Source organism: Pseudomonas sp. KnCO4 (assembly GCF_045344305.1).
In the GTDB taxonomy this organism is placed as follows: domain Bacteria; phylum Pseudomonadota; class Gammaproteobacteria; order Pseudomonadales; family Pseudomonadaceae; genus Aquipseudomonas; species Aquipseudomonas anuradhapurensis.
In genome coordinates this window covers 2,258,274-2,367,699 of the sequence record NZ_CP174199.1, presented here as the reverse complement: position 1 = coordinate 2,367,699, position 109,426 = coordinate 2,258,274, and the positions used below count along the sequence as shown (strand labels likewise).

The window sequence follows — 109,426 nt, the reverse complement described above, 5'->3', positions numbered from 1 at the left end:
TGTCGCGGCGCCAGGGCAACCTGCGGGTGGAGGCCGAACTGGCCCGCCAGGGCCTCGATGAGCGCCGCCGCGAGCCAGTCCGGGCATTGAACATCGGCCATCGACGCCGAGTCGAGATTGCCCGTGCGCTGCTGCATGAGCCGCGCCTGCTGTTGCTCGACGAAGCCAGCGTCGGCCTCGACCCGGCCAGCCGCCTGGCGCTCAACCAGCACCTGCGGCTGCTGTGCCGCGAACAACGCCTCAGCGTGTTGTGGACCACCCACCTGCTGGACGAAGTCCAACCCAGCGATGACCTGCTGATCCTGCACCAGGGGCGCCTGGTGGCCAGCGGTACGGCCGCCGCCCTGAGCCAGGCGCACGGCGGCGACCTCGACCACGCCTTTGCCCGGCTGACCAGCACGCCTTCAGGAGTGAAAGCCCAATGAACGCCTACTGGCAATGCTTCAACGGCATTCTGCTGCGCGAATGCCTGCGCTTTGTCTTGCAGCGCACGCGCTTTCTCAGCGCCCTGGTGCGCCCGCTGCTGTGGCTGCTGGTATTCGCCGCCGGGTTTCGCGCGGCCCTGGGCATTGCGATCATCGAACCCTACGACACCTATATCCCCTACGAGGTGTACATCATCCCCGGCCTGGCCTGCATGATCCTGTTGTTCAACGGCATGCAGGGCTCGCTGTCGATGGTCTATGACCGCGAGATGGGCAGCATGCGCGTGCTGCTGACCAGCCCGTTGCCACGGCCGTTCCTGCTTGGCAGCAAGCTGTTGGCCACCTCGTTGATTTCCTTGCTGCAGGTGTACGCCTTCCTGGCCATTGCCTGGCTGTACGGCGTGCAACCACCGGCCGCTGGCCTGCTGCTGGCGTTACCGGTGCTGTTGTTGGTGGCACTGATGCTCAGCGCCCTGGGGCTGTTGCTGTCGAACGCGATCCGCCAGCTGGAGAACTTTGCCGGGGTGATGAATTTCGTGATTTTTCCGCTGTTCTTCCTGTCTTCGGCGCTGTACCCGCTGTGGAAGATGCAGGAGGCCAGCCAGTGGTTGTACTGGCTATGCGCAGTCAACCCGTTCACCCATGCGGTGGAACTGGTGCGCTTTGCGCTGTACGAGCGACTGAACCTGCTGGCACTGGCGGTGTGCCTGGGCTTGACCGCGCTGTTCAGCCTGCTGGCGATCCTCACCTTCAACCCCCAGCACGCGGCCCTGCGCAAGCCACGCTGATCCACCCCGCATGGGAACGCGCTTTGGTAGGCGCGGCCTTGCGTCGCGATCGGGCTGCAGCGCAGCCCCGGCGGTATCTGCGGCGCAGCTGAAATAGTGGGGCTGCTGTGCAGCCCGATCGCGACACGAGGCCGCTCCTACACGGGTTGTGCATCCAACCGGGGATCGGCGCGACCGTCAACGCGTCAGGCCATCTACTACTTTAGTACTGCCTTTGCTATCTGATCGTCGCATTCACAATGCACCGCCGCTGGCATGTAATGGGCCTATAACAAAAAGGATAACCCCCATGCCACGTGCCCTGCCCCGGCTGCCGCGCCCCTTGCTGGTGGCCTTTTCGCTGAGTCTGTCGCTGGGCATCGCCCAGGCCGGCACGGAACCGTTGTTTTCCGCCGACGGTTATCGCACCAGCCTCTACCGCAGCCCCACCCCGCAGCAAGTCGACGGCGCCCAGGTGATCGACACCGCCACGCTGCAAGGGCTGCTGAAGCAGACCCCCGCCCCGGTCCTGATCGACGTGTATCGGCGCCAATGGCTGCAAGGCCGCTTCATCGAAGACCAACCGCACAGCAACATCCCCGGCAGCCGCTGGCTGGCCAACACCGGCGATGGCGAGCTGAGCGCGGCCTGGCAAGGCTACTTCGCCCGCCACCTGCAGGACGCCACTGCCGGGCGCAGGCAGCAACCGCTGGTGTTCTACTGCCGATCGGATTGCTGGCTGAGCTGGAACGCGGTAAAACGCGCGAAGGCCTTGGGCTATAACAACCTGTACTGGTATCGCGACGGCCTGGACGCCTGGCAGCAGGCCAATCTGCCACTCGCCCCCGCGCAACCAGAACCCTTTCCCTGAATTCGCTTGGCGAATGCGTGCCCCCGCTCCATCCCATAAAAACGAGGTGAAAAGGCCATGTACAAAATTCTGATTGCCGACGATCACCCGCTGTTTCGCGAAGCTATCCACAATGTCATCAGCGACGGGTTTCAGGGCAGCGAAGTCATGGAAACCGCCGACCTGGACAGTGCCCTGGCGCTGACCCGCGAGCACGATGACCTCGACCTGATCCTGCTCGACCTGAACATGCCTGGCATGCATGGCCTCAACGGTCTGATCACCCTGCGCAACGAGGCCCCCACCACACCGGTGGTGATCGTCTCGGCCGAGCAGGAAAAGCAGATCGTGCTGCAGGCCATCACCTACGGTGCGGTGGGGTTCATCACCAAGTCGTCGCCTCGTTCGCAGATGATCGACGCCATCGAGCAGATCCTCAACGGCAATGTCTACCTGCCGCCGGATATCATCCGCGCCCAGAAAAGCAGCACCAGCCGGCGCCTGAACGATACCCCGAGCTTCCCGCCGGAAATGCTCCAGGCGCTGACCCGCAAGCAACTGCTGGTGCTCGAACGCATGACCAAGGGCGAGTCGAACAAACAGATCGCCTACACCCTGGACATCGCCGAGACCACGGTCAAGGCCCACGTTTCGGCGATCCTGCGCAAACTCAACGTACACAACCGGGTGCAGGCCATCCTCAGCGCCGGTGATATCGACTTCGGCGATTACCTGCGCCGCTGAGCGGCGCTATGCGCGCGGCGCCGGGCAGCTGCTGGCAAGCAGGTGGCTCATCGCCGTTTTCAGCTTCATCGGCCGCACCGGCTTGTGCATCAGGGTGTGGCCGAGCTCGCGGATCTGTTGCTTGAGCTCGTTGCTGTAGTTGGCGGTGATCATCAACGCCGGTAGCGGCTGGGTGCGGCGGGCGTTGATCCGCGCCACCGCATCGACACCATTGCAGTCGTTGTCCAAGTGGTAGTCGGCAATCAGCAGGTCGGCTTCGGCGTGGTAGTTGTCCACCTGGCGCGCCAGGTCCTCTTCCGACAAGGCGGTGACCACGCGGCAGCCCCAGCCCTCCAGCAGCGTGCGCATGCCGGCGCAAATCGCGGCATCGTTATCCAGCACCCACACCCGCGCGCCGCGCAGGCGTTCCAGCATCGGTTCGCTGATCGCCAGGCTTGGCTGGGCCTTGGGCGCAGTGCTGCTCAGTGGTACCTCCACGGCAAACACCGAGCCTTTGCCCAGCCAGGAACGCACCCGGATGCGGTGGCCGAGGATCCCGGCGATCTTCTCCACGATCGCCAGGCCCAGGCCCAGGCCACGGTCCTGTTGTGGGCGCTGCACATCGCCGCGCCGAAACTCCTGGAACATTTCCTCCAGGTGTTCTTCGGCAATGCCGATGCCGCTGTCCCACACCTCGATGCGCAGGCCGCCGCGCAGGCGCCGGCAGCCCAGCACCACACGCCCACGCGGGGTATAGCGAATGGCGTTGCTGAGCAGGTTGCGCAGGATCCGCGCCAGCAGCTGGATATCACTGCGCACCACGGCCGAACAGCTCACGAAATGCAGCTCCAGCCCTTCGCTGCGGGCCACCTGGGCATACTCGGCGGCAAGGTTGTCCATCAGTTCGCCAAGGGCGAAGGGTGCGACGTCGGCCTTGATCACCCCGGCATCGAGCTTGGAAATATCCACCAGGGTACCTAGCAGGTTCTCCACATCCTCCAGCGAATTGCTGACGTTGCGTACCAGCTGGGTGCTGTCCTGCGGTTCGCGGCTTTCGAGCAGCGCACTGGTGAACAGCCGCGCCGCGTTCAACGGTTGCAGCAGGTCATGGCTGACCGCCGCGAGGAACTTGGTCTTCGACAGGTTGGCCTGTTCGGCCTCGCGCTTGGCCTCGCGCAGGCGCGCTTCGGCGCGGCTGCGCTCCTCGATCTCGCGCAACAGTTGCTCATTGAGGCTGGTCAGCTCTGCCGTGCGTTCGCGTACCCGTTGCTCGAGGTGCTGGTAGGCCTGGTGTAGCGCCTGCGCCGTGTTGCGCCGCTCGGTGATGTCACGGATCAGTACGAAGATGCCGGCGACCTCGCCATTGGCCAGGCGGTTCGGGACATAGGAACGCAGCATGTAGCGCTCCTGCCCGCTGCTGTTGGTTTCAGCGAATTCGAAGGTGACGCTTTCGCCGGCCAGCGCACGTGCCACGTAGGCTTCCAGGCGCTGGTAATGCTGTTCGCTGTGGGCCTCGCGCAGGCGCTGGCCGAGCATCACGCCGGGGGGCCAGCAGTACCATTCTTCGTAGACCTTGTTGGTGAACTCGTAGACCAGGTCGGCGTTGAGGTAGGCGATCAACGCCGGGACATTGTCGGTAATCAGGCGGATCTGGTGCTGGTGGGCAGTCTCGGCCCGCTGCCGCGCTTCGCTGAGCAGGCGGTTGACGGCCTTGAGCTCGGCCATTGCCTGGTTCAGGGCATCGGTGCGTTCGCGCACTTGCTCGGCCAGCACCACCGAGTGCTGAAACGCCGCGTAAGGGTCGTTGCCACGCGTCACACCGGACTCGACGCGCTCGATCAGGGCGCCGTTGATACGCTGCAGCTTATGGTTTTCATGTTGCAGCCGGGTGATTTCCAGCTGCAGGTCAGCGATTGACGGGAGGCCGGTTGCGGGCAATGGCGACGCCGGTGAAGGTCTGGTTGATGTGCATGCCATTGAACTGTTCTCCGTAGGTGTTGAAGCCGATCACCCGCTGCTCGCGCAGGAACGCGCCGATCGGCTCCAGGCCGTGCTGGCCTTCCAGTTCCAGCCGCCGCAGAAAGCAATCGCAACCGATGGTCAGCAACAGTGGGCCGAGACGCTGCTGCAAGCCGTCGAACAGCTGCTGCAGGTTGGGCAACAACGGCCCGGGGGTCATGGCGGTGAGCACGATGCCGTTCTCCACCGCACAGTAGAAGCTCAGGCTCTGGTCCGGGTGCACTTGCTGGATCGCCCGCACGTAGTACTGGTCGTGGATGCGTACGGCCAGCGGATGGGCGGCGAATACCTGGTAGTCGAGTTCGGCCACCGGCACGCCGATGTGCCGGGCGTACTCCTCGGCGGCCGGCTCGGCATTCAGTTCGAAGACCCGGCGCTGGGCACTGTCGGCCCCCGTGACCACCAGCTTTTCCTGCCGTGGCAGGATGTGGTGGGTGGTGAACACCTCGAAATCGAGCCAGGTATTGACCAGCACCACCACTGCCGCGCCGTTATGGAACGCGCCGCCGAAGTACACGTGGGTACGGGTCAGGTAATTGTCGTCGCCGGCCGAACCGCCAAAATGCGGAATATCCCCGAGGGCGGCGCTGAGCGCTGCGAGCACCATCTCCTCGCGGCTGGACAGGCCGTCGAGCAGGGTCAGGGCAAAGCTGTGGCCCTTGATCGGCGCCAAGGTGTTGCTGCGGCAGGTGCCGACCAGGCGCTCGACCATTTGCTGGGCATCGATCAGGCTGAAGTGCTCCATCTCGTCGATCAGCCCGGTGGCGATGGAGAAATGCCGATGATCGAAGCCCACCGCCGTGATGCAGTTACGGCCGTAGCCCAGTGGGGTGATCTCGCCGGCGCTGGTGCAACCGACCAGGCGGATGCCGCCAAAGCCCTGCTCCAGGGCCTCGCCCAGGACCTGCAGGTCGTATTCGGCGGAGCAGAAGAACAGCACGAAGCCCAGGTGCGGGTGCAGCAGCTGCGCCGCCAGCTCCTCGGCCGCCAGCCGGGCGTCGGTAGCCTGGGACATGGCGCTGACCACACCGTCGTTGTGAGCCTGCTGCATCCTGGTCTCCGGCGCGGGTTGGCTGAGCAAAGAGTGTACGAAGGCGATCACTGGCGACGAATGCTACTTGGGTAGCGGGTGGGCAGTTCCATGGATGTAAAGCACCCCGCCGTTCGGGGCCGCCTTGCCGCCCATCGCCGGCAAGCCGGCTCCCGCATCGACTGCATCGGCCGCAAGCCCTGTGCAGTAGCTGTGCGAGCTGGCTTGCCGCGATGGGCGGCGCAGCAGCCCCCGGCCACGGTGCGATGCGCACACCGCGGCTGGGGACTCGGCCATTACCAGGTCAACACCGCCCCCACCGCGAAGGTATCGGTGTCTTCGTCCTGCGCACTGGTTTCATGCCCATCGATGGAAAACTGGTTGTACTCGGCAACCAGCTTGAGGTTGTCATTGATGTCGTGGAACAGCGCGATGCCACGGGTTTCGTAATCCGCACCACTGTCGACCGCGCCGTTGCCATCGTCCTTGGTCTTGCCATAGGACAGCGCCACGCGGTTCTTGCCGAACTTGTACGAGCCCTGCAGCAGGTAGCCGTCACTGTCGACATTGCGCAGGGTCGGTTCGCCAGCGTTATTGGTGAAGAACGGGTTGATGCCCTTGGCCTGGAACCCCGAACCGGTCAGCGACAGCCCGCCCATCTTCGCCTGCACGCCATAGCCGACACCTTTGGAGGTGACCGACTGCACCGCCGGGTCGGTGTTGTCGGAGGTCTGGTAGCTGCCGTTGAGCCAACTGTAGATCTGCGCCCCGCCCAGGTCGAACTGGTAGGTGATCTCGCTTTCGGTGCGCGGGTTTTCCTGGTAGGCCTTGCCGGTCGGGCTGCTGTCGTTGGTGTCCACCGGGTCCATGATGCCGACTGCCACCCGCAGGCCGTCCATCACCGGGGTGCGGTAGGTGATCTGCGAGGTGGGGAACGGGTATGGGTAGCCGCTGCCGATGTTGCCGAACGATACCCCGCCGCCGTCCACCAGGCCCAGGGTATCGCTGACCTGGCCATAACCGGCCAGCAGTTCGTCGAGCAGGATGTTGGAGCGGGCGAACAGGCCGAAGTCCTTGCCGATCAGCACCTCGCCCCATTCCGGGTTGGCCACGGTACCGTAGAACTGGCGCACGTCGATGGCAGTGTCGGTGCCGTTGGTTTCGCTGTCGTTGATGGTCACCCAGAACGAGGCGCGCGCGCCGAGCTTGAGGTCATCCACCTGCTTGCCCATGTTGAAGCCCAGGTAGTTGGGCAGGAAGCCCATCTTCACCCGCGACTGGCGGCGGTCGTACTGCTCACCCTCGCGATCGACATCGCTGTTGACGTAGAAGGCGTTGATATAGCCGTCGGTGGAAAACGTCGTCTGGTCCTTGTCGTACAGCATGATCTCGGCCTCGGCGACACTGCTCAGGCAAAGGCTCGACAGGCTGACGGTGACAGCCGCCAGCAAACGGGGGGACAGGTTCTTATTGTTGTACATGGCGCGCTCCGAAACGGGGACGGGATGTCGGAGGCGATTATCAGAAGCGGGCAAAGGGCCAGAAACGCTGCTTTGGAGCGGGCTGGCGGGTGCTTTGGGCCGGCGTGTGGGGCGTGAGCATTCGGGCCCGCTACCGGGTTGGGCCGGGAGGCGAGACTTAGGGTTTAGGCATTAATGGCAGGCAGGTAGCGATACAAAAAGCCCGGCTTCGACCTGACGCCGTACCTGTGAGAGCGGCTTCAGCCGCGATCACCGGCACAGCCGGTGCCAGCCACCGCGTCGACCGCTTCACAAGCCGAGCGCAATCGCCTGGTTTCAGGAAACCAGCGCTTGTGAACCTAGCCGCACCGGCCTCTCATAGCGGTGCGGTTGCTGCCAGGCCAGCTGGGCCTGTACATCGACAGCCGCGTCCTTGACCTTCTGCGCCCACTGTTCATCCTGCGGGCACACCACCAGCACACGGAAACCGTGGTCGACACCTTCCAGCCGCACCCCCTCGGAATCATCCACATGCAGATCGATGTCGAAAGCCGAGGGCAGCTTCGAAGGTGCATGGCCCAGCCCGTTCCTGGCCAGGGCATGCTGGTGGCGGTCACTGTTGACCACGCCGTCGACGCGGATGCCGTAGAGCATCAGCCAACGGCGAATGTACGACGGCGTGCGCCCCGACGAGGTGTAGATCCAGATGCTGCAGCCCTGGCGGCGCAGGTCGCGGATCAGCGCGCGCGTGCCACTGCGCAGGGGTTCGCCCAACCAGCGGTGGACAAAGGCCGGCAGCTTGCTGTGTTCGGCGGCGGCGTGGTCTGCCTGGCAGGCGAGCGTGTCGTCGATGTCGAACGAAATGCGCACCTTTGGCCGGTTGAATCGGCGCTCGACGGCCTGCCAGCCACGCTGCAGCAGTGAAGCCCCGTGCATCAGCGGCACCTCTCGCAGGCAGGCACAGGCATGCCGCCCAGGAAGAACTGGCCCGGTTCAGGCGCCTTCGCTTCGAGGAAGGCGGCGTACTTCTTCTTGATCTTGGGTAATTCGTACAAGGCCTTGACACCGTGTTTGGCGGAATTGCGGATGACCGAGGATGGGTTGAAGTAGCCCTCGGCGTTGTCCAGCGACAGCACGAAGGGCGGCAGCCCGGCGCGCATCAGCAGGTAGCTGACGATCAGCGACCCGGTGCGGTTGTTGCCTTCGATGAACAGCTGCGGCTTGCTGAGGATGCGCACATAGACACCGGCGGCCCGCTTCCAGATCGAGTCACTGCGGTAGGCCCAGTACCAGTTGTACAAATCCTTGATGCCGCCTTCGACGTTGTTGAAAAAGCGCGCCTCGGTCGCGGCAAGATGCGCGGCGAACTCCAGGCGGCGGGCCGGATCGCTGCCGCACAGCACGGTGGCATTGATCTCCAGCATCAGGTTCAACTGCTGCAGGTCGAAAAGGTCGATGCCACGTGCGACATAGTCATCAACCAGGGCATAGCCCTCGACCACATTCAGCAGCACCTCGTCGGTGAACGGGTCGCGCGGTTCGGTGAATCGCTCGCTGAGTTCGGCAAAACGGGCCTGCACCTCACGCAGTGCGCGCTCTACCGCTGACAGATCAAGACGACGCTTCGCTGGCATTGGAAACCCCGGGTAACACTTCAACGGAAGACGACGCGACCAGGGCTCAACTGAACTTGCCGCTGATGTAGTCGGCGGTCAGTTGCTCGCGCGGGTTCTGGAAGATCTGCGTGGTCGGGCCCATTTCCACCAGGTAGCCGGTGCGGGTGCCCTGGGAAATGTCCACCGAAAAGAACGCGGTTTCATCAGCCACACGAATCGCCTGCTGCATGTTGTGGGTGACCAGCGCGATGGTGTAGTCCTTTTTCAGTTCCACCATCAGTTCTTCCACCCGGCGGGTGGCGATGGGGTCGAGCGCCGAACACGGCTCGTCCAGCAGCAGCACTTCCGGCTCGGTCGCGATGGCGCGGGCGATGCACAGGCGTTGCTGCTGGCCGCCGGACAGCGACAGGCCGCTGACCTTGAGCTTGTCCTTTACTTCGTCCCACAACGCAGCGCCCTGCAGGGCATGCTTGACGCGGTCGCCGATGTCGCCCTTGTAGCGGTTCAGGCGCAGGCCGAAGGCGACGTTGTCGAAGATGCTCATCGAGAACGGGTTGGGCTGCTGGAACACCATGCCGATGTAGCGGCGCACCACGACCGGGTCGACCCCCTTGCCATAGACATCCTGGCCGAGGAAATGCACGTGGCCTTCGAAGCGGAAGCCCTTGACCAGGTCGTTCATGCGGTTGAGGCTGCGCAGCACGGTACTCTTGCCGCAGCCGGACGGGCCGATGAAGCCGGTGATCTGGTTCTTGCGGATCGGTACGTGGCTGTCGCGCACGGCCATGAAATTGCCGTAGAAGATCTTGTCCAGCTTGCAGTCCATGACGATGGGGGCTTCGCTGACCACGGGAGCGGCTTTTTGCGCAGTGGATACGTTCAAGGTCGAATGCTCCCTTTCTCAGTACTTGGGCTTGCCGAAAACTCGGCTCAGAATGTTGATTACCAGCACGATCATCACCAGTACCAGCGAGGCCGCCCAGGCGAGCTCGAGCTGGTTGTCGAATGGCATGCCGGAGAAGTTGTAGATCAGCACGGCCAGCGAGGCCGTCGGGTTCATTACCGCCAGGTCGCCGTCATGCAGGATCCAGTAGTTGCTGAACAACGCGGTGAACAACAGCGGCGCCGTTTCGCCAGCGGCACGCGCCACGGCCAGCATGACGCCGGTGAGGATCGCTGGCAGGCCGGTGGGCAGGACGATTTTCCAGATCACCTGGGCCCGGGTGCAGCCCATGCCATAGGCGGCATCCTTCATGATCTTGGGCACCATCTTCATCGACTCTTCCGCAGTCAGCACGACGATGGGCAGCATCAGTACCGCCAGGGCCACGCCGCCTGCCGGCGCCGAGTAGGTCCCGGTGGTCATCACCACCAGGGCGTAGGCGAACACCCCGGCCAGGATCGATGGCAGGCCGGTGAGCATCCTGGCGGCAAAGCGCGCAGCATTGGCCAGCTTGCTGTCCGGGCCGAGTTCAGCCAGGAACACCGCGGCCAGAATACCGACCGGCACGGCGATGGCTGCAGCAATACCGACCATGACGAAGGTGCCGACCATGGCATTGCCGAAGCCCCCGCCCATCTCGAAGCCGGTGGGCGGCAGCTCGGTGAACACCTCCAGGTTGAGGCGGGCACCACCGCGGGTGATCAGCATGTACAGCACCGAAACCAGCGGCACACTGGCCACCAGCGCCGCGCACCAGGCCAGCGTGGTCAGCACCAGGCTGCGCAGGGAACGGCCTTCCAGCTTGCGCTGCAGGCTGGGCAGCGCCTTGGTCGGGGTGGTCAGGTCGGTCATCATTTGTTACCCCGCTGCGCGTAGAGCATGATCATCGAGCCGAGTACGTTCACCAGCAGGGTGATGAACATCAGTACCAGCGCGGCGTACATCAGTACCTCGACCTCGTTCGGGCCGGCCTCCGGGAAGTTCAGCGCCAGCAGCGCGGCCAGGGTATTGGCCGGGGCGAACAGGGACACGGAAATGTTGTTGGCATTGCCCACCAGCATGGCCAGGGCCATGGTTTCGCCCAGTGCCCGGCCCAGGCCGAGCACCAGCGAACCGAAGATGCCGGTGGCCGCGGACGGCACCATGACCTTGAGGATCGCCTCCCAGTGGGTGGCGCCCAGGCCGTAGGCCGCCTGCTTGGTTTTCATCGGCACGCTGGTCAGCGCATCCTGCGAAACGGCGGCGATGGTCGGCAGAATCATGATGGCCAGCACCAGCGCGGCAGGCAGGAGCCCAGGCCCGCTCAGGGAGGTGCCAAAGAACGGAATCCAGCCCAGTTCGCTGTTCAGCCAGGTGGTCAGCGGGCGGATGGCCGGGATCACCACGTAGATGCCCCACAGGCCGTAGACGACGCTGGGGATGGCGGCGAGCAACTCGACAATGGTGCGGAAGACTGCCGCCAGCTTGGCCGGCAGGAAGTCCTGGGTGAGGAAAATGGCCATGCTGACGCCGAAGAAACCGGCGATCAATAGGGCGATTAGGGCGCTGTACAGCGTGCCCCAGATTGCCGGCAGAATACCGTACTTGCCTTGGTTGACGTCCCAGACGCTGCCGAACAACACATCGAAGCCGTGCTTCTCGATGCCTGGCAGGGCCTTGCGGCCCACTTCGTAGACCAGCGCGAAGACCAGTGCCAGGACCAGCACCACACCGATGCGTGCCAGCGCACGGAAGGTGCGATCCACCAGGAAGTCTTTCGCAGACGGCGGTTGGCATGCGGAGTGGGGGTTATCCGGGATGGCGAAAGGTGAGTTCATGGGCAAGTTCCGGGACAGGGGGCAAACACCCCCGGCATGGCCACAGGACCGCACCGGGAGCGCCCGAGGGCATTACTGGATGTTGGCGGATGCTTTGCGAACCTGGTCGACCACCGATTGCGGCAGCGGGATGTAGCCCATCGAATCGGCAACCTTCTGCCCTTCGGTCAGGCTGTACTCGACCATGTCGCGCATGGCCTTGGCCTTGGCCGGGTTGCCGTTGTCCTTGCGGAAGATCATCCAGGTGTACGAGGTGATCGGGTAGGACTTGGCACCGTCCGGGTCAGGCAGCCAGGCCACCAGGTTTTCCGGCATGTTCACCGCAGCCAGCGCCTCGGCACCGCTTTCGGCGTTCGGTACCACGTATTGGCCGGCCTTGTTCTGCAGCTGGGCGAAGTCGACCTTGGCCAGCTTGGCGAAGCCGTATTCGATGTAGCCGATGGCACCTGGGGTCTGGCGCACGGTGGCGGTTACCCCGTCGTTCTTCGGCGACTTGATGAACTTGTCGCTGGCAGGCCAGTTGACGGTGTTGCCCTCGCCCAGCGCTTGCTTGAAGTCAGCGTTGATTGCCGACAGGTGCTTGGTGAAGACCGCCGTGGTACCGCTGGAGTCGGCACGCACGACCACGGTGATCGGGGTGGCTGGCAGCTTCAGGTCGGGGTTGGCCGCGACGATCTGCGGGTCGTTCCACTGGGTGATCTTGCCGAGGAAGATGTTCGAGTAGACGTCGCGCGGCAGCTTCAGCCCTTTCGGGTTGCCCGGCAGGTTGTACGCCAGGACGATTTCACCGGCGGTCATTGGCAGCAACTGCACGCCCTCGCCGACCTTGGCGATCTCTTCAGCCTTCATGGCCGAGTCGCTGGCGGCAAAATCGACAGTCTTGTTCAGAAAATCCTGAACACCCGCCCCGCTCCCCTTGGACTGGTAATCAACGGTGACGCCGTCGGTTTCCTTGCTGAAGGCCTTGAACCAGGTCAGGTAGATCGGTGCAGGGAAGCTGGCGCCAGACCCGGTCAGGCGTACGTTCTCTGCAGCGAAGGCGGCCGAAGTGGCGCAGACAGAAACGGCAACGGCAAGTGCAGCAGACTTCATCAGGCGTATCATCGAAAAGCGCTCCGTGTGATGGCCGGCACACTTTGCAGCAGCAATGTTACAGCTTTGTGACCGATGAATGGCATGCCGCGGGATAGAGCCGCCCGGCCGCGCCATCACGGCGCACCCCGGCTCTCGGAGGCGACGACGCATGTGAAAGCGTCTGGCCCAAGGTTAACGGCCTGACATGTCGATTGCATGACCCCGCGAATGGCCCTGGCGCCCGTCCGTCGCCAGCGCGGCACCCGTGCCCCGGTTACCGGCCGAACAGTGAGTGACCCACTGGAAAAGGAGATTCACCATGCAACCGACAACACTTCGATCACTGCTGCTAGCCCTGTGCCTGGGCAGCGGCGCGCCCCTGGCGCTGGCTGCCACCGACGTCATCGACCAACCCGCCCCGGGCAGCCAGCCCCACGATAATGGCCACATGAACGGCCAAGGGGGAGCGAGCGGCTCGGGCACCCCGGCGGACGGCATGGGTACGGGCGGCACGGATGACAATGGCACCGACAGCACCGGCGGCGATGGCACCACCGAGGGTTCGGGTAGCGGTAGCGGCACGGGTACCGGTTCGGGCAGTGGCAGCGGGAACGGAGGCGGCAGCAGCGGTTCGGGTGGCGCGGGTGGCGCGGGCGGCAGTGGCGCAGGCTCGGGAAGCTGAGGCACGGGTTACCTGGCGTGACGACACCTTCCGACGCTGGCTCGGCGCAGGTGCGCCTGCATAGCACCGACATCCCCGCCCGCCTCGACCGGCTACCCTGGACGCGTTTTCATACGCTGCTGGTGCTGGCGCTGGGTATCACCTGGCTGCTCGATGGCCTTGAAGTCACCTTGGCTGGTTCGCTGTCGGGCGCCTTCAAGGACAGCCCGGCCCTGGCCATGAGCACCACCGACATCGGCCTGGCCGGCGCAGCCTACGTCGCCGGCGCGGTGTCCGGCGCGTTGTGGTTCGGTTGGTTGACCGACCGCCTGGGGCGACGCAGGCTGTTCTTCATCACCTTGTGCCTGTACATCGGCGCCACGGCGGCCACGGCATTTTCCTGGAACCTGTGGAGTTTCCTGGTGTTTCGTTTCCTCACGGGCGCCGGCATCGGTGGCGAGTACACCGCGATCAACTCGACCATCCAGGAATTTACCCCGGCGCGTTACCGCGGCTGGGTCGACCTGACCATCAACGGCACCTTCTGGATCGGCGCGGCGCTGGGCGCGGTGGGTGCGGTGGTGCTGCTCGACCCGGCCGTGGCAGGTGGCGAGCTGGGCTGGCGCCTGTGCTTTGGCATTGGCGCTGGGCTCGGCCTGGTCATCCTGCTGATGCGCCTGTGGATACCGGAAAGCCCGCGCTGGCTGATGATTCACAACCAGGCGGAGGAAGCCGAACGCATCGTTGCCGGCATCGAACGCCATTACCGGCAACGCGGCATTGCCCTACCGCCGTTGCAGGGACCTGCACTGCGCTTGCGCGGGCGTGACCATACGCCGCTGCGCGAAGTCTTCCACAGCCTGTTCATCCTGCATCGGCGCCGGGCGCTGGTAGGCCTGACCTTGCTCACCGCCCAGGCCTTCTTCTATAACGCGATCTTCTTCACCTACGCGTTGGTACTCACCGACTTCTATGGCGTGCCGTCGGCACAGGTGGGCTGGTACGTGTTGCCCTTCGCCCTGGGCAACTTCTGCGGGCCATTGCTGCTCGGCCGGCTGTTCGACCTGGTAGGCCGGCGCATCATGATCAGCCTGACCTATCTGGTGTCCGGCCTGTTGTTGGCGGTCAGCGGTTACCTGTTCCAGCAACAGCTGCTCGATGTGCTGCAGCAGACCCTGGCCTGGATGGTGATTTTCTTCTTCGCCTCGGCTGCGGCCAGCTCAGCCTACCTGACGGTGGCAGAAACCTTCCCGCTGGAAATCCGCGCCCTGGCCATTGCTGTGTTCTATGCCTTTGGCACAGGCCTCGGCGGCCTCATCGGCCCCACCCTGTTCGGTGCGCTGATCGCATCGGGTGAGCGCCTGAACGTGCTGTATGGCTACCTGCTCGGCGCGGCGCTGATGGTCATCGCCGCGCTCACCCAGGCGGTGTGGGGCGTGGCAGCCGAGCGCCGCCCGCTCGAGCACGTGGCCAGGCCGCTGTCGCAGGTCAGCGACACCTGACCCAAGCCGGCCGGGCCAGGGCACCGCTCGTCCATTGCCCGGCACTCTGCGCTTGCACAGGGTTCAACCGTGCAAGCCCACAGCAGGAGAGAAGACCATGCCACGCGGCGACAAGGACAAATACACCGACAAGCAGAAGCGCAAGGCCGAACATATAGAGGAAAGCTACGAACACAAAGGCGTGCCCAAGGATGAAGCCGAAGCCCGTGCCTGGGCCACGGTCAACAAACAATCCGGTGGTGGCGAGAAGAAAGGCGGCTCCGGTAGCAAGACCTCTTCTGCCGAGAAGAAAACCGCGCGCGCGGATTCGGCCAAACGCGCCGCCCAGTCACGTCAGGGCCATTCGCGCAGCTCGGGCGCTTCACTGCAAACCCAGACCAAGCAAAGCCTGATGAAGGAAGCGCGCAGCAAGGACATCAAGGGGCGCTCCAGCATGACCAAGGCCCAGTTGGTGGAAGCGCTGCGCAAGCACGCTTGAGGCATATCGAGACAGGGGGCGGCGGCCAGCGTGCCGCCGCGCTCAACACTTGGCGCGCAAGCCGTTAGCGGCCCCAGTGTCGGCGGGCTTCAGTGGAACATCCAGCGTGGCTCAGCCCATGGCACCCAGGCCATTGCCAGCGATCGGCGTGGCATCGGCATCGGGGCAACGGTTGCGGCATTCACATTCGAATTCAGCTTGCGCACGCGTCGGCAGGTTCAGGCTCAGGCGAACCTTGTCTTGCGTGTCGTAGAGGTCGTAACCCTCCCCTAGGGCGGCGGGAAAGCCAAGCCGGCGAGGATAGGTCTCTTTCTTGATGGGCACAGCGGGAACCACAACGAAGCGCGTCTGCATGATCATCCCCCTTCGGCAACACCTTAGTATTAGTATGGCTATGTGAAAGCATCAAGCTGGCTCATGCAAAAAATTGCCAGGCGCAGTGCTGAAACCCTGTGCCGCACTCCTTTGATGTAAATCAAGCCGCCCAGCGGGGTTCGCGCGACGATGGCTGCACGCACGGCTTTGGACAAGGAGCCCCACATGAGCCCGCTGAAACACCTACTGGTAGCCACCGACCTGTCGCCCTCTGCCCGCAACGCGGCGGAGCGCGCGGCATACCTGAGCAAGGCGCACCAGGCGCCAGTGGACCTGCTGTACGTTGCCAACCCGGCCCCCTTCGAGCGCCTGAAGCAGCTGGCTGCACCGGATGACGGCCTGTTGAAGCGCGTGCTGGATACCGCTGGCGAGAAAATCCGCGCATTGGCCGCGATGCTGTTCCAGCGCTACGACATTGCTGCCGGTGTGGAAGTCGCCACTGGCTCGGTCACCGCCGAGATCACCCGCGTGGTGCAGGACAAACGCAGCGACCTGCTGGTTTGCGGAGCAAAGGGCCAAAGCCTGGCACGCCGCCTGCTGCTGGGCTCGACGGTACAGAAAATGCTCGATCGCATGCCCTGCCCCGTGCTGGTGGTCAAGCAGGCACCGCGCGATACCTATCGCACCTTGCTGGTGCCGGTGGATTTTTCCCCGGCGTCGCTGCGCAGCCTTGAACTGGCCAGAACCATCGCGCCGCAGGCCGAGATCGTTTTGCTGCATGTGTACCAGGCCCCCTTCGAAAGCAGCATGCGCTTCACCAGCATCGACCACGACACCCTCAAGCACTATCGCAATGTCATCCGCCAGGATGCCCAGCAGCAACTCGCGGCCTTGAGCGCACTTGCCGGGCTGCCCGAAGCCCGGCAGATCGTGCTGCACGGCGACCCGGCGTGGCGCATTGCCGAACAGCAACAGGCGCTGGAATGCGACCTGATCGTGGTCGGTAAACAGGGGCAAGGCGCACTGGAAGAACTGCTGATCGGCAGCGTCACCCAGCAGGTGCTGAACGAGGCCCAATGTGATGTACTGGTCGCGCCGTAACCTGCCGTGAGGTGGAGGACTGCCGTCCTCCATTACAGCGGGCGGTAGCCTGCTGCTTTATACCCCAGGCCAACAACCGGTGCTGCGCGCAAGGCGTTGCATCGATCGCATTGATGATTACTATCGAGCGACGCGCCTGTTGGCCTGGCAAAACCGCCCCGTACAATCGCTTTCAGATTCTTCCCCGCTCCTAGCGCCTGCTACAGGCGACCCTCTTCCTTCCGGAATCCAAGACCATGGAAAATTCCAGCCAGGCTCCTCGTGGCCTGCCCGAACATGCGCAACAAAGTGTCAAACAACAGTGGCTGGCGATTCTCTCGGTCGCCGTCGGCGCCTTCGCGCTGGTGACCAGCGAGTTTCTGCCGGTGGGTGTACTCAACGATGTAGCCAGCGACCTTGGCATCAGTGCCGGCCACGCCGGCCTGATGGTGACCCTGCCCGGCATCATGGCCGCCCTTGCCGCGCCGTTGCTGTCGGTGGGCATTGGCGCCCTGGACCGTCGCTACCTGCTGATCGGCCTGACGCTGATCATGATCATCGCCAACGCCGTGGTGGCCTATGCCAGCGACTTCAGCCTGCTGCTGTTCGGGCGCGTGCTACTGGGCATCAGTATCGGTGGCTTCTGGGCGACCGCCATCGCCCTCAGCGGCCGCCTGGCCCCCAAGGGCGTGGGCGTGGCCCAGGCCACCTCGATCATCATGGTCGGGGTAACCCTGGCCACCGTGCTGGGCGTGCCGGTAGGCACCTGGCTGAGTGGCCTGATGGGCTGGCGCATGACCTTCCTGATCACCGCGCTGCTGGGTGTCCCCGTGCTGCTGGCGCAGGTACTGTTGCTGCCCCGGCTCAACCCGGACAAGGCCATCCGTATCAGCGACCTGCCGGCCCTGTTCATCAACCCACTGGCGCGCGTCGGCCTGATCGCCGTCCTGCTGATCGGCCTGGCGCACTTTGCCGCGTACACCTATGTGGCGCCATTCTTCAAGCAGAGCTCCGGCTTCGATGGGCCGACCATTGGCTCGTTGCTGTTGCTGTATGGCGTGGCCGGGGTAATCGGCAATCTGTTTGCCGGTTTTGCGGCCAACCGCAGCGTGCGCCATACCCTGCTGCTGGTCGCGGTGATGATCGGCACCAGTACCGCGCTGTTTCCGCACTTCGCCACCGGCCTCAGCGGTGCCGCGATGCTGATCGGGCTGTGGGGCTTCGCCTTCGGTGCATTCCCGGCCTGCGCGAGCATTTGGATGTTCGTGGTCGCGCCGAAGGATGTCGAACGTGGCATGCCGCTGTTCGTTGCCATGTTCCAGGTGATCATTGCGCTGGGCTCGTTCTTCGGCGGGCGCATCGTCGACCAGCTGGGCAGCGCGGTGCTGTTGAGCCTGGCCACGGCGCTGGTCGGCTGTGGCTTCGCCACGGTGCTGGTGCTGGGGCGTAATGTCAGCAACAGCCTGGCGGCGCAACCCGGCTGAGGGCCATCAGCGATAGCCGTGTGCCAGGTTCCACTGCTCGAACGCCTGCGCCATCCGTTGCCGGGTCGGCAGGTCGGCGGGTAGCAAATGTTCGATTCGCAGTGACTCCACGGTAATGTCCAGTGGCATGCCGAAGGTGGTGAAGGTAGAGACGAAACTCAACTCACCATTTGCCGTGCACACACGTGTCAGCAGCATCGGGCTGGTAACCGTTGCCGGCATGGCATTACCCGGAGGCGGAAGGCTGCTCAGGCGCTTGGCAAGGGCCGGATTGCAGGCCGACTCCCGGGCCGCACGGTGCCAGGCAGCGGCACGGACCTCCTGCGCATTTGCCAAGCGGTCACCCAGGCCCCCGGGGCTGAGCAGCGTCTCCAGCAAGTTGAGGCCTGCAGCCGAATCCTGCGGTATGCCCGCCATGGCCAACAGCAGGCCGGTGCTGACATTGGCAGCTGTGATGTCCCAGTTGTTGTCGAGGACGATGGCAGGCACCGGATTGTTCGCCTGCAGGATCTGCTCGATAGCCGCGTGAACTACATCCAGGGCGGGCGATTCGAGCGGCGTTGCGGCGTAGCGAGGGGCATAGCCAGCAGCGAGAAACACTTCGTTGCAGTACTCCAGCGATGCCCCCAGGGCCGAAAGCACGGCGTGCAAGGTACCGGGGCTCGCTCTGGCGCGCCCAGTTTCGACACAGCTGAGGTGGCGTTGGGAAACGCCGGCCATGAGCGCAAGGTCCAGCTGACTGAGCCCCGCCTGACGGCGCAGGTTGCGCACATGCTGGCCCGCCGTCGTAGTTGGGGTGATGGTCTTCTGGTAGTACCGCAAGCGATCCATGCTTTACCTCCGATTAATCCTTGTGTCCTGTGTCATGACCTCACAGGTCATTGAGCGTAAAGCAGCCTGTCCGTACTGTGCCAGCAAACCCTACCAAGGACAGGACCATGGCAGTTCGCCTGTTTGCGCTGGTTTCTTTGCCGCTTTTTTCGCTGTTTCCCTATCCCACCATTGACCGGAGGCGCCAGGGATGACCAGTGCATTGACGGTCTATGCATCATGCGTGGTGGTGCTGTTCCTGAAGATGTTTGCGGTGTCCTGCTACCAGGGCCTGTTCCGGTTACGTCACAAGGCATTCACCAATGCAGAGGATGCCGCTGTGTTCAAGCGGGCAGCTCGGGGCCAGGAGCTGGCGCAAGTCATCCGAGGCAGCCGGGCATGGGCGAACGACCTGGAAAACATTCCGGCGTTCTTCGCGCTCGGTGGGCTGGCCATTGCCCTGAATGCCCCTGCACCCGTGACGGCCAGTCTGAGCATTGTGTTTACCGTCGCCAGAGTACTGCACACCCTGGCCTACCTGAAGGGCATCCAGCCTTGGCGAACGGTCTGCTACGGTGTCGGCATCTTCTGTTTGCTGGGGCTCAGCGCATCGCTCATGAAGACCCTGCTATCGCCGTGATCGAGCCGGCCAGGTGTCAACTGTTTAACGGCCTCAGCGATCAGCCATGGCGAAATGCTGCTGCAGGAAGCCACTGACCAGTGAGGCAATATGCAACTGGATCTGCGTCCGCGGGCGGGCGCTATTACCCTCTCGGCAAATAACGCCGTCCCCAGCCGCGTCCTCTTCAAGCAACGCCACCGCACCTGGTTTGCACGGCGACAGGAAGCTGAAGTGGCTGGCGTCCGCGATCTCGACATAACGGCTGGTCGCCGCAGGCAGGCGCTTGGCCAGGTCGGCAGACTCCAACTGCGCCGGGAGGTCTGCCGAAGGCGCACCCGCCGCAATCACCAGCGCCGGCACCGGCAGTGCCGCCAGGCTTTCATCGCTCAGGCCCCGTGACAAGCCAAGATCCAGGGTAACGATGGCGGTGACACGGTCGTCGCGCAGATCGCCGCCCAGGCGTGCCTGCGATACCGGGTCGCGGTCGGGATTGATCTGTTTGTAAACGCTGCAACTGGACAACTGCGGATGGGTGACGCAGTCCTGGGCAAAGCGCGTGGCATCGAACCGGGCACCGGCGATTTCCAGCGCAGTCCAGCCTCCCAGGGAATGGCCGACCACCGCGACCTGCCCTTTCGCCACCCGTCCAACCTGGCCCGCCCGGGCCATCACCGCATCAATGGCCCGGCGCAGGTCGATGGGGCGCTGCCACAACTGTGCCGCGGCCGCAGGGCCGCGATCGCGGGTGGTGGTGCCGGGGTGGTTGACCGCCGCCACGATGAAGCCTTGGTGGGCCAGTGCACTGGCCAGCCACGACTGGTTGCCCCAGTTTCCGCGAAAGCCGTGGGAAAGCACCACCAGCGGGTATGTGCCTGCAGCTGGAGGTGCGTCGTGCACGGCGAGGTCACCGATGAACACTGCGGTATCAGCGACCAGTTGGGGGGCGGCAGTGGTCGTACTCGGGTACCAGATGACCAGCTCCAACGGGCGGGTATTTTGCTCGCCCGATAATGTCGAGGCTTGGAAGCCGATGGTCTTGTAGCCAGCGAATGCCGGTAGCTGCAGGCTGATGAAGAGCAGCAGGCCGAGGACTGTTTTCATTGTTTTTGTCTTCCTTGACGGGGTTCAGTGTCGAGAGGATGCGAACCGTGCGCAGGCACCATACCAGCCATGCTGGCGGCACACCCATACATTTGCGCAGCGGGGTTGCGATGAGCGCATTCAGCCGAGCTGTGACAGACACTCTGGATACCGGGTCGTTCAGCATGGCTGTCTGTTACGAAAGGATGCGATAAATGAAATTTGCCGGAACATAGCCGTACATGGGCAACCACGGGATCGTGTTCAACGTCTCGCAGATCGCCCTTGCCGACAGTGAACGCGGGCGCTTGCGCGAGCTGCATTTCGGCGAAGCAAAGCGCGCCCATTTCCAGGTCAATGGCAAATTTGTAGAAAGGCGAAAGTAGACGCGTGTAGCCCATGCTGCAGCGCCCGCCGTCCGCACTTGACAGCGCGCCGCAATTTAATTGCAATAGCCGCCGTTTCAAGGACGATGCAAGGACCTGTCATGGCCAAGACGCCATACTCACCCCGGGGCGACTTGCTCCGCGCCCTGGTTTTCCTTCCCCTGGGCCTGTGCCTGCTCTATCTCACACTTTGGCTGGTTGACGACCGGCTGGGCTTTCTGGCTCAGGCGCAACGCGCCCAAGGCACTGTCAGCGCGCTGAACGCGGGCGGCAGCCATCCCCAGATCGACTTCACCGACGCCACCGGCAAGGTCATCAGCTACCCCGAAAGCGGTTTGATCTTCGGCTACGCGGTAGGCGACCAGGTGGGCGTGCTGTACCGCCCGGAAGCGCCCGCCGCCAGCGCGATCATCGATGACCGGGGCGCGCTATGGGGGGCGAGCCTGCTGGCCGGCCTGTTCGCTCTGGTTTTCACCTTTGGAGGCGGCTACCACTTGGCCGCGTGGATTCGCCGACGCCGAATGGCGCGGCCTGTATAAGGATGTTCAGATGCATATTCCTCTACCCGTCAGCGTCAGCGACTGGCGCTACAAGACCGCCAGCGGAGGCGGCTTGACCGTTGTCTTCGCCGCTGCTGCTGGCGGCGCGCTGACACTGACTGACCCGCAGGGGGTCGACCAACAGTTTCGCTACGGGTCGCTGGGTGTCGGTGTCGGCCTTGGCGCGCGCTTGCCGCGCTTTGGCAAGGTCAATTTGCATGTGCGTGGCAAGAGCGTCGGAGCGGCGGGCGCCAGCGAGGACTTCCCCGCCGTCGGCCGGGTGCTGGTGGCCGACTCGATCGCTGCCCGTGGCCTGGTCCGCGAGGACTTCGAAGGCCCTTGTGTGTTCATCGAAGGTGGGATCGGACTGGTGGGTGGCGCCAGCGGCTCGGCAATGCTGTTCGGCCTGGACGCCAAGCTGTTGGCGATGACGGCTGCTACGCTGACGCCGATTGGCAATCTGCTTCTGCCGCACGACAGTGCCGTGCGCCTGCTGCGCTCGGCCAAGGGCGTGATCATGTCTGCCGGACTCAACGTCGGGGTACAGGCGGGTGCTGGCGCGACGATTTCCCTTGGCGGGCTGTTCTAGGCGATTGCCGACGGACAGCTGTCCAAGCCAGCTGCCACAGGTACGGCGGCCACTGTAGAGCGGATTTATCCGCGAAGCAGGCGACACGGTGGATGGCACCGGCTTTGCCGGTGATCGCGGCTGAAGCCGCTCCTACAGGCACGCGTCAAGGGCATGCCTGTTCCCTCAGGGATCGTCCAAACCTTCAGATGTTTAACAACGCAGTTGCTCCTACAGCATTATCCCCCGCCTCCAGGACTGCGCTGTAGCTGTGGGAACCGCGCCTGCCGGCGATGGGCCGCGAAACGGCCCCGGCATTGCTTGAATCAACCGGCCAGCGCAAGCGCCCTGGGCACCCCGCCACGCGGCAAGTCTTCCAGGCCAACCACGCCCTTGGCCAAGTAGCGACTGCGCCATTTGAACACGACCGGTGCAGTGACGTTCATGCGCAAGCTGACCTCCTTCGGCGTCATGCCGCTGTCCAGCAGCAGCAGGATCGAGGCCCGGGTGACGCTCCGATAAGGCATCAACCCTGAGCGAGCGATCTTCTGCAGTTGCGCTCGGTCTTCGTCCGACAAAAGAAATTCGAGTGCCTTCCTGGCCATGCAGCCTCCTGGTTCACGTCCATAACTAGCCATGCAAAATGTTTCCTGGCAGTAAACTCAACAGCGTGCGGGCCGCCCACAGCAGGTACTGCCCGAGCAGCCCGGTAAACAACAAGCCAGCCACCAGCACTTGCAGGTACGGTTGCAGGCTTTCATGGCGCAACCGCCAGCGTTGCGCGCACAACGCCTGGATGCAGGTAGCCCCATCCAACGGACGTACTGGCAGCAGGTTGACCACGACCAGGAGCACGTTGAGCGAGGCGCTGGTGTCGAGAAACGCCAGCCAGGCGCCAGGCCCGGCAAGCGGGCGTAGCGCCAGGCAGGCCGAGGCCAGCAGCAGGTTGGCCAGCGGCCCGGCCAGCGCGGTGCATAGCAGGCCCAGACGGCTGCTGGCCAATGGCGAGCCAAACGGTACTGCCCTGCCCCAGCCAACCAATGCACCCGGCAGGTGCGCCAGCGTACTCAGGGTAAATGCCGCGCAGGGCACCAGTGCCGTACCCAGCCACGAGCAATGCCGCAGCGGATTGATCGATAGCCGTCCGTTGTCCCGCGCCAGGTGGTCACCGAACAACGTCGCCACCAGCGCATGGGCCGCTTCGTGCGCAGTCACCGCCAGCACCAGCGCCGGCCACAGCATGGCCAGGCTTTCGATCACCGCGGCCATGCTCACTCCGCCTGCCGCGACAGCGCAGCAGCCGACGGCTCGCTGACGCCCTGCCCGATCAGTGGCTCGATAGCCTTCAGGATGGGGCCGACGGCATGGCCGAAGTTGACCACGTACTGCTCACGCAAGTGGCGGATGTTGCGCGGGTAGCGGCTGTCCTCGAGCACCTGTGGCAGGTACTCGGTCAGGCGTGGAATCTGCTCCTCGCTCAGGCGCAGGCCGATGTCATCGAGCACGGTCAGTTCCCACGGATCGTACGGCAGGTCGCTGGCCTCGGTGCCTTCACGCACCGGCTCGATGCCGACGGTGATCACCGGGCGTTCGAACAGGAAGGCATAGTCGAAGATCACCCCCGAAATGTCCGAGACCATCACGTCGCTACGCGCCATGGCGCTGAACGGGGTCGAGGAGAAGTCCCATTGCAGCCGCGGGCCATTGGGGAACAACGCCTGCAACTCTTGGATCAGCTCGGGCTCGGAGACCATGCTCTGCGGATGCGGGCGGATGATCAGGTTGATGTCCTGGGCAGTCAGCGCGCTCAGCAACTTGCTGCCGTGCAGACGCAGCAGACCGTTGCGCCCCCAGGTCGGCGCCAGCAGCACGGTCCGGCCGGGGCTGACCAGTTCGGGGGTCTGGTTGCGCAACTGCTCGAGCAGATCGTCGTAGTACAGGCAGCCACCCATGATCAGGTCCTTGGCCGGTAACCCACGCAATTGCTCCAGGTAGCGCAGCGTGCGCTCCTGGTGCGGGCCGTTGATCACCACCGAGTCGAAGTAGTCGAACGAGTAAGGCCGGTTGAACGCCTTGTCGGTCGGTGCGTGGACCAGATGCATGTAGTGGCGCACCCGTTTCGAGCGCTTGAACTGCATGACGTCCAGCCCCGGGGTGGTGCAGATGCACAGGTCGGCGCGCAAGCGCGCCAGCAATGCCCAAGCCTTGTGCCCACTGCCGATGTAGCAGCCGGTTACCTCGCTCCACGCCTGCAGCCCCGGGTCTTCGCTGTCGGAACTCAGGTACAAGGTCCTGATCCTGGCCTTGGCCAGGGCTGCCAGCAGCGGCCGGAACGTGCCGTAGTACTGCCGGCCTTCGGAATAGATGACCACCGGCCAGGCTTCCTGCACGCTACGCTCGGCGGTGGCGGCAACCCCCTTGCCGCCACCGCCGAAGCGATAGTAAAGGCCCTTGACCGAATAGAACGCGGTGGTGACCACGCCGGCTATGAGCGAGAACAGCAGGCTGCCGGTGCCCGGGTCGAGGTACAGGCCGATGTAGGGAACAGTGACCGCATGGTCCAGCAACCCGGTCATTGCACCTTGCTCCAGTTACCCGGCACCGAGACGTCGTCCTTGACCTGATAGGTACTGAGGATCTTGTAGGAGTCGGCGTTCTGCCCCTGGGGCTGCCACGGGGTTTCATACAGCTGAACCGGCTCGGTGAGCGGCTGGTTGCTGATGTGCTTGCCGGTGGCACGGTCCACGCAGCCGCCGATCACTTCGCAAACGATACCGGGCACGCTGGCATTGGAGATGAATTCGCGGCTCTCCCGTGGCGCCCCGGTGGCCGCGAACGGCTTGATCATCAGCAGGTTCTGGAACTGCGAGTACAATTCCTGCCGCTCGGCATCCGCCATGTCCTTGAGCAGTGGATTGCGCGATGGCCAGCCATGGTCGGACACCAGCACGAACATGGTGTTGTCGTAGATGCCCTGCTGCTTGAACCAGTCCAGGTAACGGGTCACGCCATTCATCGCGCAGTAGAAGGTGTCATAGATTTCCACCGTGTCCTGGCTGTGCAATTGCTCCAGTTCCTGGACCGAGGTGCCCAACTGCTTGTTCGGCACGCAGCTCTCGTCGAGCTTGAGCACTGCACGGGTGATGTTGTTGGCCATGAAGGTGAAGGTCGGCCCCGGTGCGTTGGTGTCCGAAAGGCCCGGCAGCGCCAGCAGCGAGAAATAGTTCTCGAGGAACTTGTCCTCGCGCTTCCACCAGGAGAGCGAGGCGCCCTGCCAGTCGCCACCGTCGTACACCTGCCCCTTGAGGCTGTTGGGCGCCGCCTTGTACAGCGAAATCGCCAGGTACTGCTTGAGCACGCCCCAAAGGTATTCGGTGTGCTTGGTCGACATGTGCGCGTTGGTCTGCTGACGGCCGACCGTGTCGATGACGTGGATGCAGTCACCGGCGCCGCGGGCAACGAACTTGTTGCAGTCGCCACGGCGGGCGAAGCCGTACCAGAACGGATCGACGTAGCGCACCCCGTAGCCCTTGGCGGCGAAGTTGTCCGGATAGAGCATGTAGGCCTGGTCGACCTTCTCTTCCAGGCTGTTTCCCGGGTGTTTGTTGATGTTGGCGGCGGTGTAGTCGAAACCACCGAACACCGCCGGCAGGGCATTGAAGGTACGGTTGCCGGTGGACACCACGTTGGAGTACCAGGTGAAACCGCTCAGGCGCTCTGCCGCCGCCGCGTCATGCGCCAGCAGACGAGGAATGTAACCGGCCATGGAACCGTCGATCATCAGCACGACGATGTTCTTCTCGGTCTTGGAGTACGAGATGGTCTGCTTGCCATCGTTGGCCGGCAGTGGAATCGCCGCGATCTTCGACGCCAGGGTCACACCGCTGAACAGTGCGTAAGCACCGCAGATCAGCACGAACAGGGTCAGCGCCTTGCCGACCTGCTCGGCAAACCGGCGCACCAGCAGCCAGGCGGCCCACAGCGCCGCGCCGGCCACTACCACGTCGAGCAGCAGCCGTTGGCTGGAAAACGCCATGGCACGGGGCTCGGAGAACTTGAAGTTGTCGATCATCCCGGCGTCCAGCGGCAACAGGAAGCTGTAGACGCCGGCCACGATCAACAGCCACAGGCCGAGCACGCACAGCAGCTCGAGCAGCGCGCGCGGAGCGAACTTGCCGAGCAGCGCCAACAACGCCAGATAGGCGCCCAGGATCACCGCATGGGTGGTCGCGTACAGGCGCAGGTAGCCTTCGAGGCCGGTGGCGTCATCCTCGAAGCTGGTCAGCGCCAGCGGCACTGCCAGTACCAGCAACAGGTACAGAGCGAGGTACGACAGCACGAACAATTTGAGCGGTTTGTCCGCCTTGGCCGCCGCGCTGGCCGGCAGGGCAAGCGCGGGGCTGGTCGAATTAGGCATTGGAAGTCCTTCGAAGGGTCGAGCTGGAACGGGCCACTCGATACACCAGGTTCTTGATCAGAGAAAAAAGGTTGTTGCAGGTCCAGTACAGGACCAGCCCGGCGGGCGACGGATACAGCAGCACGAAGAACAGCATCGCCACGATCCAGGTCTGCAGACGTTCCTGGGAAGACAGGTCACGGCTGTAGACATGGGCCGCCATCAGGTTGATCACGGTCATGACGATGGGCAGCAGGTTGACCCCGCCAAGCAGGCCATCGGCTGCGCCGAGGTTGGCGATACCCATGAAGTGCTCGTACTGCAGCGGCGGGTAGGCACTGAGCAGGCCATAGGCTGCGATGAACACCGGCACCTGGATCAGCAGCGGTACCAGACCGCGCAAGGCGAACACTGGGTGGTAATGGTGCAGGCGGTACAGGGCGGCAATCATCATGTGCCGCTCCTGGCCGGTGAAGCAGCGCTTGAACTCCTCCAGCTTGGCCTGCATCGCCGCCCGTGCCGCACGTTCGCGGCCCTGCACCGTCTCGGCAAAGTGGTAGGCCGGCAGCAGCACCAGGTTGAACACCAGGCTCAGCATCAGGATCGCCAGGCCGAAGTCGTGGGTGCGCTGATAGCTGGTCTCCAGCACCCACTGGAAACAGTGGGCGATCGGCAGGATCAGCCAGTCGTGCAGAACAGCGAACATGCATCACCTCAGGCGTGGGCCAGCGCCGCGGCGCTGAACAGATCGTTGGCGATATCCAGGTCTTCGGCGGTGTCAACTTCGAACCACTTCTCCTGGCCGACCAGCAGCGCGTCGATGCGGTAACCACTGTCGATCAGGCTGTCCATGGCGTACTCCAGAGGTGCCTTGACGCCCTTTTCGGCTACCGTCTGGCGGATGTGGCGCTGCAGCAGCCCCGCCCCGGCATGGGTCATCGCGGTAATGTTCACGGTCTTGTACGAGGCCTGCAGAGGGAACCCGGCATCGCGCACGGACTCATGCTTCCAGGCACTCACCCGGCCACCCTCGACCAGCGCGAAAGTACCGCTCAGCTCGCTCGACCACGGTGCCAGCACGGTGGCGAAGGCTTCCTCGTCGAGCCCTTGCAGCGAAGCCAGGGCACGGGTGACCAGCGCATCCTCCACCACCACATCGCCCTCGAACACCACCACATCGTGGCCCTCCGGCACCGCTTCGAGGCACAGGCTCAACGAGTGCACCGAACCTGAACGGGCATAGATCGGGTTGGTCACGAAGATGCTGTTGAGCTGTGGGTGGTTGCTGCGGATGTAGCTTTCGAGCACATCGCTGAGGTAGCCGACACCGACGATGACGTTGCTGACCTGGTGCGCCTGCAACTGCTCCAGCAGGCGGCTGATGATGGTCTTGCCGGCCACCTCGACCAGGCACTTGTTCTTCGCCAGGGTCTGGTCTTCCAGGCGCGAGCCAAGGCCAGCCGCCAGGATGATCACCGAAACAGGGGTTTCCTTACTCATTAGCCGATGCTCCTCAATTGAACCGGGCGAAGAATTCACGTAGACGTTGCATACCCGTGGCCACATCAGCGTCGCTCACGGCGTAGGAAATGCGGATACCGCTCGGGTCGCCGAAGCCGGCGCCAGACACCACTGCCACCTTGGCCTCGGCGAGGATCAGCTCGACCAGTTCGTCGGTGCTGCGCACCTGTTTGTCGCCATAACTCCGGCCAATGAACCACTGGATATCGGCGAACACATAGAACGCCCCCATCGCCGGCGCTACACGCAGGTGCTCGATACCGGCCAAGGCCTCGTGGATGACCTGCAGGCGCGCGTCAAGAATCGCATTGGCGGTGGCAATGAAGTCTGCCGAGTCGTCGAGTGCCCGGGACACCGCCACCTGTGCCACCACGTTGGGGTTCGAGGTGGTGTGGCCCTGGAGGTTTTCCATGGCCTTGATCACCGGCTCCGGTGCACTGACGTAGCCCAGCCGCCAGCCGGTCAGCGCCATGCTCTTGGAGAACGAATTGACGATGACCGTGCGTTCCTTCAGCTCGGGCATCAGCGTGACGATGCTGTGATGCTCGCCGCCGTTGCGGATCAGCCGTGAATAGCATTCGTCGAAGATGATCCAGAGGTCGTGCTGGATGGCCAGTTCACCGATGCGTCGCAGGGCTTCGCTGTCGTAGACCGCGCCAGTCGGATTGTTCGGCGTGTTGATCAGAATCGCCCGGGTCTGTGGGGTGATGGCGGCAGCGACACGCTCGGCAGTCAGCTGGTAGCCCTCCGGCCGAGTGTCGACCAGCACCGGCTTGCCACCCGCCAGCTCGATCTGGGTCGGGAAGGTTACCCAGTAAGGGATCGGAATGATCACCTCGTCGCCCGGGTTGATCAGCACCATCGCCGCATTGTAGAGCGCCTGCTTGGCGCCTGCGGTCATCCCGACCTCGTTCCAGGCGTAAGCCACGCCCAGTTGCTCGCTGACATGCGCGGCCAGCTGTTGGCGGATCTTCTTCTCGCCGAGGGCGGGCGTGTAGGTGTTGCATTTACCCTTGATCGCCTCGATGGCCGCCTGCTTGAGGCTATCGAGGGTATCGAAGTCGAGTTCGCCAGCGGCAAAGTTGATCACCGACTCGCCACGCTCCTTGAGTTCGTTGGCGATGCCGCGCATGCGCGAAGTGCTCGGCGCAACGACCAGGTCATTGCGCAAGGCCAGAGTTGGACTGGTCATTATTTGGTACCCGGAATGAGTTCGAGGATTTCCTTGATCGACAGGCAGCGAGGCTCGACTTCAAGCGTACGCCCGGACAACAGAATATTGTCGGCCACCTGTTTCATGGCCATATAGGCAGAGCGCAACATATGATTGGCATAAATGACGATATTGAACCCTTCTGCTTCGAGCGCCTCGAACGGAATACTCGAATAACTGGTCGGCACACACACCAGCGGTACAGTTGGGTGACGCTCGCGGAACGTCCGGGCAAAGGCAAAGATTTCGTCCGGCGTTTCCTGGCGGCTATGAATCATTATCCCATCGGCACCCGCTGCGACATAGGCATCGGCGCGGGTCAGTGCATCGTCAAGACCGGCATCGAGGATAAGGCTTTCAATGCGCGCAATGATCATGAAGTCACTGGAAATTTGCGCACGCTTGCCCATGCGAATCTTGTTGCAGAAGTCTTCGATAGTTTCCTGCTGCTGGAAGACTTCATTACCAAACAACGAGTTCTTCTTCAGGCCGGTCTTGTCTTCGATGATGACCGCCGACACCCCGAGGCGTTCGAGCGAACGGACGTCAAACGCAAAGTGTTCGGGCTTGCCACCGGTGTCGCCATCCATGATCAGCGGCTTGCTGGTAACTTCGAAGATATCATTGACATTGGCCAGCCGGTCCTTGATCGCCAGCACTTCGATATCCGGCTTGCCACGCGCGGTAGAGTCGGTCAACGAGCTGGACCAGAAACCGTCATACACCCGCAGTTGGCCATCGACCGTTTGCGAGGCATGTTCGGCAAGAATCGCGGATATCGGGTTATGGGCCTCGAGAAAACGCAGGCAACGTTTATCGCTCAGTAAGTTCCTGAGTGAGGCTGCGCGGCGATCTGCAGAAATAAACTTGAAGGCTGCTTGAGTGCTCATTATTTTCCCCCGGCAAAAGTTGGCCATTACACCGAACATGAACATTCGGTGCCCCTATGTATTGACCTCTATTGTTATCGCGCAGCAGACGACACACCCGACAAGTCGGGAAGTCCTGTTCGTCAACTGCGATGTCCACCAGGCACAGCTGGCGGCCACCTTAAAAAAGCATAGCCACAGGGCAAAAGCAACAAATTATTACAGCCTTATTAACAGGCGATGAATCAGCGGAAACAAACTATGCGCCACCCCACGCACGATTCGTTTACTTATTATTGTGCAGGCGAAGATACCGATTTCATCGGCCAGGCCCAATGTTCATTAGGTTTTCCCGTTATTGTTCAGGCCCACACGCCGCGAATATGAATTAACGCACTTCCCCTCCGGCAACTTGTTGATCCGCCGCTGGCGGCTGGACCATTGGCTGGCGCACGGCGGGCCGCCAGGCGCAGGCCAAGGCACTGATCGCCAAGGCCAGCGCAGCCAACGCGTACACCCACACCGGCGCCATCAAGGGCAGTACCACCGCTGCCAACATAGGCCCGATGCCGGCCCCGATATCGCGCCACACCGCATTCGCCGCCAACGCCCGGACACGCTGCTGGCCGGGATTACGCTCGGCAACTATTGGCCCCACCAGTGGCAACTGCAACGCACGCAGCACCAACACCAGGCCACCCCCCGCGACCAGCCAGTGGCAACCGAATGCCACCAGCGCTGCGGCGGTGAGTAGCGCTAACCCGACCAGCATGCGCGTCGCTCCCCAGCGCTGCGCGAGCCGGCCGCCCAGCGGGCTGAACAGCAGCTCCGACAGGTAGCGAACCGCCAGCAACCCGCCTGCGACCAGCACCGCGTCCGCCGCCAGCAGCTGCTGCGCCAACAGCGAGAGGCCGATGATGAACAGGCCATCGAGGGTCAACCCCTCGGTGAATGACCACATTGCCACGCTGTCCGGCCGCCGCAAGCGGCGCTGCGCCTCAGGCAATGGATGCGCCGCAGCGGGCAGTCCCCTGGCCAGCCATGCCCCAAGCAGCGAACTGGCCACCATCGCCAGGAAGATCAACCGGGGTCCGTGCTCCAGGCTCAGCAGTGCCCCCAGCGGCAACGCCAGCATCGGGCCAACGGCAACCAGCGCGCGCGAACGCCCACTGCGGCGCGCGGCGCCCGCGGCCTGTGCAGTCGCCATGACCTGGGTCGACAGGTTCAGCGCAGCATAGGCCAGCCCCCAGAGCAGGCGTAGCAGCAGCAACGCCCAGAACCCGGAAAGCGTCGCATAGCCCAATGCACACAGGGCGGCGCAGCCGGCCGCCAGCATCGAACTGGGGCGATCCCCCCAACGGGCATAGCCTTTCATCACGTAGTGGTAGCCGAAGATTCGCACCAGCCGGTTGGCCGCCAGCAAGATCCCGGCTTCACCCAAGGTAATGCCGAACGCCTGGTACTGCATCGGCAGCAACAGGTAGAGCAGGACGTCGCCGGGCAGGCACAAGCTGAGGATCAACGCTGCGCGCAGCGAAGCCCGATCAGCTGAGCAGATGGTGGTGGCACCCATGGACGACGACCAGAAGACAAGTGGAGCGGCGTTCAGAGTGGCGCGAAGCAGCGCCGCTGACAAACGCTTTAATTGTGCGTCTGATGTCAGTAAATTAGACACATGATCAGCGACCTCCCCCCCTTGAACGCGGTCCGGGCCTTTGCCTCTGCCGCGCGTCACCAAAGCTTCAGCCGTGCTGCCGAAGAGCTGCATGTCACCCACAGCGCCGTCAGCCGCCATATCCGCCTGCTTGAAGAGCACTTGGGCGTACTGCTGTTCGAACGGCGGAACCGCCAGTCGGTACTCACCCCGACCGGCCAGGCCTACTACCAGCAGATCAGCCTGGGCCTGGCGCAAATCGCCAACGCCACCCAGGCCCTGACTGGCAATAGCGCAGCGCGCAAGGTGATCATCAATGTGCGCCCGTCCTTTGCCGTGCGCTGGCTGATCCCACGGTTGCCCGATTTCATGGCGCAGTTTCCGGAGATCAAACCGGAGGTGGTGACCAGCACCCTGGCCCCGGACCCATCGCGTGAAGCTTTCGATGTGGTGGTGCGCCGTGGCAGCTCGGGCTGGGCGGCCGAGCTGGAACCGAACGTGCTGCTCGAAGACGACCTGCTGCTGGTCGCGGCCCCTTCCCTGCTGCAGGCGATACCGATTCAGGCGCCAGCGGATGTGCTGCGCCATACCCTGCTCTCAGGCAGGACGCGCAGTGCTGATTGGCAGGCCTGGTGCAAGCTGGCCGGGGTCAGCCAGGCAAGGCAGCAGCCGGCGCTGCAGTTCGATCACATGCACCTGGTGCTGCAAGCGGCCGTCGACGGCCTTGGCGTGGCACTGTGCCCGGCCTCGCTGCTGGGCAAGGACCTGGCTACCGGCCGCCTGTACAACCCCCTGCCCCATCTGCGCCTGCCGCTGACTCGCTATTACTATGGCGTGTCGCAGGATGCGGTGGCCGAAACCCAGGTGTTCATCGACTGGATGTTCTCCCGGTTCCAACACGACAATGGTGCGCCCGTCTGATTAACCAAGGGTCTGGCGCCTGAAGTTGACGGCGCATCAGCAAAGTGACTGTAGCAAAATAAAAGAGTCACGCTCGGCGTGACTCTCTTATTTCAGCGGACTGCGTGTTTAAAGTGACTGCAGAGAAATACTGGCATTGGTCGAGTCTTGCGGACTGTCAGCGTCCATCCAGACCCACTGAGTACCGTCGCCTTGCAAGTTGTTACTGATACTTTGAATCTGCGTCGCCACAATGTTGACCGCACCGGGTTGCGAAGCGGTTGGGCCGATATTGGTGACTTGCCCTGCCAGCAAACCGTTGGACGTTTCATTCACAACAAACACCGTCGCAGCCGCTTCGCGGAACTGGCACGAAATAAACTGGGTGATCTTGCTGACGATGGTCAGGTTCATCCATTTTGACGGCGGCACCGCATAATAGCGACTGTATTTGTTGAACGGATATTGTTCGCCGTTGGCCTGCAACGGGTTATTGTTAAGCCCGCTGGTGTTGGTCGGCATGCTGGTACTGCCCAACCACAGTTCGACCTGGGCCATGCCACTGTTGCTGGGTAACGAGACCGAAATGGTCTGGGTGTCGGTCCCCGAAACGAAGCCCATCGAGGCCAACCCTGCATTAGCCGTGGTGCCTGGCACGGTAATGCGTGCCGGAGGCTGGCTATTGCTCCATACCACACTGACGGTGGCATTGTTGTCACTCCCCGCCGAGTTATAGAGGAAAATCCCGTATATCTGACCCGGGCGTAACGTGGTGCAGGTGGCGGTATTCCCCTGGATTCAAAGTGATCCGTTGGCCACCATTCCAGTTGATTTGTGATGCGGCGATAGCGAAGCTTTCCATTTGCATAGTCCTTTAATAGATCCGTCATGATTGGCGCGCGTACATCCCTAATATCCGTTGCGCGATTACGAGCTTAGCCACCTGGAAAAAAATGGCTATCATGTGATTAGAATCATTGGCGATTAGTGAAAAATGGCTAAAAGCCATTTATCTTTATTCATTAAACGGTCGCTCTTTCCATGCAAATGGATAGTGCCACAATACCGATAATGACAAATGGATGCCTGCTACTTTTCGGATGCTACTGCCAGCGCTGCGGCTAGGCGACCAATGGTGCGCCGTGGCGTTTCCCACCATTGGGAATATGCGGGTTGTGAGTGCGGCCTTGTTGCGAAGGGGCTGCGCAGCAGCCCCGGTAGTTTTCAGGCCAAGTCTGTAACGCGGCCCATGCCTAGGCTCTGTGTGAAAAGCCTTGATACTCGGTGATGCTGCGTTGAAAACAGCCTCGGAATGCTCATTTACAACCCGTAAACTCCGCTTCCTCGGCTGTTTTCGCCTTGCCTGACCTTCGTCTCAAGACTTTTCACACAGACCCTAGTTCGCGGGCAACAGGATGACGAAGTTCTTTTTCATGTCTTCCAGCACGGTCCACTTGCCCTTGGCGCCCGGTTCGATAATGAACGTGTCGCCAGCGGCCAGTGCGATGGGCTCGCAACCCTCAAGCTCGATGACGCAGCGTCCACTCAGGACATGGCAGAACTCCCACACTTTGTAGTCGATGCGCCACGCGCCGGTGCTGGCTTCCCACTCTCCGGAAATGCGCCCTTGCTGTTCATCGTGATAGTACTTTGACGTCAGCGTATGAGGGCTGCCCTCCACGATCTCTTCAAAAAACGGAAGGTCGCGCAGCGGTTGGATATCCAGTTCGCGGAACACGGTCAGTTTCTGGGTCATGGTGTTTTCTCGAGCAGGTTGTGGATAGGGCGATACATCAAATAGGCTTCACCGGACACGCCCAGCATCGGGTGCGGAACGATCTGGCAGGTTTTAACAATGTGAAAACCGTGACGTTCGTAGAAGCGGCGTGCACCGTGGTTTTCTGCGTAATCGATCAGGCATAGCCCATCCAGGCCAGCGTCCTCGGCGCGCTGCTGGGCGTGGCGAAGAAACTCGGCGCCCAGCCCCTGGCTGCGCCAGGCCTCATCCAGGGCCAGGCTGGATATGTACAAGGTGTCCGGTATTTCCATGTCGGCATAAGGCGCCAGGACCGGGTCTGTCTCGACAGGCCTGTCAGGGGTCTCGCGCAAGGCGTAGCTATGCATCATGCCGATGACGCGTCCGTCGGAAGTGGCCATCAGGCAGTTCTTGTAAGAAAAATCGCCCTGTTCCCTGGCATAGCGAGATGCACCGACACTCAGCAATGCTTCTCCGGGTGCGGCAAGCTTGCTCCATATGTAATCGGCCATGCCCTCCGATGTCAGTTGAAAGAAGCGCGCAATATCGCGCGCGTCCGAGGCTTGAGCGGGTCTGAAGTCGATAGGCACGTACGGTGCTCCCACGGGTTCGGGTGATTGGTTTTCAAGGATTACGCCTTTGACAGGGGGCAGCGTAGGCGGGTTGAACAGCTGCCATCATGCTCTGGGCGAACACCGTCAGCACGGCGTGCGACGTTGCCCCAAGCTCAAGGGCACGTGGCCGCCTGATGGCTCAGGGCTGGGGAATCGATCGTGCAGTTGTAGGCGGTGGGCCGCTGTACAGGCGCGGGTCCAATGGTCGCCATGAGGGCCGGCGCGCACCAACTCGGGTCAAAACCTGCAGCCAGGCGCAGAACGCGCCTTTTTGATGCATGCCCGCCAGCAGCCCTGCCCACAGCCCGGTCTCCGGCGTGCGCTGCGCAACCCTAACCAGCACAAAAAATTCCCTTGATTCAAAGGGTTGCCGCTTATTTACCAGCGCCACCGCGCTGTGCCGGGCTTTCGGCACCTTCATTGCAAAGGCTTGTTGCAGGCAAGCCGCACTTGCTCGAACGAACCAGAGGCTCACCACAGACACAGGACCCACCTACCCCCGCAAGGCTGCACCGAGAAATTTGTAGATGACCGCAATGAAGCTGCCGGCAACGGCGGCAAGGAGTGGGTATGTCCCGGGCGTTTTTCAATGAAATGTACGAAACGAACGGCAGTTGCCGCCCGCATTACCAGGAGTTCGCCCGCTGGTTGGCCAACACCCCGCAGGAGTTGCTGGAGCAACGGCGACGCGAAGCCGACCTGCTGTTCCACCGCGCCGGTATCACCTTCACCTTGTACGGTGACGAACAGGACACCGAGCGCCTGATCCCCTTCGACATCATCCCGCGCAGCATTCGCGCCAGCGAATGGCGCATGGTCGAGCGCGGCTGTATCCAGCGCGTGCAGGCCCTGAACCTGTTCCTGGAGGATATCTACCACGACCAGCGCATCCTCAAGGCCGGTATCATCCCGCCCGAGCAAGTGCTGGCCAACGAGGGCTACCAGATCGCCATGCAGGGCCTCGGGCTGCACCGTGGCCTGTATGCCCATATCGCCGGCGTCGACCTGGTCCGCGATGGCGATGGCAGCTACTTCGTGCTGGAAGACAACCTGCGCACCCCCAGCGGGGTCAGCTACATGCTCGAAGACCGCAAGATGATGATGCGGCTGTTCCCCGAGCTGTTCGCCGCCCAGCGTATCGCCCCGATCGACCACTACCCCAACCTGCTGCTGGACACGCTCAAGAGCGCCAGCCCGCTGGACAACCCGACCGCCGTGCTGCTGACCCCTGGCCGCTTCAACAGCGCCTATTTCGAACATGCCTTCCTGGCGCGGGAAATGGGCATCGAGCTGGTCGAGGGCGCCGACCTGTTCATCCGCGACGAGCATGTCTACATGCGTACCACCGCCGGCCCGCAGCAGGTCGACGTGATCTACCGTCGCCTGGACGACGATTACCTCGACCCACTGTCGTTCAACCCTGACTCGATGCTGGGCGTGCCGGGGCTGATCTCGGTGTACCGCGCCGGCAACGTGGTGCTGGCCAACGCGGTCGGCACCGGGGTGGCCGACGACAAGTCGATCTACCCCTACGTTGCCGACATGATCCGCTTCTACCTGAGCGAAGAGCCGATACTGAACAACGTCCCCACCTGGCAGTGCCGCCGGCCGGCCGACCTGTCGCATGTCCTGGCCCACCTGCCCGAGCTGGTGGTCAAGGAAACCCAGGGCTCCGGTGGCTACGGCATGCTGGTCGGGCCGGCATCGACCAGCGCCCAGATCGAGGCGTTCCGTGCCCGCATCAAGGCCCGCCCGCACGCTTATATCGCCCAGCCCACGCTGTGCCTGTCCACCTGCCCGACCTTCGTCGACAGCGGCATCGCGCCGCGCCATATCGACCTGCGTCCGTTCGTGCTGTCCGGCAGTGAAACCCGCCTGGTGCCAGGCGGCCTGACCCGCGTGGCGTTGCAGGAAGGCTCGCTGGTGGTCAACTCGTCACAGGGTGGCGGGACCAAGGACACCTGGGTGGTGGAGGACTGAACCATGCTTTCGAGAACCGCTTCCGACCTGTACTGGATGTCCCGCTACCTGGAGCGCGCGGAAAACCTGGCGCGCATGCTCGAGGTCAGTTATTCGCTGTCACTCATGCCCCAGGCCGGGCGCAGTGACGGCCATGCCGAGCTGGCCATGTCGTTGCTGGCGTCGGGTACGCTGGACGACTACCGCCGCCGCCACGGCGAGCTCGACAGCGAGCGCATGCTGCACTTCTTCGCCCTCGACGCGACCAACCCCAGCAGCATCTATTGCTGCCTGCAGGCGGCCAGGACCAACGCCCACGCGGTACGTGGCCGGATCACCGCCGACATGTGGGAGAACATCAACGCGACCTGGATCGAGATGCGCAACATTGCCGGCAATGGCCTTGGCCGTTATGGCATCAGCCAGTTCTGCGACTGGGTCAAGGAACGCTCGCACCTGTTCCGTGGGGCAACCTCAGGCACCATCATGCGCAACGATGCCTACAGCTTCATCCGCCTTGGGACGTTCCTGGAGCGGGCGGACAACACCCTGCGCCTGCTCGATGCCCGCTACGAAATGTTTGGCGAGGCCTCCGAAGAGGTCAGCGACGACTCGGCCCGTGGCTACTACCAGTGGAGTGCCCTGCTGCGCGCACTGACCTCCTACGAAGCCTTCAACGAGTTGTACCGGGCCGCGCCCAGCGCCCGGCCGGTGTCCGAACTGCTGTTGCTGCGGGTGGACGTGCCCCGCTCGCTGCACGCCTGCATCGAGGAACTGGACCAGATCCTTGCCAGCCTGCCCGGCAGCAACCGCCGCGCCGCCCAGCGCATGGCCGCCGAGCTCAATGCGCGCCTGCGCTACACCGCCATCGACGAAATCCTCGAGGCCGGCCTGCACCCGTGGCTGAGCGACTTCATCGGGCGCATCAACCAATTGGGCCAGGCGGTCTACCACTCCTATCTGGAGGTCGTATGAAACTGTCCATTCGCCACGACACCACCTACAGCTATGCCAGCGACGTGTGCAACAGCATTCAGTTCCTGCGCTTGACGCCGCGCAGCAGCGAGCGCCAGCGCATCGACGCCTGGCAGTTGGACCTGCCCTGCGAAGTCAAAGGCCAGATCGACCCGTATGGCAACATCCTGCACGTATTGACCCTGGACAAACCCCACGGCCACCTGGCCCTGACCGCCAGCGGCCAGGTGGAGATCGACCCGGAACGCGAGCAAGAGGCCGGCGAGCAGTCGCCATTGCCGTTCTTGCGCGGCAGCCACCTGACCCAGGCCGATGACGCGCTCAAGGCCTTCGCCAACCGCCACTGCGGCGAGCACCGCGACCGCGCGGCGCTGATCGGGTTGATGCACGGGCTGGCCGAGCACATGCCCTACAGCCCGGGCACGACGTCGGTGGGCACCACCGCCATCGAAGCGTTCAGCGGCGCTGCCGGGGTCTGCCAGGACCACACCCACGCCTTCCTCGCCTGCGCACGCAGCCTGGGGATACCGGCACGCTACGTCTCCGGTTACCTGTGCACCGAGGACGAGCAGCACCTGGCCAGCCATGCCTGGGCCGAAGCCTGGGTCGACGGCGCCTGGTACAGCTTCGACATCACCAACCGCCTGACCCGGCCAGAGCGTCACCTGAAGCTGGCCGTGGGCCTGGACTACCTCGATGCCTGCCCGGTCAGGGGTGTGCGCCGTGGCGGCGGTGCCGAATCGCTGCAGGCCAGCGTTCATGTGCATCGCCAGTGACAGGCGCTGCCCCATCATGGAAACCACAAGGGAAACAGCATGACCTACTGTGTCGCCATGCACCTGGCGGACGGGCTCGTCTTCATCAGCGATTCACGTACCAATGCGGGCATCGACCAGATCGCCAGCTTTGCCAAGCTGTTCGTGTTCGGCGTGCCGGGCGAACGCCTGATCGTCCTGCAGACCGCCGGCAACCTGGCAACCTCGCAGTCGGTGGTGAACCTGCTGCGGCAGCGCACCCGCGGGCCAGGCACTCACCTGCTGAACGTGGCCACGCTGTACGATGCAACGGTACTGGTAGCCGACACCCTGCGCGAAGTGGTCAGCCGCGATCGCAGCAAGTTGTCGGCCGGCATCGACCTGAGCAGTTCGTTCATCGTCGGTGGCCAGATTGCCGGCGATCCGATGGCCATCTACAACGTCTACGCACAGGGCAATTTCTTCCAGGCCACGGCGGACACGCCGTTCCTGCAACTGGGCGAAAGCAAGTACGGCCGGCCGATTCTGGACCGCAACCTGGGCTATCACACGCCGCTCGATGAAGCCTTGCGCTGCGGCCTGATCTCGTTCGACTCGACCATTCGCAGCAACCTTTCGGTGGGCATGCCGCTGGACCTGCTGGTGTATCACAAGGACAGCCTGGAAGCGCCGGAACGGCAACGGATTACCAGCGACGATGCCTATTACCAACAGATCCGCAGGCAGTGGAGCGACGGCTTGAAACGGCTGTTGGCCGAACTGCCCGCGCCGCCCTATGGCTGAATCGATACGGTGCTAATTTCCAGGCTGGCGCAGTTCACCCTGTGGGAGCGGGCGTGCCCGCGAATGCGTCAGCTCAGGCAACATCGTTGTCCCTGCTGGCCTCTTCGCGGGCACGCCCGCTCCCACAGGAGAGATGCGGTGATTCAGATCAAGGTTTCGATCCGCAGCGTATTAGTCGACCCCGGCTTGCCGAACGGCACACCGGCGGTGATCGCGGCTGACGCCGCTCAGGGCCTATGCCAAGGGAATGCTCAGGCGATCGATTACCGCGCGGGTTTCCGGGCGCACCCCGCGCCACCAGGCAAAGGCCTCCGCCGCCTGCTCCACCAGCATGCCGACACCGTCGGCCAGGCGCGCCACACCTTGCCCCTGGGCCATGCGCAGGAACGGCGTCAGGCCTTTGCCATAGGCCAGCTCGTACGCCAGCCGTGTCTGGCCGAGCACATCGTCCGGTAGCGGTGGCAGCTCACCAGTGAGGCTCGCGGAAGTGGCGTTTACCACGATGTCGAACGCCTGCCCCTGCAGCTCCTCATAACGGCTTATGCGCAGGCGCGGGTGATCCAGCTCGTTGCGCAAGGTCAGTGCCTTGGCCATGTCGCGGTTGGCCAGCACCAACTCGCGCGGCCCGGCCTGCAGGAACGGCAGCAACGCCCCGCGCACCGCGCCACCGGCGCCGAGCAGCAGCACCCGGCGATTGGCCAACGGCTCACCCAGGTTTTCTTCGATATCGCGCAACAAGCCGATGCCATCGAAGTTCTCGGCGTAGATCCGGCCATCCTCGAACTTCAGCGCATTGGCCGCGCGCGCCAGCTGTGCGCGCTCGCTGCGTTGGTCGGCCAGCTCGAACGCACGCAGCTTGAACGGCGCAGTGATATTCATGCCCAAGCCGCCCTCACTGCGGAACTGCAGCACCTGGGCCTCGAAACCCGCAAGCTCGCCCTCGATGGCGCCGTACGCCAGGGACTGGCTGGTGGCCTCGGCAAACAGACCATGGATCAAAGGCGACTTGGTGTGGTTGATCGGCCGGCCGATCACTGCATAGCGGTCGTTCATGGTGCATCTCCGTGGGTGAACAGCACACCGTCTGCCTGCATGGCGGTGATTTCTGCAGGGCTGAAGCCTAGCCCGGCGGCTACTTGGGCATTGTGCTGGCCCAGGTCCGGGGCCACCTGGCGGATCGTGGTATCGCAGTCGGAAAAGCGGAACGGCAGGTTCGGCAGGCGCAAGGTGCCGTAGCGCGGGTGCTGCTGCTCAAGCAGCATGCCACGCGCCTGGATCTGCGGGTCGGCCACCACTTCGTCGATGCGCTGCACCTTGGCGCTGGGGATGTCGACCGCATCGAGCAACTGCAGGATATCCGCGACGCGACGTGCACCGACCCAGTCACGGACCACGGCGAGGATCGCCTGGCGGTGGCTGTTGCGACCGTTCAGGCTGTGGTAGCGGCTATCGCTGCCGAACCCGGGCGGGCCACCGTTGGCTTCGAGCATCGCGGCAAAACGCTTCCAGGCATCGTCGACCTGGGCGGCGATCACCAGGTCGCCATCGGCGGCGCGAAACACGCCGTACAGAGTGGAGGTCGGCATGTCATGGCCAGTCTGTTCGGGCAGCACGCTGCCGTCGGACAACGTGTAGCACTGCACTGCGTATTCATGCATCGACACCAGCGTGTCGTACAGGGCCATGTCGATGTGCTGGCCACGGCCACTGGTCACCCGGCCCAGCAGCGCCGCATTGATCGCCGCCACGGCATGAATGCCGGTGTACATGTCGCCCAGGGAAATGCGCAGCAACGGTGGCGCCTCGCCCGGCACGCCGACCATCTGCATGATCCCGCTCTTGGCCTCGGCGATCAGGCCGAAGCCGGCGCGGTGGGCATCCGGCCCGGTGTGGCCGTAGGCGGAGATCGAGCAGTACACCAGGCGCTGGTTGCGCGCCGCCAGCTCGGCATAGCCCAGGCCGAGTTTGTCCAGGGCACCGGGGCGGTAGTTTTCGATGAACACATCGGCCGAGTCGGTCAGGCGCTGCATGAACGCCTTGCCGCGTGGGTCCTTCATGTTCACGCTGACGCCCTGCTTGCCCATGTTCAGCTGCAGGAAGTAACCGCTCTGCTGATCGTCCAGGGTGAACGCGTGCTGGCGGCCGGCATCGCCGCTGCCAGGCCGCTCGACCTTGATCACCTCGGCCCCCAGCGCGGCCAGGCAGCGGCCCACGTAGGGCCCGGCGAGGAAGTGGCTGTAGTCGATGACGCGGATACCCGCCAATGGCAGTGCCTGGCTCATGCCTGCGCCCTCCGCGGCACCATCAGCCGGTGCTCGCCCCGTTGCACGACTTCGCCGTGCTGGTTGATCAGTTCCGATGGCAAGACCACGATGCCCCAGCCCGGGCGGCTGTTGCTCGGGCGCATCGCCCCCACGCGCATGCGCACGTGCAGCACATCGTCGACCTTGATCGGCAGCACGAAGTCCCAGGTCCAGCCCAGCGACATGCCCGGCACGAAGCGGTACTCGCACTGGGTCTTCAGGCCGTCGGCGATCGACAAGCCGAACAGGCCATGGGCAACCAGGCAGCCGAAGTGGCTTGCGTTGGCATACGCCTCGTCGACATGTACCGGGGTGTGGTCACCGGTGAGGTCGGCGTAGGCCAGGATGCGTTCGCGGGTCACGGTGTAGCTGGGGCTGATGCATTCATCGCCTTCGCGGGCATCGTCCCAGTATTTTTCCACCACGCTCATGCCTGCACCTCCGCACGCGGGTCGATGGCCAGCGCCTGGGCAACGCACTGCGCCGGCCGTGCCTGGATGAATTCGACGGCCAGGCCGTCGGGCAGGCGCAGCCAGTTGCGGCCCTGGGGCATTTCACTGACGCCGAAACGCTGGGCGGCCGCCAACGCAGCTTCGAGGTCTTCGCACATGATGCCCAGGTGCGCCAGGCGCCCTTCCGGGCCGGCGAAGTCCGGCTGGTGGATGAACTGCAGGCCACCGAGGGTCCAATATTGCGCAGGCTGCTCGACATCGCCCTGGACCTCGCGCATGGTCATGCCGCACACCTCGCTGAAAAAGCGGATGTGCCAGTGGATGTCGCGCACCCAGAACGCCACATGTTCGAGGTAGGCTTTCGGCTGGCTCATGAATGACTCCCCTTGTGCTGATCGGCCATGGCGCGCTCGATACCCTTGATACAAGCCACCAGGGTCGCGTTGACCGGCGTAGCCACGCCGTGGCGCTGGCCCCAGCGCACGACGGAGCCGTTGATGAAATCGATTTCGCTGACCGAGCCCTTTTCCAGGCTCTGCAGCATCGAAGTGCGGAAGCTCGCCGGCAGGCCTTCGGCGGCCAGCCGCCAGGCGGCGTCCGGGTCGGCAAGGCTCAGGCGGATACCGGCGCGCTCGGCGACGGCGATGGCTTCGGCCACCGCGGCCTTGGCGGTGCTTTCCAGCAGCGGCTCGCTGTACAGCTGGCCATAGCTGAGCCGGGTAATGCCGCTGAGAGCGCCAGTGGCGACGTTGACCAGCAGCTTGTCCCACATGGTGCCGAGAATGTTGTCGCTGACCGTGGTGGCGAGCCCGGCGCCGTTGAATACTTCGGCGATGGCCTGCACCCGTGGGGTGCGCCTGCCATCAAGCTCACCGATGAAGGTCTGCTTGCCGGCTACCCCGGCACGGATCGAGCCCGGCCCCAGCAGCACGCCGCCGACGTAGGTCTTGCCGGCCAATACCCGCTGCGCGCCTACGGCCTCGCCCAGCAGGTCTTCGTGGCCGAGACCGTTCTGCAGCGACAGCACCAGCGTCTGCGGCCCGATCAGCGCGGCTGCCCCTGCGATCGCCTCGCGGGTGTGGAACGACTTGACCAGCACCACCACCAGGTCGGCCACACCGACGTCTTCGGCGGCGCAGGCCGCATTCACTCGTACCTGGCGCACGCCGCGCTCGTCCTGCACCTGAAGCCCGTGCTGCTGCATGGCCTCGACATGTGCGCGGCCACGGTTCAACAGCCAGGTTTCATGCCCCGCCTCGCTCAAGGCTGCACCAATGGCGCAACCCAGGGCGCCGGCGCCCAGAATGCAGATTTTCACGTCGCAGACCTCCTGTGGTTTGCGACTACCTTATGCAGCGGGCCTTATTTGCGCTATACAATGCCTCCAATATGTATATTGAGTTTTACAATAATGAGCGTACTCGACACCCTGCCCGATCCCAAGCTGCTGCAGCTGTTCGATGTGCTGTACCAGTGCCGCAGCGTGACCCGCACGGCAGAACAACTGGGCCAGAGTCAACCGACCGTGAGTATCTGGTTGGGCCGCTTGCGCGAAGAACTGAACGACCCGCTGTTCGTGCGCACCCCAGGCGGCATGGCCCCGACCCCACGGGCTGACCAGTTGATCGGGCCCTGCCGCGAAGTGCTGGAATCGCTGCGGCGCCTGACCACCTGGGCACCGCAATTCGATCCGGCCACGGCGCAGCGGCGCTTTCGCCTGTGCGTCAGCGATGCCAGCCACATCACCTTGTTGCCCAGCATCCTCAACCACCTGCGCAGCCATGCGCCAGGCATTCGCCTGGAGGCGGCACGCATCGATGGCAACACCGAAAGCGCCCTGGAATCGGGCGAAGCGGACCTGGCCATCGGCTTCGTACCATGGCTGGGCGCGGGCATGTACCAGCAAGTGTTGTTCGAACAGGACTGGGTCTGCCTGAGCAACCCGCACCACCCGCGCCTGGGCCAAGGCATCAGCGTGGCGCAGTACCAGGCCGAAGGGCATGTGCAGGTCAGTGCCGGGACCGGGCAGAAGTTGCTCGAGGCCGGCCTGGCGCGGGCCGCCATCGCACGCAGGATCATGCTGGAACTGCCGGGCTTTCTCGGCCTGGGCATGATTGTCGGGTCGACCGACCTGGTGGCCACGCTGCCGCGGCACATCGGCTACACGCTGGCCGCCATGCATGGTTTGCAGGTGCACGATTGCCCGTTTGCGGTAGAAGGCTTCACGGTCAAGCAGCATTGGCACGCCCGGTACCAGCAGGACAGCGGCAATCGCTGGATGAGGGAGGTAATCCGGGCGTTGTTCCAGAGCGCAGGCAGTCAGCAGCGCTGACCCTGCTTCCGTCCGTGGAGGCAGGGCAACATGGATCAGGCAGCAGGCTTGAGCACTACCTTGGTCCAGCCATCATCCCGCGCATCGAAATGCTTGTAGGCATCGGGGCCTTCGGCAAGCGTCAGGCGATGGGAGATGATCTGCGAAGGCTTGGCACGCCCATGATGGATGAGCGCTGCTAGGCGCCGGTTATAGGCCTTGACGTTCGCCTGGCCGGTGCGGATATGTTGGCCCTTGAACCAGAACGCGCCGAAATCGAAGGCCATCTTGCCCTCTTTTGCCAGGTCGTTCTTCGCCCCCGGGTCTTCTGGCACGAACACCCCCACTACGCCTATGCCACCGGTAGCCTTGGTCGAGGCAACCAGGTTGTTCATGGTCAGGTAATTGACTTCATGGCCATGCCTGTTACAGCACTGATAGCCCACGCATTCGCAGCCCCGGTCGGTGCCTTTGCCGTGGGTCAGGTTCATGATTTCTTCCACGGCCTTGTGCTCGACGGCGTTGATCGGCGTTGCCCCAAGCCGCGCGGCAAGCTGCAGCCGATCTGGCTGGTTGTCTACCACGAACACCTGCGAGGCGCCCTTGATGATTGCCGAGTAGGCCGCCATCAGCCCCACTGGGCCGGCGCCATAGATCGCAATACTTTCGCCCGGCTGCAGACCGGCCAGCTCCGTTGCGTGCCAGCCAGTGGGGAAGATATCCGCGAGCATGACGTAGTCGTCTTCGCGCTCCTGGGCGTCCTCCGGCAGCACCAGGCAGTTGAAATCAGCGTAAGGCACACGCAACAACTCTGCCTGGCCACCTTGATATGGGCCCATGTCGGCAAAGCCGTAGGCAGCGCCGGCGGCCCCCGGGTTGGCCGTGAGGCAGAATCCGGTCAGGCCTTTTTCACAGTTCTGTCCCGTCCTGAATAAGGTTTACACCTCCCATCCCGAATTTCCGGAGAGTCAGATGGAGCAAGGTGTAAAGCGCACACAGCGTGATTACTCACTGTCTTTTAAATTGGCGGTGGTTGATCAGATTGAAAAAGGCGAATTGACCTATAAGCAGGCCCAGGTGCGGTATGGCATCCAGGGTCGGTCGACGGTTCTGGTATGGTTGCGTAAGCACGGTCGGCAGGATTGGAGCCAGGGGGCCTCGATCCGCGACGAGAGGAGCTGCGCGATGTCTGACCCCAAAACGCTTACTCCAGAGCAGCGGATCAAAGAGCTTGAGCAGCAGCTTGAGCTGATGAGCCAGAAGGCCCAGTTCTTTGAAACGGTCGTTGATGTTCTGAAAAATGACTATGGTGTCTCGGTCGTAAAAAAGCGATCCGGCAAGTCCTCTCGCAAGGTCAAGTCGCAGGACTGAGCATTGCCAGGGCTTGTCAGTTTCTAGGCATCAGTCGACAGGCTTACTACAAGCGCAACCGAGCTGCTGATGGCAAAGAGCGCCAGGCAGATCGGGTGGTTGAGTTTGTTCAGCAAGTCCGGATGCGCCAGCCTCGTCTGGGTACACGCAAGCTGCACTATCTGCTGCATTGCCAGCCTGACAAACGATTCCAGGTCGGCCGAGATAGGCTGTTCCAGGTCTTGGGAGAGCGCCGTTTGCTGGTGCTGCCCAAGCGGGCATACCACAAGACAACACAGAGCTTTCATCGCTTCTACCGCCACCCCAACTTACTCAAGCCCGGCCCAAGCCAAGTCGTTCCGACAAGGCCGGAGCACGTCTGGGTTGCCGACATTACTTACCTGCCCGCACGTAACGGCCCGCTGTACCTGAGCCTGGTAACGGATGCGTACTCCAGGAAAATTGTTGGCCACCACGTTCATGAAAGCCTGCATGCCGAGTCAGTGGCGCAAGCTTTCAAGCAGGCACTACGAAAGCGACGTCGTCGCCAGCCATTAGTCCACCATTCGGATCGAGGCATCCAATATTGCTCGGCGCTATACCAGTCACTGCACCAACGGCACGATGTTCAGTGCTCCATGACTGATGGGTATGACTGCTACCAGAACGCGCTGGCCGAGCGAATCAACGGAATTCTCAAGATGGAACTGCTGTTGAGCAGCCCTGAAGATCTTGAGCAAGCGAGGCAGATGGTTGACGAGGCAGTGCAGATCTACAACACAGAACGGCCCCATATGGCCCTGAAAAACAAAACGCCCGATGCGGTGCATCGAGCGTTTTGAGGCCTGTCGGCCTACCTGAACAGGTGTAAACCTATTTCAGGACTAGACATTCTCGCAGAACCCGCAGCCGATATTGAACGGCAGGCAGACACGGTCACCGACCTTGACCCGGTCGACCCCGGCGCCCACCTCAATCACTTCGCCAAGGTTCTCATGGCCGAACACACGCCCGGCTTCGAACGAGGTGCGGCCCTCATACATGTGCAGGTCGGAGCCGCAAATATTGCTGGTGGTGATGCGCACCAGCACGTCAGTGGGCTTTTCGATTCTTGCGTCCGGCACATCCTTGACGGCGACGTCACGCGGGCCGTTATAGACGATAGCTTTCATACTGAACTCCCGAATGTCAGGGGCACGAAAGGCGCCCTACCTTGTTGGGGTAGTGGCTTTGCCCTCGGTGTTCAGCCTGTGTGTGACCAGCCGGATCAGTGGCGCTAATCACCAGCGCGCCGGCGGTGGGTCAGCCCGTGAACAAATACTTGCCGTTGACTTTCCTGGGCCCGACGAAGGCGAAATCCGGGAAGATCTTGCCCCGGACGTACCAGACAAAAGCCAGCAGAGCGATACTGATGGCCATCACGCCAGTGGTGGTTGCCGGGTCGGATGCAAACCCTGCAAGCGATTTCGGAAGCTGCGCCAGTGCAAGGAGAATATACGCGTTATAGGCGCCGGCCCGGTGGTTGTAGAAGCCCCATACCAGAAGCAAGGGGATCAGGAGACTGGACACAGCCACGACCCACTTGGCTGTTGACCCGATTTGGGCCCCCCCTTGCAGCCCTGCAATAAGGCCAAGCAACGCCTGGACGAGCATTATCGTGATGAGAATATTGACTTTACGATCGTGTTCGTCGCAACGCACTGGATCCGCATACGAAGCGATGAAGTAGGCTAATTGGCTGTCTTTTACGCCCTGGCCAGAAAGCTGTGCGAATACTTGCGACTTTGCCGTGCCAGCATCGAGTAACTTGCGAACGCTTTTCTGAATCGCCTTCTTGCTCATCGCTACAGGTGAAAGGTGTTTTCCAGGCGTTCGCCTGACCGGTTTACTGCGACGCCACCGCAGTACAGCGACAGCGCCGACAGCGCCGAGCGCACCCATGATACTGCAGAAGTAAAAGACCCCATCCAGCGAGAAGGTCCCTGGCTTGACGCTGTCCGGCTTTGCAGGGTCGACAAGAATGCCGATTACCTTGCCTTGCCTGAACGTTGCAATTGACCTTTCGACCGACTCCAGGCTAGTCCCGCAGGGGGAACTCGATACTTCGAGCGGGGACGTGTGCTGCTGCCCGTTCAATTCGAAAGTCACGTTGACCGAAGGGCAATAGGTCATACCCTTGCTGCGCAACTCTTCGGCGATGGAAACAGTGGCAACAGTCGCATTCAACTTCCACCAAGTCTTGACCTGTTCCCCTTTCTTGTGCGCATCAAGCGCTGCAAGCAGGCAGATAAAGGCAAAGAAAAACAGCACAACGAACAGGACCACCCTCAGCAACAAGATCTTCATAAGACTCCTTGGCCACCGGGAGATGGAGTTCTATCGGCAAAGGCATTCGGCAGCAAGTTGCGCCGGCGGGCGATGTGCAGCTGTACTGAGGTTAGTTCATCGAAACTTTATTGCCATGCAACTTCCGGCCTCTGCACGCCTGCCGATCAGCCCGTCTTTACACTTCCTTTTTTGGCTGGAGCGTGGCCGGAAAGGGCTCTTGGACGGGTGATGCTCAGGGATTGGATCCATGCGTATTCTGTCGGGTTGGCGGAACTCGAAACCGAACCCAATGTCGTATTGGCTACCAAGCACCCCTGCGCCTTCTGGAGGCGAACAAACATGAGAAAAACCCTGGTAGCCCTCTTTACTTGTGCCTTTGCGTTCGGCGCAACTGCCTTGTTGCCAGCCGATGTTTCACCGATTGCCTCGGCGTATGCCAAAGGCGGCGGCGGTGGCCACGGTGGTGGCGGCGGTCATGGCGGCGGTGCCGGCCACGGCGGCGGGCTGGGCGGTGGTGAGGGCGCTGGCAAAGGTAGCCACACTGGCAATGGCTTCGGCCTCAGCGATGATCACGCCGGCAAGGCCACGCGCGACCATGGCTTGAGTGGCAACCACTACGGCAGCTCGCGCAACAGCGACAACGGCCACGGCACTACCACCTCCGGTGTTGCCCAATCCAAGGACACCCGCGGCCTGGCGAAATCGACGGCGATCTCCGCCACGACCCCGGGTGACCACAACACCAAGGGGCTGAGCGGCGCGGCCCGAAACTCGTCGAAGAACGATCGCTGAACCGTAGCAGCGGCTTCGTCGGGCACGGCTGAAAGCCTGCACGCTTCAGCAGCAACCAGCTGCTGAAGCGTGCAAATGAATCTCAAGCCCTGAACCACCCGGCCAACGCCATCATTTCCTGCCCCCGACAACATTTCCCTCGCTGCACGGCTCGTACCACCGCCAAGGCCGTGTCGAGACCACCGCTGATGCCCAATACGCTTTCTCTGTCGACCTTGCTGTTGTTGTTCAGCGCCATCACGGCACCCGCTGCGCTGGCCGGCGAGCGCTCCGCACCGGCACGTAGCAACAATGCCTCGACCGTGCTGATCGAAACGGCTTCGCAGCAGTATGCCGAAGGCCAGCTGGACCAGGCGGCGGCCACCCTGGAGCGCGCGCTGCAGATCCAGCCGAACAACCCGGCAACCTTGCACTACCTGGGCGTACTGCGCCTTCAGCAAGGGCAATTCGAACAGGCCGAAACCCTGGCGCTGCGCTCCAACCTGCGTGTCGGCGCCAACCACGCGTTACGCAGTCGCAACCTGCAACTGATAGAAGCCGCGCACAACGCCCGGCGCTCAGGCATGCTACCGACCGCTGCGCACTGACGGCGGCCTAGACACTCCGCGTCAGGCCACCATCGACCCTGATGTTCTGCCCAGTGATATAGGCGGCCCCTTCGCTGGCCAGGAAGGCAATGGTGGCAGCGATTTCCTTGCTGGAGCCATAGCGCTTGAGCGGTACGCTGTCGCGGCGCTGCTCGGTGGCCGGCAGGCTGTCGATCCAGCCAGGCAGAACGTTGTTGATACGCACGTTGTCGGCCGCGTAGGTGTCGGCGAAGATCTTGCTGAACGCGGCCAGCCCCGAACGGAACACCGCCGAGGTGGGGAACATCTCGTTGGGTTCGAAGGCCCAGGCGGTGGAGATGTTGATGATGCTGCCACCCTTCTGCCGTTGCATGATCGGCGTCACCAGGCGCGCCGGGCGGATGACATTGAGCAGGTAGGTATCCATGCCCTTGTGCCAGTCTTCGTCGCTGATTTCCAGGATCGGCGCGCGTGGCCCGTGGCCAGCACTGTTGACCAGCACGTCGACGCGCCCCCACTGCCCGACCACGGCATCGACCAGGCGCTGCAGGTCGGCAACGGACTGGTTGCTGCCGGTAACGCCGATACCGCCCAATTCCCTGGCCAGCGCTTCGCCCTTGCCCGAGGACGACAGGATACCGACCTTGAAACCGTCGGCGGCCAGGCGGCGTGCCGCTGCGGCGCCCATGCCGCTGCCACCGGCGGTGATGATGGCCACTTTTGCTTCAGACATGTTGCCTCCTTCGCTAATCCAGCGCTGTGTTTGCAAGTGCATTCACCCTAGCAGCCACGCTGGCAGCGAGGGAGGCAGCCCGGCTTCGCCTAGACGATAGATTTTCTATTGCCTGCCTGAGCCTGCAGCCATGCCATGACAAGCTGCAGGGCCGCCGGCGCCTGCCGCTTGCGCGGCCATACCAGGTAAAACCCCTTGTCCAGCCGCAATTGCTGGGGGAACACCTGCACCAGGCGCCCGGCAGCCAGGTCGTCGCTGACGAAGGCCTGGCTGGCCAGGGCGATGCCCTGCCCGCCAATCGCGGCTTCGATGGCCAGTGACGTCTGGTTGAAGCGCACGGTCCGGGCGCTGGCGGGTGGATGGCCTGGGAACACGGCTGCGCAGAACTGCGGCCAGAAGTTGTGCGCATCGTGCAATGCCACATAACGCTGCAAGGCGGCGAAATCGCCGGGTTGCCCCATTTCGGCCAGCAACCCGGGGCTGGCCACCGCGACCACTGTGGGGGCCATCAGCAATTCAGCGTTCAGCCCCGGCGCAAATGGCGGCTGGCCATAACGCACGGCCAGGTCCACACCGTCGGTATGAAAGTGGGAAAGCCGGTCGGTCGCCAGTACCCGCAGGTCAATCTCGGGGTGGCGCTCGGCAAAGTGCCCGAGCCTGGCGATCAGCCATTTCGAGGCAAAGGTTGGCGTCACGCTGACGGTGAGCTGGGACGGCGCCGGGCGCAACAGCCGCGTGGCTTCGTCGAGCATCGCCAGGGCGCTGCGCACGCTGGTGCTGTAGGCGTGCCCGGCATCGGTCAGGCCAAGGCCGCGCGGCAGGCGCTCGAACAGGCGCACCTGCAGGCTGGCCTCCAGCCCGCGCACCTGCTGGGCGACAGCCGCCTGGGTCACGCCAAGCTCTTCGGCCGCCAGGCGGAAGTTCAAGTGGCGCGCCACCACTTCGAACACGCGTAGCGCATTGAGCGAGGGCAACCCGGGGTAACCTGCAGGCATGACGATGGTTTTTCTATTGGCTGAACATGGCGCGAGGCTAACCCTGTCGGCCGAGGAAGTCGATGCCTGGCTCCCGTGCCAGCGCCGATTCCGATTGCGGCAACGGCATCCTGCTGGGCAAACTGGAGAACCGCACGGGCAGACAAGGATGATGCCATGCAGATACGCCCACTGACCCACGATGATCTGCCACACGCCAGTGCCCTGTGCCTGGATGCTTTCACCCAGGCCGTCGCGCCCACGCTGCCAGCGCAGGGTGTGGCAACGTTTGCCAGGGTGGCAGCGGCCGAGGCGTTTGCCGAACGCATGCAAGGCGACAACCTGATACTGGTCGGGGTCATGGATGGCGCCATGGTGGGCTTGGTCGAACTCAAGCAAGGCAGCCATGTCGCCATGCTGTTCATCGCCCCCCGCTGGCAACGCCAGGGCATCGGCGCGCGCCTGATGAACGCAGCGCTGGAACACGCCAGGGCCGAGGTGGTGACCGTCAGGGCATCATTGCCTTCGGTACCTGCCTACCAGCACTACGGCTTCACCCTGGCAGGCGAGGTGAATGCATTTGCCGGGATGGTCTATCAACCCATGGAGAAGCGCTTGCCCGGCTGGCGTGAGCGATGAAACGCGCCCCCAGGTTGTATGCCGAACGCCCTGCGCACATCCCTACAAGGCACAACCCCCGGCAACATGCTTCACTACAGCGCCAACCCCCCTGTTCCGGAACCCGAGCCCCATGAACCGCAACGACCTGCGCCGTGTCGACATGAACCTGCTGGTGTTGTTCGAAGCCCTGATGATCGAACGCAACCTGACCCGCGTCGGCGAAAAGCTGTTCATCACCCAGCCCACCGTCAGTGCCGCGCTCGCGCGCCTGCGCGAGCTGTTCGACGACCCGCTGCTGATCCGCAATGGCCGGGCCATGGAGCCCACGCCAAGGGCCATGCAGATCTTCGCCGAGCTGGGGCCGGCCATGGACGTGATTTCCGCCGCCATCAGCCGCGCCCGTGAGTTCGACCCGGCCAGCAGTTGCAACGTGTTCCGCCTGGGGTTGTCGGACGATGCCGAGTTCGGGCTTTTCCCGGCCTTGCTCCAGGCCCTGCGCGAAGAGGCCCCGAACATCAGCGTGGTGGTGCGGCGGGCCAACTTTTTGCTGATGCCGGGGCTGCTGTCCAGCGGCGAGATCTCGGTCGGGGTGAGCTACACCACCGACTTGCCGGCCACCGCCAAACGCCGCAAGCTGCGCGACATCGGCGTACGGGTATTGCGCGCCGACGACCGCCCGGGCCCACTGAGCCTCGACGAATACTGCGCACGCCCGCATGTGATGGTGTCGTTCTCGGGCGACATGAGTGGCAACATCGACCTCGACCTGGCGCGCATCGGCCGCTGTCGCAAGGTGGTGCTGGCGGTGCCGCAGTTCGGCAGCCTGCGCGCCCTGCTGCGCAACACCGAGCTGATCGCCACGGTGCCGGACTATGCCGCCTGCGCCTTGGCCGACGATGGCAGCCTGCGCGCCGACCCGGCGCCGTTCGACATCACCGAGGCCGAGCTGTCGATGGTCTGGAGCGGTGCCCAGGACAACGACCCGGCCGAGCGCTGGTTGCGCGAGCGCATCCTGCAGTTCATGGCGGCGCGGTAAACATCGACCTCATCGATAGCCACCATGAATGCCATCGAGTTCCGCTGCGCCTGGCTCGGGCGGAAGATAGCGGCATTCACCGATGGATGAGGCCTCCCATGAAAACCGGCATGCTCGCTGCCCTGCTCGCCTTGCTGGCCGCCCTTGGCGGCTGTGCCAGCCCAGCCAGCACCCACACACAACCCTACGGGCACTTCTATGCGGCCACCGCCCTTTCCGGCGTCGCCCTGGCCGCTGGCCAGCGGGTGGCGGTGCTGCTGGGGCGGGACGCCGAGGCCACCCTGGAATACCTCGGCAGCCATCAAGCCCAGGCCGCCACGCCGGCCCAGGGCCAGCGCATTCCGGTAGCGACCCTGAGCAATGGCAGCCAGGCGTACGACTGGCTGGCACGCTCGCTGGCGCAGCAGTTCGCCGAAGTGACCTTCTATGACGACCTGGACACGCTGCTGGGCGACCACCCGGATGTCATCGTGCTGCTCGATACCGAAAGCCGCCTGGCCAGTGCCGAGATCGAAAGCCGGGTAGTGGCGCGCTTCTTCGACGACCAGCTGACCTACATCGGCCGCGCCGAAGGGCGGTCGCACAAGCGCCTGGGCGATGTGGCGCGGGTGGCCGAGGACGAACGCGCGGTGCAGGCCGATGCCTTGCGCGACTTTGACGATTCGTTGCAGGTGCTGTTGAAGCGCCGGGTCTGACGGCGCAATCGCGGGGTTGCTACTTGCCCCGCTGCATCCACGCCGCCCCCAGCCCACTCAGGCAGATCACCGCAATACCGACCAGGCTCAGGGTATCCGGCACCTGGCTGTAGACCACCAGGCCCAGCAACCCGGCAAACACGATCTGGCAATAGCTGAACGGCGCCAGCAAGGCCGGCGCGGCATGGCGAAAGGCCTGGGTCAGCAGCAGGTGCGCGGTCATGCCGAAGCCGCCCAGCGCCAGCATCAGCAATGCGTGGTCCCAGCGCGGCATCTCCCAGAAGAACGGCACCAGCGCGCTCATCGCCAAGGTGTTGCACAACCCCGCATAGAAATTGCTGGTAGTCGGGCTGTCATGCGCCGCCAGAATGCGCGTGAGCAATTGATAGAAGCAGAAGCCCAGCGCCGAACCGAACGGGTACAGGATGGCGGGGGTGAACATCCCCCCTCCCGGGTGCACCACCACCAGCACGCCGATGAAGCCCATCACCACCGCAACCCACTGCCCCACCGTGACCCGCTCCTTGAGCAACGGCGCCGACAGCGCAGTGACCAGCACCGGGGCGAGGAAGTTGACCGCCGTCGCTTCGGCCAGCGGCAGGTACTGCAGGCCACTGGTGAACAGCAAGCTGGTACTCAGCAGGCTCAACGCACGCAAGGTCTGTAACAGCGGGCGGCGCGTGCGCAACACGTTGAGCCCGGCCTTGGGCAGGAAAATGCCGGCCATCAGCAGCGTGTGCACCACATACCGCGCCCACACCACCATGATGATCGGGTACAGGCCACCAAGGAACTTGGACAGGGCGTCGTGACTGGCGAACAGGAACGTCGCCACCACCACCAGGGCAATGCCGCGCAGGGGTTGGTTGACTCCGGACAGCGGTGTGCTGGAACTCATGGCACTCTCGATGAAGGCGCGGCTGGGTGCGGCGCCCGGGGAAGGCCCGCGCGGGCATGGCCCGGCGGATGCGACAGCTGGAATTCTAGAAGAGATGCCGCAGCATAAGGAAGTTCCATCGCCGCTTGCCCCGGCCGATTGCAGTTTCTGTTCGCTGATCGACCACTTTTCGCAACGCACGCATGGCCCGTGACGTGCTGATCGCTGACCATCGACTGCGATCCCCCGCAGTCGACAAGGAATCTACATGCAAAGGCTCACCACCCGTAACGGCCTGGACCTGCCTGCAATCGGCCTGGGCACCTGGCCGATGACCGGCAGCGCGTGCACCCAGGCCGTGCGCCAGGCGCTTGAACTTGGCTATCGGCACATCGACACGGCCACCGCCTACGACAACGAAGCTGCCGTCGGCCAGGCCCTGCGCGACAGCGACGTACCACGCGAGCAGATCCACCTGACCACCAAGGTATGGTGGGATCGCCTGGCACCCAAGGCCATGCGCCAGTCCCTGGAAGACAGCCTACGCGCCCTCGGCACCGAACAGGTCGACCTGTTTCACATCCATTGGCCTGGCAAGGACTGCGACCTGGCCAGCAGTATCGAGACCCTGGTGGCGCTGCGTGACGAGGGCAAGGCGCGCAGCATCGGCGTGGCCAACTTCCCGCTGGGGCTGCTGCGCCAGGTGGTGGAAACCCTGGGTGCGCCGTTGTCGGCGATCCAGGTCGAGTACCACGTGCTGCTCGGCCAGCCAGCACTGCTGGACTACGCCCGCCGCCACGACCTGCTGCTCACCGCCTACACCCCGCTGGCCCGCGGCCAGGCAGCGGCACAGCCGGTGATCCAGGCGATCGCCGGCAAGCATGGCGTGCTACCCAGCCAGGTGGCGCTGAAATGGCTGCTGGATCAGGACGGCGTAGCGGTGATCCCCAAGGCGAGCAGCCGCGCTAACCAGCTGGCCAACCTGGCCGCTCTGAACGTGCAGCTGGATGACCAGGACCGCTTGGCGATTGCCGGCCTGCCAAAGGACCAACGATTGGTCAGCCCGGCGTTTGCGCCGGACTGGAACAGCTGAGCGAGTATCTGCACCTGGCCGCTACGGCTAATGCCGGGCGCCGCTCACCAGGAAATTGAGCAGGTCCGGCTCGTCCTCCAGGGTGATCGCCTGCGCCGGACGCGACAGCCCGGCCAGCACGGCGTTGCAGAAGGCCACCGCCGGCGCGTCCTGGGCGTAACAGCGCAACAGCCAATTGCCCTCGCCGCCCAGAAACTGCAACGCCACCGCCCGGCCGATGCCCTGCCGGCGGTATTTCTTCAAGATGAACAGGTCAGCCAGCTCGAACGCCTGGATAGCGGCCAATTCGCTGCGCTCCACCAGCACGAAGCCGGCAATGAAGCCGTCTGCCAGCACCAGGTAGGCGCCCCAGCCATCGGCTTGCCAGTAGCGTTGCAGGTGTTCGTCATGGATGTAGAAGCGGCCATCCACCTCGACGTCTTCCTGCTCCCAGTCGGAAGACTCGTAGGCGTAGAACTGGTAGAGGTTGCGGATCAACGGGGCCTGGTCAGCGGTGGTGGCCAGCAGTTCGATGGGCAGCATGGTGCGGGGCTCGGGTAAAGGACGGATGCCAGTTTACTCGCCTCGGGCAATAAAAAGCCCGGGCCCTCCCCGCACGGAAAGGCCCAGGCAAAAAACACCTGCAGGCGCGCCGCAGGGCTCAGTTGCTTTGCAATGCCCGCGGGCGATGGCTGCGCGCCTCGGCTGCCGGGGCCTTGGCCGCCTGCAGGTGGAAGTCGAAGGCCAGCTCGGCAAAGCGCTCGCCCTGCACACCGCGGGCGCGGGCTTGCGCAGCATCCTCGACAAAGCGCAGCTCGCCGACCAATCCGTCGCGGGTGGCATAGGCAAAGTCATCCCACAGGTACTGGTCACCGGCAAAGTTGATCTGCGTGGTCAAATGGCGGTGCCCGGGCGCCGAGATGAAGAAATGCACATGCGCCGGGCGCTGGCCATGGCGGCCGAGCAGGTCCAGGCACTCCTGGGTCGGCCCCTGCGGGTCGCAGCCATACCCCGAGGGCACGATGGAACGTGCGCGGTAGCGGCCCTCGGCGTCGGTGATGATGCGCCGGCGCAGGTTGTAGTCGGACTGGCTGGAGTCGAAGTAGGAATACGTGCCCTGGGTGTTGGCGTGCCACAGGTCAACGGTGGCACCGGCCAGCGGCGCGCCGTCGGCACCGAACACCTGGCCCTGGAGGAACATCACCACGCCTGGGTCGGTGCCATCGTCCATGCGCGCCTCACCCTGCGCCAGCGGCGCACCCGCCACATACAGCGGGCCCTCGATGGTACGCGGGGTGCCGCCGGTCAGGCCGGCCTCGGCGTCCTTGGCGTCCTGCAGCAGGTCGAGGAAGTGCTCGAGGCCCAGGCCCGCCGCCAGCAGGCCGGCTTCATTGCGCCCGCCCAGGCGGTTGAGGTAGTCAACCGCATGCCAGAACTCGTCCTCGGTGATTTCCAGGTCTTCGATCAGGCGGGCGCTGTCCTGCAGCACGCGCAGGATGATCTGCTTGAAACGCGGGTTGCCTGCGGCATGGCCCAGGCCGGCCACTTCGCTGAAGAACGCTTGAACATCGGCAGTGTGGGAAATCTTTGTGGTCATCGTGCTTTCCTCATCTTGTTCTTGTCAGGCACACAGGTGCGCATCAGCGGTCGTCGCTGTGGATCGACGAGGGGTGCCGGCACAAGCCGTCGACCTCGATGTCCATGTACGGGAACAGTGGCAGTTGCAGCAACGTATCGTGCAGCGCTTCGACACTGGGGACATCGAACACGCTGTAGTTGGCATAGTGCCCGGCAATGCGCCACAGGTGGCGCCAGGTACCTTCGCGCTGCAGGCGCTGGGCCAGTTCCTTTTCGTCGGCCTTGAGCTGGGCGGCCTTGGCCGGGTCCATGTCGAGCGGCAGTTTCACGGTCATCTTCACGTGGAACAGCATGGCGAGGTCTCCTTGCGTATGACTGGATCGTTTGGTTGGCAGGGCCCTTGGGCGCAGCGGGTTTACCCGCGAGCCCGGGCGAAGCGCGCCAGGCGCTGTTCGTCCAGGCTCAGGCCCAGGCCTGGGGTGCGTGGGATGTGCAAGTGGAAGTCGCGGTACTGCAGCGGCTCGTTGACGATCTCTTCGGTGAGCAGCAGCGGCCCGAACAGTTCGGTACCCCAGGTCAGCTGGCGCAGGGTAAGGAAGGCATGGGCCGAAGCCAGGGTGCCGATCGAGCCTTCGAGCATGGTCCCGCCGTACACGGCGATACCGGCGGCCTCGGCGATTTGCGCGGTGCGCAGCACCGCACGCGGGCCGCCGTTCTTGGCGATTTTCAGGGCGAAGATGCTGGCCGCGCCGTCGGCGGCCAGGCTGAAGGCGTCTTCGACACTTTCGATCGATTCGTCGGCCATGATCGGTGCGGGGCTGCGCTGGTTCAGGCGCACCTGGCCGCTGCGGTTGCTTCGTGAAATCGGTTGCTCGATCAGGTCGATGCCGTTGTCGCCGAGCACCTGGCAGGCACGGATGGCCTGGGACTCGTCCCAGTACTGGTTGACATCGACCCGCACGCTGGCGCTGTCGCCCAGTTCGCGCTTGATCGCCAGCACATGCTTGAGGTCCTGCGCCAACGGGTTGGCGCCGATCTTCAGCTTGAACACCCGGTGCCGGCGGCTTTCCAGCATGTGCCGGGCTTCGGCGATATCGCGGGCGGTATCGCCGCTGGCCAGGGTCCAGGCCACTTCCAGGCTGTCGCGCACGCGGCCGCCGAGCAGTTCGCTGACCGGCAGGCCGAGGCGCTTGCCCTGGGCATCGAGCAAGGCGCTCTCGATGCCCGACTTGGCGAACGTGTTGCCCTTGGCCAGCTTGTCCAGCTTGAGCATGGCGGCATTGATGTTGTCTGCCGGCAGGCCGACCAGCGCCGGGGCCAGGTGCGCATCGACGTTGGCCTTGATGCCTTCGGGGCTTTCGTAGCCGTAGGCCAGGCCACCGATGGTAGTGGCCTCGCCAATGCCTTCGACGCCATCGCTGCAGCGCACCCGCAATACCACCAGGGTCTGCTGCTGCATGGTGTGCATCGCCAGCTTGTGCGGGCGAATGGTCGGCAGGTCGACGATAATGGCTTCCATACGTTCAATCAGCGCGCTTGTCATTGTTGCCAGGTCCCGTTATATCGGGCTGCCAGCCGCAGACCCGAATGGTGCATTTACTTGATGGTTCAAGGATTGCGCGAGACCCTGATGGCCGTCCAATATCGAATGAATCTCCCACCATACCCTGGAGGTCTGATGGAGCTGCGCCACCTGCGTTACTTCAAGGTTCTGGCCGAGACCCTGAATTTCACCCGTGCCGCCGAATTGCTGCACATTGCCCAGCCACCGCTGAGCCGGCAGATCAGCCAGCTCGAGGACGAACTGGGCACGTTGCTGGTGGCGCGTGGACGCCCGCTGCGGCTGACCGAGGCCGGCCGCTACTTCTACGAACAGAGCTGCACCGTGCTGCAGCAGCTGCAGGCCATCAGCGACAACACTCGCCGCATCGGCCTGGGCCAGCGCCAATGGCTGGGTATCGGTTTCGCCCCCTCGACCCTGTATACGGTGTTGCCCGAGCTGATCCGCGAACTGCGCCAGGACAGCGAGCTGGAGCTGGGCCTGAACGAGATGACCACCTTGCAGCAGGTGGAAGCGCTGAAAAGCGGGCGCATCGACATTGCCTTCGGGCGCATTCGCATCGATGACCCGGCGATCCAGCAGCAGGTGCTGTGCGAAGACCCGCTGGTGGCCGTGCTGCCCAAGGGCCACCCGCTGGCGGGCGCGCCGCTGAGCCTTGCCGAACTGGCGGGCGAGGCGTTCATCCTCTACCCGGCCAACCCCCGGCCCAGCTATGCCGACCATGTGCTGGCGCTATTCGCCCAGCACGGCATGAGCATCCGCGTCAGCCAGTGGGCCAACGAGCTGCAGACCGCCATTGGCCTGGTGGCTGTCGGCGTGGGCGTGACCTTGGTGCCGGCCTCGGTGCAACAACAGCACCGCACCGATATCGAATACGTCGCCCTGCTCGACAGCGGCGCCGTCAGCCCGATCATCCTCAGCCGGCGCAAGGGCGACGTGAGCCCGATCGTGCAGCGCTGCCTGGCATTGATCGCCCAGCAAACCAGCCAGGGCCTGAATGTAGAAGCGGATTTATCCGCGATGCCGGCGACGCGGTGAATGGCACCGGCTGTGCCGGTGATCGCGGCTGAATGCCGCTCCTACAGGTACGGCGTCAACCCGAAGCCAGCGCGGTTCATACCTGTGGGAGCGGATTTATCCGCGATGCAAGCGACGCGGTGAATGGCACCGGCCTTGCCGGTGATCGCGGCTGAATCCGCTCCTACAACCGGCGCAGCACCTGTGGCAGCGGGCATGCCGGGGGAGAGCCGCAAGGCAGCCCCGATCGGCCTGCTGCATCAGGCGCGCAGCTGGTACCAGGTGGTCTTGAGCTGCGAATATTTGTCGAACGAATGCAGCGACAGGTCGCGACCAAACCCGGACTGCTTGCCACCGCCGAACGGCACCGCCACGTCCAGCGCATCGACCGTGTTCACCGACACCGTGCCGGCCTTCAGCGCCCGCGCCACGCGGTGGACCTGGTTGAAATCATCGCTCCACAGCGACGCCGCCAGGCCGTAGATGCTGTCATTGGCCAGGCGCACGGCCTGTTCCTCGGTGTCGAACACGCTGACCGCCAGCACCGGCCCGAACACCTCCTCCCGTGCCAGGCTCATGTGGCCCTCGACACCGGCGAAAATGGTCGGCTCGATGTAATTGTCCGAACCGTCGATGGTCAGGCGCCGGCCACCACACACCCGCCGTGCCCCCTCCTGCCCTGCCCGGGCGATGGCCGCCTCGATCCGGCCAGTCTGCTGCGCATCGACAATCGCACCGGCCCGGCTCGCCGGGTCCAGCGGATTACCCGGCAGCCACTGGCGGGCCTTGGCCTGCAGGCGTTCGACGAACGCGTCATGGATGGAACGCTGCACATATAGCCGCGAATTGGCCGAGCACACTTCGCCCTGGTTGAAGAAAATGCCGAACGCGGCCTTTTCCGCAGCCAGGTCCAGGTCCTGGCAGTTTTCGAACACCAGGTTGGGGCTCTTGCCGCCGCACTCCAGCCACACCTGCTTGAGGTTGGACTGCGCCGAATACCGCATGAAGTACTTGCCCACCTGGGTGGAGCCGGTGAACACCAGGCAATCCACGTCCGGGTGCAGGCCCAGTGCCCGCCCGGCCTGCTCGCCCAGGCCCGGCAGCACGTTCAGCACGCCTTCCGGCACCCCGGCCTGCAACGCCAGCTCGGCCAGGCGCAGGGCCGAGAACGGTGACTGCTCGGCGGGCTTGAGTACCACGCTGTTGCCGGCGGCGAGCGCCGGGGCGAGCTTCCATGCGGCCATGTCGAGCGGGAAGTTCCACGGCACTACCGCGGCGACAACGCCCAGGGCCTCACGGGTAATGGTGGCCAGCGCGTCGGGCGCGGTGGGTGCCACCTGGTCGTACAGCTTGTCCAGTGCCTCGCCATACCAGGCGAACACATGGGCCGAGCCCGGCACGTCGATGTTGTAGGCGTCCATGACCGGCTTGCCCATGTTCAGCGAGTCCAGCAGGGCCAGTTCTTCACGGTGGGCCATGATCAGCTCGGCCAGGCGCAGCAGGACCTTCTTGCGCTCGAGCGGAGCCATGCGCGGCCACGGGCCTTGTTCGAAGGCGCGGCGGGCGCTGGCGACGGCCAGGTCCACTTCGGCCTGGCCGCAGGCAGCGACCTGTGCCAGTACGGCATTGCTGGCGGGGTTGATGGCGACGAAGGTGGCGCCGTCCTGCGCGTTGACGGGCTTGCCGTCGATCAGCGCCTGGGCCGGGAGATGCAGGCCCGAGGCGCGTTGTTGCCAGAATTCGAGGGTGTACATTTGTACTCCTGGTAACGGTTGTAGCAACGTTTTCATAAGGGCTACGCAATTTCTGTGGGAGCGGGCGAGCCCGCGAATCAGGCGCTGCGGTGAATGGCACCGGCTTCGCCGGTGTTCGCGGGCTCGCCCGCTCCCACAGGGAAATGTGCTGCCCTTAGCAGCGGTTCAGAACTTGCCGACCAGGCGCGCCGTGCGGTCCACGGCGATGCGGGTCTTTTCCACCAGCTCATCCAGCTCGCTGTGGTTGGCGACCAGGGCCGGGGCCATGATCATCCGGCCCAGGGTCGAGCGAATGATCACCCCCTCCTCGAAACCGAAGGTGCGGCATTGCCAGGCCAGGTCGTTCTCGTTGGCGAAGCGCTTGCGCGTCGGCTTGTGCTCGGCAAACTGCAGCGCCGCCACCAAGCCGGCGCCCTGCACCTGGCCGATCAACGGGTGGTCGGCGAACACCTCGCGCAGGATGCGCTGCAGGTACGGCCCGGTGTCGTCCCGGACCTGGCGCACGATGCCTTCGTCACGCAGCGCTTTCAGGTTGGCGATTGCCACCGCCGCCGCCACCGGATGGCCGGAGTAGGTCAGGCCGTGGGCAAACACCCCGCCCCGCTCCACCAGCGCCTCGGCAATGCGCTTGCTCAGCACCAGGCCACCCATGGGCACGTAGCCACTGGTCAGGCCCTTGGCGATCGACAGGGTGTCGGGCTGGAAGCCGAAGTATTCATGGGCAAACCATTCTCCGGTGCGGCCAAAGCCGCCGATCACTTCATCAGCGCACAGCAGCACATCGTACTGGCGACAGATACGCTGGATCTCGGGCCAGTAGCTTTCCGGCGGGAAAATCATGCCGCCGGCGCCCTGGAACGGTTCGGCGATGAAACCGGCAACGTTCTCGGCACCCAGTTCGAGGATCTTTTCTTCCAGCTGCAGGGCACAGCGGCGGCCGAACTCGGCCGGGCTCAGGTCGCCGCCCTCGGCATACCAGTACGGTTCGTCGATGTGCGCCACATCCGGGATCAGCCCGCCCATTTCGTGCATGAACTTCATGCCGCCCAACGCCGTGGCGGCCAGCGTCGAGCCGTGGTAGCCGTTCCAGCGGCCGATCATGATCTTCTTGGCCGGCTGGCCGACCACCTGCCAGTAGCGGCGCACGGTGCGGATCAGCACTTCGTTGGCCTCGGAGCCGGAGTTGGTGTAGATCGCGTGGCTGTAATGCGCCGGCAGCAGGCTGAACAACAGCTCGGACAGTTCGATCACCGCCGGGTGGGTGGTGTGGAAGAACATGTTGTAGTAGGCCAGCTGGTCCATCTGCGTGGCGGCGGCGGCGGTCAGGTCGCGGCGGCCATAGCCGAGCTGGGTGCACCACAGGCCGGACATGCCGTCGAGGTAGCGCTTGCCCTCGCTGTCCCACAGGTGCAGGCGTTCACCGCCGACGATCACCCGCGGCCCTTCGGCGTTCAGCGCCTTCTGGTCGAGGAAGGCATGGATGTGGTGCGCGGCATCGGAAGCCTGGTAGTCGCGGGTCTGGCGTTGCGGGGCGAAAGGCGCATTCATTGTTGGTTTTCCTTTGCGGTGGGGGTGCAGGGCTGCCGGCGCTCAGCGCAGCTTGCCCATGTAGCTTTCCAGCGGGTCCTTGCCCAGCACGCCCTGGGCATTGGCCAGGGCGTCGATGAACAGGGAAAACAGCTCGGACTGGGTGCCGATGTCGAGCTTGGCGTAGACGTTCTTGCGGTGCGACTTGATGGTGTCTTCCGACACGCCCAGGCGCTCGGCCAGCGAGCGGGTGGAGTGGCCACGCAGGATCAGCTGGGCAATACGGCACTCGCGCTCGGTGAGCAATGAACTGCCGAAATTGTTCAGGGCCGCATGGATACGCTGCTCGAGGATGTTCTCGAAGCGCCCGGCACGGCTGTCGAGCCCGGCGAAGTGCCTGCCAAGCACCGCCAGCACCCACGGCGTGATGCAGCCGAACAGCGCGCGGCTGTGCCCATCGAGCTTGTCGGTGAACGCCAGCGACACGGCCAGGCTGTGCCCGGGCAGCAGCTGCAGGATGTAGTTCAGTTCATCCTGCAGGTGCGAATGGCGGTAGAACGACTGGTAGTACTCGCTCACCTCGAAATGGTCCGGCGCCACTTCGAACAGGCCATAGCAGCCAGACTCGACCTGCTCCACGCAAGCACCGTAGAACGGGTCGAGCAGGTAGAAGCCCGACAGGTAGCGGCTGACATTGCCTTCGGGCTGCCAGGGCGCGTTGTCGTCCTGCTCGAACAGTGCGCTGGGCATGCCGTGGTGCGGGTAGAGATACACCGTGGTCGCCTGGATCGGATGGATCACGCCCAGTGCGCCGAACAGGCTGGCAGCAAAGCCCGGGCGGCCGATGGCCTCGGTGACCTTGGCCTGGTGCTCGAACCACTGTTGTGTAAGCAATCGATGGGTCACGGTGGGCCTGCCATATCGAGTAGGGCACCGCCACGGTGCGGTGCGTTGTTAGATACTCCCATGGTGCCGCCAGCATCGGAATCACCCTTTGGGGTGAGCGCCTGCGCGCCTCGTCCGGCTCACCCCAAAGGGTGATTCCGGGCACCTGCGGGGTGTGGGAGCATCAATCCGCCCCACGCTGCGAGCCCCGCGCTCGACCTCCTTGCACAACGCCCACCGGCAGCGAGCCCCCTCGCCTGCTGCGGTGTCCTGCATCCCTTTCTAGGAGCTAGCAATGCATACAACAACAAGTACAGCCCAATCCGCCGCCGCGCATGCCCCGTCCCCGACCCCGACCGGGCGCTTCCGCACCTCCATGGGCATGACCGCCCTGATCCTGTTCGGCCTGGCCTACATGGTGCCGCTGGCCGTGTTCACCACCTACGGGCTGGTTACCCAGATGACCAAGGGGCACCTGCCCACCGCCTACCTGCTGACCCTCGCCGCCATGCTGCTGACCGCCTACAGCTATGGGCGCATGGTCCAGGCCCACCCCTATTCCGGGTCGGTGTATACCTACACGCGCAAGGCGTTCGGCAGCCACATAGGCTTCATCACCGGCTGGACGCTGCTGCTCGACTACATCTTCCTGCCATTGCTCAGCTACCTGCTGATCGGCATCTACATGGCGGAATACTTTCCGGCCATTCCCGCCTGGGTCTGGGTGCTGAGCTCGATTGCCCTGGTCACCTTCCTCAACTTGATCGGCATTGAATCCATCACCCGGGTCAACTGGCTCCTGGTCGTGCTGCAGCTGGTGTTCATCGTGGTGTTCGTCGCCCTGTCGATACGCAACCTCGGCAGCCAGGCCGCACCGCCATCGCTGCTGGCGCCCTTCCATCACGAGGGCTTCAGCGTGCCATTGATCATGACCGGCGCCGCCGTGCTGTGCCTGTCGTTCCTGGGCTTCGATGCGGTGTCGACCATGGCCGAGGAAACCAGCAACCCGACCTACCGCATCCCCATGGCGATCCTCGCGGTGTCGCTGATCGGCGGCCTGCTGTTCCTGGTGGTGTCGTACTGCGCGCAGATGGTGTTTCCCGACTGGGGCAACTTCGCCGACCCCGACTCGGCTTCGGTGGACGTGATGCGGCGGGTAGGCGGGGAACTGCTGGTGACCGCCTTCACCGCCACCTATGTGGCCGGCTGCTTCGCCTCGGCCATGGTGTCCCAGGCCAGCGTGTCGCGGGTGCTGTTCGCCATGGGCCGCGACGGCGCACTGCCGCGGGCATTCGGCCAATTGCTGACGAAAAAGCGCGTCCCGGCCGCGGCCATCGTGCTGGTCAGCCTGCTGTCGCTGGTCGCCCTGGTGATCACCCTCGACACCGTGGCCAACATGATCAGCTTTGGCGCGTTGTTCGCCTTCTCCGCGGTGAACCTGGCAGTGGTCAAGCACTACCTGGTCGATCAGCGCCTGCGCGGGGCGCGCAACTACCTGCTGTATGGCATCGTGCCTGGCCTGGGCTTTCTCAGCACGTTGTGGCTGTGGAGCAGCCTGACCCGCCTGTCATTCACCATCGGCCTGTGCTGGATGGGCGTGGGCCTGGTGGTACTGCTCGGGCTCACCCGGGCGTTGCGGGTGAAGCTGCCGGAGCTGCAGATGGCCGAGTGACGGCACGCTTGCACGGTGCCTGTGGGGCGGGTTCACCCGCCGACACCGGCACCACCGGTGTCAGGCGGGGGCCGCCTGCTTCCGCTGAACCCGCTGGCAAACAGGCCGGGCAGGGCTCGGGCAGCGAGGTGTATACAATTTCGCAAGACTCTGCTTACATGTTGCGGCGCCTACGACAGCGACAATCGTCGCTGGGTATTGCGCAGGCACATGCTATGCCCAAGACACTATTGGTAAAAAACGCCGCCCTGCTGGTCACCATGGACGGCGAACGCCGCGAGATCAGCAACGGCGGCCTGTTCATCGAAGACAACCTGATCCGCCAGGTCGGCGCCAGCGACACCCTGCCCCAGCACGCCGACGTGGTGCTGGACATGGCCGGCAAGGTGGTCATCCCTGGCCTGGTCAACACCCACCACCACATGTACCAGAGCCTCACCCGCGTGGTGCCGGCGGCCCAGGACGGCGAACTGTTCAACTGGCTGACCAACCTGTACCCGATCTGGGCGCGCCTGACCCCCGAGATGATCGCGGTGTCGACCCAGACCGCCATGGCGGAACTGATCCTGTCCGGCTGCACCACCTCCAGCGACCACCTGTACATCTACCCCAACGGCTGCAAGCTCGACGACAGCATCCACGCCGCCGACGAGATCGGCATGCGCTTCCACGCCGCCCGCGGCAGCATGAGCGTGGGCCGCAGCCAGGGCGGCCTGCCGCCTGACGCCGTGGTGGAGAAGGAGGCCGACATCCGCAAGGAGTCCCAGCGCCTGATCGAGGACTACCACGATGCCAGCCACGGCGCGATGCGCCGCATCGTGGTGGCGCCGTGCTCGCCGTTCTCGGTCAGCCGCGACCTGATGCGCGAAGCGGCGGTGCTGGCGCGCCAGTACGGCGTGTCGTTGCACACGCACCTGGCCGAGAACGTCAACGACATTGCCTACAGCCGCGAGAAGTTCGGCATGACCCCGGCCGAATACGCCGAGGACCTCGGCTGGGTCGGCCACGATGTGTGGCATGCCCATTGTGTGCAACTGGACCAGCACGGCATCGAACTGTTCGCCCGTACCGGTACCGGTGTGGCCCACTGCCCATGCTCGAACATGCGCCTGGCCTCGGGCATCGCCCCGGTACGCAAGATGCGCGACCATGGCGTGCCGGTAGGCCTGGGGGTGGACGGTTCGGCGTCCAACGACGGCGCCAGCATGATCGGTGAAGTGCGCCAGGCCTTGCTGCTGCAACGGGTCGGCTTCGGCCCCGACGCGATGACCGCGCGCGAAGCGCTGGAAATCGCCACCCTCGGCGGCGCCAAGGTGCTGAACCGCAACGACATCGGCGCCCTCGCCCCCGGCATGGTCGCCGACTTGGTCGCCTTCGACCTGGCCCAGGTGGCATATGCCGGTGGCCATCATGACCCGCTGGCGGCGCTGGTGTTCTGCACCCCGACCCAGGTGCATACCAGCGTGATCAATGGCCGTGTGGTGGTGCAGGACGGCCAACTGCTCACCGTCGACCTGCCACGGGTCCTCGAGCGCCATAACCAGTTGGCCCAGCAACTGGTCAGCGGCGAATAACCAGGCTGGCCGGGTGTCGCGACGGGCTGCCAGGCAGCCTGGTCGTGGCCCTGGCCGCACCCACTGCGGAGGCTCAGAGGGCCATGACCATCTCATGCCAGGCCATGCCACCGTGCTCCGACGGCGATGGCTGCACGTACTGGTAACCCATCTTCTGGTACAGCGGCACATGCTGCTGCTTGCACATCAGGTGGATGGTCTGCTTGCCCGCGGCCTTCATGCGCCTGATGAACTCGTCCATCAGGCGCCTGGCGTAGCCTTGGCCTTGGTGCGCCGGGTCGACCACCACCGACATGACCACCACATTCGGCGCTTGCGGGTCGTGCCCGACCAGCTCCTTGAAGGCTTCATCGGCCATCTCCACCTGGTGGGCGCAGCCGCTGTTGATGAAACCGACAACCTCTCCCGCCTGCTCCAGCATCAGGAAACCTTGTGGGTACTGTGCGATACGGGTACGGATCTTCTCCAGTGTGGCCGCTTCATCCCCTTCATAGGCGCCGATCTCGATGGCGTAGCAACGCTCGGCGTCTGCGGCGGTGGGGGTGCGGAACTGCAGAGTGCTCATGGCGGGTTTCCTTGACGGTGATTGGCAAAGCGGCCGTCATGGTAAATGACTGGCCAGCTGGACAGGCAGCTTTCTCAAACCCGTTGCGTGGCGCTTGCTGAGGGCCACGGGTGACAAGCATCATGGCGCATTGCCCAGTCACTATGGATACGCCGATGGCCTCAGTGCCGCTATCGCTCGCCGAACCCGGCCGCTGCAAACGCTTGAAGGCTGCCAGCAGCCAGGCCCACGACTATGTCGACCAACGGGTGATGGCTGCCAGGCCGTTCGAGAGCCGCGAACGCTACGCTCGCTTCCTGCAGGTACAGCATCGCTTTCATGGCAGCCTGCTGGCGTTATACCGCGATGAACAGCTCAACCTGCTGCTGCCTGGGCTGGCGCAGCTGTCGCGCACTGCCGCGGTCGAGCATGACCTGAGCGATCTGGGCCTGCCAGTGCCGGCGCTCCCTCGACAGGTCTGTGCCAGCCCGGCCCAGGCCCTGGGCTGGCTGTACTGCAGCGAGGGGTCGAACCTTGGCGCTGCGTTTCTGCTCAGGCAGGCCCAGCGCCTGGGCCTGGACGCCGGCCTCGGCGCTCGCCACCTGGCGCCACATCCGCAGGGCCGGGCGCTGCCCTGGCGGCAGTTCGTCGCCAGGCTGGACGGCTTATCGCTGAATGCACAGGAAGAAGCCGAGATGGTCGCTGGCGCGATTGCCGCGTTCGGCAGCTATCAAAAGCACCTGCGAGCGCTGTTTGCCTGAATCGGCAACCGCTGATCGGGTTGTTTCAAAAGTTGTACAAGTTGTTGCCATAGCGAACTTTTTTCCGTTTGCCGGTCTATGTGGGAGGCACAGAAAGGTAGCGGGACGCGAGACAGAATCGCCAACCACCTGCTGGCCAGATGGCTCAATTGTTCTCAGAGGTTGGCTTCGCTCATGAAAATACATGTCGCAAGGTGGATGCTGCTCGGCCTGTTCTCGTTGGCGGCGATGGGCACGGCATCGGCAACCCCCGTGAAAGCGTCCGTGACGGCTGCCCCGGCCGTGCAATCCCCCTTGCAGCCGGCCGGCAACCCCTGGGCGAAGTTGGCCGGTGCGGCCGCCGAGCAGCCGGCCACGCTGCTGGCCCATGGTGACGATCGCTGGCATGACCACAGAAGCGACTGGCGCCGCGAACAGTGGCGCCGCGAGCAGGCCCGACGTGACTGGGAGCGCCGGCGCGACTGGGAATATCGCCGTGACTGGGAACGCCGCCGGGACTGGGAGCGCCGCCATGAGCGGGCCATGCACCAGCGCTACCACGACGATTATCGTTACTACCGCCGGTGATACGTGGCAACTGGCGCGGCCTTGACGGCTGCGCTGGTTGCTCAGCTGGCGGTATCCGCCGCCGCCTCGGCTGCCATCTTCAGGCGGTCGGCCTTGCAGATGTACTTTGGCTTGCGCGGCGCCAGTTTCGCGCTGGCCTTCTTGGCATGCGCCTGCAGTAGCTGCTTGATCTTCTTGCGACGGTTCATTCTCGTTCGACCTGTCAGTGCGGTTTGGCTGGATGCATCATACCTTGCCTGGGCCAACACCTCGTTGACGTTATTTTCACACCCGGCAGATTAGCGTCACGCCCTTTCCGGCGCCGCACAGATCCACTGGCCGCCAAGGTACGACGAGGCAAACGTGTCACACACTCCATCCCCTTCTTCGCCCAAGCGCGTGGACTGGGCCGGCCTGGGCTGGCTCCTGCTGTTCTTCTGGTACTTCTCGGGCGTGACCCAGGCGCTGCTGCTGTTCAGCGGCACCACCGGTTTCGCCGGTTTCCGCGACGCCCTGTTCCTCAGCAGCCTGTGGCTGGCCCCGGTACTGCTGCTGCCGCGCTTCACCCGCGCCACGGCCGCGGTCATCGGCCTGGTTCTGTGGGCCGCGTCGCTGGTAGGTTTGAGCTACTTCGGCATCTATCGCCAGGAGTTTTCGCAAAGCGTGATCTTCGTGATGTTCGAGTCCAACACCGCCGAGGCCGGTGAGTACTTCAGCCAGTACTTCAGCGCCTGGCTTGGCCTGGCACTGCTGCTGTACACGCTGGTCGCCGTATTGCTGTGGAAACGCGTGCGCCCGGTACGCCTGCCGCTGCGCAGCCGCCTGCCGGTGGTCGCCCTGTTGCTGCTGGCCAACCTGGTGTATCCGTTCTACAAACAGATGGTCACCCAGCAACGCAGCTTTGCCGACGCGGCAGAAAAGGTCCAGCAGCGCATGGAGCCGGCCGTGCCCTGGCAACTGCTGGTCGGCTACCGCCAGTACCGCCAGCAACTGGACAACATGCAGCAGTTACTGGCCCAGAATGCCGCGCTGCCGCCCCTGCAGAACCTGCAGGACAGCAGCGGTGCAGCGCCACGCACACTGGTGCTGGTGCTGGGTGAATCGACCACCCGCGAGCACATGCACCTGTACGGCTACAACCGTGACACCACGCCCAACCTCGATGCGCTGGCGGCCAGCGACGAGGGCCTGACGGTGTTCCGCAACGTGGTGTCGCCACGCCCGTACACCATCGAAGTGATGCAGCAGATCCTCACCTTCGGCGACGAGCAGAACCCGGACCGCTTCCTCACCGATCCGTCGCTGATCAACCTGATGAAGCAGGCCGGCTACAAGACCTTCTGGATCACCAACCAGCAGACCATGACCAAGCGCAATACCATGCTGACCACCTTCTCGCAGCAGACGGACGCGCCGGTCTACCTGAACAACCAGCGTAACCAGAATGCCAGCCAGTACGATGACGTGGTGCTGGCACCGTTCGAGAAGGCCCTGCAAGACCCGGCGCCGAACAAGTTCATCATCGTGCACCTGCTGGGTACGCACATGGACTATCGCTACCGCTACCCGGACGACTACGCGCACTTCACCGACCGCCAGGGCGCGCCCGGCGTGCTGACGCCCGAGCAGGTGGAAACCTACAACTTCTACGACAACGCGGTGCGCTACAACGACTACGTGGTCTCGAGCCTGATCAAGCGCTATTCGGCCACCACCCCGAATGGTTTCCTGCTGTACCTGTCCGACCATGGCGAGGACGTGTACAGCTCCGGCAACCACGACCGCCTGGGGCGCAATGAAGGCGCGCCGACTCGGCCGATGTACACCATCCCGTTCCTGCTGTGGACCTCGCCAAGCTGGCGGGCCGAGCACCCGCGCGATTTGCAGGCGATGGCCGACCGCCCCTACAGCAGCTCGCACCTGATCCACACCCTGTCCGACCTCGCCGGGTTGAGCTACGACCGCTACGAGCCGGCGAAGAGCCTGGTGAGCCCGCAGTTCGTGGTGGCACCGCGCTGGATTGGCGACCCGTACCGCAAGGATGGCCTGCGCGAGTTCGACCGCCTGCCGCAGGACAAGGCCGAGCGGGTGCAGGAGACGGTCAGCAACAGCCAGGCGCAGAACGGTGCAGGCCCGAACTGACGATGGGTAATTGCGCCCCTTTCGCGACACAAGGCCAGGCTAACGTAGCCCCTGTAGGAGCGGATTTATCCGCGAAGCAGGCGGCGCGCTAGATGGCACTGGCTGTGCCGGTGTTCGCGGGCATGCCCGCTCCCACAAGATCGGGCAAGCCGCTAGATCCTGGGCAAGACAGCAGCTTGCACAAGCTCAACCTCGCTTCAGTCAGGCCGGCTGGCTACAACTCCCCTGGCGGGCGCTGCTTCGCACGGCCTCGGCCAGCTTGCGCAGGTTGGCCTGGTGGGCATTGACCAGGCTGGTGATGCTGTTGTCCGCTGGCGTTTGCAGCGAGGTGCGGCAGGTCAGTTCTGCCCGCCCCGGCTGGCTCAGACGCCACAGGGCTTCCAGCGAGGCGTAGCGCCCTGGCACCATGTCGAAGCGCTGCACGTCCACCCGCAGCAGCGCCTTGCTGCTACCCACCGGTCCACCCAGCTGGTCTTGCAGGGCACTGCGCAATTCATCCACCAGGTTGGCCCCCCACCACTCCGTCTCGAGAATGGCCAGGCCGCTCTGCCCTTGCCGTACCACCAATTGCGGGCGGTCTACCTGCGGCGGCACTGCCACCCTGGCCACCTGGATGCGTTGGCCGCCGTCACGCAGCGGCTCGCTGGGCACCAAGGTGTGATAGTTGTTTGGCGTGCTGCAGCCCCACAGCAGTGCCAGCAGCCCGGCCCCACATACATTGCGCAGTCGTTGCATCGACGCTCTCCTCAGGGTTCCAGGCCCGCGGCCCCGGCCGCTTTCGGCCGACCGCGAATCAGCGATTCGGGGTGGCGACCCAGGTAATCGGCAAGGTCACGCAGCGAACGTGACATGCGCTCCAGTTCGTCCAGGGTCTCACCCATCCGTTCGCGCTGCGGCGAGTCTTCGGCAATCGCCGAGTTGGCCGTGCGCAGGGTCTTGTGCATCTCGTCCAGTGCTACTTGCACCTCCGGCAGCGTCTGGCCATTGAACTGCTTGAGGCTGGCACGCAGCTCGCGCAGGCTGCCATCGAGGTTGCTGGCGATGCTCTCCAAGGGCAGTTTGCTGATGCGCTCGACCACCCGTTGCAGCTGTTCCTGCAACTGTTCCAGGCTGCCGGGCAGGGTGGGAATGGTGATCGGGTCGGCGGTCTTGTCGAACGCGACCTTGGGCGCATCCGGGTAGAAGTCCAGGGAAATGAACATCTGCCCGGTGATCAGGTTGCCACTGCGGGCCTGGGCCCGCAGCCCATGTTCGACGAAGGTGCCGATCAGCCGCCGGGCGCCGTCCATGTCGCCTTCGCTGTGCTTGAACACCGCCAGCATCTTGCGGTGCACCGGCCCCAGGCGCTGCGGGTAGACCACGGCATCGACCACCACGGGGAAGGCCTGCCGGGCCGCATCGTAGTCGAGCTTGATCGACGTCACCCGGCCGAATTCCACTCCTTTGAACTCCACCGGTGCGCCCACCGACAGGCCGCGCATGGCCTGGTCGAAGCGCAACTGCAGGTATTGCGCCTGGCCATTGGGCGGTGCCAGGGCGGTGTCACGGTCGGCAAACAGCTGGAAGCGCGCCTGGTCGGCAGCGGGTTCGGCTTGCGGGGCGAAGTCGGGCGAGCCAAAGGCCAGCCCGCCCACCAGGATGGACGACAGTGACTCGGTATCGACCTTGAGGCCATTGGCACCGATCTGCATGTCGACCCCACTGGCATTCCAGAAACGCGTATCGGCGGTGACGAAACTGTCGTAAGGGGCCTGAACGAACACGCCGATCTCCACACCCTTGCCATCGCCTTGCAGGGCAAACGACACCACTTCGCCCACCGGGATCTTGCGGTAGTAGATCGATGAGCCAACATCCAGCGAGCCGAGGTCGCTGGCGGTCAGCACAAAGCGCTTGCCTTTTTCGTCATAGGTGATCGGTGGTGGCAGCTCCAGGCCGACAAACGACTTCTCCGGCACTTTCGACTCGCCGGCATCCGCACCGATGAAACTGCCCGAAAGCAGGGTGTCCACCCCGGAAACACCGCCCACCCCGATACGTGGCCGCACCACCCAGAAACGCGCGCCCTGGGTGGCGAAGGCACGGGCGTCATTGGACAACTGCACCTTGGCGACCACGCTCTTCTTGTCGTCGGCCAGGTCCACCGTGGTCACTTCGCCAATCACCACGCTGCGGTACTTGACCTGGGTCTTGTGTGCCACCAGCCCTTCCCCGGTGTGGAAGGCGATGGCAATCACCGGGCCCTGCTGCATCCAGTTGCGCACCACCAGCGACGCACCGATCAGGATCGCCACGATCGGCACGATCCATACCAGCGACACGTTCCAGCGCCGGGTGCGTACCTCGACCTGCCCGGCACCATCGTGGTTGTCAGTCTGCTGCCCCATCAATGCGGTCCCCCTCGTTGGCATGGCGATCCCAGATCAGGCGTGGATCGAAGCTCATCGCAGACAGCATGGTCAGGACCACCACCATGCCGAAGAACAGGATGCCCACCCGCGGCTCGATGGTGCCCAGGCCACGCAGCTGCACCAACGCCGCCACCAGCGCCACCACCATCACATCGAGCATCGACCAGTAGCCGATCAGCTCGACGAAGCGGTACAGCTGCGAGCGTTGCCGGCAGGCCCAGGTAGAACCGCACTGGGCGGTGTAGAGCAACAGGCCGAGCGAGAAGAACTTGATGGCCGGCACACCGACGCTGGCAATGAAAATGATCAGGGCGATGTCCCAGGCCCCGGCCTCCCAAAATTCCAGTACCCCACCGCCAATGGTGCTTTCGCTGCCACTGCCGAGCATCTCGGTGTGCATCACCGGCAGCAGGTTGGCGGGGATATAGAAAATCAGCGCAGCCAGCAGAAAGGCCCAGCCGCGGCCGATGGCGTTGCTCTTGCGCCGATGAATGGGCGCACCGCAGCGGCTGCAGGTGTGCGCGCCACTGCCCAGCGGGCAGGCCTGGCCACAGCCATGGCACAGGCACAAGCCCAGGTCATCGGCGCTGGCCGGGGTGTTCATGGCTGGTCCCACAGGTCGCGGATGTCCTTGCCGGCGACATGAATGATCAGCATGCTCAGTGCAGCCAGGGCCAACAGGCCGATGCCGGGGATCACTTCGAGCAAGCCGGCCAGCTTGATCACCGCCACCAGCGCCCCCAGCAGGCAGACCTCCAGCATGCTCCACGGCCGCAGGCCTTCCAGGCTGCGCATGCACAGGGCAAAGCCGGGCGCGCGCTGGCCAGCCAGGGCAAAACCCAGCAGCCAGCACAACAGCCCGATCTGCAGCACCGGTGCAACGATGATGGACAAGGCCATGACCAGGGCGATGAAGGTGATGCTGCCGTGGCTGAGGATCTGCACCGAGTCCCACAATGTCGCCGAATGGGTCAGCCCCTGCATGCCGATGGTCATCACCGGGTAGAAATTGGCGAACACCAGCAGTATGCCGCCCGTCACGCTCAGTGCCAGCCGCTGCTGCATGGTCAGCGAGGTGTACCGGTACAGCACGCCGCCACAGCGCTGGCACAGGGCGCGCTGATGCTTGAGCAGCGGCGCACGGTGATACACCGTGTCGCAGTATTCGCAGATGATCAGGTGCTGGGTCTGGCTCATGGTGCTTCCACGGGTAGCGGGATTCAGGCCGGGATGCGCAGGCGAACAATATTTGATATCCGGTTTAGCCCATCTGGGCAAAACTGCCATCCGCTCGGCCACGGCGAACTATTCTGAGAGTCGGGATCCCGCCCGTTGGAGGTGTCACATGCGTAGGTCGACGTGGAGTTACCTGTTGGTACTGCTGTGTGTGGCCCCGGCCGCCCTGGCGCAGTCGGTGGTGCCGCTCAAGGGCCAGAGCAGCCAGCAGATGCAGCTGGATATCAACGACTGCAACACCGTGGCGACCAACGCCGCGAACAGCGCCGCGACGCCCAACGATGCGCATGTCGGTGGCCGCGTGCGGGGTGCCGCCGCTGGTGCGGTTGCCGGTGCGGCGGGCGCGCAAGTGCGCGGTAACCAGCACGAAGCGCTGTATGACCGGGCCAGTGACGATGCCAAGCAGGCGTACCGGCAGAACCGGGCCGGCGAGGTGGCCGCCGCTGGTGCCGCCGTCGGCGGCATGCGCCAGCGCCAGGAGCGCCGCCAGGACCGCCGTGGCCAGGGCGAAGCGCAGGCACAAGCCCACGCCAGTGCCTACGCCGGTTGTCTGCAGGGGCGCGGCTATCAGGTCAACCCCTGAGCAGCCGGCATGCCCAGCCCCGGCAACAGGCGGCAGGGCGCGCCCGGGTCAGAATGTGGCCAGCTGTTCCCGGCAGAATTCGACGAACAACTGAGCCGGCTTGGTCAGTTGCACCCGTTTCAACCATGCCGCCGCCAGCCCGGACAACGCGACCGGCTCGGCGATATCCACCATCGCCAGGCGCTGGCCGTCGTAGGTATACGGTGAGTGCGGGCGCGTCACCAGCAAGGAAAAACCGAAGCCCTGCCCAACCATGCCGCGCACCATCTCGATCGACGGCGAACTGAAGACGATGTTCGGCGTCAGGCCCATTTCGTTGAACAGGCTGACGAAGTAGGTGCGGCTCGGGGCCACGTCCAGCAGGATCATCGGCTCGGGGCACAGGTCGCGCAGCGACACCTGGGCCTGGCCGGCAAAGCGATGCTGCTCGGGCAGCAGCACATAGGGCTTCTGCGGCGGCATCAGCGGTTCGGCTTCGATGGTGCCGTCGAGGTCGTGGTCGTAGAGAAATGCCAGGTCGAAGGTGCCAGCAGTCAGGCCCTGGATCAGGTCCTGCTGTTCGCCATCGCGCAAGCGGATGTCCACCCCCGGGTAGCGTTGGCGAAAGCCGGCAATCAGCCGCGGCAGGTACAGCGGGGCCACGGTTTCGAAACAGCCGATGTCAATCTGCCCGGCCACGGTGTCGTTATCGGCCAGGGCGTTCTGCTCGAACTCATGGGCCATCTGCAGCAGCGACTTGGTCTTGGCGTAGAAGCGTTTGCCACTCGGCGTCAGCGACACGCCCTGGGCGTGGTGGCGGATGAACAGCTGCACGCCGAAGCTTTCCTCCAGGCTCTTGATCGCCGTGGAGATGGACGGCTGGGCGATGTACAGCTGGCGCGAAGCCTCGGCGACGCTACCGGCCTCCACGGTGGTGACGAAATACTTGAGTTGTCGCAGGGTATAGGCAGCCACGGGTACCTCTTTGACGCCGGCCTCGGCGCACGGGAATCATGCCGACACTTTACCCTTGGTTACTGACTGATGGGCGACGGGTGATGAAGGATTTACCTATGGCTTGAACAGGTTTTCCGTGGGGGTAGCGCTGGTCAATTACCCCCAACCGTCTTTACTGATATTCATCGGCCCCAAGCATACGGTGTGTGTCTATGAAGATCGTGGTCACCAGCATTCTTGTCGACGACCAGGCCAAGGCCTTGGCCTTCTATCACTACGTACTGGGTTTCGAACCCAAGCACGACATCCCCATGGGCCGGCACCGCTGGCTGACCCTCACCTCCCCCAACGACCCCAACGGCGTCGAACTGCTGCTGGAACCCGACGCGCACCCGGCGGCCAAGGCCTACAAGGCGGCGCTCAAGCAGGACGGTATCCCTGCCACCTCGTTCGGCGTGCGCGACATCCAGGCCGAGTACACCCGGCTGTGCGCCGCAGGTGTGCAGTTCACACAGCCGCCCACCGCCCTGGGGCCGGTGACCGTGGCGGTGTTCGATGACACCTGTGGCAACCTGATCCAGATTGCCCAGAAGCACTAGGCTCTGTATGAAAAGTCTTGAGACGCAGGTCAGGCAAGGCGAAAACAGCCGAGGAAGCGGAGTGTACTGGAGTACATGAGCATTCCGAGGCTGTTTTCAACGCAGCATGAACAAGTATCAAGGCTTTTCGTACAGAGCCTAGCGGCTAGCCAGGCGCTACCGGCAGCCGCAGGGTCGCACGCAGCCCGTGCGGCAGCTGGTTGCGCAACTGCACGCTGCCGCCCAGGCGCGTCATGATGGTGCTGACGATCGACAGCCCCAGGCCGGCACCATTGGCCGAGCCCTTGCTGTAGAAACGCTCGAACACGCGTTGTTGGTCGGCCACGGCGATGCCCGGCCCTTCGTCGTCGACGCTGACCAATAGCGCCTGCCCTTCACGCTGCAGGGTCACGGTGATGCGCCCGCCCGGCGGCGAATGATCCACGGCATTGGTCACCAGGTTCTGCAAGGCGATGCCCAGCGCGCCGGCGTCGGTATGCAGCGGGTAGTCGCCAGCCGCGATCTCCAGCGAAGGCTCGAGCCCTCGCTCCAGTATCCACGGGGTCAGGTCGGCCAGGGTCTCGGCCACCAGCGCCTGCAGGTCGACCTGCGGCCAGTCACGCCGACCGGGTCGCGGCTCCAGGCGGGCCAGGGTCAACAGCTGGTTGACCACCCGGGCGAGGCGGTCGACACCGCCCATGAGAAAGCCCAGCGCCTTGTCCCGCTCGGCGCTGCTGGCAGCATTGAGGGCGTTCTGCGCATGCAGGCGCAGGACCGCCAGGGGCGTGCGCATCTCGTGGGCCGCATCGGCGATAAAGCGATGCTCGCGGCTCAGCAGGTCGCCGATCTGCCCGAGCAGGCGGTTGATTGCGGCCTGCATCGGTTCCAGTTCCTTCGGCAGTGGCACCAGTTGCAGGGGTTCGAGTGAGTCGGCGTGGCGAGCGCGGATGACCCTGGCCATGTTCTGCAGCGGCCGCAGCCCCCAGCCGATAGCCGCCCACACCAGCAGGGCCAGGGCCAGGCTGCCGAACAGGAATGGCAGCAGCGTATGCCGCACGATGCGCTCGACCAGGTCGATACGCACGTCGCTGCGTTCACCCACCCAGATCACCCAGCGCTTCTCCGGCACCGGCAGGACGAAGCTGCGCCAGCGTTGCGTACCCGCTAGCACATCGGCGAACCCTGGTGCCCGGGGCGGTTGCTGCAGCTGCGGGGCACTGGGCGTATGTACCAGCAAGGTGCCATCGTCGGCCCATACCTGGAAGGCCAGCTTGCTCTCGTACGGATGCCCGACCCGGTGCCGCCCGGCCTTGCTCAGCGCCTCATCGAAGGCGCGGTACAACTCGCCACGGCTCTGCTCCTGCACCGGCAGGCTCATGATGCCCTGCAGCAGCCGGGCATTCTGCGCCAGGTGGGCGTCGTACACCTCGGCGATTTCGTGGCGGCTGTCATGGTAGTTGTACAACGCCAGCAGACCGCTGCCGAGCAGCAACAGCAGCATCACCCGCCACAGGGTGCGTTGGCGCAGCGAGGTCATGCCTTGCCTTCCACCAGGTAACCGATCCCGCGCACGGTACGGATCAGCCCGTTGAAGAGCTTCTTGCGCAAATGGTAGATGTTCACTTCCAGGGTGTTGCTCTCGGGCTCTTCATCCCAGCCATACAGCAACTGGGTCAGGCGCTCGCGGGTGAATACCTTGCCCGGCTGCGCCAGCAGCTCGTGCAGCAGCAGGTATTCCTTGGGCGTGAGGACCACCTGCTGGCCCTGGTAGTGCACCTGTTGGGTGGCCGGGTCCAGGCACACCCCGGCGTGCTCGATGAGTAACCGCGCACGGCCGCTGCTGCGGCGCAGCAAGGCCCGCAGGCGGGCCTTGAGCTCGTTGAGGTCGAAGGGCTTTACCAGGTAGTCATCGGCACCGGCGTCCAACCCGGCGATACGGTCGTCGGTGGCGTCGCGCGCAGTCAACACCAGCACCGGCAGGCTGTTGCCGGCGGCGCGCAGGCGCCGCAACAGCTCGATGCCATCCAGGCGTGGCAAACCCAGGTCGAGAATGGCCAGGTCGAACGCCTCGTGACACAGCGCGTGCAAGGCGCTGGCGCCATCCTGCAGCCAGTCGAGGGTATAGCCCTCGCGGCGCAGGCCGTCACAGATCCCCTCCCCCAATGCAACGTCATCTTCCACCAGCAGCAGGCGCATGCTCAATCCTGTTTGTCCTTGATCGCTTTGAGTAAAGCATCGATTTCACCGCGCCGGCCCTGGTCAGCCAGTTCCCGGCCTGGCCGGGGCGGTGCCTGCAGGGCCTTTTGCAGGGCGGCGCGGGCTTCATCATAGCGCTTGAGCCGGTACAGATGGTCAGCCCAGAAGTAATTGCTGTCGATGCCGTCGGGGTTGATCGCCAGTGCCTGGCGCAGCAGGCCCTCGGCCTTGGCCTGGTCGCCGAAGCTCAGCGGCCAGCCTGGCACCTGGTCATACAGCGCGCCCAGGCTGGTGTAGGCCGAGCCCTGCAACGCCTTGGGGTCTGCGGCCAGGGCCTGTTCCAGGCTGGCGCGGGCGGCCTTGACCTTGCCCAGCGCCCCCAGCCCGCCGGTGGCACCCGCCCAGCTGCTGTTGACGATGCCGTCCCAGATCAATGGCTCGGCCGCGCCCGGGTGCTGACGCACCAGCGCTGCCGACTGTACCGCCAGGGCCTCGAACGCCCCGGCACGCTGGGCTTCGGGCAATTCATAGCGAATCACCGCCCAGCGCTGCTGAATGGCAGCGAGCTGCTGGGTACCATTCTGGTCAAGGGCCCAGGTGAATGGGGCGATGGCCAGCAGGCTGGCCAGTAACAGACGTTTCATTTGCTCGACTCCTTGTTGTGCCAGGTGCTGTAGCGGCGAATCAGCGGCAGTTGCTTGCGCAGGGCGCGGTCGACCACGCCCGGCAACATGCCGTTGAGGCGCACGAAGAGTTTTTCCGGCCAGCCCAGATACAGTTCGCTGCGCTCCGCCTGCACCGCGTCGAGCACCGCGCGGGCCACGTCCTGCGGGTCGTCGACACCGACCTTCAAGGCCTGGTTGAGCGCCTGCGCGGCACTGCTGTTCATCGCCGTGCGGGTGGTGCGCGGTGCCGCATACAGCACGTTGACCGAGGTGTCGGCCAGCTCGCGGCGCAGCGCTTCGGAAAAACCGCGCAAGGCGAACTTGCTGGCGCAGTAGGTGGCATAGCCGGGGTAACCGATCGAGCCATAGATCGACCCCACGTTGACCACCAGCGCACTGGGCTGCTCGCGCAGCAGCGGCAGGAACAGGCGGGTCAGCTGGATGGCGGCCTTGACGTTGAGATCGAACAGCTCGTCCAGGGCGGCTTCGTCCAGCTGTTCGAGCAGGGCGAAGCGGTTGACGCCGGCTGCGTTGATCAGCAGGTTGCAGTAGCCCAGCGCCCGGGCCGCTTCCAGCACATCGCGGCGGCCTTCGGCACTGCGCAGATCGGCTTGCTGCCAGTACAGCTGCTGCGGGTAGCGTGCCATCAGCTCGGCCAGCTTGCCCTTCTGCCGGCTGACCGCCAGCACCCGCGCACCGGCGCTGCACAACTGGTCTGCCAGTTCCAGGCCGATACCACCGCTGGCACCGGTGAGCACCGCCACGCAATCAGGCAGGCGCATGCTGGGCCTCCTGCTGCGCGGCATGCGGCAGCCCTTCGAACATCGCGGTGTACAGGCGATACACCACTTTGGCGGCGTGGATCACTGCCTGATGATCCTCGGGGTCCTCCAGGCGGTTCATCAGGCCACGGTAGGTGGCCATATGGTCCTGGTCCAGCGCGCCGTGGGAACTGAGGTAGCTGAACGCCCGGTCCGGCAGGCCGAGGCTACCCTGCAGGGTCCCGGCGGCCTGGGTCGCGAGGGCAATGCTGGTGCCTTCGAGGACGTTGACCATGCCGAACAGCCCGACCGGGTTGCCACGGGCGATCTGATCGTAGAGAAACGCCACCATCAGCTCGATCGGCAATGCCGGACGGCTACTCGCCACCTGCAGCGGGTCGCCCCCACAGGCGGCGATGTCATCGAGAATCCAGCGCTCATGGCCGTACTCCTCCTCGATGTACTCGCACACTGCGCCGCGCAGCCACTCCAGCCGCGTCGGCAAACGCGCTCCGCAGGCCATCATCAGCGGCACGGTATGCCGCACATGGTGGTAGGCCTGGGTCAGAAACGCCACATAGGCCTCGAGGCTGGCCTTGCCGGCCAGCGCGTCGCGGATGACCGGGACATTGAACAATGCCGTACGCTCGTCGGCGGTTTCCTGTTGCAGCCTATCGAAAAAAAACATGGCAAACCTCGTGGGTCATTGAAGGTCGGTTAACAAGCTGTGGTAGCACCGCAGGATCTGTTCGCGGCGCGGCCGGCCGTTGGCGGTCAGGGTTTGCCGGGCAGCGCTCAACGGTTCGGGCAGGCGCCGCCAGGCATGCACCCGGGCGTAGTCCGGCAGCCCGGCGTTGGCCTGGCGCACGGCTTGCTCGAGCGTGTGGTCATCGGCGAGCGGGTCCAGCGGCCAGAGCAGCGCCAGGTTGTGGGCCAGGCCTTCGCCGTAGACGAAGGCCTGGGCGATCACCCCGCCCTGGGTCAGCTCGGCCTCGACCCACTCGGGGTTGACGTTGCGCCCGAAGCTGGTGCTGTACTGGTGCTTCTTGCGCCCGGCCAGGAAGAGGAAACCGTCGTTGTCGAAGTGCCCGAGGTCACCGGTCGACAACCAGGGTGCGTTGAACGCGGGCTCACCCAGGTAGCCGAGCAATGCCGAGCCGGCCACCTGCACCTCGCCATCCTCGGCAATGCGTACCTGCACATGCGGCAGCGGCCGGCCGACACTGCCCGGGCGCCTGGCGCCGGGGCGGTTGAGGCACACTACCGAGGCACATTCGGACAAGCCGTAGCCTTCGAATACCGGTAGCCCGACTGCCTCGGCACGGGCCAGCAGGCTCGGCGCCACCCGTGCCCCGCCGACCGCCACGAAGCGCAACGGGCCTACCCGCATCAGGCCACGCTCGATGGCCGTGACCAGGCCGAGCAGCAGTTGTGGCACCAGAATCAGGCTCTCGGCGCCGCTCAAGGCAATGGCACCCAGCAGCTGCTTGAAGTCGACCTGGCTGGCGCCACGCAAACCCAGCTGCGCCTGCGGGTACAGGACAATGCTCGCCCCGGCCAACAGGGCCGCATACAGGCCGAGGTTTTCCAGCAGTACCGCCAGCGGCAACACTGCCAGGTACCTGGTCGGCGCTGTCGGGCGGCTGGCGGCCTCGAGTTCGCGCGCGACCCGCAGCATGGCCTCGGCGCTCAGGCAGACCCCCTTGGGTGCCCCGGTGCTGCCGGAGGTGTAGGTAATCTTTGCAGTGCCTGCGGGCAAGCTCACGCCCGCGCTCGGCGGGCGGCTCCAGAAGCGCTCGCCGGCAGTGAAGCCGCAGGCCTGCAGGTCGTCTGCGAAAGCCTCGTCGGCCAGCGCCAGCACCGCGCCACTCTGCGCCAGGCAATGGCGGCGCTGGGCACTGCTGAAGAACGCCGGCAGGATGACGATGGGGCGCGCTGCGAACAGCGCAGCCAAGTCCCAGAGCAGCGCGTGTGGCCCGTTTTCCAGGGCCAGGACGAAAGTGCCCGGCGGCTGCGCGCTCAGCCAGGCCTGGCGTTGTTCGACCTCATCCAGCAACTGGCGATAGGTGAAGCGCTCGGCAGCCCCCAGCAGCGCCGGTTGCGCCCCCCGGTGGCGGGCATGCAGTTGCAGCACTTCCTTGAACAGCTGGCATTCATGCGGCATGGCCAGCCTCCGGCACGCTGCTGGGCAACCCCAGTCGTTCGAACACACCGCCGCGGGCCAGGGCTGCATGACCGTAGCCGATGCTGCCGAGGTATACTTGCGGGTGCTGCGCGTAGTAACTGCCCCAGCTGTCGGCGTCGCCATTCAGCCGACCAGGATCGGCCATGGCCAATGCCGTGGGCACCAGGCCCAGGCGATGAAAGCTGTTGACCAGGGTCGCGGCGCCGGTAAAGGCCACCCATTGCAGGCCGCGGGTAGCCAGCAACCAGGTCACGGCGATGATCATGATCCGCGCGCTGCCGGCGCTGAGCGCCGCCAGGTTTCCCACTTCGACCAACTGCGCACGGCTCACCGGGTTGGCCGCCAGCCGGGTCACGGCGACCTCCAGCGGCTCATCCAGGTAACGCTCGATAAAGGTCGGGCCGGTGCTGGCCAGGCGGATACCAACGGCGGCCAGCAAGCGCCCGTGGCTGTCGTGCAGGCCGAGCAGTTCGGGCAGGTAATGCTGCACATCGGCATGGTGGGCGCAGGCAAAGCGGGCGTGAATGAACTGCTCCAGCTCGTCGCGCCCTGGCTCACCCGAAAGTTTCAGGCTCAAATGGGCGAGCCGGTCGCCGTGGCTACCGATCGCCAGCGGAAACAGGCTGGGGCTGTCTGCCTGGGTCATAGCTGTCCCCCTTCAAGTAGGTGTCGAGGGGGAGTATCGGCGGCAAATCTGAAGCCAATCTGAAGTGCTACAGTTGCCAGGGTCCGCAAGCGCACCCACAAGGAACAATAGAAAGATGCGCCACGAATTCAGCGAAGTGCTCAACGACCTGGTCGACTATTTTCTGCTTGGCGATATCCAGCTGCTCGAGCGCTTCAAGCTGCAACATGGCCTGCCCGACGACCTGGCCCACGCGTTCACCCACGGCGACAGTGGCGACCAGGCGGTACGCGAAGGCATCGTGCTGCCGCTGGCAGGGGTCGACAACCTGCCCTACCGCATTCTGTTCACCCTGGGCCACCACACCCCGGCCTTGCGTGAACCCGGCAGCCGCCTCAAGCACTGCCGCAACGGCTATGTGCTGCGGGTCGAACACGGTGTACTGATGCTGTACACCTGGCGCATCCTGCAACACTTCACCGCGAAGACACTCGGCGACCTGATGGCGCGCTACCAGGTACCGGGGCGCCCGATCATCGAACTGGACAATGGCTGGTATGACGTGGAGGTGCTGGCGGGCGCGCTGGTGCGTGACGGGCTCTATGAGCCGGCCTTCGAGTTCGTGTTGAAGAAGCGCTGGAGCCGGGGCGAGGCTGCCGGGGTGGATACCGGGTATGCCTTTGGGTTGCGTGGCTACTTCGACTGATGGGTTGACTATGCCGGCCTCTTCGCGGGCTTGCCCGCTCCCACAGGTAACTCACTGCCCTCAGGCACAGTGGTATCCCTGTGGGAGCGGGCAAGCCCGCGAAGAGGCCGCTACGGGTAGCCTCAACCTTCAGGCGTGATGGATATCCCGGTCCTTGGTCTCCGGCAGGAACAGGATGCCCAGCACCGCCGTCATCAACGCGATCACGATCGGGTACCACAAGCCATAGTAGATATCACCGGTCGCCGCCACCATGGCAAACGCCACGGTCGGCAGGAAACCGCCGAACCAGCCGTTGCCGATGTGGTAAGGCAGGGACATCGAGGTGTAGCGAATACGCGCCGGGAACAGCTCTACCAGCCAGGCGGCGATCGGCCCGTAGACCATGGTCACGTAGATCACCAGCAGGGTCAGCAACAACAGCACCATCGGGTAATGGATCTTCGCCGGGTCGGCCTTTTCCGGGTAGCCCGCTTCCTTCAATGCGCCGCTCAGGGTGGCGGTAAAGGCCTCGCTCTGCGCCTTGAAGTCGGCCGCTGCCAGGCGGCTGCCGTCAAAGCTTGGCAGTACCCGTTGACCGATGCGAATCTGCGCCACGCTGCCAGGCTCGGCCGCTTCGTTGGTATAGGGGATGGCCCGCTTGGCCAGCAGGCTCTTGGCAATATCGCACGAGCTGGTGAATCTGGCCTTGCCCACCGGGTCGAACTGGAACGCGCACTGGCCAGGGTCGGCCACCACTACCACCGGGTTCTGTTCCTGAGCGACAAACACGTCCGGGTTGCCGTACTGGGTCAGGGCCTTGAAGATCGGGAAGTAGGTCAGCGCGGCGATGATGCACCCGGCCATGATGATCTTCTTGCGGCCGATGCGGTCGGACAGGCTGCCGAAGAAGATGAAGAATGGCGTGCCGATCAGCAGCGAGCCGGCAATCAGCAGGTTGGCGGTCTGTGGCTCGATCTTGAGCATCTGCAACAGGAAGAACAACGCATAGAACTGCCCGGTGTACCACACCACCGCCTGCCCGGCAGTGCCGCCCAGCAGCGCCATGATCACCACCCGCAGGTTGTCCCAGCGGGCGAACGACTCGGTCAGCGGGGCCTTGGACGCCTTGCCCTCGGCCTTCATCTTCATGAACACCGGCGACTCGTTGAGCTGCATGCGGATGTACACCGAAATGGCCAGCAGCAGGATCGACAGCAGGAACGGCACGCGCCAGCCCCAGGCCTCGAACGCCTCGGTGCCCATGGCGGTACGGCAGGCCATGATCACCAGCAGCGACAGGAACAGGCCCAAGGTGGCAGTGGTCTGGATCCAGGCAGTGAAGAAGCCGCGTCGGCCCTTGGGCGCATGCTCGGCCACATAGGTGGCCGCGCCGCCGTACTCGCCGCCAAGCGCCAGCCCCTGCAGCAGGCGCAGGGTGATCAGGATGATCGGGGCCGCGACGCCGATGGTCGCGTAGCCGGGCAGCAGGCCGACCACCGCGGTGGACAGGCCCATGATCACGATGGTGATGAGAAAAGTGTACTTGCGCCCGATCAGGTCGCCCAGGCGGCCGAACACGATGGCGCCGAACGGGCGCACGGCAAAGCCTGCGGCAAAGGCCAACAGGGCAAAGATGAACGAGGTGGTTTCATTGACCCCGGCGAAGAAATGCTTGGCAATGATCGCCGCCAGTGAGCCGTACAGGTAGAAGTCGTACCATTCGAACACCGTGCCCAGGGACGAGGCGAAGATGACCTTGCGCTCCTCCCGCGTGATGCCGCGTTGGGGCGCACTACTGCCCGTGGATGTGCCGTCGAGAACCGCCATGGGGTGCCTCCGTCTTGTCGTTATGCAGGCCGGGAGCACCTCATCCGCTGTTGCACCGTCGCACCCAGGCCCTGGGGGGCTTGCTTTGGTTATGCGAAGCACGACGAGGCAGGCCGCCTCGGATCGCAGCAAGGTTACTGAAGCATAATAGGCTTTGACGGGATATCCACTGTGGGCCGCTGCTACAGCACGGGCCCCTTCAACTCGACCTGGTTGCCATCCGGGTCGTAGCAGTACAACGACGGCCCTTCGCCTTCGGCGCCGTAGCGTTTTTCGGCCGGTGCCACCTGCACCCCCGCGGCTTGCAGGTAGGCCCTCAGCGCCGGTTCGTCGAACGGCTCGATGCGCAGGCAGAAATGGTGCAGGTTGCGCCCCTCGGCCCCCGGTGCCGCACCGCCAGGCTGGCCCAGCGGGCCGTCGAGCGTGACCAGGTCGATCATCGCCGTGCCGGTGGCCAGGTGGACCATGCCCAGGTCTTCGCGCACGCGGCTGACCGTGCAGCCGAGCAGCTCGGTGTAGAAGGCAATGCTACGCGGCAGGTCGCTGACCCGCAGTACCAGATGGTCGATGTGCTTGATGGCGAATGGGCGCATGCCGGGCTCCTTGTGGCGGTCGGCTTCCAGGGGGTAACCCCCACCACAATAGCCCACGGGCGCATGCCACCACCATATCCCGCTATTCGTTGACCAAGCGTTGCAGTACGCCGCCTTCATGGCGGGCCAGGATACGCAGCAGCTGGTCGACCAGGGCCCGGTCCGGTGCATCCAGGTGGAAGTGGTGCCCACCCGGGTGCCACGACACCTTCGCCTGGCTGGGCAAGGCCGCCTGGCGCCGGCTGAAGGCCTCACCGGTAAATGCCCCCTGACGGCCAAACAGCAGGTACAACGGGCAGCGGATCTGGCTGAGCAGCTCGCAGGCTTCGCGCTCGGTCAGCGGCATGGGTTCGGGCAGCACCAGGCGCGGGTCATGGCGCCAGCAATAACCATCGCCCAACTGCAGCAGGTCGCGCAGCGCCAGCAGCCGCGCCGCCGCTTCCGACACTTCGGTGTCCAGGCGTTCGCGACGTTGCTCCAGCGCGGTGTCCAGGTCTTCGAAACGGCATACGTCGGGCTCGGCGAAGCCCTGCAGCTGGCTACGCTGGACCATGCGCTTGAGCCGGTAGGCGCGGGCCAGGTGCTCGACGCGGTCATCCTCGGCCACCGTGAACGGTGCGCCCATGCCGTCGAGGAAGGTCATGCTGGCGATGCCGCTGGTCATGGCCGCCAGCAACGATGCCACGCCGGTGCCCATGCCATGGGCCAGCACATGAAACTGCCCAAGGCCCAGGCTTTCGGTCACCGCCAGCATGTCCTCGGCATGCTCCCACAGGTAATAACCACTGTCGTGGCGGCGATGATCGGAGCGGCCGTGGCCGACCAGGTCGGGGGCCACCACGAAGCAGCCATCGAGCATCGGTGCCAGGCGCTCGAACGAGGCGGCGTTGTCCAGCCAGCCATGCAGGGCCAGCACCGGGATGCCGTCTTCAGGCCCCCAGCAACGTACGGCAATTTCAATGCCGTTGAGGTCCAGCAGGTGATCCTTGGGTGTCGATGAAGAACGCATGGGTACGCTTCCTGACTTGACGCCTGGCACGACCACACCAGGCCGAATACGCCGCTGGCCCCTTCGAGTCCTGTCGCCAGCGGCCCCCCTTGCGTCGGGCCACGCAGGGCTCCGACGTGTCACCTTGGCGCATCGTCATGCCCACCACTGGCCCGTCACCGACCGTGACTTAACCGTCACCGACTCATTGCCCGCGCAGGTCCTCGAAGTACGCCTGCCTGCCATCCACCTGGCTGGATGCCCGTGGCAGCGCTGCGGCTTCACCGTTGGCCGCTTCGACGTGCCAGTAACAATGCTGCACCGCACGGGTCACCGCCACGTAAGCCAGGCGCTGTACCTCTTCCTGCTGCGCGGTATCGAACGGTTGCGCATCGCCGGGCTTGCCCAGCCCGGCCTGGCGGTAAACCTGGTTCTTGTAGGGCGAGCTGGTCAGGTACTGGCAGTCGCCGAGCATGAACACGGCGTCGGCCTGCAAGCCCTTGGCGCTGTGATAGGTCAGCTGGCGTAGCCGCCGCTGCTCGCTCGGCAGCGCCGCCTCTGCCTGCAGCACGCTGTGCAGGTGCTCGTTCATCAGCGCCCTGTCGCTGCCCTTGCGGTACAACATCATGACCGTCTCGCCACGCTGGTAGTGCTCGATCAAGGTTTCCCCCAAGGCGGCTTCGTCACGGTCGAACACCTTGACCGGCGAGCCTGGCAACTGCGCCGCCGGGCCGCTGGCCCTGGCTTTCTTGCCGGCGATCGCCGGAGTGCCCTTGACCAGGTGCTCGGCGGCATCGATCACCTGTTGCTGGCTGCGGTAGTTGTCGACCAGCATCACCCGTGTATTGGCCGGCGACGGGAACGTCTTGGTGAATTCCATGAAGTATTTGGGCGAGCTGCCGCGCCAGCCGTAGATCGACTGCCAGTCGTCGCCCACGCACAGCAGCGAGGAATGCCGGGCATTGCGCCCAGTGTGCATGGCCGGGCCGCGCCGGCGGATCTCGGCAAGGCTGGCGCGCAGCCAGCTGACGATCTGCGGCGATACGTCCTGGAACTCGTCGATCATCAGGTGCGCCAGCGGGCGCAGCAATGGGTCAGGCAGCAACCGCAGGTTTTCCGGGTTGTTCTCGCCGAACAGCGCGAACATGCGGTTGTAGCTCATGACCGGTGGCGACTGGTCCAGCAGGTGCGCCTCGAGGGCCTTCCAGTACAGGGCCAGGGCCTCGAAGAACAACGCGTCGCTGTCGCCTGGCGGGAAGCTCATCGCCGCCACGGCAGGGTTGACCTCCAGGCCGAGGTTCTCGATGAAGTTGGCGGCGCCGACAAAGGCGTCCAGCAGCGGCGCCGGGGCCAGCTCACCCTTGACCTTGTATTCGAAACCGGGGCCGGCCACCGCATCACCGGCCAGCGAAGCGGCCAGGCGCCGGGCCATGGCATAGTTGTCGAGCCAGATCAGCGGCCTGTCGCAGAATGCCTGCAACAGGGTACGTTTGACCGCCCACTCGGCGCGCACCGCCAGCTTGGCGCCGGGGCGCTGGTACTGGGCGCTTTCTGCCGGGTCGAAGCCCAGCACGACCAGTGGCCCGTCGCCGCCCAGGCGACCATGTACATGGAAGCGGCTGCCGCGGATCTCGACCGTCTCGCGACAGGGCTCGATACCTTTGATCGGCCAGGCACCGGCGGCGAACCACAGGTCCTCGATCACGTCACACAGTTCTTCGTCACGCTGGGCGGCCAGCTGGGTCACCTGCGCACGTTTCTGCACTTCGGGGTTGTTGGGGTCCAGCGGCTTCAGTTGCAGGGCCTCGCTGCGCAACAGGCCAACCAGTTCGGCGAAACGTGCGCTGGTCCCCAACAAGTCGCTGTAGCACTGGTTCAGTTGCTGGCGCTGGGCGTCGTTCAGGCGCAGGTCGAACGGGTTGCTCTCGGCATCGGCTTCACGCCCGGCGGGCATCTCGTTGCCCAGCGTTTCGAACGCTCGTACCTGGGCAAAGCCCGGCAGGCTGCGCACCAGCGGCAGGATCCGCGAATGGAAGGTGCGCACCAGCTCGCGGGCTTGGGCCGCCTGCAAGTCGCTCTGCCACAGGGCGAACACCTGCATCAGGCGCTTGATGAAGTCCTTGCGCGACTCGCGAGTGAAGGTGACCACGGTCATCGCATCCAGCTCGTAGCCCAGGTAATGGCGCAACAACAGGATGCGCAAGACCAACGAGGTCGACTTGCCCGCTCCGGCCCCGGCGACCACGCAAGTGGAGGGCGTATCGCTGAAGATCAGCTTCCACTGCGCGGCACTGGGCTGGGCCTCGGCAGGCAGGCGCTGGGCGACATCGGCCTTGAAGCGTTTCTTCAGCTCGGCAGTCAATGGCAGGCGCCAGTCATCGAACAGGTTGTCGTCCTGCCCCGGGACGGCGTCAACGGCGGGACGGGTATCACGGATCACCAGCACCTGGCGCCCGGCCTCATAGCCCTCCGCACGGCCGCGCTCGAAGCCCTCCCGCAGGCCCTCGGTATGGCCACTGCGCTGGCCGCTGACATGGCCGAGGAACCACGAGTCACGGTGCTGGGCCCGCAGGCGGGTCAGGCCGCGCCCCAGCAGGCGCGCCGCCAGGCGGCGGAACCAGGGTAACTGGGCAGGTGGGGTTAGGTCGGCTGGGGCCTGGGTTTGCTCGTGGGCCACGGTCACTCCGGTGAAAAGCAAAATCAGCGGGCATGTTCGCCGCATCGGCGAAAAATCGCCAGCGAATGCTTGCAGATCAGGGGATTAGGCGATGAAGCGAAGAGAATACCGCAGCTCTAAACATCTATTTTACTGATTGTTTTAAGTCGATATTTACGCTTATTTTCGATCTTTATTTGGCGCATCATGGCCCCATTCCACTGATTCAAGGAGCACGACCATGCTGCAACTGCGACCCTTCGAAAGCCTCGGCCACGCCAACCACGGCTGGCTGGATGCCCACCACCACTTCTCCTTCGCCGAGTACTATGACCCGGCGCGTATGCACTGGGGCAACCTGCGGGTCTGGAACGACGACCTGATCGCTGCCGGCAGTGGTTTCCCACCGCACCCGCACCGCGACATGGAAATCATCACCTATGTGCGTGAAGGCGCGATCAGCCATCAGGACAGCCTGGGTAACAAGGGCCGTACCGAAGCCGGTGACGTGCAGGTGATGAGCGCCGGCACTGGCATCGTGCACAGCGAGTACAACCTGGAAGACGTCGATACGCGCATCTTCCAGATCTGGATCGTGCCGGAGCGCACTGGCGAGGCACCGCAGTGGGGCACCCGGCCGTTCCCCAAAGGTGAGCGCGGCGAAGGCTTCGTGACCCTGGCCAGCGGCCGCGCGGGTGACGAGGACAGCCTGCAGATCCGTACCGATGCCCGCCTGGTGGCTGCCACCCTGCGCGCGGGTGAAACCGCCGAGTACCGCTTCGATGCTGCACGGCGGGGCTACCTGGTGCCGGCCAAGGGGCTGGTGGAGGTCAACGGGCTGCGCGCCAAGGCGCGCGATGGGGTGGCGATCGAGCAGGAGGAGGTGTTGCGGGTGACTGCCATCGAGGACAGCGAGATCGTGCTGGTCGACGTGGCCTGAAGCGCCCACCGCTGCGCGGGTGAACCCGCTCTTGCACAGATACCTCGGCCCGCGTGCTGGACCACGCGGCCCAGCCGGTACCCGGCCTGTATGCGGTGGGTAATGACATGGGCAGCGTGATGGGCGGGTACTACCCAAGTGGCGGCATCACGCTCGGGCCGGGCATGACCTTCGGCTACCTGGCTGGTAGAGCGTTGAGCGGCTTGCAGGCGCAAGACGAACGGGTCGGCTTCTGTTCATGTCGGCTTCTGTTCATAAAGCCTGCTCATCCGGCACTTCCGCCTGCGCTACGTTCACTGGCTGCTGTAGCAGACCTCGCGGCAACTGGAAGCCTTTGAAGGGTTGCTGGGTAATGGGATTGAAGGCTTTTTCCGCATTCAGACGATAGCGCATCACGCCATCACCGGTCCGGAAGCTGAGGTCCACGCTGGTGGCAGTGCGCCCATTGAGCGAGCCGCGGCTGAGCAAGCGGAACAGCGACCATGGGCCGTGGTAACCCAGGCTGCTGCTGTTGCCGTTTTGCCTGAGCAAGGTCAGGTTGCTGCGCACCTGCTGCCCCAGTGTATTGGGCCAGACGATCCCGGTGATCTGACTCGGACCATGGGTGTAGGCAATCAACTGACCGTCCAGGTCCAGCAGGCTCGTACGCTGGTTGGCGCTCAGCCCCAACGGCTCGATGCTGAACTGCACGCTCAGGTTTCCGCGTTGATCGAAGAACGTCTCGCGGATGCGATTCGCCAGCGCCAGCTGTTCGAGCACATCGCTGCGGATCAGCGACTGCTGCTGTCCGGCTTGCAAGGCTTCGAGGTTGTCATCGAGGAACAGCTTCAGGTATTGGTCGTGGAATTGCTGCAGCCGCCCCTTTGGCCCGAAGAACGCTTCGAAATCCTCCAGGGAAGCATCAGGTGCCCTCACCACGAAGGGGTATCGCCCTGCCAATCGCTGCTGGAAGAAACTGTAGACGTCAGCATCCCAGCGACGCTCCAGTTCAAGCAAGGCTTGAATGTTCAGCACCAGTGCAGTTTGCTCCGCGACCTTTCCGAGCTGATGGTTGAGTGGCTCCGGCAAGCTTGTCGCCAGCCGCTGCAAGGTGCCGATCGGGTCGTGCCCGGTCATCGAAAAGCGCTGACGCACAGCCTGCAGAGCCGCCTTGCCCCGGTCGGGACTGTCCTGCACCGCCTTGGCATAGGCGTAAACCGCCGTCAGCGCGGCAAGCGTTTCTTCATAACCGCTCGGCTTGTCACCTGTCGCCTGCAACATGCCACTGAGCCCGGCGAATGCGCGCTGGATAGCCAAGGTCTGCTGCTGTTCAGCGGGGCGGCCAGCGGATTGCAGGATAGCTGTCTCGCCTGGCACCTCCACGCCTGCTGGCGACCACTGCGTGGTGTTGTCCTTCACTGTATCCAGCAGCCGTTGCAGCGGTGCCGCAGGCCCGGTCATTTGCTCGAGAACTGCGACTGCATGCTCCAGATCACGGAAGTCCACCAGCGCAAACGCGGTCAGTGCCCGCCGCCAGCTGTCAATGTAATCGCTGCTGTACAGGCTGTGCAGACGAGCAGCAAGCGCGTCCCGGTCGGCATCGGAATAATCGAGCTGGCCGCGCTCGCCCAGCGCCCATTGGTCGATCATCGCCATTTCGACGAAGCGCTGGCCGAGCGCTGCAACATAGGCCTGGAAACCTTTGGCGGTGAGCATCGGGGCAATCACGACGCCAGCATTACCGTGCATGGAACCGGAAGCCGGCCGATATACCACATCGAAGGCTGGCCCGACCTGGTAACGCAAGTCCAGGCCCTGGTGCAGCTGCTCCTGAGCGCGCTGCTTGAGGCCCGCATAGACCCGCTCCGGCAGGGGCAACTTGCGCAGGGTCTGCTGTACCTCGGCAACACGTTGCTGGTACTCGGGCAGGTCGGCGTCGGCATACGCCAAGGCGTATTGCAGGTGTCGCATGAGGTCGCGCTGCAGTTGCCCCTGGCCCGGGAAGGCTTGCTGCCAGCGCTGAGCCATCCACTCCTCGACCCATTCGGGGCGGCGGTTCTGGCGGTCCTCAAGCATTCGGTAAACTCTCAGCGCGGCCATCTGCTGTTCACTGCCAGGGGGCGCGGCGCTCATCGCGTCGACTACACCACTGGCCAACGCCGGCAGGAAATGTCTGCCAAGCAAGCTCAGATAGGCCTCGTCGACCCGAGGACCGATGGCGCGGCCCTGATAGAGGCCCGCATCGGCAACACCGGGCCATGCAGTGCGATAGTCGCCGAACAGCGAAACTGCATCGCGGATCTGGTCCAGCGGCTCCAGCAGGTTTCGCCCGGTCGGGTCGAGCTGCTGGTCCAGTTGCCGGTGGCTGTACTCCTTGCTCTTGACCAGCACGCTGGCAGCCTTGGCAGCATTGCTATCGAAGTAGCGCTGCCAGCTGGCGACAACGATACAGAACGCCAGCAGGCCTACTGCGGAACCCACCCGGAACAACTGGCGCTTGCTGCGTGCCACCCTGGCGTTGTCGCCGGCGAGACCGACTTCGCGGTAGATGACGCGCCTGAAGGCCTGCTGGATGAAGTAAGCCAACGCCTTGCCCTGCGCCTTGCCTTCACGCAAGGGCAGTTTTGTCTTGTAGGGCTGTGCCGCCTCACGGACGAACGCGTTGAGCATATCGCCCTGCTGCATCACCGATGACCAGTAGAGCCCGCGTACCAGGGCGGGCGTGGTGAAGCGGTCACTGCCCAGCGTTTCACGCAGAAACGACAGCAATATCGGTTGCAGCCCAACCAGCTGCGCATGCAGGGAGAACAGCCGCGCACGTGCCGGCGCCCGGCCAAGTCCATCAAGCTGGTCGAAGACCTGCTCGAACAGCAGCCTGATCAAACGATGGTAATGGCTGCGGTATTCGTCCAGCCAGGCATCGGTCGAACCGGCCGCAGCCAGTTTGAACGTGAAGCCCAGCAGCTCCTCCCGCCTGGAAGCCGGGAGCCTGCCATAGAGCTGATCGAAGCCATCGAGCAAGTCGAACTTGGACAGCACCACATACAACGGCAGGCGCGCACCCAGCCGACTACTGACCTCGAACAGGCGCGCGCGCAGCATATGAGCCAACGCCCGGCGTTGGTCGGGCGTCCCATGCAACAACGCAGGCAGGTCAATGACCAGCACCAGCCCATTCAACGCCCTCTGACTGCGGTTGCTCAGCAGCCATCCCAGCAGGTGCTCCCACAACCTGGCCGGGGCTTCAGGCGGCGGGGAAACTTCAGGCTGCTCAGGGCCAGGCACCGGGCCCGCCGCTGCAGCCTGGCTGATGAAGGCACCCGGAGGGTCGATCATCACGGCATCATTGCTGACCCACCAGCCTACCGGGTAAGCCAGCGCCTGGGCCCTGCCGATACGGGTCAGGGAGAAACGCTGGTCGCTGCGATCAATGAAGCTGCTCTTGCCAGCCTGTACGTTACCCAGAACCAGATACCATGGCACCCGGTACAAGGCGCTTCGTCCGCCGGCATTATCCAGATAGCTGGCCAGCCGCTGGTTCAACGCGTGCTCTTGTGCCTGAACCAGCGGCAGCGTGGGGTCCAGCGCGGCCGCCACGGCCTGCTTGCGGTCCGCTTGCAGGCGACGGACACGTCTGCGCAACACCATGAGCCAGCCCAGTAACGGCACCACCACCAGCACCAGGCTCGCAACGATACGATGGGCGACGTTGGCCAGCGGTTGTTGTTCGCGCCATGTCCAATGCGGGCCAAGCCACCAGATGGCGACCAGCATCAGCACGGCGCCCAGCCCAAGTAGCGGCGGCATTGCCAGGCCAATACGGCTGGAAAGGCGCAAGCCCCAGCGTTTCAGTTGTTTCCATGGTGGGTTCATATGGGCTCCGGATCCTTGATCTGAACTGCCAATGCGGTGGATGTCGTGTAGTGCTGGAGCCGCTGGAATACCTCGGGCTCCCACGCATCGGCAGTGGTTTGCTGCATCGTCCGCGCAACGCCGATGCATAGGTCCCGGGCCAGCCAGGACACGCCGCGTGCCGCCAGCAAGTCAGCAGCGATGAGCGTGGTGTGCGAGCGCTCACGCGGCGAGTTCAGATCCGCCTGCATCCCCTGCAACCTCAGGAGCACGGGCTCTACACCCATGCCGTCAAGCTGGGCAACGAGTTCCTCGCGCAGGCTGCCGAACTCCTGGGAAGCAGCGCCCTGGGCTGACGCACCCTGGCAGCCGTTCAGCCATGCGAGGGCTTGATCGTCCAGGAACGGCGTGCCATCGCTGAAGCACAATTGCTGCAACGAAGGCAGGCGCTGGACGAAACGCGCGGTGGTACTGCGAATGGCCTCGCTGACCTCGTTCAACGCCAGCTGCGACGCTACGCTCGCTGCCAGGAAGCTGCCCCGAAACCAGTAAGGGGCTGCCGTGAGGCTCTTCTCGATCCGATGCAGTAGCGCGATGTCCACTGAAGTACCTGCTACGAGATTTTCGTAGCCCGCAATCACCTCTGGCGGCACTGCCATCAGGCCCGTGCAGTGCCGCTGCCTGACGGCAGGCGCCGCCTGGATATGCGACCACAGGCCGAAACGACGTAGCTGGTAACCGGTCGGATCGTACGGATCCTGTTGATTGATGAGCTCGGCCATGGTCAGTACGGCACGCCGGGTTTCCCGCTCGCTGCCAATGGAAACCCGGGGCGCTGGCATGGCGATCACGTCTGCCAGTGGCATGGGCTGCTCGCTTGCAGCGGTCGGGGCCGGCGCTACAGCCTCGCCAACACCGTTGGCCAGCTCCGTTTGCCGCTGTAACAAGCGTTCCAGTTCGCCCAACCCAGCCGCATCGAGCTGGGCGCCGTCCTGCTGTTGTTTCAGCCGCGCCAGGGCCGCCTGCGCAGCCACTGCGTGGGCAGGGCTGTAGGTGAACCGGTCAAGGCGCGGTAGCGCATCGATCAAGCGGCTGAGTACAAGGCCGACCAGTTTCCGCTTGCCGAGGAAACCTGTGGGCCCCGGCTTTGGATGAGCGCTTTCCCAATAGCATTCGACCATGCCGGCCAGCAACGCCAGGGTGTTCCCCCATCGTTCCCAGCACGCGCTGCGCAGCCACGCAGTACTCAGGTGGGCAACGATCCGCATGTGCTTGCACTGCCGGCACAGGTACTGGCAGGACGCCTCTTCGATGTAGGCCCAGTCGATCGAGGCCGCCTGCAGCCCGCCCAGCTTGACCATCTCCTGGTCTATCGCCTGGTAGGTTTCATCCTCGATATCGAACAAACCAGCCGGGATCGCTGGATCGATCGGGGCGAGCAGCCGACTGATCTCATCCGCTGATGTCTGCATTACCACCGGCAAGCACTCCGCGCCTGTTCGATCAGCGGCCCCAGGCCCTGGGCATCGAACACCAACCCGTCGACCTCGCTGCGATCGCTCGCCACCACTATCCGGTGAGCCCCGATCAGCTGCCTGATCTGCTCGATCGCCGGCAGGCCACGCCCGGCATCGAGTACCTGGCCGTTTTCCATCACGCGCCACGGCGTGTTGCGCGTGGCGCCACCCTCGCTTGTCAGCCTCACGGTAACCCAGCTTGCGTCGATGGGCCGCGTGGTAATCAGCTGCAGCCGCGATATTTTCTGTATGCAGCTGATGGCGAGATAGGGGCGCTCGTGGGTTGAGGCGATGGCAGGCGCCGTGATCATCAGCTCCGCCGTGGCTGAGCCGACTTCACCGCCACTACCGATGCGAAAGGTCAGGTCATCCGCTGCCCGCGATGCCTCATTTGCCATGACCCGCATCACCGTGGGCGCTTCCTGCTCCTGCGCTGACCACGCCCTGGATGACACATGTGCCGGCGTACCGGCAGCCCGGTCAAAACAAGCCAGACGCTCGATGTCAGAGACGATCCGGGGGCAGTCGCGATCAAGCTCAGCCAGCACCGGCTGCATACAAAACAGCAACGAAACGCCTGCGTAACATGCACGGTGGAATATCATTCCAAGTTCACCCACGCAATGAGCACATAAGCCTTGCACGGCCCTGCGCATTGTTTTTCTGACAACTGAACGCCCACTTACGCCCTCCCGCGCATAACCACTCCAAAACGAAAACGGTACGAGCCTAGTACATCGCATACCGTGGATACAAACAAATATTTATTTACATCTTAAGCCTCGACCAAGGGGGGCTTTTCCATGCATGGTTTTTATGAAGACCGGGCAAGTAAGCGAGACCCAGAAACACTTTGCAGGAAACTTCCTACAAGCAGAACGCACAACTAAACACGTTACACGGAAATATCCTACAACTTCACTAGAGAGCCATGTGCCGATGTCTAGAAACTCGGGATCCGTTGCACCCAAAGAACGTATCAACATCAAGTACGTTTCAGCCACCCGTGATGAACAGGCCGAAGTAGAATTGCCACACAAGATGCTTGTCCTGGGCGACTTCGGTCTGGATGACAGCCGTGCGCTTGAAGACCGTTCGGTGATGCGCATTGACAAACACACGTTCAACAACGTTTTGCACGACGCCGATGTCAGCCTGGCCTTGTCCGTCCCCTCCCTGCTCAGCACCGCAGCCGACAGCGAGCTGGCGATCAACCTGCAGATCAGGTCCATCAAGGATTTCAGCCCGGACCAGATTGTCCGGCAGGTACCAGAGCTCAACAAACTGTTGCAGTTGCGTGAAGCACTGGTCGCCTTGAAGGGGCCGCTCGGCAACGTGCCAACTTTCCGCAAACACCTGCAACAGCTGTTGACTGACGAGCAAGCGCGCAAACAACTCGCCGAAGAACTCGAACAGGCGCTCGCGGCGCCCCAAGAAGATTGAGACAAAGGAGCGTCCGATGCCAAAACCAAGCGACACTACCCAAGCAGTTGAAACAACGAGCGAAACGTTGAGCAACGAAACCCTGCTCGACCAGATCATGGCCGAGACCAAGTTGGTACCCGCGCAAGAGGGCTATCAGGTTGCCCGCCAGGGTGTTTCTGCCTTTATTGCTGAAATCCTGAAACGTAATGAGCCGGACCAACTGGTCAATAAACATCGTGTTGATCAGATGATTGCCGAACTTGATCGAGTGCTCAGCAAGCAGATGGATGCCATTCTGCATCACCCCGCGTTCCAGCAACTGGAGTCGTCCTGGCGCAGCCTCAAACTTTTGGTCGACCGCACGGACTTTCGCGAAAATATAAAGCTCGAAGTCTTGCATGTGAGCAAGCATGACCTGCTCGAGGATTTCGAGAATGCTGCCGACATCACCTGCAGCGGCCTGTATAAGCACGTTTACACCGCAGGTTATGGCCAGTTTGGTGGCGAGCCCGTGGCGGCCATGGTCGGCAACTATAGCTTCGGGCCCTCCTCTCCCGACATCAAGCTGCTGAGCTACATGGCCTCGGTCGGCGCCATGTCACACGCGCCCTTCCTGACGGCGCCGTCTCCAGAGTTCTTCAACCTCGGCAGTTTTGAGGAGCTGCCCAACCTCAAGGAGATCAAGGACATTTTTGCCGGACCGCGGCACGCCAAATGGCGTGCCTTCCGCGAAAGCGAAGACTCCCGCTACGTCGCGCTGACCGGCCCGCGCTTCATGCTGCGCTCCGCCTACCACCCTACGGAACAGGCGATTGAAAGTTTCAACTACGAGGAAGACATTGCCGGGCGTCACGACAACTACCTGTGGGGCAACTCCGCCTTCCTGCTGGCCAGCTGCATCAACGACAGTTTCGCCCGCTATCGCTGGTGCCCGAACATCATCGGCCCACAATCGGGCGGCGCTGTCGAGGACCTGCCGGTGCACCTGTACGAGGCCATGGGCCAGTTGCAGGCGAAGATTCCTACCGAAGTGCTGATTTCCGATCGAAAGGAATTCGAACTCGCCGAAGAGGGCTTCATCGCCCTGACCATGCGCAAGGACAGTGACAATGCCGCGTTCTTCTCGGCCAACTCGGCGCAAAAACCCAAGAATTTCCCAAAGACGCCCGAAGGGCTGCAAGCCCAGACCAACTACAAGCTCGGTACGCAGCTGCCCTACCTGTTCATCGTCAATCGCCTGGCCCATTACATCAAGGTACTGCAGCGCGAGCAGATCGGCAGCTGGAAGGAGCGACGCGATCTCGAGGCCGAACTCAACAAGTGGATCAAACAGTACGTCGCCGACCAGGAGAACCCTTCAGCGGATGTACGCAGCCGCCGTCCACTGCGTGCTGCCCGGGTAGAAGTCTCGGACGTTGCCGGTGATCCGGGCTGGTACCAGGTCTCGCTCGCCGTGCGCCCTCACTTCAAGTACATGGGCGCGAACTTCGAGATCTCCCTGGTCGGGCGGCTCGACACCCAATGACTGGCTTTTTTGATCGTTTGACGGCTGCTCAGTCCGCTAGCGGCGGGCACTCCCGGCAGGAGAACGCCTTTCACAAGATCACCGCCATCAAGCGTCATCTCGAAACACTGCTCAACGCCCGGCAAGGTTGCTCACAGAGCAGCCCTGAACTGGGCCTGCGGGATTTCAATGGACACGATGCGAGCAGCGGCGACCTGCTGGAACAAGTGAGCCTTGATATCCGCCGCACCATCCAACGCTTTGAACCACGCATACAAGTCTGTGCGCTTAAAGCCGTGCCCGATGATCACACCCCACTGGAATTGCATTTCCGGCTGGACTGCCAGGTACAGGTCAATGACCAGGCAGAGCAGTTGCAACTGGAACTGCTGGTCAACGGGCACAACCGCTTCACCCGAGTGAGATGAACCATGTCACTGAAGGACAGATTCAGCGAAGAACTGCGGTACCTGCGCGAATTGGGAAACGACTTCGTCAAGGACAACCCGCAACTGGCCCGGTTGCTTGGCACCGGGGGAAGCGACCCGGATGTCGAGCGCCTGATGGAAGCGTTCGCCTTTCTCACAGCCAGGCTGAGGCTGAAGCTGGAAGACGACCTGCCGGAATTGACCCACCCCATGCTGCAGTTGCTGTGGCCAAACTACCTTCGGCCCCTGCCCAGCGTGACGATCATCCAGTTCACGCCACGCATGCAGGCGCTCAGCCAGGCACAACAGATTGCCAAAGGCTCAAGGCTGTTCTCAAAGCCGGTGGACGGTGTCGCCTGCGAGTTTCGCACCTGCACCCCGGTGAATATCCATCCGTTCGAGATCGACGCGGTTGGTGCGACCCAGACCCTCGACAGCGCAGTGGTCCGCATCCGCCTGCGAACGCTGGTCGAACGGCCATTGAACACCTTGGGCTGTACCAGCCTCGACTTTCACCTCAGCGGCGACCAGCGTACCGCCCGTACGTTGTACCTGTGGATGTCGCAGTACCTCGAGCATGTCTGCGTAACCGTCAATGGCCAGGTCCGCCGGTTGCCGGCCAGCAGCCTCGCCTTTCCCGGTTTCAGCGCTGATGAAGCCCTGCTGCCCTACCCGAAAAATGTCTTTGATGGCTACCGGATCCTGCAGGAATACTTCATGTTCGCGCAGCGCTTCCATTTTTTCACCCTCACCGGGCTGGACAGGCTTTGGCCTGCGGAGCAAAGCAAGCAGGTCGACATCGAATTCCACTTCTGCCGCCTGTTACCTGATTCGCTGCGTATCGGCAAAGCAGATTTCAAGCTGTTCTGCACCCCGGCGGTCAACCTGTTCGAACACAGCGCCGAACCCATCGACCTGTCCAGCAGCAAAGCCCAGTTCGAGCTCAAGCCCAAAGGCTCGGAGCAGTACGCTCACGAGATCTTCAGCGTCGATGCGGTCATCAGCACCCGCACCACCGCGGACGGGAGCATCGGCGAACACCTGAGAACCTTCCGGCCATTCGAGTCGTTCGCCCACGAAATCGAGCACGTGCAAGGCCGCACGGCGTTGTATTACCGCTACACGCTCGAACAATCCTTGCGCGACCAAGGTGTCACTCACCGCATCGCCTTTGTCCGCGCGGATGCCAACGCCTATATCGGCGAGCTGGAAACCGCGTCCATCGACCTGACCTGCACCAACCGCGACCTGCCGCTGGCTTTGGGCATCGATGACATCAACGTGCTCACCGAGGCTACGCCTCCCCTCGCCACCTACACCAACATCTGCGCGCCGTCGCGCCCCTATCGCCCGGTGCTGGACGGCCAGTTGCAGTGGGCGTTGATTTCCAACATGTCACTCAACTACCTGTCACTGCTAGCGGTCGATCCACTCAAAGCGGTGATACGCGCGTACGACTTCGCCGCCCTGCACGACATCCAGCACGCTCGCACCACGCGCAAGCACCTCGACGGCATCCGCGAGATCCACACAGAGCCCCTGGACTGGCTGATTAAAGGGCAGCCCATTCGCGGGCTGCGTACCCGCCTGAAGCTGGACCAGGCTGCCTTCCTCTGTGAAGGCGACCTCTACCTGTTCAGTTGCGCACTGGCCCACTTCTTGGCGTTGTACGCCAGCATCAACTCCTTCCACCAACTGGAAGTGATCAACATCACCAACAACGAGCACTACACATGGCCACTGCAGACCGGCAAACAACCCCTGATCTAGCCGACAGACTGCTCGCCGACGCGCACCAGTACAACTTCTTCCAGTTGCTGGAGCGCTTGTACGGACTGCACGGCGATGACCTTGAACCACGCTGGCCAAGTGAGGCCACCCGGTTACGGGTACGGCTTGCCAGCGACCCGCGGCTGACCTTCCCGGTTTCGGACGTATACAAAGCCGAACGTATGCCCGGCCAGGAACAGCGCTATCGCGTGTGCACGACCTTCATGGGCCTGCACGGCACCGACTCGCCGTTGCCGACCTACTACCTGGAACAGGTAGCCTACGAACATGCACAGGGTATCGGTATGCGCCCGGCATTCTTCGATTTCTTCAACCACTACCTGCTCAGCCTGCTGCATCGCATCTGGCGTAAATACCGCTACTACATCCGCTTCCAGCCGGGAGCCACCGATGGCTTCTCGCAGTACATTTTTGCGCTGCTCGGCCTGAACGACAGGCAGTTGCGCGGAAACACCGCGCTGCCGTGGAGCCGGCTGCTCAGCTTCGCGGGTGTCATTGCCAGCCGCAGCCGTGCGCCAGGAACCGTCGCCGGCATCATTGCCCACTGTTTCGACCTCGAGCAGGTCCACATTCGCGAGTTCGAAACGCGTTCCGTATCCACCACGCTGAAGCAATTGGCCTGCCTTGGTCGGCGTAATGGCGAACTGGGCCGCACGTTCATGCTGGGCAGCCGCACGCGTACCCGCAGCAGCAAGTTCACCATCGTGATTGGCGAACTCGACCAGAAGCAGCTGCATGATCTGCTTCCGGGCGGCGTCAACTTCGACCGCTTGCGCGCACTGATCGATCTGTTGCTGCGTGATGGCCTGGCCTATGACCTGGAGCTGCGCCTGAAGCGCAATGCGCTTTCGCCATTCTGCCTGCATCGCAGCCAGGGGGCCTACCTGGGCTGGACCAGCTTCGTCGATGACCGCCACGGCCGGGTCAGCCCTGTTGTCCGCTTTCGGGGGCGCGCATGAGCAGCCTGACCTTGAGCGTCATCAATCTCGACCAATTGCAGCACAGCGTGACAGCGCGGCACCGGTTCGACCGCACGGGCGGCACCATCGGCAGCGAAGCGGCTACCTGGCTGCTCACTGACCGCGAACAGAGCGTGGCGCCCATCCACTGCGAAATCCGCTGGCTGGAGGGCAGCTTCTGTGTGATTGACCACTGTAACCGTACCTACCTGAACGACAGCAGCGTCAGCCTCGGCAAGCGCCCTGCGCGACGGCTTGTCGAGGGCGACCAGCTTCGTGTCGGCAGCTATCGGCTGCTGGTTCAGTGCGCACACGCCGATGCACGCCTGGAAGCGCTGTTCACCCCTGAGCACAGCGTACTGGACCGGTTGCTCGCCGAGACTCCGGCCCAGGTCTGGCAGCCCAGCCCTGTGGTACCCCAGGCGGCCACCGAGATCTGCTCGGTCTTCAACTGCGACACCGGGAAAGACCCGCTGGCGGCACTGGATGCAGTTGCAGTGGCCAGGCCATCGTCGCAGAACCCGCTGCAGCGCCTGATTGCAGGAGAAGGCGCATGACCCGACATCTGTTCACCGCCGCCCTTTGCACCGCGCTGATCGCGCTTGCCGGCTGTACCGCCATGAGCAGGATGAGCCAGGTGGCCTTGGACCCTTCGCTGCCCATCGGGCCGCCCAAGGATCAGCCGACCGCGCTTGCATTCAGCATCAACGCCAGCCCGACCCTCAATAGCAACCCGAACAGCCTTGACCCCACCGTCGAACCTGCGACAGCCCTGGATCCCAGCCCCTACGCCGTGAGCCTGAGCGCAAGCGACCCTTACGTTCTGGCTGAGAAAGTCGGGACCCTGTTCGAATACCTCCAGGAGCAATTCCCTGCAACCCCGGCCGTGGTGATGGCCGAGGAAGCCGGCGCCGCTCCGGTTCGCTCGCCGCTAGAGGAAAGTACACCCGGCAGCTACGACGACTCGACGGTAGTCCTGACCGTACCACGTACCACGAGTGTGGCCAGCGAGGCCGTGGCGACCCCCATCGCCATCAAGATCCTGCAACTGCGTGACGACTCGCTGCTACGCAACAGCGTCTATCAATTGCTGGAGCAGGACCCTGCCAAAGCCCTGCGCAGCACCTACATCCGCGATGACGACTACCTGCTGCGGCCCGGCCAGTTCAAGTTCATCCCCTTTGCCCCGATCGAGCCTGACACCCGCTTCGTCGCCGTCATCGGCGACTACCGAAACCAGGAAAACGCCACCTGGCAGCAAGTGCTGCGCATTCCGCCACGCGGTCACCAGATCATTCTGTCGGTGTTGGTAAACGACACGCAGATCCTGCTCAAGGAAGAGGATTGATGAGGCCGACAACCCTTCCCGTTTCGCTTACTCGCGCTGACATGGAGTGCCCATGAGTACCCGTAATCCTGTTCTTTGGCCTGAAGGCCTGTTCGTCAAGCCGCAGCATTTTCAACAGGCAGCCCGCGCCAGCGAAGCAGCCTTGCAGCAACGCCTGGGTAGCCTCAATGCAGCCTTCTATGGCTTCAGCGAACTACAGCTGAACGACGAATATCTGACCCTTGGCAAGATCGCCATCACCCGGGCCAGGGGCATCATGCCGGATGGCACGGTGTTCGATATTCCCGCCGATCTGCCGCCGCCCCCACCACTGGAAATCGAAGATGATGGCGCGAGAGACAGCGAGGTGTATCTGTGCCTGCCCTTGCGCACCAATGGCGGGCGTGAAGTGAGTTGGCCCGACCACGCTGCCAACCTGCGCTACATCGCTCAGGCCCACGAAATCAAGGACACCCACAGCGCTGACGGCGACCTGGTTCCGGTCGACCTGGCCGTTCCCAACCTGCAGCTCAAACGCCAGACCGAAGACAGCAGCGCCTATACCCGCCTGGCCCTGGCACGTATCCTGGAGCGTCGTCCCGACGGCAGCCTGCAGCTGGACGAAGCGTTCTACCCCACCTGTGTATCGGTACGGGCGATACCGGCGCTGCAACGCTTCCTGGAGGAAATCACCAATACCTTGCGCGAACGTGGGCGCAACCTTGCCGCACGCCTCGGCGGGGGGCGCCAGTCGGGTATCGCCGACATCCGCGACTTCAACCTGCTGCAAGCCATGAACCGCTGGTGGCCCTGCTTCCAGCACCTGGCCAGGCAAGCCCAGACGCACCCCGAGCAGCTCTATCTGTGCATGAGCCAGGCCTGCGGTGAATTCGTCACGTTCACCGACCCCGCTCGGTTGCCGCAGGAATACCCCGCCTATCACCACACCGCGCTGCGCACCTCGTTCCAGCCACTGCAGGACACGCTACGCCGGGCGCTGAGTACGGTACTGCAACCACGTGCCGTGTCATTGCCACTGGAAACGCTGGACTACGGCGTGATGAAGGCCACGCTGGACGACCGCCGGTTGATTGATGAGGCCGACTTCGTCATCGCCGTGGGCGCCCATCTGCAACCGCAGGTGCTACGCCAGATGTTCGTGCAGAAAGCCAAGATCACGTCGCTGGAATCGCTGGAGGAACTGGTGCCGTTGCAGCTCCCCGGCATCCCGTTGAATCCCTTGCCAGTGGCGCCTCGCGACCTGCCCTTCCATGCAGGCTTCAGCTACTTCGAACTGGACCGGCGTGATCCAGCCTGGGCATGCATGAAGACGGCAAACGGCTTCGGCATCCATATCGCAGGGGACTTCCCTGGGCTTGAACTGCAGTTCTGGGCGATCAGGAGTGAATGAGATGAAAGGCAACAACACTACCTCCACCGACGCCACACGTGTGGAAAGCGCACCGCTGCAAGCGGTACTCGGCAAGCCTTTGCCCCCTGAGCCAGCTGTTTCGGCCGAGCCGGAAGCTTCAGCGCAGACGCCACCGCCGGAACAGGCTGACGAAGGCTACCCGGCAGATCCGGAATTCCAACTGCGGGGCGGCTACGACAACCTCATGCTGGATGCTGCGGCACCGCTGTTCGGCCTGGTCATACGCCTGCGCACGCTGGATGAGTTGCCCAATATCCAGAAGGTGCACCAGCAAGTGCGCACCCAGATCGAAAATATCCAGGAGGAGATCCGCCAGCACGGCTACGAGCCCGCCCAGGCGCTCGCCTATTCCTACGGCCTGTGCCTGTACATCGATGAAGCGGTCATGGAAAGGCCATGGGGCAAGAACAGTTGCTGGAGCCAGGAGCCCCTGCTGAGCATCTTCCACGACGAAACCTGGGGTGGGGAAAAATTCTTCACGGTGTTGTCCCGTCTGATGCAGGAACCCGCACGTTATCAGGACGTACTGGAATTCATGTATTTCGCCTTGTGCCTGGGGCTGAAAGGCAAGTACGCCATCGCGCCAAAAGGCGAAGAAACGCTGAACGCGCTGATCCACCAGCTTCACGGGATGCTTCGTGAACTACGCGGCCCTGCACCCGAAGCGGTGTGCGACCCCTACACCCATGTCGCGCCGCGAAATTTCCGCATGAACCGGCAATGGCCATGGTGGAGTCCCCTGGTGATTTCCCTGGTTGCCATGGCCGTGGCCTACGGGATCTACAGCTATCGCCTGCACTTGATTACCACCGAAGTACTGGAATCCCTCAACGGCATTTTGCAGCAGTAATCCAGCTGAACCGCATCATCGACTGCCACGAATTAGCGAGGCGCCCGCCTCGTTGACAAGCCCATCGTTCCCGATGGCCATGCCCTTGCGAGACAGGGCATGTAACCCGTGTAAATCTGGAGTACACAATGGCCTCACCCGCATATTTGAAAGTCACCGGCAAAGTGCAAGGCGATATCAGCGAAGGCGCAAGCACGGCGGCGTCGATAGGCAATATCTACCAGTCGGAGTTTGAAAGTGAAATCATGTTGCAAAAGGTCGAACATGAAATCAACACACCGATCGACCCACAGAACGGCCAACCGTCTGGCAAGCGTGTGCATGGGCCGTACAAGGTGACCTTCACCACGAACAAATCCAAGCCGCTGTTACTGGAAGCAATCTGCAAGGCAGAGTTATTGCCGGAAGTGACAATCAAGCAGTTTCGCGCCACCAGCGAAGACCCCAACGAGCACTATTACACAACGACACTGACGGACGCGACAATCATCAAGATGCGGACCGAGCAACCGCATGCACAAGAAGTCACCTCCACACCGCGACATCAGGAGGTGGAACTTTGGTTTTCCTATCGAAAGATAACGGAATGCCACGAAATCTGCGGCACCGAAGGGTCTGACGACTGGCAACAATCCTGACACCCAACCACGCGTCCAGGCATTGGATGATCCGGACGGCTTCGCCGCCCGGATACCTGGAGACCATCAGACGGTGAACAAGGACTGCTCATGCCTAGCCAATCCGACCTGTATTACAGCTTCCAACCGCTTGTTTACCGACCCGCGTTGGAGGTCGTGTCCTTCACCCTCAAGGAAAGTATCAGCCAGAACTTCAAGCTGGAACTGGAACTCATCAGCTACGAACACGACCTCGACTTCGGGCAGTTACTCGACAAGCCGGCATTGTTCACCATCAGCCGTGCGAACTGCCCCTTGCGGCATGTTCATGGTCTGATCAGCGCGTTCAGCCAGGCCGATAGTGGCCCGCATCGCACCCGCTACAGCGCCGTCGTCGAACCGCAACTGGCCCGCGCCGGCCTTCGCTCGAACTGGCGAATCTTCCAGCACAAGAGCGTGCCGCAGATTCTCGAAATGATGCTCAAACGCCAAGGCATTACTGAATACCATATCGCCAAAGGGTTCGATTACCCGGCGCGGGAGTTCTGCGTCCAGGCCGGCGAAACCGACCTCGCTTTCTTTTCCCGCCTGGCGGCCGAAGAAGGCTTCGTCTATCGCTTCGAACATACCGAAAACAATCACAAACTCATCCTGACCGACCGAGTACTCGCATTCGGAAATATCCCGTCCGCTACAACCCCCGCCAGGCATGACGAAGAAGGCTTCGACCCTGATGACAAGCCTGGCGAACCGCGCCGTGTGCTGTATCAATCGCATGGCGGCGGCGCCCAGGCAACCCCCTGTCTACGGCGGTTGCGCTATAGCGAGCGAGTGCGTACCGCCCGCCAGGTGCAGCGCGACTACACCTTCACCAAACCAGCCTATCGCCTGGAGCAAAGCGCTTCGGGGCCTTTTCTGGAGCACCAGTCCAGCGCCTATGAACGCTTCGATTATCCGGGCCGTTACAAGTCTGATGCTGTCGGCAAGCCGTTTACCGAAAACCGCATCACCGCGTGGCGTCACGATGTACGTATCGCCGAGGTCGAAGGCGACGACCCGCGCTTGCAACCTGGCCTGAGCTTTACACTTGCCGGCCACCCGCGAGACGACCTCAATGTGCATTGGCGAGTGAATGCGGTCAGCCACACCGGCAGCCAGTTCACCAGCCTACAGGAAGAAGCCGCCGGCGCCGACCAGAGCACCCGCTACCAGCAAACCGCAATGCTCGTCCCTGGCAGAACCGAGTGGCGCCCTGCACCGCTGCCCAGGCCTCGCGTCGATGGTCCCCACATGGCCACGGTGGTCGGCCCGCCCGGCGAAGAGATCCATTGCGATGAGTGGGGCCGGGTCAAGGTCAGCTTCCCCTGGGACCGCGAGAGCCAGAACAACGCGTTCAGCTCCTGCTGGGTGCGGGTATCGCAAGGCTGGGCGGGCGGCAGCTGGGGTTCGATGGCCATCCCCCGGATCGGCCAGGAGGTGATCATCCAGTTCGTCAATGGCGACCCTGACCAGCCGGTGATTACCGGACGTACCTACTGCGCAGATCAACTGCCGCCTTACGACCTTCCCCGGCACAAGACACGCATGACGATCAAGAGCCAGACCCACAAGGGCGATGGCTTCAACGAGCTGCGCTTCGAAGATGAACTGGGGCAGGAGGAAGTCTTCATCCATGCACAGAAAGACCAGAACATTGTGGTCAGGCACGATGAGTCCACGCAGATCGGCAATGACCGCAAGGAACAGGTCAATAACGACGAGTCCATTCTGATTGGCCGTGACCGCGCTGAAACCGTTGGCAATGATGAACGCGTCGACATCGGCCATGACGCCACACTCGTTATCGGTCGAAACCAGACAATCAAGATCGCCAAGGACCGGGTTGAAACCATCGGCAACCACCGCCATGACCAGATCGCTGCCAACCACCACACCCGCATTGGCGGCAATCTTGAGCAACAGGTGGAAGGGCATGTTGAGCTGGAGGCCCGCGGTGAAATTCGCAGGCGTACCCAGCGCTATGAGCTGCGTACAGCAGAAGCGGTGGTCATCCAGGGCCCTGGCGGCTCGATCCGGATCGACGCGGCAGGCATAACCCTGGACAGCCCGACAATACGCATCAACGGCCAGGTGCTGCAATCGGCAGATGGAGCAGGCAAGCTGTTCTCCATCAGTGGCGCTCCAGACCCTGGCAAGCCACTGGATCGCCAGTGCGGGCGCCGCCCCGATGGTTCCTGCCCATTGCCCGACTGCCCTTGTCGCAGAGGGCCAGGTCGATGAAAACCACGTCCTCAAACACCTTGCCAAGCGTGCAGTTCGGGGAAAGCGCGCGCTTTCTGCTGCTGATGACCGACGTGCTCGAGTACTGGGCCTACCGGCCCATATCCCAGATTCTGCCCAATGGCGAGCTGGTACCGGCCTATGCCCCTTCGGTACTTGAGCTGGTCAGTGATGTGCGCCGAAACACCCGGCAGGCGTGGCTGTGGAAGCGCAGCGCCCTGGACGAGCGCCACGACTTCGGGCCATTGCTGGTGAACGTGGCAGACGCGCCCGAACTGCTTG

At 63.7% G+C, this 109,426-nt stretch carries 109 protein-coding genes and 3 pseudogenes (2 of these 112 only partly in view); 48 read left to right on the top strand and 64 right to left on the bottom strand.

What is annotated here, in order from left to right:
• The 4 genes from ACJA3S_RS11140 to ACJA3S_RS11125 form a co-directional block, all read left to right on the top strand.
• Positions 1 to 425, top strand: the 3' portion of a protein-coding gene (locus tag ACJA3S_RS11140) for an ABC transporter ATP-binding protein (protein ID WP_406821873.1). The gene continues 316 nt to the left of window position 1, outside the view; the window shows 425 of its 741 coding nt (coding positions 317–741); its start codon lies beyond the left edge, outside the window; it ends in the stop codon at positions 423 to 425.
• Positions 422 to 1,213: an ABC transporter permease gene (locus ACJA3S_RS11135; RefSeq protein WP_406821872.1), complete on the top strand. Its 792-nt coding sequence runs from the start codon at positions 422 to 424 to the stop codon at positions 1,211 to 1,213. Before ACJA3S_RS11140 ends, ACJA3S_RS11135 begins: the two co-directional genes overlap by 4 nt.
• Before the next feature lie 289 nt (positions 1,214 to 1,502).
• Positions 1,503 to 2,063: a PQQ-dependent catabolism-associated CXXCW motif protein gene (locus tag ACJA3S_RS11130; RefSeq protein WP_406821871.1), complete on the top strand. Its 561-nt coding sequence runs from the start codon at positions 1,503 to 1,505 to the stop codon at positions 2,061 to 2,063.
• A 57-nt stretch (positions 2,064 to 2,120) separates the two neighbouring features.
• On the top strand, positions 2,121 to 2,786 hold the full coding sequence (locus ACJA3S_RS11125; RefSeq protein ID WP_170029536.1) for a response regulator transcription factor: 666 nt from the start codon (positions 2,121 to 2,123) through the stop codon (positions 2,784 to 2,786).
• Between the two features lie 6 nt (positions 2,787 to 2,792).
• On the opposite strand, the gene ACJA3S_RS11120 is transcribed toward ACJA3S_RS11125, so the two are convergent.
• The 9 genes from ACJA3S_RS11120 to pstS all read right to left on the bottom strand — a co-directional run bounded on the left by ACJA3S_RS11120 (position 2,793) and on the right by pstS (position 12,754).
• Positions 2,793 to 4,703 (bottom strand): NahK/ErcS family hybrid sensor histidine kinase/response regulator, encoded by a 1,911-nt coding sequence (locus tag ACJA3S_RS11120; RefSeq protein ID WP_406821870.1) that lies wholly within the window; start codon positions 4,701 to 4,703, stop codon positions 2,793 to 2,795.
• Positions 4,672 to 5,835 carry a nitric oxide-sensing protein NosP gene (gene nosP, locus ACJA3S_RS11115; protein ID WP_406821869.1) on the bottom strand — a complete coding sequence of 388 codons (1,164 nt, stop codon included), beginning with the start codon at positions 5,833 to 5,835 and terminating at the stop codon, positions 4,672 to 4,674. The genes ACJA3S_RS11120 and nosP overlap by 32 nt, the downstream gene beginning before the upstream one ends.
• Before the next feature lie 275 nt (positions 5,836 to 6,110).
• On the bottom strand, positions 6,111 to 7,295 hold the full coding sequence (locus ACJA3S_RS11110) for a porin (protein WP_170029533.1): 1,185 nt from the start codon (positions 7,293 to 7,295) through the stop codon (positions 6,111 to 6,113).
• Positions 7,296 to 7,610: 315 nt separating this feature from the next.
• Positions 7,611 to 8,210 (bottom strand): hypothetical protein, encoded by a 600-nt coding sequence (locus ACJA3S_RS11105; RefSeq protein WP_406821868.1) that lies wholly within the window; start codon positions 8,208 to 8,210, stop codon positions 7,611 to 7,613.
• Positions 8,210 to 8,908 (bottom strand): hypothetical protein, encoded by a 699-nt coding sequence (locus tag ACJA3S_RS11100; RefSeq protein WP_406821867.1) that lies wholly within the window; start codon positions 8,906 to 8,908, stop codon positions 8,210 to 8,212. Before ACJA3S_RS11100 ends, ACJA3S_RS11105 begins: the two co-directional genes overlap by 1 nt.
• 46 nt (positions 8,909 to 8,954) lie before the next feature.
• On the bottom strand, positions 8,955 to 9,716 hold the full coding sequence (pstB, locus tag ACJA3S_RS11095) for a phosphate ABC transporter ATP-binding protein PstB (protein WP_217858976.1): 762 nt from the start codon (positions 9,714 to 9,716) through the stop codon (positions 8,955 to 8,957).
• Positions 9,717 to 9,791: 75 nt separating this feature from the next.
• Complete coding sequence (pstA, locus tag ACJA3S_RS11090; protein WP_186676964.1) at positions 9,792 to 10,685, bottom strand: phosphate ABC transporter permease PstA; 894 nt, start codon at positions 10,683 to 10,685, stop codon at positions 9,792 to 9,794.
• Positions 10,685 to 11,650 carry a phosphate ABC transporter permease subunit PstC gene (gene pstC / locus ACJA3S_RS11085; RefSeq protein ID WP_289131239.1) on the bottom strand — a complete coding sequence of 322 codons (966 nt, stop codon included), beginning with the start codon at positions 11,648 to 11,650 and terminating at the stop codon, positions 10,685 to 10,687. Before pstC ends, pstA begins: the two co-directional genes overlap by 1 nt.
• 72 nt (positions 11,651 to 11,722) lie before the next feature.
• A complete protein-coding gene (gene pstS / locus ACJA3S_RS11080) occupies positions 11,723 to 12,754 on the bottom strand; it encodes a phosphate ABC transporter substrate-binding protein PstS (protein ID WP_406821866.1) in 1,032 nt (343 codons plus the stop codon).
• 289 nt (positions 12,755 to 13,043) lie between these two features.
• Between pstS and ACJA3S_RS11075 the strand changes: the two genes are divergently transcribed.
• From ACJA3S_RS11075 to ACJA3S_RS11065, 3 genes are all read left to right on the top strand, one after another.
• Positions 13,044 to 13,406, top strand: coding sequence for a hypothetical protein (locus tag ACJA3S_RS11075; protein WP_406821865.1), 363 nt, complete (start codon positions 13,044 to 13,046; stop codon positions 13,404 to 13,406).
• Positions 13,407 to 13,423: 17 nt separating this feature from the next.
• Positions 13,424 to 14,887, top strand: a complete 1,464-nt coding sequence (locus ACJA3S_RS11070; RefSeq protein WP_406821864.1) for an MFS transporter — start codon at positions 13,424 to 13,426, stop codon at positions 14,885 to 14,887.
• Positions 14,888 to 14,984: 97 nt separating this feature from the next.
• On the top strand, positions 14,985 to 15,365 hold the full coding sequence (locus tag ACJA3S_RS11065) for a termination factor Rho (protein WP_406821863.1): 381 nt from the start codon (positions 14,985 to 14,987) through the stop codon (positions 15,363 to 15,365).
• Positions 15,366 to 15,476: 111 nt separating this feature from the next.
• Here ACJA3S_RS11065 and ACJA3S_RS11060 read toward each other — a convergent pair whose 3' ends face one another.
• Complete coding sequence (locus ACJA3S_RS11060; protein WP_406821862.1) at positions 15,477 to 15,725, bottom strand: hypothetical protein; 249 nt, start codon at positions 15,723 to 15,725, stop codon at positions 15,477 to 15,479.
• A gap of 180 nt (positions 15,726 to 15,905) precedes the next feature.
• Between ACJA3S_RS11060 and ACJA3S_RS11055 the strand changes: the two genes are divergently transcribed.
• Together ACJA3S_RS11055 and ACJA3S_RS11050 are read left to right on the top strand one after the other, a co-directional pair.
• Entirely contained in the window at positions 15,906 to 16,781 is an 876-nt protein-coding gene (locus ACJA3S_RS11055) for a universal stress protein (RefSeq protein ID WP_406821861.1), read from the top strand.
• A gap of 236 nt (positions 16,782 to 17,017) precedes the next feature.
• Positions 17,018 to 18,244: an MFS transporter gene (locus ACJA3S_RS11050; protein ID WP_170029521.1), complete on the top strand. Its 1,227-nt coding sequence runs from the start codon at positions 17,018 to 17,020 to the stop codon at positions 18,242 to 18,244.
• A gap of 6 nt (positions 18,245 to 18,250) precedes the next feature.
• Here the strand turns inward: ACJA3S_RS11050 and ACJA3S_RS11045 are convergent, their stop codons facing one another.
• On the bottom strand, positions 18,251 to 19,075 hold the full coding sequence (locus tag ACJA3S_RS11045; RefSeq protein ID WP_406821860.1) for a helix-turn-helix domain-containing protein: 825 nt from the start codon (positions 19,073 to 19,075) through the stop codon (positions 18,251 to 18,253).
• Between the two features lie 190 nt (positions 19,076 to 19,265).
• Between ACJA3S_RS11045 and ACJA3S_RS11040 the strand changes: the two genes are divergently transcribed.
• Positions 19,266 to 19,694, top strand: a complete 429-nt coding sequence (locus ACJA3S_RS11040) for an MAPEG family protein (RefSeq protein ID WP_406821859.1) — start codon at positions 19,266 to 19,268, stop codon at positions 19,692 to 19,694.
• 33 nt (positions 19,695 to 19,727) lie between these two features.
• Here the strand turns inward: ACJA3S_RS11040 and ACJA3S_RS11035 are convergent, their stop codons facing one another.
• Together ACJA3S_RS11035 and ACJA3S_RS11030 are read right to left on the bottom strand one after the other, a co-directional pair.
• Positions 19,728 to 20,777, bottom strand: coding sequence for an alpha/beta hydrolase family protein (locus ACJA3S_RS11035; RefSeq protein WP_406821858.1), 1,050 nt, complete (start codon positions 20,775 to 20,777; stop codon positions 19,728 to 19,730).
• Positions 20,774 to 21,157: a hypothetical protein gene (locus ACJA3S_RS11030; protein WP_406821857.1), complete on the bottom strand. Its 384-nt coding sequence runs from the start codon at positions 21,155 to 21,157 to the stop codon at positions 20,774 to 20,776. Before ACJA3S_RS11030 ends, ACJA3S_RS11035 begins: the two co-directional genes overlap by 4 nt.
• An 86-nt stretch (positions 21,158 to 21,243) precedes the next feature.
• Here ACJA3S_RS11030 and ACJA3S_RS11025 point away from each other — a divergent pair, with 86 nt between their 5' ends.
• Together ACJA3S_RS11025 and ACJA3S_RS11020 are read left to right on the top strand one after the other, a co-directional pair.
• Positions 21,244 to 21,681, top strand: coding sequence for a DUF3592 domain-containing protein (locus ACJA3S_RS11025; RefSeq protein WP_406821856.1), 438 nt, complete (start codon positions 21,244 to 21,246; stop codon positions 21,679 to 21,681).
• A gap of 10 nt (positions 21,682 to 21,691) precedes the next feature.
• Entirely contained in the window at positions 21,692 to 22,270 is a 579-nt protein-coding gene (locus tag ACJA3S_RS11020) for a hypothetical protein (RefSeq protein WP_406821855.1), read from the top strand.
• Positions 22,271 to 22,575: 305 nt separating this feature from the next.
• On the opposite strand, the gene ACJA3S_RS11015 is transcribed toward ACJA3S_RS11020, so the two are convergent.
• The 9 genes from ACJA3S_RS11015 to ACJA3S_RS10975 all read right to left on the bottom strand — a co-directional run bounded on the left by ACJA3S_RS11015 (position 22,576) and on the right by ACJA3S_RS10975 (position 31,821).
• Positions 22,576 to 22,854 (bottom strand): helix-turn-helix domain-containing protein, encoded by a 279-nt coding sequence (locus ACJA3S_RS11015; protein ID WP_186690663.1) that lies wholly within the window; start codon positions 22,852 to 22,854, stop codon positions 22,576 to 22,578.
• A 25-nt stretch (positions 22,855 to 22,879) separates the two neighbouring features.
• Complete coding sequence (locus ACJA3S_RS11010) at positions 22,880 to 23,518, bottom strand: site-2 protease family protein (RefSeq protein WP_406821854.1); 639 nt, start codon at positions 23,516 to 23,518, stop codon at positions 22,880 to 22,882.
• A gap of 2 nt (positions 23,519 to 23,520) precedes the next feature.
• Complete coding sequence (locus ACJA3S_RS11005; protein ID WP_406821853.1) at positions 23,521 to 24,825, bottom strand: CDP-glycerol glycerophosphotransferase family protein; 1,305 nt, start codon at positions 24,823 to 24,825, stop codon at positions 23,521 to 23,523.
• Positions 24,822 to 26,666, bottom strand: a complete 1,845-nt coding sequence (locus ACJA3S_RS11000; protein WP_406821852.1) for a sulfatase-like hydrolase/transferase — start codon at positions 26,664 to 26,666, stop codon at positions 24,822 to 24,824. The genes ACJA3S_RS11005 and ACJA3S_RS11000 overlap by 4 nt, the downstream gene beginning before the upstream one ends.
• A complete protein-coding gene (locus ACJA3S_RS10995) occupies positions 26,659 to 27,351 on the bottom strand; it encodes a YidC/Oxa1 family membrane protein insertase (protein ID WP_406821851.1) in 693 nt (230 codons plus the stop codon). The genes ACJA3S_RS11000 and ACJA3S_RS10995 overlap by 8 nt, the downstream gene beginning before the upstream one ends.
• Positions 27,352 to 27,359: 8 nt before the next feature.
• Positions 27,360 to 28,145, bottom strand: a complete 786-nt coding sequence (locus tag ACJA3S_RS10990) for an NTP transferase domain-containing protein (RefSeq protein WP_186690670.1) — start codon at positions 28,143 to 28,145, stop codon at positions 27,360 to 27,362.
• A 13-nt stretch (positions 28,146 to 28,158) separates the two neighbouring features.
• Positions 28,159 to 29,358 carry a pyridoxal phosphate-dependent aminotransferase gene (locus tag ACJA3S_RS10985; protein ID WP_406821850.1) on the bottom strand — a complete coding sequence of 400 codons (1,200 nt, stop codon included), beginning with the start codon at positions 29,356 to 29,358 and terminating at the stop codon, positions 28,159 to 28,161.
• A complete protein-coding gene (gene aepX / locus ACJA3S_RS10980) occupies positions 29,358 to 30,314 on the bottom strand; it encodes a phosphoenolpyruvate mutase (RefSeq protein ID WP_406821849.1) in 957 nt (318 codons plus the stop codon). The genes ACJA3S_RS10985 and aepX overlap by 1 nt, the downstream gene beginning before the upstream one ends.
• 322 nt (positions 30,315 to 30,636) lie before the next feature.
• The gene (locus tag ACJA3S_RS10975; protein WP_406821848.1) at positions 30,637 to 31,821 is read right to left on the bottom strand and encodes an MFS transporter; all 1,185 of its coding nucleotides are present in this window, start codon (positions 31,819 to 31,821) and stop codon (positions 30,637 to 30,639) included.
• 102 nt (positions 31,822 to 31,923) lie between these two features.
• Here ACJA3S_RS10975 and gcvA point away from each other — a divergent pair, with 102 nt between their 5' ends.
• Positions 31,924 to 32,823: a transcriptional regulator GcvA gene (gene gcvA, locus ACJA3S_RS10970; protein ID WP_406821847.1), complete on the top strand. Its 900-nt coding sequence runs from the start codon at positions 31,924 to 31,926 to the stop codon at positions 32,821 to 32,823.
• Positions 32,824 to 32,931: 108 nt separating this feature from the next.
• On the opposite strand, the gene ACJA3S_RS10965 is transcribed toward gcvA, so the two are convergent.
• The 3 genes from ACJA3S_RS10965 to ACJA3S_RS10955 all read right to left on the bottom strand — a co-directional run bounded on the left by ACJA3S_RS10965 (position 32,932) and on the right by ACJA3S_RS10955 (position 35,148).
• Entirely contained in the window at positions 32,932 to 33,360 is a 429-nt protein-coding gene (locus ACJA3S_RS10965; RefSeq protein ID WP_406821846.1) for a hypothetical protein, read from the bottom strand.
• A gap of 838 nt (positions 33,361 to 34,198) precedes the next feature.
• On the bottom strand, positions 34,199 to 34,558 hold the full coding sequence (locus ACJA3S_RS10960; RefSeq protein WP_406821845.1) for a cupin domain-containing protein: 360 nt from the start codon (positions 34,556 to 34,558) through the stop codon (positions 34,199 to 34,201).
• Entirely contained in the window at positions 34,555 to 35,148 is a 594-nt protein-coding gene (locus ACJA3S_RS10955) for an N-acetyltransferase family protein (RefSeq protein ID WP_406821844.1), read from the bottom strand. The genes ACJA3S_RS10960 and ACJA3S_RS10955 overlap by 4 nt, the downstream gene beginning before the upstream one ends.
• A 594-nt stretch (positions 35,149 to 35,742) precedes the next feature.
• Here ACJA3S_RS10955 and ACJA3S_RS10950 point away from each other — a divergent pair.
• From ACJA3S_RS10950 to ACJA3S_RS10935, 4 genes are read left to right on the top strand one after another with little or no spacing between them, the layout of a single operon-like run.
• On the top strand, positions 35,743 to 37,152 hold the full coding sequence (locus ACJA3S_RS10950) for a circularly permuted type 2 ATP-grasp protein (RefSeq protein WP_170029497.1): 1,410 nt from the start codon (positions 35,743 to 35,745) through the stop codon (positions 37,150 to 37,152).
• A gap of 3 nt (positions 37,153 to 37,155) precedes the next feature.
• Positions 37,156 to 38,106, top strand: coding sequence for an alpha-E domain-containing protein (locus tag ACJA3S_RS10945; RefSeq protein ID WP_406821843.1), 951 nt, complete (start codon positions 37,156 to 37,158; stop codon positions 38,104 to 38,106).
• Positions 38,103 to 38,882: a transglutaminase domain-containing protein gene (locus tag ACJA3S_RS10940; RefSeq protein WP_406821842.1), complete on the top strand. Its 780-nt coding sequence runs from the start codon at positions 38,103 to 38,105 to the stop codon at positions 38,880 to 38,882. Before ACJA3S_RS10945 ends, ACJA3S_RS10940 begins: the two co-directional genes overlap by 4 nt.
• Before the next feature lie 39 nt (positions 38,883 to 38,921).
• On the top strand, positions 38,922 to 39,644 hold the full coding sequence (locus ACJA3S_RS10935) for a peptidase (RefSeq protein WP_406821841.1): 723 nt from the start codon (positions 38,922 to 38,924) through the stop codon (positions 39,642 to 39,644).
• A gap of 234 nt (positions 39,645 to 39,878) precedes the next feature.
• Here ACJA3S_RS10935 and aroE read toward each other — a convergent pair whose 3' ends face one another.
• The 5 genes from aroE to ACJA3S_RS10910 are packed head-to-tail and all read right to left on the bottom strand — an operon-like array spanning position 39,879 to position 43,717.
• On the bottom strand, positions 39,879 to 40,697 hold the full coding sequence (aroE, locus tag ACJA3S_RS10930; RefSeq protein ID WP_406821840.1) for a shikimate dehydrogenase: 819 nt from the start codon (positions 40,695 to 40,697) through the stop codon (positions 39,879 to 39,881).
• Positions 40,694 to 41,926 (bottom strand): CaiB/BaiF CoA transferase family protein, encoded by a 1,233-nt coding sequence (locus ACJA3S_RS10925; RefSeq protein ID WP_406821839.1) that lies wholly within the window; start codon positions 41,924 to 41,926, stop codon positions 40,694 to 40,696. Before ACJA3S_RS10925 ends, aroE begins: the two co-directional genes overlap by 4 nt.
• Entirely contained in the window at positions 41,923 to 42,378 is a 456-nt protein-coding gene (locus ACJA3S_RS10920) for a MaoC family dehydratase (protein ID WP_170029491.1), read from the bottom strand. The genes ACJA3S_RS10925 and ACJA3S_RS10920 overlap by 4 nt, the downstream gene beginning before the upstream one ends.
• Entirely contained in the window at positions 42,375 to 42,773 is a 399-nt protein-coding gene (locus tag ACJA3S_RS10915; protein ID WP_406821838.1) for a VOC family protein, read from the bottom strand. Before ACJA3S_RS10915 ends, ACJA3S_RS10920 begins: the two co-directional genes overlap by 4 nt.
• Positions 42,770 to 43,717, bottom strand: a complete 948-nt coding sequence (locus ACJA3S_RS10910; RefSeq protein ID WP_406821837.1) for a ketopantoate reductase family protein — start codon at positions 43,715 to 43,717, stop codon at positions 42,770 to 42,772. The genes ACJA3S_RS10915 and ACJA3S_RS10910 overlap by 4 nt, the downstream gene beginning before the upstream one ends.
• Before the next feature lie 93 nt (positions 43,718 to 43,810).
• Here ACJA3S_RS10910 and ACJA3S_RS10905 point away from each other — a divergent pair, with 93 nt between their 5' ends.
• The gene (locus tag ACJA3S_RS10905) at positions 43,811 to 44,731 is read left to right on the top strand and encodes a LysR family transcriptional regulator (protein ID WP_406821836.1); all 921 of its coding nucleotides are present in this window, start codon (positions 43,811 to 43,813) and stop codon (positions 44,729 to 44,731) included.
• A 35-nt stretch (positions 44,732 to 44,766) separates the two neighbouring features.
• Here ACJA3S_RS10905 and ACJA3S_RS10900 read toward each other — a convergent pair.
• Positions 44,767 to 45,630: pseudogene (locus ACJA3S_RS10900) on the bottom strand (zinc-binding dehydrogenase); the annotation flags it as partial.
• Positions 45,631 to 45,682: 52 nt separating this feature from the next.
• On the opposite strand from ACJA3S_RS10900, the gene ACJA3S_RS10895 reads away from it, so the two are divergent.
• Positions 45,683 to 46,902 (top strand): IS3 family transposase gene (locus tag ACJA3S_RS10895; RefSeq protein ID WP_264311055.1). Its coding sequence is split into 2 segments (ribosomal slippage): positions 45,683 to 46,031 and positions 46,031 to 46,902, totalling 1,221 coding nucleotides; the frame shifts between segments, so codons are not numbered across the junction.
• Between the two features lie 48 nt (positions 46,903 to 46,950).
• On the opposite strand, the pseudogene ACJA3S_RS10890 reads toward ACJA3S_RS10895, so the two are convergent.
• Together ACJA3S_RS10890 and ACJA3S_RS10885 are read right to left on the bottom strand one after the other, a co-directional pair.
• Positions 46,951 to 47,232, bottom strand: a pseudogene (locus ACJA3S_RS10890) (alcohol dehydrogenase catalytic domain-containing protein); the annotation flags it as partial.
• A 130-nt stretch (positions 47,233 to 47,362) separates the two neighbouring features.
• Complete coding sequence (locus ACJA3S_RS10885) at positions 47,363 to 48,406, bottom strand: DUF3592 domain-containing protein (RefSeq protein WP_406821835.1); 1,044 nt, start codon at positions 48,404 to 48,406, stop codon at positions 47,363 to 47,365.
• 321 nt (positions 48,407 to 48,727) lie between these two features.
• Here ACJA3S_RS10885 and ACJA3S_RS10880 point away from each other — a divergent pair, with 321 nt between their 5' ends.
• Positions 48,728 to 49,180 carry a hypothetical protein gene (locus ACJA3S_RS10880; protein WP_406821834.1) on the top strand — a complete coding sequence of 151 codons (453 nt, stop codon included), beginning with the start codon at positions 48,728 to 48,730 and terminating at the stop codon, positions 49,178 to 49,180.
• A gap of 188 nt (positions 49,181 to 49,368) precedes the next feature.
• Complete coding sequence (locus ACJA3S_RS10875) at positions 49,369 to 49,767, top strand: tetratricopeptide repeat protein (protein WP_406821833.1); 399 nt, start codon at positions 49,369 to 49,371, stop codon at positions 49,765 to 49,767.
• A gap of 7 nt (positions 49,768 to 49,774) precedes the next feature.
• On the opposite strand, the gene ACJA3S_RS10870 is transcribed toward ACJA3S_RS10875, so the two are convergent.
• Positions 49,775 to 50,479 carry an SDR family oxidoreductase gene (locus tag ACJA3S_RS10870; protein WP_406821832.1) on the bottom strand — a complete coding sequence of 235 codons (705 nt, stop codon included), beginning with the start codon at positions 50,477 to 50,479 and terminating at the stop codon, positions 49,775 to 49,777.
• 89 nt (positions 50,480 to 50,568) lie between these two features.
• Positions 50,569 to 51,474 carry a LysR substrate-binding domain-containing protein gene (locus ACJA3S_RS10865; RefSeq protein WP_406821831.1) on the bottom strand — a complete coding sequence of 302 codons (906 nt, stop codon included), beginning with the start codon at positions 51,472 to 51,474 and terminating at the stop codon, positions 50,569 to 50,571.
• 156 nt (positions 51,475 to 51,630) lie between these two features.
• Between ACJA3S_RS10865 and ACJA3S_RS10860 the strand changes: the two genes are divergently transcribed.
• The 3 genes from ACJA3S_RS10860 to ACJA3S_RS10850 all read left to right on the top strand — a co-directional run bounded on the left by ACJA3S_RS10860 (position 51,631) and on the right by ACJA3S_RS10850 (position 53,805).
• Positions 51,631 to 52,092 (top strand): GNAT family N-acetyltransferase, encoded by a 462-nt coding sequence (locus ACJA3S_RS10860; RefSeq protein WP_406821830.1) that lies wholly within the window; start codon positions 51,631 to 51,633, stop codon positions 52,090 to 52,092.
• A 112-nt stretch (positions 52,093 to 52,204) separates the two neighbouring features.
• Positions 52,205 to 53,110, top strand: a complete 906-nt coding sequence (locus ACJA3S_RS10855; RefSeq protein WP_186689974.1) for a LysR family transcriptional regulator — start codon at positions 52,205 to 52,207, stop codon at positions 53,108 to 53,110.
• Positions 53,111 to 53,208: 98 nt separating this feature from the next.
• Entirely contained in the window at positions 53,209 to 53,805 is a 597-nt protein-coding gene (locus tag ACJA3S_RS10850; RefSeq protein WP_406821829.1) for a hypothetical protein, read from the top strand.
• A 19-nt stretch (positions 53,806 to 53,824) separates the two neighbouring features.
• Here ACJA3S_RS10850 and ACJA3S_RS10845 read toward each other — a convergent pair whose 3' ends face one another.
• A complete protein-coding gene (locus ACJA3S_RS10845; protein WP_406821828.1) occupies positions 53,825 to 54,703 on the bottom strand; it encodes a DMT family transporter in 879 nt (292 codons plus the stop codon).
• A gap of 247 nt (positions 54,704 to 54,950) precedes the next feature.
• On the opposite strand from ACJA3S_RS10845, the gene ACJA3S_RS10840 reads away from it, so the two are divergent.
• On the top strand, positions 54,951 to 55,775 hold the full coding sequence (locus ACJA3S_RS10840) for an aldo/keto reductase (protein ID WP_406821827.1): 825 nt from the start codon (positions 54,951 to 54,953) through the stop codon (positions 55,773 to 55,775).
• A gap of 27 nt (positions 55,776 to 55,802) precedes the next feature.
• Here the strand turns inward: ACJA3S_RS10840 and ACJA3S_RS10835 are convergent, their stop codons facing one another.
• From ACJA3S_RS10835 to ACJA3S_RS10820, 4 genes are all read right to left on the bottom strand, one after another.
• Positions 55,803 to 56,297 (bottom strand): GNAT family N-acetyltransferase, encoded by a 495-nt coding sequence (locus ACJA3S_RS10835; protein WP_406821826.1) that lies wholly within the window; start codon positions 56,295 to 56,297, stop codon positions 55,803 to 55,805.
• Positions 56,298 to 56,415: 118 nt separating this feature from the next.
• A complete protein-coding gene (gene catA / locus ACJA3S_RS10830) occupies positions 56,416 to 57,351 on the bottom strand; it encodes a catechol 1,2-dioxygenase (protein ID WP_406821825.1) in 936 nt (311 codons plus the stop codon).
• Positions 57,352 to 57,394: 43 nt separating this feature from the next.
• Complete coding sequence (gene catC / locus ACJA3S_RS10825; protein ID WP_406821824.1) at positions 57,395 to 57,685, bottom strand: muconolactone Delta-isomerase; 291 nt, start codon at positions 57,683 to 57,685, stop codon at positions 57,395 to 57,397.
• 62 nt (positions 57,686 to 57,747) lie between these two features.
• The gene (locus ACJA3S_RS10820; RefSeq protein WP_406821823.1) at positions 57,748 to 58,875 is read right to left on the bottom strand and encodes a muconate cycloisomerase family protein; all 1,128 of its coding nucleotides are present in this window, start codon (positions 58,873 to 58,875) and stop codon (positions 57,748 to 57,750) included.
• A 135-nt stretch (positions 58,876 to 59,010) separates the two neighbouring features.
• Between ACJA3S_RS10820 and ACJA3S_RS10815 the strand changes: the two genes are divergently transcribed.
• The gene (locus ACJA3S_RS10815; RefSeq protein WP_406821822.1) at positions 59,011 to 59,931 is read left to right on the top strand and encodes a LysR family transcriptional regulator; all 921 of its coding nucleotides are present in this window, start codon (positions 59,011 to 59,013) and stop codon (positions 59,929 to 59,931) included.
• Positions 59,932 to 60,170: 239 nt separating this feature from the next.
• On the opposite strand, the gene ACJA3S_RS10810 is transcribed toward ACJA3S_RS10815, so the two are convergent.
• The 3 genes from ACJA3S_RS10810 to ACJA3S_RS10800 form a co-directional block, all read right to left on the bottom strand.
• Entirely contained in the window at positions 60,171 to 61,664 is a 1,494-nt protein-coding gene (locus tag ACJA3S_RS10810) for an aldehyde dehydrogenase (protein ID WP_406821821.1), read from the bottom strand.
• A gap of 165 nt (positions 61,665 to 61,829) precedes the next feature.
• A complete protein-coding gene (locus tag ACJA3S_RS10805; RefSeq protein WP_186689954.1) occupies positions 61,830 to 63,212 on the bottom strand; it encodes an aspartate aminotransferase family protein in 1,383 nt (460 codons plus the stop codon).
• 42 nt (positions 63,213 to 63,254) lie between these two features.
• Entirely contained in the window at positions 63,255 to 64,097 is an 843-nt protein-coding gene (locus ACJA3S_RS10800) for a LuxR C-terminal-related transcriptional regulator (RefSeq protein ID WP_406821820.1), read from the bottom strand.
• 274 nt (positions 64,098 to 64,371) lie between these two features.
• On the opposite strand from ACJA3S_RS10800, the gene ACJA3S_RS10795 reads away from it, so the two are divergent.
• Together ACJA3S_RS10795 and ACJA3S_RS10790 are read left to right on the top strand one after the other, a co-directional pair.
• Positions 64,372 to 65,748: an APC family permease gene (locus ACJA3S_RS10795; RefSeq protein WP_406821819.1), complete on the top strand. Its 1,377-nt coding sequence runs from the start codon at positions 64,372 to 64,374 to the stop codon at positions 65,746 to 65,748.
• 215 nt (positions 65,749 to 65,963) lie between these two features.
• Entirely contained in the window at positions 65,964 to 67,322 is a 1,359-nt protein-coding gene (locus ACJA3S_RS10790) for an 8-oxoguanine deaminase (RefSeq protein ID WP_406821818.1), read from the top strand.
• Between the two features lie 73 nt (positions 67,323 to 67,395).
• Here the strand turns inward: ACJA3S_RS10790 and ACJA3S_RS10785 are convergent, their stop codons facing one another.
• A complete protein-coding gene (locus ACJA3S_RS10785) occupies positions 67,396 to 67,887 on the bottom strand; it encodes a GNAT family N-acetyltransferase (RefSeq protein ID WP_406821817.1) in 492 nt (163 codons plus the stop codon).
• 155 nt (positions 67,888 to 68,042) lie between these two features.
• Here ACJA3S_RS10785 and ACJA3S_RS10780 point away from each other — a divergent pair, with 155 nt between their 5' ends.
• Positions 68,043 to 68,627 (top strand): biliverdin-producing heme oxygenase, encoded by a 585-nt coding sequence (locus ACJA3S_RS10780; RefSeq protein ID WP_406821816.1) that lies wholly within the window; start codon positions 68,043 to 68,045, stop codon positions 68,625 to 68,627.
• Between the two features lie 198 nt (positions 68,628 to 68,825).
• Positions 68,826 to 69,194, top strand: a complete 369-nt coding sequence (locus ACJA3S_RS10775) for a hypothetical protein (protein ID WP_406822236.1) — start codon at positions 68,826 to 68,828, stop codon at positions 69,192 to 69,194.
• A gap of 41 nt (positions 69,195 to 69,235) precedes the next feature.
• Here the strand turns inward: ACJA3S_RS10775 and ACJA3S_RS10770 are convergent, their stop codons facing one another.
• Positions 69,236 to 69,382 carry a DUF2986 domain-containing protein gene (locus ACJA3S_RS10770; RefSeq protein WP_406821815.1) on the bottom strand — a complete coding sequence of 49 codons (147 nt, stop codon included), beginning with the start codon at positions 69,380 to 69,382 and terminating at the stop codon, positions 69,236 to 69,238.
• Positions 69,383 to 69,536: 154 nt separating this feature from the next.
• Here ACJA3S_RS10770 and ACJA3S_RS10765 point away from each other — a divergent pair, with 154 nt between their 5' ends.
• Positions 69,537 to 71,315: a phosphoethanolamine transferase CptA gene (locus ACJA3S_RS10765; protein ID WP_406821814.1), complete on the top strand. Its 1,779-nt coding sequence runs from the start codon at positions 69,537 to 69,539 to the stop codon at positions 71,313 to 71,315.
• A 201-nt stretch (positions 71,316 to 71,516) separates the two neighbouring features.
• Here ACJA3S_RS10765 and ACJA3S_RS10760 read toward each other — a convergent pair whose 3' ends face one another.
• Genes ACJA3S_RS10760 through ACJA3S_RS10745 form a run of 4 tightly spaced genes read right to left on the bottom strand, consistent with a single transcriptional unit; the run spans position 71,517 to position 74,923 of the window.
• A complete protein-coding gene (locus tag ACJA3S_RS10760) occupies positions 71,517 to 72,050 on the bottom strand; it encodes a membrane integrity-associated transporter subunit PqiC (RefSeq protein WP_406821813.1) in 534 nt (177 codons plus the stop codon).
• An 11-nt stretch (positions 72,051 to 72,061) separates the two neighbouring features.
• Positions 72,062 to 73,702 carry an intermembrane transport protein PqiB gene (locus ACJA3S_RS10755; RefSeq protein ID WP_406821812.1) on the bottom strand — a complete coding sequence of 547 codons (1,641 nt, stop codon included), beginning with the start codon at positions 73,700 to 73,702 and terminating at the stop codon, positions 72,062 to 72,064.
• Positions 73,686 to 74,330: a paraquat-inducible protein A gene (locus ACJA3S_RS10750; RefSeq protein ID WP_406821811.1), complete on the bottom strand. Its 645-nt coding sequence runs from the start codon at positions 74,328 to 74,330 to the stop codon at positions 73,686 to 73,688. Before ACJA3S_RS10750 ends, ACJA3S_RS10755 begins: the two co-directional genes overlap by 17 nt.
• Positions 74,327 to 74,923, bottom strand: a complete 597-nt coding sequence (locus ACJA3S_RS10745; RefSeq protein ID WP_406821810.1) for a paraquat-inducible protein A — start codon at positions 74,921 to 74,923, stop codon at positions 74,327 to 74,329. The genes ACJA3S_RS10750 and ACJA3S_RS10745 overlap by 4 nt, the downstream gene beginning before the upstream one ends.
• Before the next feature lie 148 nt (positions 74,924 to 75,071).
• On the opposite strand from ACJA3S_RS10745, the gene ACJA3S_RS10740 reads away from it, so the two are divergent.
• Positions 75,072 to 75,545, top strand: a complete 474-nt coding sequence (locus ACJA3S_RS10740; RefSeq protein ID WP_406821809.1) for a hypothetical protein — start codon at positions 75,072 to 75,074, stop codon at positions 75,543 to 75,545.
• Positions 75,546 to 75,593: 48 nt separating this feature from the next.
• On the opposite strand, the gene ACJA3S_RS10735 is transcribed toward ACJA3S_RS10740, so the two are convergent.
• Complete coding sequence (locus ACJA3S_RS10735) at positions 75,594 to 76,499, bottom strand: LysR family transcriptional regulator (protein WP_406821808.1); 906 nt, start codon at positions 76,497 to 76,499, stop codon at positions 75,594 to 75,596.
• Between the two features lie 194 nt (positions 76,500 to 76,693).
• Between ACJA3S_RS10735 and ACJA3S_RS10730 the strand changes: the two genes are divergently transcribed.
• Positions 76,694 to 77,080: a VOC family protein gene (locus ACJA3S_RS10730; RefSeq protein WP_406821807.1), complete on the top strand. Its 387-nt coding sequence runs from the start codon at positions 76,694 to 76,696 to the stop codon at positions 77,078 to 77,080.
• Between the two features lie 145 nt (positions 77,081 to 77,225).
• Here the strand turns inward: ACJA3S_RS10730 and ACJA3S_RS10725 are convergent, their stop codons facing one another.
• From ACJA3S_RS10725 to ACJA3S_RS10695, 7 genes are read right to left on the bottom strand one after another with little or no spacing between them, the layout of a single operon-like run.
• Complete coding sequence (locus tag ACJA3S_RS10725; RefSeq protein ID WP_406821806.1) at positions 77,226 to 78,596, bottom strand: ATP-binding protein; 1,371 nt, start codon at positions 78,594 to 78,596, stop codon at positions 77,226 to 77,228.
• Positions 78,593 to 79,255 carry a response regulator gene (locus ACJA3S_RS10720; protein ID WP_170029455.1) on the bottom strand — a complete coding sequence of 221 codons (663 nt, stop codon included), beginning with the start codon at positions 79,253 to 79,255 and terminating at the stop codon, positions 78,593 to 78,595. Before ACJA3S_RS10720 ends, ACJA3S_RS10725 begins: the two co-directional genes overlap by 4 nt.
• A 2-nt stretch (positions 79,256 to 79,257) precedes the next feature.
• Positions 79,258 to 79,899: a tetratricopeptide repeat protein gene (locus ACJA3S_RS10715; RefSeq protein WP_170029454.1), complete on the bottom strand. Its 642-nt coding sequence runs from the start codon at positions 79,897 to 79,899 to the stop codon at positions 79,258 to 79,260.
• On the bottom strand, positions 79,896 to 80,702 hold the full coding sequence (locus ACJA3S_RS10710; RefSeq protein WP_170029453.1) for an SDR family oxidoreductase: 807 nt from the start codon (positions 80,700 to 80,702) through the stop codon (positions 79,896 to 79,898). Before ACJA3S_RS10710 ends, ACJA3S_RS10715 begins: the two co-directional genes overlap by 4 nt.
• The gene (locus ACJA3S_RS10705; RefSeq protein ID WP_406821805.1) at positions 80,689 to 81,369 is read right to left on the bottom strand and encodes a TenA family transcriptional regulator; all 681 of its coding nucleotides are present in this window, start codon (positions 81,367 to 81,369) and stop codon (positions 80,689 to 80,691) included. Before ACJA3S_RS10705 ends, ACJA3S_RS10710 begins: the two co-directional genes overlap by 14 nt.
• A 15-nt stretch (positions 81,370 to 81,384) precedes the next feature.
• The gene (locus ACJA3S_RS10700) at positions 81,385 to 82,845 is read right to left on the bottom strand and encodes an AMP-binding protein (RefSeq protein WP_406821804.1); all 1,461 of its coding nucleotides are present in this window, start codon (positions 82,843 to 82,845) and stop codon (positions 81,385 to 81,387) included.
• Entirely contained in the window at positions 82,835 to 83,512 is a 678-nt protein-coding gene (locus tag ACJA3S_RS10695) for a thermostable hemolysin (RefSeq protein ID WP_406821803.1), read from the bottom strand. Before ACJA3S_RS10695 ends, ACJA3S_RS10700 begins: the two co-directional genes overlap by 11 nt.
• 115 nt (positions 83,513 to 83,627) lie before the next feature.
• Here ACJA3S_RS10695 and ACJA3S_RS10690 point away from each other — a divergent pair, with 115 nt between their 5' ends.
• Positions 83,628 to 84,197 carry a hypothetical protein gene (locus ACJA3S_RS10690; RefSeq protein WP_406821802.1) on the top strand — a complete coding sequence of 190 codons (570 nt, stop codon included), beginning with the start codon at positions 83,628 to 83,630 and terminating at the stop codon, positions 84,195 to 84,197.
• Positions 84,198 to 84,326: 129 nt separating this feature from the next.
• On the opposite strand, the gene ACJA3S_RS10685 is transcribed toward ACJA3S_RS10690, so the two are convergent.
• The 4 genes from ACJA3S_RS10685 to ACJA3S_RS10670 form a co-directional block, all read right to left on the bottom strand.
• On the bottom strand, positions 84,327 to 86,006 hold the full coding sequence (locus ACJA3S_RS10685) for an MFS transporter (protein ID WP_406821801.1): 1,680 nt from the start codon (positions 86,004 to 86,006) through the stop codon (positions 84,327 to 84,329).
• Between the two features lie 182 nt (positions 86,007 to 86,188).
• Positions 86,189 to 86,599, bottom strand: coding sequence for a VOC family protein (locus tag ACJA3S_RS10680; protein ID WP_170029447.1), 411 nt, complete (start codon positions 86,597 to 86,599; stop codon positions 86,189 to 86,191).
• 82 nt (positions 86,600 to 86,681) lie between these two features.
• Positions 86,682 to 87,608, bottom strand: coding sequence for an alpha/beta fold hydrolase (locus tag ACJA3S_RS10675; protein WP_406821800.1), 927 nt, complete (start codon positions 87,606 to 87,608; stop codon positions 86,682 to 86,684).
• A gap of 184 nt (positions 87,609 to 87,792) precedes the next feature.
• Positions 87,793 to 90,309, bottom strand: coding sequence for a UvrD-helicase domain-containing protein (locus ACJA3S_RS10670; protein WP_406821799.1), 2,517 nt, complete (start codon positions 90,307 to 90,309; stop codon positions 87,793 to 87,795).
• 175 nt (positions 90,310 to 90,484) lie between these two features.
• Here ACJA3S_RS10670 and ACJA3S_RS10665 point away from each other — a divergent pair, with 175 nt between their 5' ends.
• Both ACJA3S_RS10665 and ACJA3S_RS10660 read left to right on the top strand, forming a co-directional pair.
• A complete protein-coding gene (locus tag ACJA3S_RS10665) occupies positions 90,485 to 91,183 on the top strand; it encodes a pirin family protein (protein WP_063913719.1) in 699 nt (232 codons plus the stop codon).
• 35 nt (positions 91,184 to 91,218) lie between these two features.
• Positions 91,219 to 91,395: pseudogene (locus ACJA3S_RS10660) on the top strand (FAD-binding protein); the annotation flags it as partial.
• Between the two features lie 40 nt (positions 91,396 to 91,435).
• Here ACJA3S_RS10660 and tssM read toward each other — a convergent pair.
• From tssM to vasI, 3 genes are read right to left on the bottom strand one after another with little or no spacing between them, the layout of a single operon-like run.
• Positions 91,436 to 95,035, bottom strand: coding sequence for a type VI secretion system membrane subunit TssM (gene tssM / locus ACJA3S_RS10655; RefSeq protein ID WP_406821798.1), 3,600 nt, complete (start codon positions 95,033 to 95,035; stop codon positions 91,436 to 91,438).
• Entirely contained in the window at positions 95,032 to 96,498 is a 1,467-nt protein-coding gene (tssA, locus tag ACJA3S_RS10650; protein WP_406821797.1) for a type VI secretion system protein TssA, read from the bottom strand. Before tssA ends, tssM begins: the two co-directional genes overlap by 4 nt.
• Positions 96,486 to 97,136 (bottom strand): type VI secretion system-associated protein VasI, encoded by a 651-nt coding sequence (vasI, locus tag ACJA3S_RS10645; protein ID WP_406821796.1) that lies wholly within the window; start codon positions 97,134 to 97,136, stop codon positions 96,486 to 96,488. The genes tssA and vasI overlap by 13 nt, the downstream gene beginning before the upstream one ends.
• A gap of 334 nt (positions 97,137 to 97,470) precedes the next feature.
• Between vasI and tssB the strand changes: the two genes are divergently transcribed.
• The 12 genes from tssB to ACJA3S_RS10585 all read left to right on the top strand — a co-directional run.
• Positions 97,471 to 97,974 carry a type VI secretion system contractile sheath small subunit gene (gene tssB, locus ACJA3S_RS10640; RefSeq protein ID WP_406821795.1) on the top strand — a complete coding sequence of 168 codons (504 nt, stop codon included), beginning with the start codon at positions 97,471 to 97,473 and terminating at the stop codon, positions 97,972 to 97,974.
• A gap of 16 nt (positions 97,975 to 97,990) precedes the next feature.
• Positions 97,991 to 99,481 (top strand): type VI secretion system contractile sheath large subunit, encoded by a 1,491-nt coding sequence (gene tssC / locus ACJA3S_RS10635; protein WP_406821794.1) that lies wholly within the window; start codon positions 97,991 to 97,993, stop codon positions 99,479 to 99,481.
• Positions 99,478 to 99,888 (top strand): type VI secretion system baseplate subunit TssE, encoded by a 411-nt coding sequence (gene tssE, locus ACJA3S_RS10630; RefSeq protein ID WP_406821793.1) that lies wholly within the window; start codon positions 99,478 to 99,480, stop codon positions 99,886 to 99,888. Before tssC ends, tssE begins: the two co-directional genes overlap by 4 nt.
• 3 nt (positions 99,889 to 99,891) lie before the next feature.
• Positions 99,892 to 101,658, top strand: a complete 1,767-nt coding sequence (gene tssF / locus ACJA3S_RS10625) for a type VI secretion system baseplate subunit TssF (RefSeq protein WP_406821792.1) — start codon at positions 99,892 to 99,894, stop codon at positions 101,656 to 101,658.
• Complete coding sequence (gene tssG, locus ACJA3S_RS10620) at positions 101,622 to 102,638, top strand: type VI secretion system baseplate subunit TssG (protein ID WP_406821791.1); 1,017 nt, start codon at positions 101,622 to 101,624, stop codon at positions 102,636 to 102,638. The genes tssF and tssG overlap by 37 nt, the downstream gene beginning before the upstream one ends.
• Positions 102,635 to 103,195 (top strand): FHA domain-containing protein, encoded by a 561-nt coding sequence (locus ACJA3S_RS10615; RefSeq protein ID WP_406821790.1) that lies wholly within the window; start codon positions 102,635 to 102,637, stop codon positions 103,193 to 103,195. The genes tssG and ACJA3S_RS10615 overlap by 4 nt, the downstream gene beginning before the upstream one ends.
• Positions 103,192 to 103,986: a type VI secretion system lipoprotein TssJ gene (gene tssJ / locus ACJA3S_RS10610; RefSeq protein WP_406821789.1), complete on the top strand. Its 795-nt coding sequence runs from the start codon at positions 103,192 to 103,194 to the stop codon at positions 103,984 to 103,986. The genes ACJA3S_RS10615 and tssJ overlap by 4 nt, the downstream gene beginning before the upstream one ends.
• A 52-nt stretch (positions 103,987 to 104,038) precedes the next feature.
• Positions 104,039 to 105,376 (top strand): type VI secretion system baseplate subunit TssK, encoded by a 1,338-nt coding sequence (gene tssK / locus ACJA3S_RS10605; protein ID WP_406821788.1) that lies wholly within the window; start codon positions 104,039 to 104,041, stop codon positions 105,374 to 105,376.
• A 1-nt stretch (position 105,377) separates the two neighbouring features.
• Positions 105,378 to 106,247 carry a type IVB secretion system protein IcmH/DotU gene (icmH, locus tag ACJA3S_RS10600; RefSeq protein WP_406821787.1) on the top strand — a complete coding sequence of 290 codons (870 nt, stop codon included), beginning with the start codon at positions 105,378 to 105,380 and terminating at the stop codon, positions 106,245 to 106,247.
• 128 nt (positions 106,248 to 106,375) lie between these two features.
• Entirely contained in the window at positions 106,376 to 106,885 is a 510-nt protein-coding gene (locus ACJA3S_RS10595; protein ID WP_406821786.1) for an Hcp family type VI secretion system effector, read from the top strand.
• A 90-nt stretch (positions 106,886 to 106,975) separates the two neighbouring features.
• Positions 106,976 to 109,144 carry a type VI secretion system Vgr family protein gene (locus ACJA3S_RS10590; RefSeq protein WP_406821785.1) on the top strand — a complete coding sequence of 723 codons (2,169 nt, stop codon included), beginning with the start codon at positions 106,976 to 106,978 and terminating at the stop codon, positions 109,142 to 109,144.
• A protein-coding gene (locus tag ACJA3S_RS10585; RefSeq protein WP_406821784.1) for a DUF4123 domain-containing protein crosses the window boundary here: on the top strand, positions 109,141 to 109,426 show its 5' end (the start). It continues 644 nt past the right edge of the window; only the first 286 of its 930 coding nucleotides appear in the window; the start codon lies at positions 109,141 to 109,143; the stop codon falls past the right edge of the window. The genes ACJA3S_RS10590 and ACJA3S_RS10585 overlap by 4 nt, the downstream gene beginning before the upstream one ends.

Excerpts from the sequence above, each read along its gene's own strand:
- ACJA3S_RS11135 (WP_406821872.1), top strand. The coding sequence starts at position 422 with ATGAACGCCTACTGGCAATGCTTCAACGGCATTCTGCTGCGCGAATGC.
- ACJA3S_RS11130 (WP_406821871.1), top strand. The coding sequence starts at position 1,503 with ATGCCACGTGCCCTGCCCCGGCTGCCGCGCCCCTTGCTGGTGGCCTTT.
- ACJA3S_RS11125 (WP_170029536.1), top strand. The coding sequence starts at position 2,121 with ATGTACAAAATTCTGATTGCCGACGATCACCCGCTGTTTCGCGAAGCT.
- nosP (WP_406821869.1), bottom strand. The coding sequence starts at position 5,835 with ATGCAGCAGGCTCACAACGACGGTGTGGTCAGCGCCATGTCCCAGGCT.
- ACJA3S_RS11110 (WP_170029533.1), bottom strand. The coding sequence starts at position 7,295 with ATGTACAACAATAAGAACCTGTCCCCCCGTTTGCTGGCGGCTGTCACC.
- ACJA3S_RS11105 (WP_406821868.1), bottom strand. The coding sequence starts at position 8,210 with ATGCACGGGGCTTCACTGCTGCAGCGTGGCTGGCAGGCCGTCGAGCGC.
- ACJA3S_RS11100 (WP_406821867.1), bottom strand. The coding sequence starts at position 8,908 with ATGCCAGCGAAGCGTCGTCTTGATCTGTCAGCGGTAGAGCGCGCACTG.
- pstB (WP_217858976.1), bottom strand. The coding sequence starts at position 9,716 with ATGGACTGCAAGCTGGACAAGATCTTCTACGGCAATTTCATGGCCGTG.
- pstA (WP_186676964.1), bottom strand. The coding sequence starts at position 10,685 with ATGACCGACCTGACCACCCCGACCAAGGCGCTGCCCAGCCTGCAGCGC.
- pstC (WP_289131239.1), bottom strand. The coding sequence starts at position 11,650 with ATGAACTCACCTTTCGCCATCCCGGATAACCCCCACTCCGCATGCCAA.
- pstS (WP_406821866.1), bottom strand. The coding sequence starts at position 12,754 with ATGATACGCCTGATGAAGTCTGCTGCACTTGCCGTTGCCGTTTCTGTC.
- ACJA3S_RS11075 (WP_406821865.1), top strand. The coding sequence starts at position 13,044 with ATGCAACCGACAACACTTCGATCACTGCTGCTAGCCCTGTGCCTGGGC.
- ACJA3S_RS11065 (WP_406821863.1), top strand. The coding sequence starts at position 14,985 with ATGCCACGCGGCGACAAGGACAAATACACCGACAAGCAGAAGCGCAAG.
- ACJA3S_RS11060 (WP_406821862.1), bottom strand. The coding sequence starts at position 15,725 with ATGATCATGCAGACGCGCTTCGTTGTGGTTCCCGCTGTGCCCATCAAG.
- ACJA3S_RS11055 (WP_406821861.1), top strand. The coding sequence starts at position 15,906 with ATGAGCCCGCTGAAACACCTACTGGTAGCCACCGACCTGTCGCCCTCT.
- ACJA3S_RS11050 (WP_170029521.1), top strand. The coding sequence starts at position 17,018 with ATGGAAAATTCCAGCCAGGCTCCTCGTGGCCTGCCCGAACATGCGCAA.
- ACJA3S_RS11045 (WP_406821860.1), bottom strand. The coding sequence starts at position 19,075 with ATGGATCGCTTGCGGTACTACCAGAAGACCATCACCCCAACTACGACG.
- ACJA3S_RS11040 (WP_406821859.1), top strand. The coding sequence starts at position 19,266 with ATGACCAGTGCATTGACGGTCTATGCATCATGCGTGGTGGTGCTGTTC.
- ACJA3S_RS11035 (WP_406821858.1), bottom strand. The coding sequence starts at position 20,777 with ATGAAAACAGTCCTCGGCCTGCTGCTCTTCATCAGCCTGCAGCTACCG.
- ACJA3S_RS11030 (WP_406821857.1), bottom strand. The coding sequence starts at position 21,157 with ATGGGCTACACGCGTCTACTTTCGCCTTTCTACAAATTTGCCATTGAC.
- ACJA3S_RS11025 (WP_406821856.1), top strand. The coding sequence starts at position 21,244 with ATGGCCAAGACGCCATACTCACCCCGGGGCGACTTGCTCCGCGCCCTG.
- ACJA3S_RS11020 (WP_406821855.1), top strand. The coding sequence starts at position 21,692 with ATGCATATTCCTCTACCCGTCAGCGTCAGCGACTGGCGCTACAAGACC.
- ACJA3S_RS11015 (WP_186690663.1), bottom strand. The coding sequence starts at position 22,854 with ATGGCCAGGAAGGCACTCGAATTTCTTTTGTCGGACGAAGACCGAGCG.
- ACJA3S_RS11010 (WP_406821854.1), bottom strand. The coding sequence starts at position 23,518 with ATGGCCGCGGTGATCGAAAGCCTGGCCATGCTGTGGCCGGCGCTGGTG.
- ACJA3S_RS11005 (WP_406821853.1), bottom strand. The coding sequence starts at position 24,825 with ATGACCGGGTTGCTGGACCATGCGGTCACTGTTCCCTACATCGGCCTG.
- ACJA3S_RS11000 (WP_406821852.1), bottom strand. The coding sequence starts at position 26,666 with ATGCCTAATTCGACCAGCCCCGCGCTTGCCCTGCCGGCCAGCGCGGCG.
- ACJA3S_RS10995 (WP_406821851.1), bottom strand. The coding sequence starts at position 27,351 with ATGTTCGCTGTTCTGCACGACTGGCTGATCCTGCCGATCGCCCACTGT.
- ACJA3S_RS10990 (WP_186690670.1), bottom strand. The coding sequence starts at position 28,145 with ATGAGTAAGGAAACCCCTGTTTCGGTGATCATCCTGGCGGCTGGCCTT.
- ACJA3S_RS10985 (WP_406821850.1), bottom strand. The coding sequence starts at position 29,358 with ATGACCAGTCCAACTCTGGCCTTGCGCAATGACCTGGTCGTTGCGCCG.
- aepX (WP_406821849.1), bottom strand. The coding sequence starts at position 30,314 with ATGTTCATGTTCGGTGTAATGGCCAACTTTTGCCGGGGGAAAATAATG.
- ACJA3S_RS10975 (WP_406821848.1), bottom strand. The coding sequence starts at position 31,821 with ATGGGTGCCACCACCATCTGCTCAGCTGATCGGGCTTCGCTGCGCGCA.
- gcvA (WP_406821847.1), top strand. The coding sequence starts at position 31,924 with ATGATCAGCGACCTCCCCCCCTTGAACGCGGTCCGGGCCTTTGCCTCT.
- ACJA3S_RS10965 (WP_406821846.1), bottom strand. The coding sequence starts at position 33,360 with ATGGCCCAGGTCGAACTGTGGTTGGGCAGTACCAGCATGCCGACCAAC.
- ACJA3S_RS10960 (WP_406821845.1), bottom strand. The coding sequence starts at position 34,558 with ATGACCCAGAAACTGACCGTGTTCCGCGAACTGGATATCCAACCGCTG.
- ACJA3S_RS10950 (WP_170029497.1), top strand. The coding sequence starts at position 35,743 with ATGTCCCGGGCGTTTTTCAATGAAATGTACGAAACGAACGGCAGTTGC.
- ACJA3S_RS10945 (WP_406821843.1), top strand. The coding sequence starts at position 37,156 with ATGCTTTCGAGAACCGCTTCCGACCTGTACTGGATGTCCCGCTACCTG.
- ACJA3S_RS10940 (WP_406821842.1), top strand. The coding sequence starts at position 38,103 with ATGAAACTGTCCATTCGCCACGACACCACCTACAGCTATGCCAGCGAC.
- ACJA3S_RS10935 (WP_406821841.1), top strand. The coding sequence starts at position 38,922 with ATGACCTACTGTGTCGCCATGCACCTGGCGGACGGGCTCGTCTTCATC.
- aroE (WP_406821840.1), bottom strand. The coding sequence starts at position 40,697 with ATGAACGACCGCTATGCAGTGATCGGCCGGCCGATCAACCACACCAAG.
- ACJA3S_RS10925 (WP_406821839.1), bottom strand. The coding sequence starts at position 41,926 with ATGAGCCAGGCACTGCCATTGGCGGGTATCCGCGTCATCGACTACAGC.
- ACJA3S_RS10920 (WP_170029491.1), bottom strand. The coding sequence starts at position 42,378 with ATGAGCGTGGTGGAAAAATACTGGGACGATGCCCGCGAAGGCGATGAA.
- ACJA3S_RS10915 (WP_406821838.1), bottom strand. The coding sequence starts at position 42,773 with ATGAGCCAGCCGAAAGCCTACCTCGAACATGTGGCGTTCTGGGTGCGC.
- ACJA3S_RS10905 (WP_406821836.1), top strand. The coding sequence starts at position 43,811 with ATGAGCGTACTCGACACCCTGCCCGATCCCAAGCTGCTGCAGCTGTTC.
- ACJA3S_RS10885 (WP_406821835.1), bottom strand. The coding sequence starts at position 48,406 with ATGAAGATCTTGTTGCTGAGGGTGGTCCTGTTCGTTGTGCTGTTTTTC.
- ACJA3S_RS10880 (WP_406821834.1), top strand. The coding sequence starts at position 48,728 with ATGAGAAAAACCCTGGTAGCCCTCTTTACTTGTGCCTTTGCGTTCGGC.
- ACJA3S_RS10875 (WP_406821833.1), top strand. The coding sequence starts at position 49,369 with ATGCCCAATACGCTTTCTCTGTCGACCTTGCTGTTGTTGTTCAGCGCC.
- ACJA3S_RS10870 (WP_406821832.1), bottom strand. The coding sequence starts at position 50,479 with ATGTCTGAAGCAAAAGTGGCCATCATCACCGCCGGTGGCAGCGGCATG.
- ACJA3S_RS10865 (WP_406821831.1), bottom strand. The coding sequence starts at position 51,474 with ATGCCTGCAGGTTACCCCGGGTTGCCCTCGCTCAATGCGCTACGCGTG.
- ACJA3S_RS10860 (WP_406821830.1), top strand. The coding sequence starts at position 51,631 with ATGCAGATACGCCCACTGACCCACGATGATCTGCCACACGCCAGTGCC.
- ACJA3S_RS10855 (WP_186689974.1), top strand. The coding sequence starts at position 52,205 with ATGAACCGCAACGACCTGCGCCGTGTCGACATGAACCTGCTGGTGTTG.
- ACJA3S_RS10850 (WP_406821829.1), top strand. The coding sequence starts at position 53,209 with ATGAAAACCGGCATGCTCGCTGCCCTGCTCGCCTTGCTGGCCGCCCTT.
- ACJA3S_RS10845 (WP_406821828.1), bottom strand. The coding sequence starts at position 54,703 with ATGAGTTCCAGCACACCGCTGTCCGGAGTCAACCAACCCCTGCGCGGC.
- ACJA3S_RS10840 (WP_406821827.1), top strand. The coding sequence starts at position 54,951 with ATGCAAAGGCTCACCACCCGTAACGGCCTGGACCTGCCTGCAATCGGC.
- ACJA3S_RS10835 (WP_406821826.1), bottom strand. The coding sequence starts at position 56,297 with ATGCTGCCCATCGAACTGCTGGCCACCACCGCTGACCAGGCCCCGTTG.
- catA (WP_406821825.1), bottom strand. The coding sequence starts at position 57,351 with ATGACCACAAAGATTTCCCACACTGCCGATGTTCAAGCGTTCTTCAGC.
- catC (WP_406821824.1), bottom strand. The coding sequence starts at position 57,685 with ATGCTGTTCCACGTGAAGATGACCGTGAAACTGCCGCTCGACATGGAC.
- ACJA3S_RS10820 (WP_406821823.1), bottom strand. The coding sequence starts at position 58,875 with ATGACAAGCGCGCTGATTGAACGTATGGAAGCCATTATCGTCGACCTG.
- ACJA3S_RS10815 (WP_406821822.1), top strand. The coding sequence starts at position 59,011 with ATGGAGCTGCGCCACCTGCGTTACTTCAAGGTTCTGGCCGAGACCCTG.
- ACJA3S_RS10810 (WP_406821821.1), bottom strand. The coding sequence starts at position 61,664 with ATGTACACCCTCGAATTCTGGCAACAACGCGCCTCGGGCCTGCATCTC.
- ACJA3S_RS10805 (WP_186689954.1), bottom strand. The coding sequence starts at position 63,212 with ATGAATGCGCCTTTCGCCCCGCAACGCCAGACCCGCGACTACCAGGCT.
- ACJA3S_RS10795 (WP_406821819.1), top strand. The coding sequence starts at position 64,372 with ATGCATACAACAACAAGTACAGCCCAATCCGCCGCCGCGCATGCCCCG.
- ACJA3S_RS10790 (WP_406821818.1), top strand. The coding sequence starts at position 65,964 with ATGCCCAAGACACTATTGGTAAAAAACGCCGCCCTGCTGGTCACCATG.
- ACJA3S_RS10785 (WP_406821817.1), bottom strand. The coding sequence starts at position 67,887 with ATGAGCACTCTGCAGTTCCGCACCCCCACCGCCGCAGACGCCGAGCGT.
- ACJA3S_RS10780 (WP_406821816.1), top strand. The coding sequence starts at position 68,043 with ATGGCCTCAGTGCCGCTATCGCTCGCCGAACCCGGCCGCTGCAAACGC.
- ACJA3S_RS10775 (WP_406822236.1), top strand. The coding sequence starts at position 68,826 with ATGCTGCTCGGCCTGTTCTCGTTGGCGGCGATGGGCACGGCATCGGCA.
- ACJA3S_RS10770 (WP_406821815.1), bottom strand. The coding sequence starts at position 69,382 with ATGAACCGTCGCAAGAAGATCAAGCAGCTACTGCAGGCGCATGCCAAG.
- ACJA3S_RS10760 (WP_406821813.1), bottom strand. The coding sequence starts at position 72,050 with ATGCAACGACTGCGCAATGTATGTGGGGCCGGGCTGCTGGCACTGCTG.
- ACJA3S_RS10755 (WP_406821812.1), bottom strand. The coding sequence starts at position 73,702 with ATGGGGCAGCAGACTGACAACCACGATGGTGCCGGGCAGGTCGAGGTA.
- ACJA3S_RS10750 (WP_406821811.1), bottom strand. The coding sequence starts at position 74,330 with ATGAACACCCCGGCCAGCGCCGATGACCTGGGCTTGTGCCTGTGCCAT.
- ACJA3S_RS10745 (WP_406821810.1), bottom strand. The coding sequence starts at position 74,923 with ATGAGCCAGACCCAGCACCTGATCATCTGCGAATACTGCGACACGGTG.
- ACJA3S_RS10740 (WP_406821809.1), top strand. The coding sequence starts at position 75,072 with ATGCGTAGGTCGACGTGGAGTTACCTGTTGGTACTGCTGTGTGTGGCC.
- ACJA3S_RS10730 (WP_406821807.1), top strand. The coding sequence starts at position 76,694 with ATGAAGATCGTGGTCACCAGCATTCTTGTCGACGACCAGGCCAAGGCC.
- ACJA3S_RS10725 (WP_406821806.1), bottom strand. The coding sequence starts at position 78,596 with ATGACCTCGCTGCGCCAACGCACCCTGTGGCGGGTGATGCTGCTGTTG.
- ACJA3S_RS10720 (WP_170029455.1), bottom strand. The coding sequence starts at position 79,255 with ATGCGCCTGCTGCTGGTGGAAGATGACGTTGCATTGGGGGAGGGGATC.
- ACJA3S_RS10715 (WP_170029454.1), bottom strand. The coding sequence starts at position 79,899 with ATGAAACGTCTGTTACTGGCCAGCCTGCTGGCCATCGCCCCATTCACC.
- ACJA3S_RS10710 (WP_170029453.1), bottom strand. The coding sequence starts at position 80,702 with ATGCGCCTGCCTGATTGCGTGGCGGTGCTCACCGGTGCCAGCGGTGGT.
- ACJA3S_RS10705 (WP_406821805.1), bottom strand. The coding sequence starts at position 81,369 with ATGTTTTTTTTCGATAGGCTGCAACAGGAAACCGCCGACGAGCGTACG.
- ACJA3S_RS10700 (WP_406821804.1), bottom strand. The coding sequence starts at position 82,845 with ATGCCGCATGAATGCCAGCTGTTCAAGGAAGTGCTGCAACTGCATGCC.
- ACJA3S_RS10695 (WP_406821803.1), bottom strand. The coding sequence starts at position 83,512 with ATGACCCAGGCAGACAGCCCCAGCCTGTTTCCGCTGGCGATCGGTAGC.
- ACJA3S_RS10690 (WP_406821802.1), top strand. The coding sequence starts at position 83,628 with ATGCGCCACGAATTCAGCGAAGTGCTCAACGACCTGGTCGACTATTTT.
- ACJA3S_RS10685 (WP_406821801.1), bottom strand. The coding sequence starts at position 86,006 with ATGGCGGTTCTCGACGGCACATCCACGGGCAGTAGTGCGCCCCAACGC.
- ACJA3S_RS10680 (WP_170029447.1), bottom strand. The coding sequence starts at position 86,599 with ATGCGCCCATTCGCCATCAAGCACATCGACCATCTGGTACTGCGGGTC.
- ACJA3S_RS10675 (WP_406821800.1), bottom strand. The coding sequence starts at position 87,608 with ATGCGTTCTTCATCGACACCCAAGGATCACCTGCTGGACCTCAACGGC.
- ACJA3S_RS10670 (WP_406821799.1), bottom strand. The coding sequence starts at position 90,309 with ATGCGGCGAACATGCCCGCTGATTTTGCTTTTCACCGGAGTGACCGTG.
- ACJA3S_RS10665 (WP_063913719.1), top strand. The coding sequence starts at position 90,485 with ATGCTGCAACTGCGACCCTTCGAAAGCCTCGGCCACGCCAACCACGGC.
- tssM (WP_406821798.1), bottom strand. The coding sequence starts at position 95,035 with ATGAACCCACCATGGAAACAACTGAAACGCTGGGGCTTGCGCCTTTCC.
- vasI (WP_406821796.1), bottom strand. The coding sequence starts at position 97,136 with ATGATATTCCACCGTGCATGTTACGCAGGCGTTTCGTTGCTGTTTTGT.
- tssB (WP_406821795.1), top strand. The coding sequence starts at position 97,471 with ATGTCTAGAAACTCGGGATCCGTTGCACCCAAAGAACGTATCAACATC.
- tssC (WP_406821794.1), top strand. The coding sequence starts at position 97,991 with ATGCCAAAACCAAGCGACACTACCCAAGCAGTTGAAACAACGAGCGAA.
- tssE (WP_406821793.1), top strand. The coding sequence starts at position 99,478 with ATGACTGGCTTTTTTGATCGTTTGACGGCTGCTCAGTCCGCTAGCGGC.
- tssF (WP_406821792.1), top strand. The coding sequence starts at position 99,892 with ATGTCACTGAAGGACAGATTCAGCGAAGAACTGCGGTACCTGCGCGAA.
- tssG (WP_406821791.1), top strand. The coding sequence starts at position 101,622 with ATGGCCACTGCAGACCGGCAAACAACCCCTGATCTAGCCGACAGACTG.
- ACJA3S_RS10615 (WP_406821790.1), top strand. The coding sequence starts at position 102,635 with ATGAGCAGCCTGACCTTGAGCGTCATCAATCTCGACCAATTGCAGCAC.
- tssJ (WP_406821789.1), top strand. The coding sequence starts at position 103,192 with ATGACCCGACATCTGTTCACCGCCGCCCTTTGCACCGCGCTGATCGCG.
- tssK (WP_406821788.1), top strand. The coding sequence starts at position 104,039 with ATGAGTACCCGTAATCCTGTTCTTTGGCCTGAAGGCCTGTTCGTCAAG.
- icmH (WP_406821787.1), top strand. The coding sequence starts at position 105,378 with ATGAAAGGCAACAACACTACCTCCACCGACGCCACACGTGTGGAAAGC.
- ACJA3S_RS10595 (WP_406821786.1), top strand. The coding sequence starts at position 106,376 with ATGGCCTCACCCGCATATTTGAAAGTCACCGGCAAAGTGCAAGGCGAT.
- ACJA3S_RS10590 (WP_406821785.1), top strand. The coding sequence starts at position 106,976 with ATGCCTAGCCAATCCGACCTGTATTACAGCTTCCAACCGCTTGTTTAC.